The sequence below is a fragment of the Micromonospora sp. WMMC250 genome, assembly GCF_027460215.1.
GTDB lineage: Bacteria > Actinomycetota > Actinomycetes > Mycobacteriales > Micromonosporaceae > Micromonospora > Micromonospora taraxaci.
This window is the reverse complement of the sequence record NZ_JAPZBJ010000002.1, coordinates 1,201,785-1,314,385: the sequence shown is the minus strand read 5'-3', so window position 1 is coordinate 1,314,385 and position 112,601 is coordinate 1,201,785. Positions and strand designations below refer to the sequence as shown.

Here is a 112,601-nt window from a genome sequence, read left to right as displayed (position 1 = left end):
CGCCACCGTCACCGCGTGACGTCGCCCGGGGGAGCGCGGCCACCGATCCGCAAGATTCCCTCAAGATCATTGCATCGACGGACCTCGACGATCATGCTGATCGACACGCGCGCCCACGATCAACTCGTCGGAGGCCACATGAGACGTCAGCGACCCACCCTCATCGCCGTGTCCACCCTCATCGCCGTCACCCTCACGACCGCACCCACCCCCGCCAACGCCCAACGCGCCACCGCGGAACCGTCCCAGGTCACCGCCCTCACCGTCCGCCAGGCCGACGGATACGCCACCCTCGCCTGGCAACCCGTCCCCGACGCCACCGACTACCAGATCGAACGCACCCCCGTCGACGCCACCGACACCCCCACCGGCACACCCACCATCGTCGGCATCTGGCGCCCCAACCGCCAGATCAACCAACAGGCACCCACCTTCGCCGACGCCGGATTCAACCCCGGCGACACCTTCCAATGGCGCGTACGCGCCCGCGTCGGCACCACCGAACAGCCCTACTCCGACCCCGTCGTCGCCACCACCACCGCACCCTGGGGCAACCCCGAAACCCCCGGCCAGCACCTACGCACCCAGTGGGAGACCACCCACGCCGCGCAATACACCAGCGACACCGACGAGTACGCCTACACCGCCGCCATCGACGCCCTCAGCGACCGCGTCCGCGTCGTCGAACTCGGCCGCACCGTCCAGAACCGACCCATCAACATGATGGTCATCGGCCACCCCACCCCGGCCGCCACCCCGGAAGCCGTCGCCGCCACCGCACCCGTCGCCATCAACTGCAACGTGCACGGCAACGAACCCGGCGACCGCGAAGCCTGCCTCATCATGGCCCGGCAACTCGCCTTCAGCACCGACCCCCGCATCACCGACCTGCTCAGCCACACCACCGTCCTGATCGTCCCCACCATCAACGGCGACGGCCGCGCCAACAACACCCGCGGCAACTCCACCGGCCAGGACCTCAACCGCGACTACTCCCTGATCCGCCAGCCGGAGACCGCCGCGTACATCAGAATGGTCCGCGACTACCGACCCGTCGCCGGCTACGACGGCCACGAATTCGGCAACTCCCGCGCCGGCGACCTGCCCATGCTGCCGCCACGGCACCAGAACGTCGCCCAACCCATCTTCGACCAGTCCCAGGACATGATCGAAGGCCACATGTACACCAAGGGCGCCGAAGCCGGCTGGTGGGCCTGCCCCTACGGCTGCGAAGGCGGCGGCAACGTCGGCCTCAGCGAGGAAACCATCCTGCGCAACACCCTCGGCCTCAAGAACGTCACCAACTCCCTCCTGGAACTCCGCAGTTCCGGCGGCCAGACCCGCCCCGACGAGGGCAACACCGCCAACAACCGCCGCCGCAAGACCTACTCCGCCCTGTGGACCTTCCACCAGTTCCTCGACTACCACCGCGCCGACCGCGCCGACATCCTCAACTCCCGCGCCGAAGCCATCGAAACCCAGGCCGCCAACACCGGCCGCCTCGTCTTCCGCGGATCCCGACCCATCCCCGCCCACCCCGCGCCGCACCCCGGCGACAGCCCACCGCCGCTCGACGCGCCCCCCGCGAACCTGATCCTCGACAACGCGCCCTGCGCCTACAAACTCACCGACGCCCAGTACAACGGCACCCGCACCGACGGCCCCGGCGGCGTCGGCACCACCGTCGCCCAACGCATCGCCGCCCACGGCTGGAAAGTCATCACAACCGCCGACGGCTACTACGTCCCCCTCAACCAACCCGAACGCGGCCTCATCCCACTGCTCCTCGACCCACTGGGCGTGGAGAAGCTCACCGACGGCGAACGCGTCCACCCCACCCTCACCGGCCGCCGCAACGGACCCCTGACCGTCACCGGCTTCACCTGCGCCACCGACGCCACCATCAACGGCCCGGTCACCGTCCGACCCGGCGCGGCACTCGTCACCACCGCGACCACCATCAGCGGCCCCCTCACCGCCACCGGCGCCGCCGGCGTCCTCCTCGCCGACAGCACCGTCAACGGCCCGGTCCGCATCGCCAACACCACCAACGCCGTGTCCGTCATCGACGTCACCATCGCCGGCCCCGTCGACCTCTCCACCAACACCACCGGCACCGACACCCCAGTGCTGGCCGGCACCACCATCCGAGGCCCGCTCACCTGCACCGGCAACAACCCCACACCGAGCAACCTCGGCATCGCCAACACCGTCCACGGCCCCCGCACCAACCAGTGCGCAACCCTCTGACCGTCAGGTGAACAAGCCGGCGGCGCGGGCAGTGGTTCCCGCGCCGCCGGCACCCACCCACCCCCAACCCGAGGAGGCCACCGTGTCGCAACCCGCCACCGCACGCCGACACCCCCGACTCCCGGCCCTCGCCCTCCTCGCCACCACACTGCTGCTCGCCGCCTGCACCAGCAGCCCCGCGACCTCCCGCGCCGACGCCGAACCACCGGCCAGCGCCACCACACCCCAGGTCACCGGACCCCTCTGCGCCGCCCTACCCACCGGCACCGACCCCGGCAACCCCACCTTCCTCGCCAGCCAACCCACCGACCAGGCGCTGCGCTGGATCCCCACCCTCACCACCTTCGAGGCGGCCCTGCGCACCAGCGGCGTCCTCACCGACCTACCCGCCGGCACCGGCGTCACCATCCTGGCCCCCACCGACGACGCCTTCGCCGCCACGTTCTCCGAGGACAACTGGGACGACCTCATGACCCACCACACCGACCAGCTGCGCACCCTGCTCAAGGCCCACCTCGTCACCGGAGCGCACCCGATCGACGACCTCACGACCGCCGGCACGACCACCACCCTCGACGGCACGACCATCACCGTCACCCGCACCGGACCCACCGCCCGCCTCGGCGACCGCGCCGACACCGTCTGCGCCGACTACCAGGCCACCAACGCCCGCATCCACCTCATCAACGCCGTCCTCGGCCCACTGCCCGTCACCGCCGGCACCGGCCACCGCGCACACTGACCTCCACTCACCCCGACCGCGGCGGCAGCAGAGCCGCCAACGCCTGATTGGTCCGGTTGGCCCGAACCGCGTCCCGCTGCTGCCCAGCCGTCACCTCGATGTACGTCTGCGACGACGCCAACGACGCATGCCCCAACAACCGCATGATCTCCGCAGCGCTCGCCCCGTCCTCGGCCAGCCGCGTCGCGAACGTGTGCCGCAACGCGTGCAACCGCGCGCCCCTCGGCACCCGGTCACCGATGCCCGCCCGCCGATAACACGACTCGACCAGATACTGCAGCCCACCACGGCGCAACGGCTCACCCCGCCGATCCACCAGCAACGCCGAGTCCGGGCGTACCGACCGCGAACCGAAACGCCGCACCCGACTGTCCAGGTAGTCCTTCAGCACCCGGTCCAGGTCCGCCTCGATCGGCACCACCCGGGGCCGCCCGCCCTTCCCGAGCACCTCGATCCGCCGCTCACCAGGCCGACCACCCAGCGAGCCGACCCGCAACGCCAGCAACTCCGACAGGCGCAACCCGGCACAGAGCGCCACCGCGACCACGGCGACGTCGCGCTCCGGCCACGGGTCGCGCTGCCTGCCCTCGTCCCGCGCGACGGACGCGAGCAGCACCTCGGGGGTGTCCGCGCCCCGCAACGGCTTCGGCTGGGGGAGTAGCGCCCGAGGTCGCCCGACTGCCGGCATCGGGTTACCCGCCACGACCCCATCGGCCACCAGGAACGTGAAGAAACTGTTCCAGGTGGACCACGCCCGGTGCACCGACGCTGGCGCCCGGGGCGCGGCGAACCGGGCGAAAGCCGCCCGCATCACCCTGGGGGAGAGCTCGCTGATCGACACGACGTCCAGGGGGAGGGGAGTGGCGGCATCCTCGGCGACCAGGGCCGCCACCGCGAGCAGATCCCGCCGGTACGCGGCCAGGGTGTGGGGGGAGGGCTTACGGGTGGCGCGGGCGGTCAGGAACTCCTCGATCAACACCGCGAGCGATTCGTCCTTTTTGTCATGCATAAGGGATATTATGCAGCATTTTCGGGTTTCCGGAAAGCGTCTCCCGCCCGGGCTGGACGGGGGGAGAGGTGCATCTGGCGAGGGGGTGCCAACCCTCCTGTAGACCTGCCCCAGATGTGGGGCGGACGGTGCCCACCCGAACGGACCAGTCTGACCGACGACACCAACGACAGCCTCCAGTCGCGCGGGATGTCCACACGGCACCGACGGCCTCGTGATGTCGACCAGCGACGACCCCGCGCCGATCGTTTCCGTGCCCTGTTGCCGCCCCCTGTTCACGTGCCCCGCGCATGGGGCAGCTCGACAGGCCCCGGACGGCCACCTGCCGGCCGGCCCAAGCACCGCACCTTCCGAACCCATGACGGCAGTCAGCACGGCCGGCCAGCAGAAACCCCACGTCACCCAGCGGCTTCGACGCGCCGGCCGTAGCGGGCGACAACGGGTCGCGCGCATCGAGCAGCACGTATCCTGCGCGGCATGACGCTGCCCGCCACCACCTGCCCACAGTGCGGGCGACCCGGCACGGCCTTCGTGTATCAGGAGCCGGGCGGACCGACGGACCTGGTCTGCCCCGAGGGCCACCAGTGGCGAGCTGCCGGCCGACCCGGCTGGGCTCCCTGCGCGTCGTCGGCCGCCCAGCCCGGACGCTACGGCGCGGACGACTTATCGACCTGGACGGAGCCGATGGACGTCGACAGGGACGGACGACCGTGGCGCATCGGTACCCCCCGTGATGTCGCCTGGCTCGCCGGGCAGACCACGCAGGGCTTCTCGGTCACCACCGCGATCCCACCGGTGTTCGACGCGTACGCCACGTTCCATCCTCCGGAAGGTGTCGGTTTCGACGCCCACGAGCGCGCCCTGGTGGACGCACTGGCGGGGTGCACCCCGGAGCAGCCCTGGTGGCTGGGCTATCTCGACACGGGCGCCCACGACGTCGTCTTCCCGCACGCCCCGAGGGTGTCGCTCTACTGGGACTACCTCTACGTGCTGGTCGAGGCTGGACCCGAACAGGCGCTCACCTGGAGGTCCGGTCACATGCGCGGCGACGGTTCACTGCCGGATCTGTTCTTCCCGGAGGACCGCTCCTGGCTCGTCTCCGCGCTGTGGGACGACACGTGGACCGACTTCGGCGGCAGCGTGGACATGGTGGCGCGCCTGCGGCGCAATCCGCTGGTCAACGCCCGCGCCGTCGGGCCGGACGAGGACGCCTGCCCGCCCGGCCTGACCCGCGAATGACACCGGTGGGGGGACCGTGGGATAACGCGACTTTACATAATGTGCATTATCGAATCGGTGCCCGGGTGGTCTCAAGGTGCAGCGAGCGGGGTTTCGGACTTCCGGGTGCTCGCGCCAGGAGCCGTCGAAGGGCCCATCGAAACCGGGCGACCCGTCACGCGGTCCCGACCTGGTGCTCGTCGGCTGCGAGTGCCGCCGCGCTGAACGCCGCGCCGAGACGGCGAGCTCGCGCCGCGCGTCGTCAAGGCCCCCGACGCCGAAGCTTCGCGTGCGCGGGAACTGAGCCGTTCTCCCGGCTCGGCACTGTGGACTGACGGCGGGCGCGCCCGTTTGCCTCCGCACGGATGGGTGCGGCGACGGACGGTGATCAAAAGGTCGCGGGATGCGTTCCTGCGTTCACGTCGCTACGATGAGTCAGCAGTCCGAGGCGAAGGGATCGTGTCCGCGTGCATTGTCCCGTCAGTGGAACCGCGTCCACGTCCGCGCCGAGGCACAATTCCCTGCTCTCCCCCGGCCTGATCCGCACGCTCGCCCGACGGTGGGCGTTGATCCTGGCTGCCGTCGGGGCTGGTTTCGTCGTGGCCTTCCTGCTGCAGGACCCGGCCGCCGCGCACGGCCGTCACGACGGCGGCGAGCGTGGTCAGCAGGCCGGTGTTCTGGTCGAGCGGGTCGTCCGGTTGGGTCTGGGCGAGGCTCCCGAGCGGCGCCGTCAGCAGGTCACGGCCGTGGTCGAAGGTCGTCCCGACGCGCCGGCCCGCGTCAGCAGGGTCGTCTCCCCCGCCGATGTCCGCCCGCCGGTCGCGTCGTCGCGGCCCGACGCACATTCCTCCCGGTCGGCGCCGCTCCCCCGGGTCGACCAGGACGCGGTACGCGGCGCGGCGCGGCAGGCGAAGCGCCTGTCGGACCCTCCGGCAAAGACCGCCGTTGGCGCGCGTCTCCGCCCGGTGGATACGTCCGGCAAGGCTCCGATCGGCGTTGATGCCGTCCGGGATCCCCGCCTGGCAGTGCCGCCCGTGGTGACCTCCACTGTGGGGCTGGTCGCCGATCGGTCTTCGCACGTCGTACACGCTGTGCTCGGTCCGACGGTCGGGCCTGTCGTCGTGGTGCTCGGCCGGGTCGTCGATGTCGCTCTCGGCGAGGTGGTCGTTCCGGCGTCTGGGCGGCTACCCGCTCCGGCGCCGGTCCCGGCACCGGAGCGGCCGGTGCCGGGGTGCGTTCCCGTCGCGGTGTCCGACGCGGCGGGTCAGGCGGTGGCGGCGTCGCTGGTGCGACCGATCGTCGTTCCGGTACGTGTGGTGTCGCCACCGGCGGCGGAGGTGTTCGCCGGCGGGGCGGTGAGCGGGGCGGCGTCGGCTGCGCGCGGTGCCGGGTGGTCGGGTCTGACGCGTGCCAAGGTGGGCGGTCCGGTGTGGCCAGTGGCGCCGGCAGGCCCGGTGGCGCCGGCCGATCAGGATGCCGTCGGTGCCAGTGACAGGCCACCGCCGGGGCCGGGGGCGGGGTTCGCGGTGGCTCGGCCGTCGCCCGCCTGCTCCGCGCAGGTCTTCGATGTGGTGCCACTCGTGGTGGCGGCGGGCTTCCCGTCGGTGAGTGCGCGGCCTGGCTGACGTGGGCTGGATCGGTCGCGGGGTGGGTCTGTTGCGGCAGGTCGACCTGTGGGCCGGTCGGTGCCCGTGCCCGTCGGTAGGTGACGGCGGTGCGGGCCGATGCCTGTCCGTCTGTCGCGCGTGACCGGCTGTGCCGAACCCTGTGGGTTGTCCGGGGTGGGTGGCTGTCTGACGCGCATCTGAGATCGGAGAGACGTGGTGATCCACGTTGTTGTCGCCGAGGAAATGGGTTTGCTGCGCGGGGCGTTGAGTGCCGCGCTGTCGGGCGAGGAGGACCTGGAGGTTGTCGCTGACGTGGAGGGTGTCGGCGATGTGGTGAAGGTGGTGCGGCGGTACCGGCCGCAGGTGGTGGTGCTCGCGTTGACGCCGGATCTGCCTGATCCGGTGGAGGTGGTGACCCGCATCGGTGTGGAGGCGCCGGAGGTCGCTGTGTTGGCGATGAGTCCGCGGTGGAGTCCGGCGCTGGTGGAGGCGGCGTTGGCGGCCGGTGCGCGGGGTCTGGTCGGTAAGGATGGTTCGTTGCCGGAGTTGGTGCGGGCGATCCGTACGGTTGCCGCCGGGGAGCGGGCGCTCGATCCGAGTGCGGCGGCGGCGGTGTTGTGGCCGGCGGAGAGTCCGTTGACGCCGCGGGAGATGGACGTGCTGCGGATGGCTGCCGAGGGTCTGCCGTTGAAGGAGATCGCCGTTCGTCTGCATTTGGCGCATGGGACGGTGCGTAACCATCTGTCGGCGATCCTTGCGAAGACCGGTGCGCGTAACCGGTTGGAGGCGGTGTGGCGCGCGCGGTGTGACGGCTGGTTGTAGCCGTTGGCGGGGCGGGTTCGGTGGTGCGACCGGGCCCGCTCCCCCGCCGTGCGGATGGGTCGGATGCGTGTTTGAATGCTGACGATGGGTGATCGTTGTGGGGGTGCACGGGAAGGTTCGTGATGATCCGTACCCTGCTCGCGTTGGACAGTGCTCTGGTGTTGGGTGCGTTGTCGTTCGTCCTTGCTGCCGAGGACGACATCCGGGTGGTGGCGGAGGTGGACCGGGGTGACGCGGTCCCCGAGGCGGTGCGGGATGGGCGTCCCGACGTGGTGGTCGCTGATCTGGATTTCGTCGAGGGTGTCGAGGCGAGCCGTCTCGGTGAGTGTCCGGTGCTGGTGTTGGCTCATCCGCGGCGGGCGGGGCGGTTGCGTGGGATGCGGTGCGGGACGCGGATGATCGGCATCCTGCGCAGCGATGTCGCTCCGCAGCGGGTGGTCGAGGGGATACGTCTGCTGGCTCGGCGGGAGCCGGTGCTCGACGCGGACCTGGTGGTCGCGGCGCTGCACGCGGACGGTCCGTTGACCGACCGGGAGACGGAGGTGCTGGCGTTGACTGCGGAGGGGGCGCCGGTGGCGGAGGTCGCGGTGTCGCTGGGGTTGACCAGTGGGACGGTGCGCAACCATCTCGGTCGGATCGCCCGCAAGGTTGGTGCGCGTACGCGGGTGGAGGCGGTGCGGGTGGCGCGCGAGGCGGGTTGGATCTGAGCGGTGTGGGTGGTGGGTTCACCCGGGTCGCGTTGGTGTGGGCAGGGGTGGTGTGGTGCGCTCCTGCCAGTGGCCGACGAGCAGCCGGTAGGCCGTGGAGTGTTCCAGCAGGTGTTCGTGGGTGCCGGCCTGGGGTTCGGTGCCGTCGAGGACGAGTACCCGGTGGGCGCGGATCGCGGAGCTGATGCGGTGGGCGATGACGACCAGGGTGCCGGGTCGTCGGGCGAAGGCGTCTTCGACGGTTGCCTCCAGTGCCGGGTCCAGGTGGCAGGTGGCTTCGTCGAGGATCACCAGTGGGGCGGGTGCGAGCCAGGCTCGGACGGCGGCGATGAGTTGTCGTTCGCCGCTGGAGAGCACGGTTGGTGTGATGGGGGCGGTCAGGCCGCCCAGTCGGGTGGCCAGGGGGCGTGCGCCGAGTGTGTCGATGGCGTTTTCCAGGGTGTGGTCGTCGGCGTCGGGCCGTAGGTAGCGCAGGTTGTCGGCGAGTCGGCCGGTGAAGATGTACGCCTCCTGTGGGACCAGTACTCGTCTGGTGGCGAGGATGGTGGGTGCGGTGTCGGTGACCGGGTGGCCGGCGAGGTGGATCGTGCCGGTTTGTGGTGGTAGTAGGCCGGCGAGGAGGGCGGCGAGGGTGGATTTGCCCGCGCCGCTGGGGCCTACGACGGCGAGGTGGTCCCCGTGGTCGAGGGTCAGTGAGAGGTTGTCCAGGACAGGTCGGGCGTGTGGGCCGTAGCGGAAGGTCAGGTTGCGGATCTTGGCGGCCGGGGCGGGGTTGGTGGTCGACCGGGGTGGGGTGTGGGGCCTGGGCGGGTGGGTGGTGTCGGGTTCCGGGTAGGTGCGCAGGATGTTCTCCAGGGTCACCAGGTAGCGCAGTCCCCCGCCGCCGATGCCCTGGAGCAGGGTGTGCAGGGCTGGTTGCAGGCCGGTGGAGATGTAGATCAGCGCGCCCAGTACCGCGCCGGCGGTCAGGCCCTGTTCGACGAGCCAGGGTGCGGCGATCAGCAGGACGATCAGTGGGAGCCAGCCGCCGATGCCGAGGCTGAGGCTGCGGATCGCGGCCATGCGGGCGAGGGTGCGTTCGGCTGTGGCCTGCGCGGACACCTGATGGTCCACGTCGGTGGTGACGCGGGTCTGTGCGCCGCAGGCGAGGACGTCGCGGTGCGCGGTCAGGGCGGTGGCGGCGGAGTGGCTGAGGTGTTCGCCGGTGCGGACGTAGGTGCGTTGGTGCGTGATCATGGCGGGTAGTGCGGCGAGGAACACGGCCAGGCCGGCGGCCAGTGGCGCGGCGGCCAGTGCCGCGACGACGGGTGCCAGGGCGAGGAGTCCGAGGAGGGCCGCGCCGGCGGCGAAGAGGAAGCCTCGGGTGACCATGAGTAGGCCGGCGAAGGTGTCGCGGACGATCTCCAGTTGGTGGGTCAGGCGGGCCAGGGCGGCGTTGTCCGGGTGCGCGCCGGTTCGGGTGGCGTCGTGTAGCGCTCCCCGGACCATGCGGGTGGCGAGTTCGTCGCGGAAGGGTTCGACAACGGCGCCGAGGCACCGGTATGTGCGGCCGGTGGCCGCCGCGCCGAGCAGTACGGCGGCGGCGAGGGCGCCCAGCCAGGCCAGGCCGGTGGCGGGATGCCCGGCCAGGAAGCCGTCGTCGACGGCGCGGGCGACCAGGTAGCCGGAGAGTAGTGCGGGTATCGCTTCGACGAGTGACCAGCCGGCGAGCCGGGTCAGGTCCCGCCGGCGGGTCAGTGCGGCCCGCCAGGTGACCTGTCGTACGCCGGGGTGGGTCACGGCGTACTGCTGGTGGGCGTGAAGACGGCGCGGTATTCCGGGTCGGCCCAGAGGTGGTGGTGGGGTGCGAGGCCGCGTAGCCGGCCGGCGTGCAGCCAGGCGACCAGGTCGGCGGCTGCCGCGGTCGCGGCCCGGTGGGTGATCAGGAGTCGGGTGCGGTGGTCGGTTCGTGCGGTGGTCGCCTGGGTGATGCGGTGTTCGGTGGCGGTGTCCAGGTTGGAGGTGGCGTCATCGAGGATGAGTAGTCGGTCGGCGGTGAAGGCGCGGGCCAGGCCGAGGCGTTGGGTTTCGCCGCCGGACAGTGGTGTGTGGGCCAGTGGGGTGCGGTAGCCGTTAGGGAGTCGTTCGACGACGTCGGCTACGGCTGCGGCGCGGGTGGCGGCGAGGACGGCCGGTGTGGCCGGGGTCGGTTCGGGTGGTGGTGTCGCCGTCTGGGTCGGCAGTGCCAGGCCGATGGCGTCGTGGATGGTTGCGCCGATCAGGACGGGTCGGTCGAAGGCGTAGCCGACGGCGCGGCGCAGTGCGGCCGGGTCGAGGTGGCGTAGGGGTACGCCGTCGAGGTGAACGTCGCCGCTGTCGGGGTCGTGTAGTCGTCCGGCGACGGCGGCGAGGGTCGACTTGCCGGCGCCGGACGTGCCGACGACGGCGACGGTGGCGCCGGCGGGTACGTCCAGGTCGATGCGGTCCAGGATGGGGCGGCCGTCGTCGGTGTGCACGCTGACGGCGCGGAGTTGCAGTGTGCCGCCGCCGGGTGGCAGGGGTCGGGTGCCGGTGGGTGCGGCGGGTTGGGTGAGGACGTCGGCGATGCGGTGCGCGCCGGCGCGGCTGCGGACGAGGTGGTTGAGGGTGGCGAGGACGCCGCCGAGTCCGGCGCCGAGGGCGGCGTAGCGGATCGCGGCGACCAGTTGTCCTGGTGTGAGCCAGTTGGCGGTCAGGGCGTATCCGCCGACGGCGATGACGCTGAGGTGCAGCAGCGGTGCGACGGCGGCGGTGCGGGCGCTTGCCGTGGCCAGGAGTGTCCATCCGCGGTGGCCGTACCGGTTGAGTGTGGGGAGGGCGTCGAGGATTCGTTGCTGTTCGCGGTGGGTGGTGGCGGCGGCGGCGATGGTGCGGGCTCCGTTGAGTGACTCCAGGAGTCGACCGGCGATGCCGCCCAGGACCCGTTGGTAGTTCGCGGTCGCGGTGGAGGCGTCGGTGACGAAGGCTCGCATGAGGACGGTGAGGAGGCCCAGGCCGGCGAGGAGGGTGATCCCGAGTGCCGGGTGGATGATGGTGAGCGCGACGACGCTGCCCAGTGGTGGGAGGACTGCCACCGTGGCGAGGACGAGGGCGTTGCCGGCCTGTCCGGCGTCGGCGGCCTGGCTGACCAGTCGGCCGACGAGGTCGCCCACCGGGTGGCGGCGGGTGGCGCGGACGTCGAGGGCGAACAGGTGGCGGAGCAGGTGGCGGCGGAGCCCCGCGGTGGCGCGTGCCGCGCCGAGTCCGGTGGCCAGGTCGCTGAGGGTGTCGACGCAGATGAGGACGAGGACGAGGGCGCAGGCGGTCCACCAGCCGGAGCCGCCGGTGAGGGCGGTGTCGACGGCGTGGCCGAGGGCTGCGGGGAGCAGGAGTTCGGCGGTCGCGCCGAGCAGGGCGACCGCGGCGAGTGTGGCGGTCCAGCCGCCGCCGGCCAGGGCGGTGCGTCGGAGTAACCGGTCGCCCGTGTCGAACGCCGACATCGGTTCCCTCCCGGTGATGCGCGGTCGCCCTGGGTGGGTGTGTACCCGCCCAGGGCAACCGTGTGCGATTGGATCAGTTGCAGGTCGTGACGGAGAGCGAGCTGTCGCCGCAGAGCAGCAGGCTCGCCCGGCTACCGCCACCCGTGCGGTCGGCCGGAGCCATCTCCAGGCCCTGGAGGTCCAGAAGCGCCATGTCGTGTCACCTCCCTTCGCTTCGTCGGTGGAAAAGGTGCCCTCGTTGTGGCGAGGGGGTCGGTGCGCCCGTGAGGGGCGTGAGGAACGGCAGCGCCGGTGGTGTGTCGTGCTGGGCGCAGGCCAGCGCGAGCAGCACGCCGGCGGTGCCGGTGCCGAGGTCCATGGACAGGCGTAGCAGTTGCTCGCCGGGGAAGGCGGTGCCGCCGGCGTACGGCAGCGCGTGCCAGGTCAGCCGGTCCAGTTGCGCGGTGAGGTCGCGGCGGTCGGTGTCGTGGGGTGAGGCGGCGAGGTAGGTGATGATGCCGGCGCGGCCGGCGAAGAGTCCGGACTGGGCGTAGAACGGTGAGCGTGCCGCGCGGCGGATCCCCGCGCTCGCCTCGGTGAACTGGTCGTCGGCGCGGTGGCGTAGGTACTGGTCGATGACCAGTCCGATGCCGACGCTGCCGTTGGCCAGGTAGGGCATGGTCCGCCAGCCTTCGTTGACCTCCAGTGCGCCGTCTGGGCGTACCACGCAGCGGCGCAGGTCCTGCCGTAGTGCGGTGGCGGCGTGCCGGAGCAGGGTGTCGTCGCCGGTCAGTTCGTGCAGCCGCAGGGCCATCAGGGCCGCGCCGGTGCGTCCGCGGAGCAGCCCGGCGTACGGGTGGCGTCCGCCGCTGATGTCGGGGCCGGGGTCGTCGGCGAGTTGGTCGATGACGCGTTCGGCGGCCTGCCAGGCGGCGTCGCGCAGCGTCGTCTCGCCGGTGCGGGCGGCCAGGTCGGCGAGGTTGAGGGCGATCCCGGACAGTCCGCTGTGCAGGCTGTGGTCGAGCCCGTCGAGGGGTTCGCGGAGGCAGATGTCGAGGACGTCGAGGGCGTCCTGTCGGCGGCCGAGGTGTTCCAGGGCGTAGGCGACGCCGTGCAGGCCGTCGTAGAAGCCGCAGCGGGTGCCGGAGGGGGGTGCCGTTGCTCGCCGTACCAGCCATTGCTCGTGTTCGGGCTGCCGGTCGGCGCCGCTGGCGTGGAGGGCGTACAGGACGCCCGCCGCGCCGTGGGCGAGGTTGAGGCCGCCGGTGCGGAACTGTTCGATGTCGCCGGGGTAGAGCCGGTCGTCGCGTTCGGGGGTGGCGCTCGCGACGACCGCTGTGGTCAGTCGGTTCCGTGCGGTCGGCCAGTCGCCGAGGTGCACGTCGGGGGCGGTGGTGGCCGGTGTGTCCCCGGTGATCTCTCGAACGGCCGGGTCGAGGAACGACCGGGGCACCGGGAGGTTCGTGGCGATGATGTCGGCCAGGTGTGCCGCTTTGGCGGGGGCGAGGCGGACCAGTTGGGTCAGCGGCAGGAACAGCGCCAGTCGCAGGCAGGCCAGGGCGTAGCGGTCCACCGCGGGTCCGGTGCGGTCGCGTGGGGCCGCGAAGCCCTGGTTGCGTAGCCCGGGTCGGCGGTGTCCGGCGATGGGGGCGGCGACCTCGAAGTCGACGAGGGCGACCTGGTCGTCGGGGCGGATCATGATGTTGAACAGGTGCAGGTCGCCGTAGACCAGGCCGCGGTCGTGGATCGCCGTGATGAGGGAGTCGACCTGTTCGTAGACGTGTCGGGCCCAGCGGGTGTACGCCGTGCGGTCGTCGGGCGTCGCGTCGGCGTCGATGAGGGGGTACCTGTCGACGAGCGCCTTGTTCAGCGGTCGACCCTCGATGAATTCGAGCGCGAGGAAGTGGTGCTCGCCGAGGGTGAACTCGTCGTGGACGCGCGGGACCTGCGGTAGGTCGGCGAGTTGCCGCAGGGCCGTGGCCTCGCGGGCCAGCCGGGCGACGGCGTCGGTGCCGTCGGCGTCCAGGCCGGCGTGCGGTCGGGCTTCCTTGAGGACCACCTGGGTGTCGGTGCGCAGGTCCCGGCCGACGTAGAGTCCGCCGCCGTTGGAGAAGTGGATGACCCGGTCGATGCGGTAGGGCACCTCGTTGGTGTTGGTGTCGTTGCGGGCGGCCAGGTGGGGGCCGAGGAAGTCGGGCAGGGTGACCCAGGCCGGCAGGTGGAAGACGGGTTCGCGGCGGTCGGGCACGAGTGTGCCGGTGTCGTCCTCGATCGCCGGCACGACCTGGCCGTCCGGGGAGTGGCAGTAGCGGGCGGCGAAGCCCCCGTAGCGCACGTGGACCGGGCCGGTTCCGTAGCGCAGGTCGCTGAGGATGTACGGTCCGGGCTCGCTAGCCAGCAGTTCGTCGAGTTCCTTGCAGGTCAGCTCCAGTTCCGCGTCGTCGCGGGGGTAGACCGTGACGAACTTGCCGCTGGCGGCTCGGGCGGCGTACTTGGAGTTGCGCAGCAGCAGGGTGCGGGGTCCGCGCAGGAACTTGAAGGACAGCCCTCGGGGTACGCAGTAGTCGAAGACGGTGTCGAGGATCCGCTCGGCGTTGGCCAGCGTGGCCGAGATGTGGATCTTCCAGCCCTGTTGGGGCAGCGCGCCGCCGTCCGGGCCGTAGATCAGCCAGTCGTCGAGCGGTTCGCGGCGCCATCCGTGCGGCACCGGCCGGTCGGCGGCCGGGAAGGCGGGTTGCGCGACGGCACTGCCGAGCGAGTCGTAGAACAGTCGATCAGCGGCGCAGTAGCTGTCGTAGCGCTCGTCCACCGTCCCGCCTCCCGTCTCGAACCTGGCCGGCTGTCGTACCGGCGCTCTGGATCGAGTCTCGTGGACGGGACGGGGTGCCTCACAGTGCAGTTAGTCATGAGGTTCGATGCGTGGTGCACAGGTGTTCATGACAAAAGTCAGGTTTGGGTTCGCCGCAGCCAGTCCTGGACGTGCGCGCGCAGCAGGGCCGGTTGTTCGAAGGGCAGGTAGTGGCCGGCCTGGTCGACGCTGGTGTAGGTGCCACGGGGGTAGCGGCGCATGGCGTGGAACTGGCCGGCGTACCCGACTACGCCGTCCTGCCGGCCGGTGAGCACGCTGACGGGCCCGTGGAAGGGTGTGTCGACGTGCTCGTCCGGGAGCGCGTACCCGGGGCCGGAGCGCAGCGTCCGTTGGAAGGCCTCGTCGCCGGGGCCGCCGACGGTGAGGGCGGCGAGCACCGTGCTGACCACTGCCGGGGTGCGGTGGCCCAACGCGGCGTCGAGGTGTGCGCGAAGGTCGGTGGGGGCCTCGTCGAGCCAGCCGCCCGGTCCCGGCGCCGGGCGTTCCTCGGGCAGGGTGCGGCTGCTCGGCGCGATGGTGACACCGGGGCAGACGAGGAGCAGACCCCGGACGAGGTCGGGTCGGCGGCGGGCGATCCCGGCGGCGAGGTACGCCCCGTAGGAGGCGCCGGCCAGGAGGACGGGCGCGGCGACGTGGTCATCGAGCCACGCGCACACCATGTCCAGCACCGCCTGGGAGGTGGCCGGGCAGGTTGCCGGGGTGTCTCCGTGGCCGGGCAGGTCGAGGTACGTCTCGCGCAGGCCGGCGTCGGCGAGGGCGGGTGCCAGGGCGACGGCCGTGGCGACGCGGGTCATGCTGAACATCGGCAGGCAGATGATCTCCGGGCCGGTTCCCGGTGACTGGTCGAAGGCGAGGCGCATGGTCGAATTCTGCCTCCGGTGGTGGAGTGCGGCGTTCCCGGTGAATGCCTGTCGCTGTCGCCGACCTCACGTGCTCCTCTCGCGGGGAATTCTCGCGCTGGGCCGCGCGGTTGTCCGTTCGGAAGATCAGAATCAGATGATCGAATGGAAGTGCCATGCACATGCGCTCAGACGCGGTGGTGCTGTTCGGCGTTACCGGCGACCTCGTCTCGAAGAAGCTGTTCCCGGCGCTGTACGAGTTGACCCGCCGCGACCGCCTGGATGTCCCGGTGATCGGTGTGGCCCGCTCGCCCTGGGATAACCAGCAGCTCGTCACCATGGCCCGCAAGTCGGTGCTGGAGGCCAGCGACGAGATCGACGACGAGGCCTTCGACGGGCTGGCGGCCAACCTTTCGATGATCTCCGGCGACTACGCCGACCCGACGACGTACGAGCGTCTGGCCGAGCGTCTGCGCGACGCCGAGCGGCCCGTCTTCTACCTGGCGATCCCTCCGGCGGTGTTCTCCTCCGTCGTCGAGGGCCTCGCGGCGGTCGGGTTGGCCGACCGGGGCCGGGTGATCGTGGAGAAGCCGTTCGGGCGTGACCTGAAGTCGTCGCGTGAGCTGGATCGCACGCTGCGGTCGGCGTTCGACAGCGAGCGGGTGTTCCGCATCGACCACTACCTGGGCAAGGAGGCCGTCGAGGGTCTTTACGCCTTCCGGTTCGCGAACCGGTTGTTCGAGCCGTTGTGGAACAACGAGCACATCGACAACATCCAGGTGACCCTCGCGGAGGCGTTCGGCACGCAGGGTCGGGCCGGGTTCTACGACACGGTGGGCGCCACCCGGGACGTGTTGCAGAACCACATCCTGCAGGTCGTCGCGTTGATCGCGATGGAGGCGCCCGTCAGTGACGACACGACGGCGTTCCGGGAGGCGGAGGCGGCGGTGCTGCGGCAGATCGCGCCGCTGTCGCCGGAGTCCACGGTCCGGGGGCAGTACGCCGGCTACCGCGACGAGCCGGGCGTCGCCGCCGACTCCAACACCGAGACGTTCGTGGCGACCCGGTTGACCGTCGACTCCCCCCGCTGGTCGGGTGTGCCGTTCTACCTGCGCACGGGCAAGTCCCTGCCGGGGACGGCGACGGAGGTCGTGATCGAGTTCAAGCAGCCGCAGCGGTCGCTGATTCCGGCGGAACGGGGTACGGCGACCGCCGCGAACCTGTTGCGGTTCCGCCTCGGGCGTGGCGACGGGATCACGATGTCGATCCAGGCGAAGAGCCCCGGCGCCGAGGTCGCGAGTCGTCCGGTGGACCTGTCCGTCGACTTCGGGTCGGCGTTCGGTCGCCGCCAGGAGGCGTACGAGCGGTTGCTCGACGACGCGATGGACGGGCAGCACCTGCGGTTCGCCCGCGCGGAGACGATCGAGCAGGAGTGGCGCATCGTCGCGCCGATCCTGGACCTGCCGGCACCGGTGCTGTCGTACGACAAGGGCACCTGGGGGCCGGCGGACGCCGAGGCGCTCACCGGCGGCTGGCACGCCCCGGACCTGCGGTAGTGGCGCCGCTCACGGCGCCGGCATCGCCGGCGCCGGAGCGCGCCGCGTCCTGGCAGGGTGTGCCGAATGGCAACTGATGAGACGGTAGGCGCGCTCGCCGAGCTGGCCGAGGCCGAGTTCATGTTCCGGTACGAGTCGGGTGCGCCGGCCGACGTGCGGGACGCGCTCGGGATCCGGACGGCCAGGGTGGGCGGCGGGGTGGTGCTGTCGATGCGGCACGACCCGACGGGCTACTGGTCCAAGGCGCTCGGGTTCGGCGTCGACGAGCCGGTGACCGCCGACCTGATCGCCCAGGTGTGCGACGTCTACCGCGCCGAGGGCACGCCCAGCGCGGTCATCCAGATCGCCCCGGACCGGCTGCCGTCGGACTGGGACGAGATCTGCGCGCGGGAGAACATCACGGCGGGCGGCGTGTGGGTCAAGCTCGCTGGTGAGATCGACGCCCTGAAGCCCGGTGGCACCGACCTGCGGGTCGGTCCGGTCCCGGACGAGTCGGTGCCCGAGTGGGCGTCGGTGGTCCTGCGGTGTTTCGGGATGCCCGAGGAACACCTGGGGCCGATGCTGGCCGCGAGCGTCCGTGACCCCGGCTTCCGTCCGTTCGCCGCGTGGGACGGCACCGAGATGGTGGCGGCCGCGAACCTGTTCGTGCACGGCGAGGTCGGTTCGCTCAACACCGGCGCCACGATGCCGGCGCATCGGGGTCGGGGCGCGCAGTCGGGCCTGCTGGCGGCCCGGGTGGCAGCGGCCGCGGCGGCCGGTTGCCGGTGGGTCACCGGCGAGACGGGTCAGCCCGCGCAGGGTTCGTCGAACCCGTCGCTGGACAACATGCGCCGGCTGGGCATGAGCCCGCTGTACGAGCGGCGTAACTGGGTGTGGCGGGCGCAGCCCGCGGGCTGACAGCTGGTGTGGCTGAGTGACCGCTCAGCTCACGGTATCGACCACCCGGCGCTGCCGAGGTTTGCCGCTGGTGTGTGCGCGGGGCACGTTGTGGGCACGTCTCGTCCTCATCGGAGAGGAAGCAGCGCATGCTTTCCGCACTCGATCGTCGGCACACCATCGCGCCGCCCGGCTACAGCCGGTGGCTCATCCCCCCGGCGGCGTTGGCCATCCACCTCTGCATCGGCCAGGTCTACGCGACAAGCGTCTACAAGAACTCGCTGATCGCGCACTTCGACACCAGTCAGACCGCGATCGGGGTGATCTTCAGCATCGCGATCGTGATGCTGGGGTTGTCCGCCGCGGTCGCCGGGACCTGGGTGGAGGCGAACGGGCCGCGTAAGGCGATGTTCGTCTCGGCCTGCTTCTGGGCCACCGGCTTCCTGGTGGGTTCGGTGGGCATCGCCACGAAGCAACTGTGGTTGCTGTATCTGGGCTACGGCCTGCTCGGCGGCATCGGTCTGGGGATCGGCTACATCTCCCCGGTCTCCACGTTGATCAAGTGGTTCCCGGACCGGCCGGGCCTGGCCACCGGTCTGGCGATCATGGGCTTCGGTGGTGGGGCGATGGTCGCCTCTCCCCTGTCCCGGCAGCTCCTGTCGTTCTACGACCCCGGCTACGACCCGGCCAACGCCGGGTCGACGGCGTCGGGCAGCGCCCTGGTCTGGTTGTTCGTGACGCTCGGCCTCGGCTACTTCGTGATCATGATGTTCGGTGTGGCGAACGTGCGGGTGCCGGCCGAGGACTGGCGGCCGGCCGGCTTCGACCCCGCGAGCGTCGCGGCGAAACCGCTGGTGACCACGGCGAACGTGTCGGCGGCGAACGCGGTGAAGACCCGCTCGTTCTGGCTGCTGTGGGTGGTGCTGTTCTGCAACGTCACCGCCGGAATCGGCATCCTGGAGCAGGCCAGCCCGATGATCCAGGACTTCTTCCGGGACAACGGCACGTCCGCGGTGACCGTCGCGGCGGCCGGCGGGTTCGTGGGCCTGCTGTCGCTGTTCAACATGGCCGGCCGGTTCGTGTGGTCGTCCACGTCGGATGTCATCGGCCGCAAACCGATCTACCTGGTGTACCTGGGTGTCGGCATGGTGCTGTACGCGGCGCTGGCCCTCGTGGGGCAGACCGCCACGGCGCTGTTCGTGCTGTTGGCCTGCGTGATCCTGTCGTTCTACGGCGGTGGGTTCGCGACCGTGCCGGCGTACCTGCGGGACCTGTTCGGGACGTTCCAGGTCGGCGCGATCCACGGCCGGTTGCTGACCGCGTGGTCGGCGGCGGGGATCGCCGGTCCGCTGATCGTCAACGGGTTCCTCGACGCGCAGGGCAAGCCGGGCACGTTGACCGCGGCGGCGTACCGGCCGGCGCTGTTCACCATGGTGGGGGTCCTCGCGGTGGGCTTCGTGGCGAACCTGCTGGTGCGGCCGGTGCCGCAGCGCTACCACGAGCCGGCGGGGAACGTGGACGAGCCGAAGACCGAGCAGAGGAGTGGGACGCGATGAGCGACGACAGCCGTAACGGGCAGCAGGCCCGGTTGTGGATCTCCTGGTTGGTGGTGGCGGTGCTGCTCGGCTACGGGGTGGCGCAGACCGTCATCACGGCGGCGAAACTGTTCACCCACTGAGAGCGGTGAACGGAGAGCGGTGAGCCGGGACGCGCGGCGTCCCGGCTCACAGGCCGCCGGACACCCGCAGGACCGTGCCGGTGGCGTAGGAGGCGTCCGGGCCGAGCAGCCAGGCGATGGCGGCGGCGATCTCGTCGGGTTCGCCGGCACGGCCCAGCGGGATGCGGCCGACAGCCGAGTCGGGACGGTCGGGCACGCCGGAGTCGGCGTGGATGTCGGTACGCACGATGCCGGGCGCGACGGCGTTGACCCGGATGCCCTTCGGGGCGAGTTCCTTGGCCAGACCGACGGTGAGGGTGTCGGTGGCGGCCTTCACCGCGGCGTAGTGCACGTACTCCCCCGGGCTGCCGAGGGTCGCGGCGGCCGAGGAGACGTTGACGATCGCGCCGCCGTCGGTCAGCCGGCGGGCGGCCTGCTGCGCGCACAGGACGTAACCGACGAGGTTGACGTCGACGACCCGGCGCAGGTCCTCGACGCGCAGCTCGGTGAAGGGTCCGATGAGGCTGGTGACGCCGGCGTTGTTGACCAGGCCGGTGAGCGGGCCGAGCTGTGCTGCGGCGTCGAACAGCTCGGCGACCTGGTCGGGGTCGGTGGTGTCGGCGCGTACCGCGATGGCCTGCGCTCCGGCCGCGCGCAGGTCGGCCAGGACGGTAGCGGCGGCGGCCTCGTCGCGGCGGTAGCACAGGGCGACGTGGTGACCGGCGGCGGCGAGACGGCGGGCGGTGGCCGCGCCGATGCCGCGACCGCCGCCGGTGATGACGGTGACCGGTGCCACGGTGCCTCCAGGTCTGTCGGAGCAGGACGCGCCGACGCTACCGTGACCGGCGCGCTCCGGTCGTCGAGAGGAGGGTCACACGCGACGCGCGTCGGTGCTCGGCGGCGGGCGGGTGACCGGCGTGGTTGGTGCGGTGGCCGACGAGGTGTCGGCACTCGGGGGGTGATCGCTTACGCTCTGCGCGCGTTCGGTGGATCGGACAACGGAGGTGCGCGGTGGCGGGTGTGGGTGTCGGCGACGTGGTGCAGGACTTCGAGCTGCCCGATGAGACAGGCGCGCCGCGGCGGCTGTCGGAGTTCCTGGCCGCCGGGCCGGTGGTGCTGTTCTTCTACCCGGGGGCGATGACGCGGGGGTGCACCGCGGAGAGCTGCCACTTCCGAGACCTCGGGGCGGAGTTCACGGCGCTGGGCGCGTCGCGGGTGGGCATCAGCCGGGACCCGGTGGCCAAGCAGGCGGAGTTCTCGAAGATGCACGGGTTCGACTATCCGCTGCTGTCCGATGAGGACGGCACTGTGGCGCGGCAGTTCGGGGTGAAGCGGCGGGTGCCGCTGGGGGCGTTGAGCACGAAGCGGATGACGTTCGTGATCGGTGCCGACCGGCGGATCATCGAGGTGATCCACAGCGAGGTCAGCATGAACGACCACGCGGATCGGGCGCTGCGGGCGTTGGGCGGCTGAAGGGCCACGGGCCCTGTGCGGCGGGTGTCGCAGCCGGCTGGTATCAAGACAGAAATCAAACAGGTGTACGGAAGAGGGTTGTGATGGATGCCGGCCAGGGTTTGTCCACTGACGAGGTGCAGAGCATCCGGGAGGCGTTGGCGGCCGGGCGTAAACCACGGGTGGTGTTCACCGCCTCGGCGGGGCAGATCGCCGGCCAGGTCGGTCAGGTGATCGAGCTGACCGACCCGGAGGTGTCCGACGAGTTCGTGGTGGTGCGGTTCGGCCGCGACGAGTTGCCGTTCTCCCCCGCCGACCTGGCGGTGGCGCCCAAGGGCGCCGGCCGTCGGGTGGTTCCGGAGCCGAAACCGGAGCCCGAGCAGGAGCCCGCGCCCGTGGTGACGCCGGAGTTCGTGTTGGACACGCCGCGGGTGCCCGCGCAGCGACAGGAGGAGCCGAAGGTGGAGCAGACGGAGAAGCCGCCGGCGCGGCGGGCGGTCAAGGCCGTCAAGCCGAAGGGGCCCGCGGGTCTCACCGTGACGTTGGCGTACGCCGACGGTGAGTGGACCGTCGCCGCGCAGCAGGGCAGCAAGGCCCTCGCCAAGCCGTACGTGGTGAAGCCGGCCGAGGCGTTGAAGATGGTGGCGCTGGTCGACGTCCCCGGGGTGCAGGAGGCGGTGGAGCAGATCCTCGCCTCCGAGCGGGCCGAGGCGGAGCAGCAGGCCGAGAAGCTGCGCGCCGAGCTGGCCGAGATCGAGGCGCGTCTGGCGGAGCTGCGCGAGGCCCGCTGAGGGTGTTCAGCGCCGGGCGTGGTGCTCCAGCAGCCTGGTGAGCAGGCGGGTCAGCTGGTCGCGTTCGGCGGCGGACAGCGGGGCAAGCAGGTCGTCCTGGACCCGGCCGACGGTGTCGCCCATCCGGTGGGCCTCGTCGGCGCCGGCGTCGGTGAGGCTGATGACGTTGCGGCGGCGGTCGGCCGGGTCGGGGGCGCGTACGACGAGCCCTCGACCGGCCAGGTCGTTGACGGCGGCCACGACGTCGCTGCGGTCGATGCCGCAACGTCGGCCCAGGTCGGCCTGGCTGGCGGGGCCGTCCTCGGCCAGCGCGGCGAGCAGCCGGTAGTGGTAGCCGCGCAGGTCGTGCGCGGCGAAGCCCTCGCTGAGCAGGCGGGTGGCGTGGGCGGCGGCCTGGTTGAGCAGCCAGGTCGGGGCGGTGCGGAGCCCGGCGGGTGACTGCGGGGCGGTCGACTCCATGGCGGCAGCCTAACAGGGATCGTTGGTGTGACCCACGATCCGTGTTATGTTGGCTGCACCAACGTTGGTGTGACCAACGTTCAGAAGGAGGCGTCATGTCCACCGTTCCCACCCTCAACGGCCAGGTCATCGGCCAGGCTCACTACGCCACCCGGGCCCTGCTGGAGCGCGCCGTCGCGCCGCTCGGGCTCAGTTTCGGCCAGGTCCTCGCGCTCAACGCCCTCGCCGGCGGGCCGGTCGAACGCGATCACCTCACGCAGCGGATCACCAGCACCCTCAAGGTCGACGCGCCCGCCGTGCACGAGGTGATCGCCGGACTCGTCGACGCGCACCTCGTGCGGGACGACACCGACGGCGCACGGATCCGGCTCACCGACACCGGTCACGCGGCGCAGGCCCGCGTCACGGACGCCGTCTCCGGCATCACCGCCCGCCTCTACGCGGACATCCCCGCCGACGAGGCGAGCGCCGCCGCCCGGGTGCTCACACTGGTCACCCAACGCGCGAACGCCGAACTGGCGGCCTGACACCGGTCAGAAGTAGTCGATCACCTGTGCCGGGCCGCCCGCGCCCAACAGGTCCAGGGCGTCCGGCGCGACACCGACGGCGCGCAGCAGGCCCGACTGCGCGACCGACCGGGCGCTGGCCGCCCCGGTGTACAGCAACGCGAAACCCCGAACGTCCAGCCGCAGATCCGCCTCGCCGTCGACACGGATCAGCTCGGCGGCGCCGTCGGCGACAGCCAACCGCCAGGTGCCGGTGTTCCACTCGGCGAGCGGATCGGTGAGGCTGAAGTCCACGAAGCCCCGGACATGAGCCGGCCACCCACGGGCGCCCACCGCCCGGGCGACGTCGACCGGTCGGTGCATCCACAGATCCCGTTCGTGCTCGCGGGCGGACTCCAACGGCAGGCAGGTGCTCACCGCGTCGCCGTCGAGCGGACACAGTCGCAGGGTCGGCGCGACGCTCGCCCAACTGGCCAGCACCCCGACAAGTTCCCGGGCGGCCTCCGCGGTGACCGCCAGGGCCTCGTCGACAGTGAGCACCGAGTCGGCACCGTAACCGCGGCCCCGCTGCCAGGTGGCGTAGGCGACCAGTTCGCCGCCGACCTCGACGAGGGTGAGCCCGTCGCCGGGCAGGGCCGGGTCGGCGGCGTCGAACAGCTCACCCTGGCGGGTCAGCAGCCCGTTGCGGTGCCGGGTGACCCGCTCGTACAGGGCGGCGACGGCCGGCAGGTCGGCCACGGTGCCGGCACGCACCGCGAACCGCGGGTCGGGGCGGTGCCGGGGCAACACGGCGGTGGCCAGGTCAACGGTCCGCAGCACGCCGGCGGTCTCCCACCCGCAGGCCCGGTACGGGGCGGCGACGGTCGGGTAGAGCGCGCTGACGGCCGCACCGCGCTCACGGGCGCCGCGCAGCAGGGCGGTGAGCATGGCACGAGCCACTCCCCGACCACGGGCCTCGGGGGCGACCGCCACACCCGCCACGTCGGCGGCCGGCACCGCCCGCCCCGACCACCACTGGCCGTGGTGCAGGTCGACGGCCTTGCCGACGAGCCGCCCGGCGTCGTCGAACGCGCCGTAGCGCGTCAACCCGGGCACGACGACCCTCGTGCTCGCCGCTCGTTCCGAGGTGTTGCCGAACGCGAACCGGCCCAGTTCCCAGGCGGCGTCGAGGTCGTCGGCGGTGAGTTCGCGTACGTGCATCGGCACACCGTAGCGGCGGACGCCGGGTGTGATCGACTCGATTTCGCCGACGTGGCGGTATCCCGGGGTGCGGATACCGCCACGTCGGCGAGGTGCGGTCAGTGCTGCGGGATGTTGGCCACGCCGATGCGCTTGCGGAACACCCAGTACGTCCAGCCCTGGTAGGCCAGCACCACCGGCGTGAAGATCACCGCCACCCAGGTCATGATCTTCAGGGTGTACGGGGTGGACGCGGCGTTGGTGGCCGTCAACGTGCCGGCCGCGTCCAGGGTGGAGGGCAGCACGTTCGGGAACAGCGCCGCGAACAGGGTCGCCACGGCCAGGCCGATCGCCACGGCCGTGCCGGCGAACGCCCAGCCCTCCCGGCGTACCCGGGCGGCGGCCAGGCCACCGAGCAGGGCGAGGGCCGCGCCGACGGCGAGCACGACGGCGGCCGTGCTGGAACGGATGCTCAACGTCCAGGTCAGGAAACCCACCGCGAGGACGGCGGCCCCGACGCCCAGGCGTACCGCGAGCGCGCCCGCACGCTCGCGGATGTCGCCGGTGGTCTTCAGGGCGAGGAACACCGCGCCGTGGGTGAGGAACAGCGCCAGGGTGGTCACGCCACCCAGCAGGGCGTACGGGTGCAGCAGGTCGATCAGGCCGCCGACGTACTCGTGGTCGGCGTCCAGTGGCACCCCGCGCAGGATGTTGGCGAAGGCGACGCCCCACAGGAACGCCGGCAGCAGCGAACCGACGACGATCGCGGTGTCCCAGCGGCGCTTCCAGGACGCCTCGGGGCGCTTGTGCCGGTATTCGAAGGCGACACCCCGGGCGATCAGGGCCAGCAGGATCAGCAGCAGCGGCAGGTAGAAGCCGGAGAAGAGGGTGGCATACCACTCGGGGAACGCGGCGAACATCGCGCCACCGGCGGTGATCAACCACACCTCGTTGCCGTCCCAGACCGGGCCGATGGTGTTGATCAGGACGCGGCGTTCCCGGTCGTCACGGCCCAGGACGGGCAGCAGCATGCCGACGCCGAAGTCGAAGCCCTCCAGGATGAAGTACCCGGTGAACAGCACGGCGACGAGGAGAAACCAGATGGTGGTCAGTTCCACGATGGGCTCCGGGATCAGTAGGCGAAGGCGAGCGGGCGCTCGGCGTCGTCGGCGTCGTCGGTGGCGGGTTGTTCGCTGACGTCGGGTACGCCGGCCCTGGCGTAGCGCAGCAGCAACTTGACCTCGATGACGGCGAGGGTGGCGTAGATCAGCGTGAACGCGGTGAACGAGGTGAGCACCTCGGCCAACGAGACGCTGCGGGACACCCCGTTGCGGGTGAGCATCTCGCCGAAGACGATCCACGGCTGGCGGCCCATCTCGGTGAAGATCCAGCCGAACGAGTTGGCCAGCAGCGGCAGCACCGGCATGGCCAGGCCGGCGCGCAGCAGCCACTTACTGCTCGGGGTACGGCCCTTGCGTTGGCTCCAGAGCACCAGCAGGGCGATCGCGCCGGCGGCCATCCCGAAGGCGATCATGAAGCGGAAGCTCCAGTAGGTGACCGGGATGATCGGGGTGTAGCTGCCCGCGCCGTACTGGGAGGCGTACTGGGCCTGCAGGTCGTTGATGCCGTGCACGGTGCCGTGTGGGTCGCCCGTGCCCAGGTACGACAGCAGGTACGGGATCTTGAGGGCGAACACCTCGCGGCTGCCGTCGAGGCTGCCGATGGTGAGCACGGAGAACGAGGCGGGGCTCTCGGTGGTGTAGAGGCCCTCGGCGGCGGCCATCTTCATCGGCTGCACCTCAGTCATGATCTTGCCCTGGATGTCGCCGGTGAACAGCACGGCGGCGGAGGCGACCAGGACCACCCAGGAGCCGAACTTCGTGGCGAAGCGGTAGGCGCCGGTGTCGGCGGAGTCGCGGTTGCGGATCACGTGGTACAGCCCGACGGCCACGACCAGCGAGCCGGCGACCAGGAACGAGCCGGCCAGGGTGTGCGGGAAGGTGATCAGTGCGACCTTGTTGGTCAGCACGGCCGGGAAGTCGGTCAGCTCGGCGCGCCCGCTGTCGGGGTTGATGCGGTAGCCGACCGGGTTCTGCATGAACGAGTTCGCGGCGAGGATGAAGTACGCGGAGAGGTTGGTGCCGATCGCGGCGGCCCAGATGCTGGCCAGGTGCGCCCGCTTGGGCAGCCGGTCCCAGCCGAAGATCCACAGGCCGATGAAGGTGGATTCGAGGAAGAACGCGACGAGTGCCTCGATGGCCAGTGGCGCGCCGAAGATGTCGCCGACGAAGCGGGAGTAGTCGCTCCAGTTCATGCCGAACTGGAATTCCTGCACGATGCCGGTGACCACACCCATCGCAAAGTTGATCAGGAACAGCTTGCCGTAGAACTTGGTGAGCTTGAGGTAGCGCTCGTTGCCGGTGCGGTGCCACAGCGTCTGCAGGATGGCGACCAGCACGGACAGGCCGATGGTCAGTGGCACGAAGAGAAAGTGGTAGACGGTGGTGACACCGAACTGCCAGCGGGCGACGTCCAACGCGTCCACCTGAAACCCCCAACCATCCGTACTACGAGACGTAGTAAATACTACTGCTTGTCGTAGAGAGATGGGCAGGGCCGGGCGGCCCGGAACGGCCCGGGACCAATGACCCTGATCACCCCGGGGCATCCGGCCGACCCGCCCGCACGACAGTGCCGCCGCGTGCGACGATGTCGCGCTGATGAACACCACGTACGCCACCTGGCAGCCGCCGCTCATCTGGCGCGGCGCCCTGCTCCTGGCCCGGGCCCTGGTCGGCCTGCTGGCCCGCCTCGAGGTCACCGGCGACGTCCCCGCGCACCTGCGTCGCGGGCCGCTGGTGCTGGCCGCCAACCACATCAGCCCGTTCGACCCGTTGGTGATGGTCGCCGCCTGCCAGACCCGCCGCATCGCCCCCCGGATCATGGCGACCGCCGGACTGTTCCGCGCGCCGCTGCTCGGCCCCGCCATGCGCCACGCCGGACACATCCGCGTCGACCGGGGAACCAGCGCCGTCCATCAGGCTCTCGACGACGCCGCCACCGCTGTCGCCCGCGGCTCGGTGATCCTCATCTACCCCGAGGGTCGCATCGGTCTGGACCCCGGCATGTGGCCCGAACGCGGCAAGACCGGCGCCGCCCGCCTCGCCCTGGCCTGCGGCGCCCCGGTCGTCCCGGTCGCCCAGTGGGGCGCGCACGAGGTGCTCCCCTACCAGGCGCCGCGGGGAATGCTGCGTGGCGTCGCCCGGTCACTGTGGCGTCGCCCGGTGATCCGGGTGCATTTCGGCGCCCCCGTCGACCTGGGCGAGTCGACCGCCGCCAGCCCCGGCGCGGCCCGCCGGGCCACCGACCGGATCATCGACGCGCTCACCGACACCCTCGCCCCGCTGCGCCCGGACGAGCCCGACCTGCCCCGGCACGTCGACCCGGGCCGCCCGAGCGACCTCAGCCGCGTCCACCGCCGCCGCTCGGCCTGAGGCCGCGACCGACACGACGCCGGGGTACGCCCATCCCCGGCCGCCCGACGACGGCCACAAGGCCGAGTCCAGCACCGGGTGCCGAGGTCGACCTGGCTCGACCTCGGCACCGGGGTGCTGTCCCGGGTGGCCCCGGTGGCGCGGATCGACCGGCTGCTGACCAGCAGGCGCCGAGGTGAGCCCGGCAACCCCCAACCCCCACCTCGCGTCCTTTGCTCTGCACCTGCGGGCGCACCAGCTACAGACAGTGCCTGTCGCATCCGCAGGTGCAGAGCAAAGGACGCAGGACAGGTGACCGGTGGGTGGCGCCGATGGGCCAGTCTGGGCGGAATTGCGCGACCTACGACCACCGAGATCAGCGCCACGGCCGGCAGCGGATAAGAAACGTCGCACCGGCGCAGCTCGGGTCGCCGTACCGCCTCGTCGCTGGTGTCCCCGGTCTGGGGGATGACGGTGGCTCGGCGGGGGGATGAGGTCGCCTCAGCAGGTCGGGATGCTGATTCACATCAGCCGACCGCCTGCTCGAAGGAGTGCCATGTCCGGATCTGGGTCCCGTACGGCGGCGGCGAGAACCGCGATGGACACGGTGTGGTCCTCGGTGACCTGGGCCTGTTGGAGGCACTGGCCGACCTGGACCGGATACGCGGCCGGGGCCTTCTCGCTGCTGTACGGCGCGCTGGGGCTGTACTGGACCGCCGGTGGCGACGGGTTCCCGTTCGCCCCGGTCGACCCGGCACGCGCGTCCGGGTCGATCCTGGAAGGCAGCCGCGCCGAGGTCGTCGCACCGATCATCGCCGTGCTCGGCCTGATCGGCGCGGTCGTCGCCTGGGTGATGACGCGCCGCGCCCGGCCCGGACGCCTGCCCACGGCGCTCGTCGTCTTCGGCTGGGCGGCGGCGGTCGGGCTGACCCTGGTCGTCCCCGACTACACCCTGATCGTCCTGGTGGCGTTCGCGCCGCTGCTGGTGGCCTTCGCGTTCCTCGGCGTGCCCGGTGAGCAGGGCGGCATCGGCGACATCCTGTACTGGCACCGAACGAACCTGATCATCGTGTTCCTCGGCGGCCTGCTCTGGGCCGCCGCGACCCTGGCGTACCAGAGGCGGGTCCGGGGAGCGTGCGCCCACTGCGGCCGCCGCCATGGGGGCGGTCACGGCCCGACCCGGCAGACGCTGCTGCGCTGGGGCCGGTGGGCCGTCCTGGTCGCCTGCCTCGCACCACTGCCCTACGAGGTCACCCGGATCGCCTGGTACCTCGGCTTCCCCCTCGGCGTCAGCGACGACTTCCTGCGGATGGTGCAGGGCACTCCCGGAATGCTCGAGGTCGGGCTCGGCTGCGCCGTCGCGTCGGCGGTGGGCGGCGTGCTCACCCACGGTCTGGTGGCCCGCTGGGGAGAGGTCTATCCGCGCTGGATGTGGTTCAGGGCCGGCCGACGGGTCCCGCCCGCCCTCGCCGTCGTCCCGGCGTCGATCGTCGCCCTGACGATCATTCCCGCCGGTCTGATGCTGCTCTGGACCACCGAAGCACGAGGCACCTGGGCACTGTGGGTTCCGAGTCTCTTCTGGCCGGTGTGGGGCGTCGGGCTCGGCGTCGCCACCATCGCGTACCACCGGCGCCGACGCGGGGTCTGCCACCACTGCGGAGAAGGCCACCCGGCGGTCACCCGTGCCGCAGCCCCGGCGCCCCGGGCCTGATCTTCGCCGGTAGGTCACCCGCGCTCCACCGACGGCGGGCATACTGCGTCGCGTGCTGACCCGATCCGGCTACCTCGACGCGCCCGCGCCGCTGGCGTTCGCCCACCGCGGCGGTGCCGCCGACGGCGACGAGAACACCACCGAGGCGTTCGCCCGGGCCATCGGGCTCGGTTACCGGTACGTGGAGACCGACGTGCACACCACCGCGGACGGCGTCGCGGTGATCTTCCACGACCCGACGCTGCGCCGCGTCACCGGTGAACCGGGGCGCATCGCCGAGATGAGCTGGGCCGACCTCGCCTCGGTACGCGTCGGCGGCGCCGCCGTCGTACCCCGGCTCGACGAGGTCCTCGGCGCCTGGCCGAAGGTCCGCTTCAACATCGACGTGAAGGCCGACGGCGGCGTCGAACCGACGGTCTCGACAGTGACCCGGGCCGGCGCCACCGACCGGGTGCTGCTCGCCTCGTTCAGCGACGCCCGCCTGACCCGGATGCGCGCGCTCACCGAGGGACGGGTCGCCACCAGCCTCGGCATGCGGGGCGTCGCCCGGCTACGCCTCGCCTCCCTGCACGGACGCCCGCTGCGGCTCCCCCCGTCGGTGGTCGCCGCGCAGGTGCCACCCCGCTACGGGCGGGTGCCGGTGGTGGACCGCCGGTTCCTCGACTACTGCCACCGGATCGGCCTGCAGGTGCACGTCTGGACGATCGACGAACCCGCCCAGATGCACGACTTACTGGATCGTGGCGTGGATGGCATCATGACCGATCACGTCGGCGTGCTGCGCGACGTCTACCGCAGCCGCGGCCACTGGGCCGCCTGAACCATTCCAAGGACCTCGATGGCCGAGACCGTGACCCCCACGGTGGACGACACCCCGCCTCCCGCGAGCACCCGCCGGGAGCGCCGGGGCTGGTACATCTACGACTGGGCCAACTCCGCGTTCCAGACCACCGTCATCACCGTGTTCCTCGGCCCGTTCCTGACCACCGTCGCCGAGGTGGCGGCCGGCTGCGAGCTGGGCGCGGACTCGTGCGACGGCTTCGTGTACCCGCTCGGCATCAAGGTCGCCGCCGGGTCCTACTACCCGTACCTGATCTCGCTGTCGGTGTTCCTCACCGTGTTCGTGCTGCCGGTCATCGGGGCGATCGCGGACCGGTCGGCGCACAAGAAGCGGCTGCTCGGCGGGGCCGCGTTCACCGGCGCCGGCGCCACCATCGCGATGGCGTTCGTCACCGGCGACCGCTACCTGCTCGGCGGGGCGCTCTTCCTGGTCGCCAACATCTCCTTCGGCGCCGCGATCGTGGTCTACAACTCGTTCCTGCCGCAGCTCGGCGGCCCCGACGAACGCGACGGCATCTCCAGTCGCGGGTGGGCGCTGGGCTACCTCGGCGGCGGTCTGCTGCTGGCGCTCAACCTGGTCGCGATCACCCTGCTCGACGACGGTGACAACCCGCAACGCACCCTGGACCTGGCCCGCTGGTCGATCGTGTCCGCCGGAGTCTGGTGGGCGCTGTTCACGCTGGTCCCGCTGCGGTGGCTGCGCGAGCGCCCGCCGGCGGCGGCGCTGACCGGTGGCGGCAACGTCCTCACCGACGGGTTCCGCCAACTCGGCCGGACCGTCCGCGAGATCAAGGCGTACCCGTTGACGCTGTACTTCCTGCTCGCCTTCCTGGTCTACAACGACGGCATCCAGACCGTCATCACCCTGGCCAGCCAGTACGGCACCGAGGAACTACGTCTGGAACAGAGCACCCTGATCATCACGATCCTGCTGGTGCAGTTCCTCGCCTTCGGCGGGGCGCTGAGCCTGGGGGCGTTGGCCCGGCGCATCGGCGCGTGGAAGACCGTGCTGCTCAGCCTCGTGCTCTGGACCGGTGTGATCATCGCCGCGTTCCGGCTGCCCGCCGAGGCGCCCGTGCCGTTCATGGTCCTCGGCGCGGCCATCGGCCTGGTCCTGGGCGGCAGCCAGGCGCTGAGCCGGTCGCTGTTCAGCCAGCTCATCCCCACCGGGAAGGAGGGCGAGTACTACGGCTTCTACGAGATCAGCGACAAGGGCACCAGTTGGCTCGGCCCGCTCGCCTTCGGCCTGGTGTTCCAGCTCACCTCCTCCTACCGGGTGGGCCTGGTCTCACTGCTGATCTTCTTCGTGGTCGGGTTCCTGCTCCTGGCCGCCGTGCCGATGCGCCGTGCCATCGTGGCCGCCGGCAACACGCCACCGCGGGTGCTCTGAGCACGTATCCCGCGCCCGACAGATCAGCAGTGGCCGATCGGCTAGGCTGCCCGACCGTGACTGACGACGCCGCCACCGCCCCGACCTGCCTCGCCCACCCGTTCCCCGGTCAGCCGCACGCTCCGGCCGGGTGCGCGGCGGCGCGCGGGCTGGACGGGCGGCCGGTGCACGCGGCGGCGCTGAAGTTCTTCTGGGGGCCGATGGACTGCGGCAAGTCCACGATGGCGCTGCAGATGAACTACAACCACGCCCGGCAGGGTCGTCGGGGGTTGGTCACCACCCGCATCGACAGGTCGTTGGGCCCGCAGGTCACCACCCGCATCGGGTTGGCCCACGAGGCCATCGAGGTCACCGACGACCTGGACCTGCGCGCGCTCGTGCGCGGCCGGTGGGCCGACGGGGTACGCGTGGACTACCTGATCTGCGACGAGGCGTGCTTCTACACCGTGGAACACGTCGAGCAGATGGCGGAGCTGGTCGACAGCTACGACGTCGACGTGTTCGCGTTCGGGCTGGCCACCGACTTCCGGTCCTGCCTGTTCCCCGCCGCGCAACGCCTCTTCGAGTTGGCCGACGAGGTGGCCCGCATCCAGGTCGAGGTGCTCTGCTGGTGCGGCCGGGAAGGGCTGCTCAACGCCCGCGTCGTCGACGGGCAGGTCGTGCGCGAGGGCGCGCAGGTCGTCATCGGTGACACCGTCGACACCGCCGAGGTGCGTTACCAGGTGCTCTGCCGCCGGCACTACCGCAGCGGCGACCTCGGGCCGGCGAGCGCCCCCCGCTGATCGCCGTTGCGACGGCCGCACTGCAATGTTCGCGGCATCGCGCGTGTTCGCCGACGAACAACCGAACAAGTCCGGACAAGGTCGTGAGCAGCCCGGACACAGGATGACTGTTCGGGACATGTTCGCACTCTTCCGTCGCGGCCGAAGCGCTTGCCAGCCTGGTTGGGCAACGATCGCTAACCGCCAAGGAGGCACCGTGTCCGCACGAACAATCCTCAGGGTCGCCGCTGTGGTGTCCGCCCTGGGAGCAGCGCTCGTCGTCGGGGCCGCCCCCGCGACCGCACAGGTCGCCGGGGCGGCCACCAGCGCAGCCGCCTGCTCCGCCGAGGACTGGGGCCCCTACGACTGGGGCTATGCCTACACGGTCAGCGGCAAGTCGTCGCCGCTGCGGACGGGGCCGTACTCCGGCTGCAGTTCGTACTCCGTACCGGCCAACACCGAGTTCTCCATCGACTGCCGCCTGTACAACGACGCCGGGAACCTCTGGTACCACGGTGAGGCCTACGTCAACGGTCAGTACCGCAGCGGCTGGATGTTCTCCGGCAACCTCACCTTCCCGTCCGGGTCGAACTTCGAATTCTGCTGACGTCGTACGGCACGGAACGCCCGCCGACCTTCGTGGTCGGCGGGCGCTTCACACTGCCCGTAGCTGGTCGGTCACGATGACCGCGACCGTCACGACCAGCGCCGCCGTGGCGCACACCGCGACCGGCACGTCCAAGCCCACGGCGACCGGTATCAGCACCAGGAGCACCACCACCGCCGTGATCCGGCTGGTCGGCGTGCGCCCCCACAGCAACGCCTTGTAGGCGGCGTGACCGGCCAGGAACAGTGCCGGGCCACCCAGGACCACCAGCGCGGCGACCGTCGTGGTGGGAGCGCCGGGCTCGCGCAGCAGCCGCTCGTCGCCCGCGGAGGTGACGATGACGCCGGCGACGATCACCGGGTGCAGGTAGTTGAACGCGACCCGGCTCAACGCGCCGGTGCGCTCGCCGGCCCGCGCGACGACCTCCGTGGCGGCGGCGGCCGAGCGGGCGAAGTACACCCACCACAGCGCCACCGAACCGGCGAACGCCAACAGGAAAGCCCCGAACGTCACCAGGTCCACGTGCCGGGTCAGGGTGCCCCCGGTGACCAGGATCGACTCACCCAGCGCGATCAGCACGAACGCCCCGCACCGGTCGGCCAGGTGCCCGCCCTCCACCATCCACCGCTCGGGGCGGCTGCGCCCCCGCCTCGGCAACGGGTACCCGATCCAGAGGCCGACCACCTCGATCACGATCACCGCCGCCCACAGCGCCTCCCGCGCCACCGGGCCGACCAGACCGCCGAGCACCATCAACACCGACGTGCCGGCTATCCACGGCAGCGACTGCTGGAACCCGGAGACCAGCCAGGGGTTGCCGCGCGTCGCCCACAGAGCGAACATCGTCCGGCCCACCTGCACGCCCACGTAGACCACCGCGAAGAGCAACCCGGTCCCGGCGAACGCCTGCGGGATCGCCGCCGACAGCGACAGGCTGCCCAGCGTCACCCCGATCAGCATCGCCCGTACCGGCCCCTGGTCCGGTTGCAGCCAATTGGTCACCCAGGTGGTGTAGATCCAGACGAACCAGACCAGGGCCAGCAACAACGCGGTACGCAGCGCGCCACGCCAGTCCGGGTGCTCGATCAGGTAGTGCGACAACTGGGTGATGGAGAAGACGAACACCAGGTCGAAGAAGAGTTCCGTCGAGGTGGTCGGCTGCACCCCCTGGCGCGGGCGCAGCAACCAGGGACGCGCCGGGGTGACGGCCGGCGGTTCAGAAGGGGTCACCGCACACCCGCCAGTCGCCGCCCTCGCGGACCACCGGTAGGCGACGTTCCTCGCTGAGTCCACCGTCACGGGTCACCTTCACCGTCACCGTGCCCTGCGGTCGACCGCTGTGGGTGGCGACCGACACGTCGGTGATCTCGTAGTCGGTGACCATCGGCGGGGTACGCACCCAGCTGGTGAAGCCGACCGCGCTCCACCGGCTGCGGGCGTCCTCGCAGAGCCGCTCGTACGCCCGGTCGCTGTCGCCGAGGGCCACCTCGCTGAAGAACCCGTCGGCGGTCTCCCGGATCGGGCCGGCGGCCTGACGGACGGTCTGTAGGTTCCAGGCGGCCAGGCCGGCCACGCCGACGCAGCACAGCGCCACACCGAACCCGGCGAACGCCAACCCGGTGCGCATCGGGCGGCTGCGCCGGGCCGGTCGGCTCCACGACTGACCGGCACCCACGACTACCGACCGTAGAGAACGTCGTCGCACCGAGGTACGACATGCCGAAAATCGGATCCGGGGACTCACCCTGTTCGCGGCGGCCACGGATCGTCTACCGTCGGCGCACACCCCCGAGCAGTGCCAGGAGCCGATCGATGAGCCGCTTCGTTCAGCCGGTGCCACCCCCCGTCGACCCGTACGCCGGTGACGGCCTGCTGCGCTCCTGGCTGGAGCGTCACCTCGGCCCGGACGGGCACGCCGCCGCGAAGGGCCGCCTCGCCGACCTGGCCGCCGACGTCGCCGGGCCGCTGCGCGCGGCGCACGCCGACGCGGAGGCGCACCCGCCGACGCTGGTCCGCTACGACGCGTGGGGCGCGCGGGTCGACCGGATCGACACCTCCGCCGGCTGGCAGGCGTCTCGGGCCGCCGCCGCCCGGCACGCGGTGGTGGCGCTGCCCTACCTGCCGGACGCCCGCGGCACCTGGGGCGCCGCCGCGCGGGTGGTGCAGCACGCCCTGCTGCACCTGTACGGGCCGGAGTCGGCGACGTTCTCCTGCCCGGTGGCGATGGCCGACGGGGCTGCCGCGCTGCTGAGCCTGCCCGAGGTGGACAACGGGATCCGGGACGCGTGGCTGCCTCGGCTGATCTCCACCGACCCGGCCGAGGCGATCACCAGCGGGCAGTGGATGACCGAGGCGCAGGGCGGCTCCGACCTGGGCCGCTCCAGCACGATCGGCCGACCCGCGGCGGATGGGTCCTGGCGGCTGACCGGGGAGAAGTGGTTCTGCTCCGCCGCCGACGCGGCGATGGCGGTGGCGCTGGCCCGGCCGGAGGGCGCCGGGCGCGGCAGCCGGGTGCTCGCGCCGTTCCTCGTTCCCCGGTACGCGGTCGATTCACCGCTGGCCGACGGCACGGCCCCGGGAGCGCCCGCGCCGGGTGTCACGGTGCACCGCCTCAAGGACAAGCTCGGCACGAGGGCGCTGCCGACCGCCGAGATCGGTCTGCGCGACGCGTACGCGCTGCCGCTGGGCGACCCGGCGGTCGCCGGCCTGGTTCGGGCGATGACCCTGGTCGTGGTGACCCGGGTGCACAACGCCGCAGCGGCGGCGGGCGGGATGCGACGCGGTCTCGCCTACGCCCGGGCGTACGCCGACGTGCGGCACGTGGCGGGCGGCGCGTTGGTGTCCTCGCCGCTGCACCGGGCCACCCTGGGCACCCTCGCGGTCGACGCGGCGGGCGCGTTCGCCCTGGCCGGGCACGCGTTCGCCCTGCTCGGGCGGGTCGAGGTCGGCGCCGACCCGGTGGCCGCGGCGGAGCTGCGGATCGTGGCGCCGCTGGCGAAGTTGGCCACCGGTCGACTGGCCGTCAGTTCTGCCAGCGAGTACGTGGAGAGCTTCGGCGGGGCCGGCTACGTGGAGGACACCGGCGTGCCCCGCCTGCTGCGCGACGCCCAGGTGCTGCCGATCTGGGAGGGCACCACGAACGTGCTGGCCCTGGACGTGCTGCGGGCGCTGACCCGGGAGGACGCCGGCGCGCCGGTGCTGGCCCGACTCGCCGCAGCCGTCGACCTGGCCCGACCGTTGTCGCCGGTGCTGGCCGACACGCTGGCCGCCACCGCCGCGCGGTTGGGCGAGACCATCACCTCGGTGACCGCCGACCCGGCCTCGCCGGGGGTGCTCGCCGGCGCTCGTGGCCTGGCGCTGCGCCTGGCGTACGCGCTGACGACCGCGTTGCTCGTCGAGCACGCCGCCTGGGGTGACGAGCAGGCGGAGTTGGCCGCCCGACTGTGGGCCCGCCGGTGGCTGCGGCACGAGGAGATCGCCGAGGACGCCCACCACCACCTGGACCTGCTCTGCTGAACGGGCGGCGCGAACGGATGGGTGGGCGCGCATGTCGGTGCTGATCGAGCTGGGAGACGACTGGGGTTCGCCAGTCGACGACCGCCCGCCGCCGCAGGTGTCGCGCCGTTGGCGGGCGGCGATGCTGGTGGCGGCGTGTGCCCTGCTCGGCGGCGCAGCCCCGGCCGCGCGCCTGACACCCCAGGTCGGGCCGGCGGTGCCCGCCCGGGCGACGGTGCTCGGTGCGGGGCCGCTGCTGCTGGTCGTCGACCCCGACCAGAACCCACCCACGCTGAGCGCCTACGACCCGGCCGCGCCGGGCGGCCCGCCCCGGTGGCGGGTCACCGTGCCGCCCGCGGCCGGGTGGTCCGCCGAGGCCGCCGGTGACCTGCTCCTGCTTGTCGAACGCGACCAGGCGCGCGGGGCGCGGGCGACCTCCGCACGGTCGATGCGGACCGGCCAGCCGGTGTGGCGGCGACCCGAGCGGGTGTACGCGGCCGGGGACGCGGCGGTCGCGGTGAGCGAGGTACGCAGCGCCTCCGAACCGGGACGTCGGGTCGAGGGCACGGTGCACGGCGTCGACCCGACCACCGGCGCGACCCGCTGGTCGGTCCCGCTGCCCTCCACGGCGGTGCTGCGGCCGCTTCCCGACCTGCCCGGGCGGGTGCTGCTGGTGCAGGACGACGGGCTGACCCGGCTGCTCGACGCCCATGACGGCACCGAGCGCGGTCGGGGACGGCTCCCGCCGGCCGACTACGGCCCGGACAATCCCCAGGTCGCCGGCGCGCATCTGGTGCTGCGCCACCCGAGCGGCAGCGCGGCGGCGCTGTCCGGGTACGACCTACCGGGGCTGGCTCCGCGCTGGCAGGTGCCGGTGCCACCGGGCGAGGTGACCCTTCGGCCCTGCCAGGGGCTGATCTGCGGGCAGGACGAGCGGGGACGCTGGGCGATCGACGCGAGCACCGGGGTGCGGCTGTGGACGTGGCCGGCGGGCGCGCGCTGGCGCACCGTGCCCGGCCCCCGGGGCGCCCCGGAACCCCTGCTGGTGCTGGGAATGGCGGCGGACGGCAGACGCTCACTGGTCGCGACGGTGGGTCGCGACGGTCACTGGGTGTCCGCGGTGCTCCCGGCGGGTGTGACCGACTGCCGGCGGGCCGGCACCGGGCTGCTCTGCCGCGATGGCGCGGCACGGCAGACATTCTGGCCCCTCGACGGCCCCTGACCCTGCGCCGCGTTGGTCATCTATCGGCATGATCAACACGGGTTCACCGAAATTGGGGTGTCCGAGGCATTGGGATACCCCGACTTCGCCGAACCCGTGTTGATCACCGGGTTCGGCGCGACCGTAGGGCGAGGGCCCGCCATTCGGCGTCGTGGCGAGCGTCGTGGGCCGGAGTTGTCGGACCTCGGCGGGATACTGCCCGCGTGACAGTCTCTGCGGACCTCGCCATGGTCAACCTCGACAGTTCCGACCCCGCCGGCCACGCCGCGTTCTACCACGAGGCGCTGGGCTGGGAGGTCACCCACAGCCAACCGGAGTACGCAATGATCAGGTCCGGTGGCGTCTCCATCGGCTTCGGCCTGGTGGAGGGCTACCAGCCGCCGTCCTGGCCGGACAAGACCGGCGACAAGCGTTACCACCTGGATCTCTACGTCGACGACCTCACTGCGGCGGAGCAGCAGCTCGTCGCCGCGGGTGCGTCCAAGCCGGACTTCCAGCCCGGTGGTGACCGATGGGTGGTGCTGCTCGACCCGATCGGGCAGCCGTTCTGCATCTGCCCCCGCCCGCAGAGCTGACCGCGCTGACTCGGCCCGCGCCGACGGGGACCAGGGTGGCTCGGCCCGCGCCGACGCCGACGCCGACCAGCCTGGGTCAGGCGCGCCGACGGGAGCGGGCGGCCCAGACCGCGTAGGCCGGGTCGCGGTCGAGGTTGTGCCGGTCCCGGTCGTAGCGGCGGGTGGTGCGCGGGTCGGCGTGCCCCATCGCGTCCTGCACGTCCTCCAACGGCACGCCCTCGGAGCGGGCGGTGGTGGCGAACGCGTGCCGCAGTGAGTGCGGGGACAGCTTCGCCCACGCCGGGATACCCGCTGCTCGGGCGAGCCGACGCACCAGCCGGAACACCGAGTGCCGGTCCAGCCGGCCGCCGGTCGCGGTGACCAGCAGTGGCCCGGTCAGCTGCGTCACCGGCACACCGGCGGCGGCGGCCCGTTCGGCCAGGTAGGCGTCCACGGCGTACCCGCTGCTGGGGGTGAGGGCGCGGCGGCGTTGCTTGCCGCCCTTGCCGACGAAGCGCACGCTGCGGTGGCCGCGTTCCGTGCCGAGGTCGGTCAGGTCCAGCGAGATCAGCTCCCCGACCCGCAGGCCGAGGTCGGCGAGGAGCGCGATCGCCGCGCGGTTGCGGGCAGCGGTCACTCCGGTGTCCGCGTCCGCGGCCGCGAGTAGCGCGTCGACCTCTTCGGGGGTGAGCCCCAGGGTGGCGGAGTGGTCCCGGTCGACGCGAGGGCGGTCCGCGCCGGAGACCGGGTTGGCCGGGACCGCGCCCAGTTTGACCAGGAAGTCGTACCAACTGGACAGCGCGGAGAGCCGTCGCGCCACGGTCGCCGGTGTCAGCGGCCGGCCGCTACGGGCGCCGATGGTGGCTTCCAACGCCCGCGCGTACTCGTTGACCTGCAGGAAGGTGGCCCGCAGCGGGTCCAGGTCTCGGCCGGCGCACCAGGTGAGCCAACTGGTGACGTCACGGCGGTACGCGTCGCGGGTGTGCTCGGACAACCGCCGGTTGCGCAGCCACGCCTCGGTGACCTCGACCGGCCCGCTCGGCAGAGCGGGGGTCGCGGACGGGCGGGCGAGCACCGGAGCGTCGGGTAACACCATGTGAAAAAGGCTCTCAGCCTCGGGTGGGATCGTCGTGCAGGCGCGCCGATCCCACCCGAGGCCGTGATCACGCGTTGATCTGGCGGCGTCCTTCGCCGTTGGCGCTGATGGTGACCCGGCGGGGCTTGGCCCGCTCGGCGACGGGGATGCGCAGCGTCAGCACCCCGTGCTCGTAGCCGGCCTCGAGCTTGTCGGTGTCGAGGGTGTCGCCCAGGAACAGTCGCCGGGTGAAGGTGCCCATCGGACGTTCGGCGGCCACCAGCTCGACGCCGTCGCCGCTGGGCCGGCGACGCTCGGCCCGGACGGTGAGCACGTTGCGCTCGACGGTGCAGTCGATGGTGTCGGGGTCGACGCCGGGCAGGTCGAACGCCGCGTAGAAGTGGTCCCCGTCGCGGTACGCGTCCAAGGGCATCGTCGCGGGACGGGCTGCCGTACCGAAGAACTGCTCGGCGAGCCGGTCGATCTCGCGGAACGGGTCGGTACGCATCAACATGGTCATGCCTCCTCGGTTCTCCTGGCCGAAGGTGATGAGTTGAGTCGGTGCGACTCAACTTCCTCTTCTTATTTAGCGCCTTCGGACGCGTACGTCAACTGCTTCTCGAACCAGTGCTCGGCGTAGGGGCCCGACGAGTACGCCGGGATCTCCACGTACCCGTGCCGGGCGTACAGGGCGCGAGCCTCGACCAGGTCGTTGCGGGTGTCGAGGCGGATCCGGCCCACCCCGGCGGTACGGGCCGCCTGCTCGACGGCGGCCAGCAGCGCGGCACCTCCTCCGGCGCCTCGATGCTCGGGTCGGACGAACACCCGGGTCAGCTCGGCCCAGTCCGACTGCCAGCGCAGTCCGGCGCAGCCGGCCAGGTCGGAGCCGTGGTGGGCGAGCAGCAGCAGTCCACTCGGGTGGGTCAGGTCGTCGCCGGGCATCTCGGCCAACGCCGCGTCGACCTCACCGGGCAGGGCCTGTCGGCGGTGGTAGCGGACCACCATCTCGGTCATGTACTCGCGCAGCAGTCGCACCGCGTCGGGCTGGTCGGGTCGGGTGGCACTGATCGACCACGTTGGTCGGGCGGTGACGGTCACCTGTCGATCATCACCGCCCGGTCAACGGGATTACACCTGCTTCCGGCCTGCCCCACGCGTTCGCCCGCCCGGCCCACCGATGCGCAAGCGCGGCCAGTCGGCCAGGTCGCGCAGCAGTTGCCGGTCGTGCGTGGCGATCACGATGGCGGCGCTCGTGTCGCGGATCGCGGCGGTCAGCTCGTCGACCAGGGTCGACGACAGGTGGTTCGTCGGCTCGTCCAGCAGGATCAGCGTGGGCCGCCCGGCCAGCGCCATCGCCAGGTCGAGACGGCGTTGCTGCCCCTGCGACATCCGCCCGACGGGGGTACGCGCCGCGACGGAGTCCAGCAGCCCCAACGATCCCAGCGACACGGCATCGGCGTCGGTGAGCGCTCCCCGGGCGACCAGGGACCCCACCCGGCGGGCGTACACCTCGTCGGCCGTGAGGTCGGGGGTCTGCCCGGCGGTCTCCTGCGTGACCCGGGCGACCCGGGCGTCCTTCGCCGTCCAGACGTACCCGTCGGTGGGTTCCAGTGCGCCGGCCAGCACCGCGAGCAGTGTGGACTTCCCGGTGCCGTTGGGCCCCGTGACGAGCAACCGGTCGCCGCCGTCGACGGTGAGGTCGACCGGACCGGGGAGCCGACCCTCGACCGCCACGCTCTGCACGCGTACCTGCGGCGCGCCCCGCCGCACCCCGACATCCGGCATCCGCAACGCCGGCGGCGGTTTCGGTACGTCGACGCGGTGTGCCCGCAACGCGTCCTGCTGCCGGTGCAGCGCCTGCACGACACCCGGTGCACGGGACTGACGCTGGTGCTTGCCGGTCCCCTTGTCCGGTCGCCAACCGGTGGAGAGCCGGTCGCGGGCCTTAGACACCGCGTCCTGTAGTCGTCGGTGCTCGACCTGCTGCTGCTCGTGGTCCTGCTCCCAGTGCTCCCGCTCGCGACGACGCGCCTCCTGCCAGGCGTCGTAGCCGCCGGCGTACAGCCGGGGCTTTCCGTCCCGGGTCGGGTCCAGGTCGAGGAACCGGTTCGCGACGTCGCGCAACAGCGCCCGGTCGTGGCTGACCACGGCGAGACCACCGTCGTGTTCGCGAAGCCGAGTGGTCAGGAAGTCCAGGCCGTCGGCGTCCAGGTGGTTGGTCGGCTCGTCGAGCAGCAGTACGTCGTGGCGTGCGCCCAGCAGGCACGCCAGCCGCACCCGGTACCGCTGTCCGACAGACAATGTCGCCAGTGGACGGTCGCGGTCCGGGCAGGCGTCGAGTGCCTCCAGTGCCGCGTCGACGCGGCGTTCGGCGTCCCAGGCGTCGAGCCGGGTGGCGGCGTCGAGCGCGCTCGCGTAGCGGTCCTCGGCGGTCGGGTCGCCCTCGGCCACGGCGATGGCTGCCGCGTCCAGTGCGGCGACGGCGGCCAGCGACGCGCCCAGCGCCTCGGACGTCAGGGTGCCGACCGTCTCGCCCTCGCGGACGGACAGTTCCTGGCGGGCCAGGCCGATCGTGCCGGCCCGCGCGACGGTGCCGTCGTCCGGCGTGATCAGCCCGGCGAGGACGTGCAGCAAGGTGGTCTTGCCGCGGCCGTTCTCGCCGACGACCGCTACCCGTGACCGGGCGGAGACGGTGACCGAGACGTCGTTCAGGACGCGACGCGACCCGCGGGTCACGGTGACGGTGGTGGCGCGTACGTGGGCGCTGCCACCCGCCTCGACGGGCAGGGGCGTGGTTTCGTGGTTAGGGTTGAGGTTCAACGGTGCTCCGCAGCTCGCGATGGAGCCGGGCAGCGACTGACGGCCGCCCGGCGGGAACCGGGACGGCGAGCGCGAATTCAGCAGAAAGGACGCCGCCGTCAGCGGGCGGAGCGAACCTTCTGCGACCAGATACCTCGTGCCATGACGGCGATGTTAGCAGCGCCTCGTCGGAATCGGTGATCAAGAGGTTCGCGTCACCCTGGGCACGATTGCTGACGCAAACCTCTTGATCACCAAGTGAGGCAGGCTGACCGCCAGTTATCGGCGGGGTCGGGGCAGCAGGGCGATGAGGGTGACCGCCACGGCGACGTGCGTCGCTCCGAGGGCCAGCTTCGCGCCGCCGCTGGCATCGACGCTGAGCAGCGGGGCGAAGGACAGCAGCGTCACCACGACGGCCGACGAGATCCAGATCGGAAGGGCGACGCGTGGGGCGAACCGTTCCAGCAGGGCCAGCGTCGCCCAGCCGAGCAGGGCGGCACCCAGGGAGACCATGACGATCGCGCCAACCCCGATGACCGTGGCGGGCTGCCCCGGGCTCTCGACCGTGTAGTCGACGCCGGCCAGCGCACCGATCGACCAGATGGCCAGGCAGGAGACGACGGCTGCGACGACGCCGAGGGCGCGGCGGCGTAGCGATGAGGTGGTGGGGTTCGTGACGGCGGCAGCACTCATGACGGCTCCTCGTTCAGGGGAAACGAACGAGTACGACCGTAACAGATAGTCTTGTTCGGAACTATCTCTCTCGGGATTAACAGCCGGAGCGGGCTCCCGGCGCGTACGGGGAGGTGTTGGCCAGTGGGCCGCCGACCAGCGCCAGGAGGGCCCGGAGGAACGCCTCCCGGTCCTGCTCGGGCAGGGCGGCGAGGACGTCGTTCTGGATTCGCTGGACCACCTGCTGCGCCTGCCGCAGGACCTGCTCCCCCGCCGGTGTCACAGCGACCAACCGAGCCCGGCGATCCGTCGGCACCGGACGCCGTTCGGCCAGCCCGGCCCGTTCCAGCTGGTCGAGCGTCACGACCATCGTGGTCTTGTCCACGCCGCACCGTTCGCCGATCTCGCGCTGGGTCAGGTCACCCGTGCGGGCCTGTGCGAGCACGTAGTGCGCCCGCGGCGAGATGCCCAACTCGGCCAACCCTGCGGCGTGCTCGGTCTGCAACGCGTGACTCGCCCAGGAGAGGAGGAACAACAGGTCGGGTGGGCCGTCGGCGGGCGTGCAGGAGGTCATGCGCCGAGGCTAGCAAGATGCTCCGTGACCAGACGATGTGTGCGGCCGACGATCAGTGTCGCTGGTAGATGCCGTGCTCGCGGGTGAGCAACTGTTCGTCGATCAGGTAACGGCGCAGCGTCGCGTGGTCCGACCCGCCGGCGGCGCACCACTTCTTGAGCACGTCGTCGACGGCCCGCTCCGGATAACGGGTGCCCGGCGCGAACGACTGCTCGGCGATGTGTGCCAGCACCACCCGCCGCCGGCCCCGCTGCGCCGGCAGACCCACCAGGACGTCCCCTCGCAGGAAGGTCCGCAGCACCGGGTCGACGCCGGGATCGGCGTCGTCGGCCGGACGGCTGTCGCGGGCGGCCTCCCGCAGTGACGCATGGTCGGCCGCGAATGCGCCGTCCGCGCCGGTGACGAGACCCGCCTCGGTGAGCCGGCGGACCCCGGTGAGCACTGCCCGCGCGGGCAGCCCGGTCCGCTCTGCGACGTCGATCGTGCTGGTCGCACCCAGCACGATCGCCGCGAAGATTCGTCGCCGTCCGTCGTCGGCCAGGGCCCCGGCCAGAGCATGCGCAGTCACGCCGGTCACCCTTGCATCGGCGGTACGCGCACCGCCAGCAATTTCCGGCGTGCTCAGGGCTCCGGCGTCCCCTGCGGCTGCTCGGCGACGAGCAGCACCCGGCGCAGCAGGTCGGAGAGGCGTCGCCGCTCGGTCGCGGTGAGCGCACCGAACAGCCGGTGCTCCTCGGCACCCTGGACCTCCATGGCCCCACGCCACGCGGCCTGCCCCGCCTCGGTGAGCTCCACGTCGACCCGTCGACGGTCGACTGTCGACGGAATCCGGCGCACGAAACCCCGCCGCAGCAACGCGTCCACCCGCGCCGTGATCGAGGCGGGGGCCATCGCCAGGTCCGCGGCGAGGTCCGAGGGCGCCGCCCGGCCTCGACGGCCGGCCAGGGCGTGCAGTGTTTCGTACTCGTGGGCCGAGAGGTCGAGATCGACCAGGACCCGTTCCTTGACCGCCCGCAGGTGTCGGGTCAGTCGGATCATCCTGGTCACCGCCCCCTCGACGTCCGCGTCGAGGTCCGGGACCACCGGCAGCCAACGCTCGATGTGGCGGTCGGCGGCGTCCGGGGTCGAGGTCACCGTACCAGCTTAACTCAGTATCGAAATATTCATTGCCAAAATATTCGACGTCGAAGTACCTTCTGGTCATGGCTCATCCTCTGCGCGACCACTCCTTCCGGCTGCTGTTCCTGGGTCGTACCGTCTCGGCCCTCGGCGACGCGGTGGTGCCCGCAGCCCTGGCCCTGGCCATCCTCCGGGCCACCGGTTCCACCGGCGCGCTGGCCGTCGTCCTGGCCGCGGCGATGGTTCCCCGTCTGCTCCTGCTGCCGCTCGGCGGCGTCGTCGCCGACCGGTTCGACGCCCGTCGGGTCGCCCTGCTGGCCGACCTGGTCCGCTGCGCCACCCAACTGGCAGTCGGCGTGGAACTGCTCGGCGGCGACCCGTCGCTGAGCACCGTCGTCGTGGCGTCCGCGCTCGGCGGCGTCGCCTCGGCGTTCGCCATTCCGACCGCGTCGCCGCTGGTCGCCGGCACCGTCGAGCCGGCCGACCGGCAGCAGGCCAACGCCCTGATGGGCATCACCGCCAACACCAGCCGCCTCGCCGGCCCCGCGCTGGCCGGCGCGCTGATCTGGGCAGCCGGGCCCGGCTGGGCGTTCATCCTGGACGGCGCGTCGTTCGCGCTCAGCGCCGCGCTGCTCATGGTGGTGCGGGTCCGCCACGTGCCGGTACCCCGCCGCTCCGTCCTCGCCGACCTGCGGCACGGCTTCGGTGAGGTCCGCGCCCGGGACTGGTTCTGGACCAGCCTGATCGGGCACGGCGTGTGGAACGGCGCCGCCGCCGTGCTGATGACCCTCGGGCCGGCGGTCGCCATCGACCGCCTCGGCGGCGAGACGACGTGGGTGGTGCTGTTGCAGGCCGGTGCGATCGGGATGCTCACCGGATCGTTGCTGGCCGGCCGGGTCCGGCTACGCCGGCCGGTGCTGCTGGCCAACCTCGGGCTGGCCTGCTACGCCGCGCCGCTGTTCCTGCTGGCCGTCGCCGCGCCCGCCCCCGCGGTGATCGCCGCGTACGCCGTGGCGCTGACCGCCCTCGGCTACCTCAACCCGGTCTGGGAGACCGTCGTGCAGCACCAGTTTCCGCCCGAGGTCCTGGCCCGCGTCACCTCGTACGACTGGCTGGTGTCGTTGGGCGCCATGCCGTTGGGCTACGCGCTGGCGCCGTTGGCCGCCGACGCGTTCGGCGCGCCGGTGCCCCTGGCCGTCGCCGGGCTGCTGGTCCTCGTCTCCTGCGCGGGCACGTCACTCGTGCCCGGCGTACGCCGACTCACCTGGCCGGCGACCCCGCAACCGCAACCGGCCGAACCTGCCGGCGTCCGCTGACGAGGTCAGGCGACGTCGCGTGCCAGCGCGACGAAGCACCGCCACGACGCGGGGCTGAAGGCCAACGTCGCGCCCTCGCGATCCTTCGTGTCCCGCACCAGGACCACACCCGGCAGGTTGTCGGCGACCTCGACACAGTTGCCGCCGTTGCCGCCACTCCTCGTGCTCTTCCGCCACCGCGCGCCGGTCATGTCCATGCTGCTGCCGCTTCTCTGAGGAGTGCCAGGGAACGCCCTCGGGGCAGTGCCTCTCCGCGAATCCGCTCCCACCGTCGCTCCAGATTAACAAGGTCCGATGGCTGGTCCAGGATCTGCGCCTGGGCCGCGCTGTCGACGTGCGCGACCCGGGAACCGTCCGGCATGTCCGCGATGGTGAACGGCCCGTCGAGCCCGGGGTAGCTGGGCGCGTCCGCCGGGACGATGTGCAACTGGACCGTGCCCGCTTCGGCGTGCCCGACCAGGCGCGCGAGTTGCGTGGCCATCAGGGCGCGGTCGTCGCCGACGCGCCGTCGCAGCACCCCCTCGTCCAGCACGGCCACCAGCAGGGGTCCGCCCTCTCCCGGGGCGAGGATCGCCTGCCGGCAGAGGCGCGCCTCGGTGAACTCGTCGATCGCCTCCGCCGCCAGCATTCCGCCGGCCAGGGTCGCCCGCGCGTACGCCTCGGTCTGCAACAACCCGGGCACCCACGCCAACTCGAACGATCGCAGCGTCACCGCCTCGCGTTCGAGATCGACCCACGGCCGGAACCACACCGGCTCACGGCGATGGCCCGCGTCCGGCCACAGCGCGTCGATGTCCTTGGCAAGGAGGTCGGCGACGGTCGCCCGGTGCCGACTCTGTGGAACGTGCCCCGGGTTCGCCCATCGGGCGACGGTCTTCGGGTGCACCCCGATCCGGTCGGCGAGGCTCTCGGCGGTGTGACCCGCTGCGGCGAGCGCTGCGACAAAGGCGTGGTTCATGCCGTCCTCTCCTGGTGCAAAGCGGCTGCGATGAAGACATAACGTAACGCTGTGTGCTTGTCCAGCAACTACCGGCAAAGTGCGGTATCAGGCGGCGCGGCCGGCAGGGATTCGACCCGGCGGGCGCGTTCGCGGGGCCGCTTCCGATGGGCGAGCACTCCCGGAAGCGGCCCCTTCCCAGACGCCGAGCAGAGGGAAGACCGGTGCCGGACACGCAGGAGACGTTCAGGGCCGGGGACGTGGTCCTCCTGACCGACGCCGCGAGCGTGCAGTTCCGGAAACCGATCGTGGTCCGCGTCATCCGCGAGATACCCGACCGGTACACCTACGACGGTTGGCTCTGGCTCGACGCGTACCAGCTGAACGCGAAGGGCGAAGCGGTGGCGCGGCGTGAACTGTTCGTGATGCGCGCGGGCGTACAGCGGCAAGCCGCACCCGTTCGGCGTCGGACCACCGCGCGGGTCACGGCCCGCTAGGCCAGCCGTGCGTGCACGTGCATGTCGTGCCAGCCGTCGGCGTGGCGGACCGACCCCCGGGCCACGCCCTCCACTGTGAAACCGGCCCGCGTGGCCACCCGGCACGACGCCGCATTGGCAGTGGAGTGTTCCAACGCCAGCCGGTGCAATCCCGCCCGCGTGAAGCTCCACCGGCTCATAGCGAGCAGCACCGCGGTGGCGATCCCCCGACCGCGCGCCGCAGGCGCCAACCAGTACGACACGTGTGCCGACGCCTCGGCCAACAGCACGCCCCGCAACCCCACCTGACCGACCGGCAGGTCGTCGTCGCCGACGATCGCCCAGCTCGCGGCCGTCTCGTCGCGCCAACGGCCTTCCCACTGCGTCGTCCACGCCCGCGCCTCGTCGTCATCGTCCAGACGCAGGACGTGCCACCGCTGGATGTCGGGACAGCCGAAGGCGGCCCGTACGGCCGTGGCGTCGTCGACGCGCCACGGCCGCAGCGCCAGCCCGGGGCGTACCGGAAGGTCTGGTTGCGCCTGGGCACCGAGGCTTCCGACGGACAGGGCGGGTGCGACGAGCAGCGGCATCGCCCCATTATCGGGCCAGCGCCTCAGACGACCGGGCCAGCCCGGTCCCACGGGCTCATCCGCGGCGGCGCGATGCGAGAGACTGAGGCGTGACGATCGATCCACCTCCGGTTGCGGCCGACCGGATGAGCCGGCCATTCAGGATATTCGTCGCCGCGCTCTCGATGGTGGGTCCCATCGCCCTGTATCTGGTGGTCAACGCCAGGGTGCGGGCCATGCCGGAACCGTTCACCGTCACGCGGACCGCCGTCGACCCCCTGACGCTCGTCACGAAGGGGAGACTCTTCTTCGCCCCCCTCAACTCCATGACCGCTCCCATCATGGAGTCGGCGACGTCGGTGCTGCGTTGGGTCGTGATCCTGCTGGTCGGGGTGACGATGTACCTGGCGTGTGGCCTCGTCACCCGGCGCACGGCCCCGATCATGGTGGCGGCGACCGGTGCGGCCGCCGCCCTCACCGCCACCGCCCTCGGGGATCTGCTCTGGTGGGCCACCCTGGTGTTCCGGATCCGCTTCACCACCACCGGCTGGTACGCCAACGAGGCGCTGGACCACTCCACGCTCCTCGCCAGCGCGCATCTGTCGCTGGCCGGCTGGACGTCCGACGCCCTCTTCCTAGGCTTTCTGGTGGCACTGACGAACGCGGGCCTGGTGGTGAGCGCCAGCCTGGCGATGGAACTGAGGGACTGGCTGGAGAACACCGACGACGAACAGGCCGAGGGCGACGAAGCAGTTGAGGACGACGACGAGGACGAGGACATCGAGCCCGGAGTCCGCGTACCGCTGATCGGCGACGTGCGCTGGCGCGGCGCGAACCTTGCCCTGGCCGGCGTCCTTCCGGTGCTGGTGCTGATGCTGATCAACGGCACCCAGGCGATGTGGCACAGCTATTCGGGGCGCGGTTACCTGGCGCTGCTCCGGCAGTTCCTGTACCGGCCCGCTCTGTCACCACCACCGCGCGTCCACGACGACCCGGTGTATCGGTTGACGCACGAGATCGACCCGAATCCCCTGTCGATGGACGTGTGGACCAACCGGTCGGTGCTCGCCGTCGCCCTGTTGCTGGTGCTGTGGCTCCTGCTGTGGGCGGTGCTCGCCGGCCTGCCGAGTTCCGGGCACCGCCTCGGTCTCGTCGTCGTCTGCTGGGGTGTGACGATCGCGGCCTCCGCGCTGATCGCGACCTCGAACGTGGTTGTTCACTGCGCGATCATGGACATCCCCACCGGGTGCGCGCCCTGGAAGTCCCTGGATGCCGAGCTGACCTCCGCGATGCGCTTCGGCGCGGCCTGGGGCGGGCTGGTCAGCCTGCTGGTGTTGCTGGCCCGCCGACTCCTCCGCGCACCTGAAGATCGCCCTTCAGGCGGCGGTCGCCCCACCGACACGTCCATCGCCACGCAGGAGACGCCGGTTCATGAGCCCACGTGACAGACGACCGCGCCGCCGTAGGGCCCCCACTCCGGGGTCGCCGCCCGCGCCGGCACCCCTCGCCCTGTGGAAACGTCCCGTCACCTGGCTGCTGACGATCGTGGTCGGTGCCGTCGGCACCTGGATCGGCGCCGTCATCCTCGGCATGATCAATCAGTGGAGGCCCGCGAACGAGTTGGCCGAGGAACTGGCCGGCCGGGGCCCACTCGTCGTCCTCGACGTGCGGCACATCCCCTACCCGGACGAGGGCCCAGGCGCCTACGCCTACCCCGCCGATGCCGACCTGGCTCGCCTGGACGCCGCGCGGCCGAAGGATCCGGCCGCCGAGGCTGGCGCGCTCGACATCGACCGGAGCACCTGGGAGATCACTCTCGTCGGCACCCGCGACGAAGCCGTCGAAGCCGTCGACCTGCGGCCCGTCCTGGTCGAGCCCTGTCGCGCCCCGGTCGGCGGGATCCTGGAGCCCAACGAATCCCAGGGCGCCTCCGAGAAGGTCGTCCTGGTGACGCACGTGGATCGGCCGAATCCCCGGATGCTCGTCGAGGATTTCGGTGGTGAGGATGCGGGCGAGCCGTTCTTCGCCACCCACAAGATCACTCTGCCCAAGGGTGAGAAGAACGTCATTCAGGTACGCGCGCTCACTGCCAAACAGCACTGCCGATGGCGGCTGGAGTTGGACTACCTCGCCGACGGACAGCGCCAAACGATGGTGATCTCGGCGCCCGGCGACAAGCCGTTCGAGGTGACCGGCCGGGCCGACCCTTCGGCCTACACCTGGGTCTACCTCAGCCCGATCTACGAATGCCGGACCAAGGACGGTACCAAGACCGAACGGCTGCGCATCACCGGCGCCGAGTACGCGCAGATGGTGCGCGACAAGCGCACCTGCCCCTACTGAGCGCCGGTCACCAGCCGGTGCACCCTCACTCGCCGGTCGGGCCGCCCGCGAGTTCGGCGACCACGTCGAGGTGACCGAGGTGTCGGGCGTACTCCTGGACCAGGTGGAACAGCACCCGCTCCAGCGACGCCGGGTCCGCGCCGTTCCAACGCGGGCCCGGGGCACCGATCTCCGCCAGGTCGTGCGCCGTCACGACCGCGCTGGTGTGCGCGCCCTGCGCCCGCAGCGCCGCCACCAGGTCCTCCCGGGTCACGTCCGGGGCGACGTACCAGCGGTCGTCGCGGCGGTCACCCCACGGCTCGGCCACGTCGCGGCCCTGGAAGCCCCACTCGATCCAGCGCAACTCAACGTGCCGCAGGTGGGTGAGCAACTCCAGCGGGGTCCACCCGGACGGCAGCCGGCTGCTGCGCAGTTCCGACTCGTCCAGCGCCGACACCTTGGCCACCATGGACTCCCGGAAGTAGTCCAGGTAGCGCAGGAAAACCTCGGTGCGGCTGCCGGCCGGGGCGGTGGGCTCGGGAAACGACGTCATGACGCGCTCGGCAGGTCACGGCCGCGCTGCCGCACACCCGCGCTGCCGTACGGGTAGTCGCCCACCGGCGGCGCGCTCGCCTCGTCGAGCAACCGCATCTGCTCGGCGTCGAGATCCAGGTCGGCGGCGGTCAGGTTGTCGTCGAGCTGCTCGGTGGTACGCGCGCCGAGGATCACCGACGTGACCGCCGACCGGGCCGCCAGCCAGGCCAGCGACACCGCCGACATGGACACGCCGCGTTGTCCGGCGATCTCGCGGACCGCGTCGAGCACCCGCCAGGTGCGCTCCTCGGCGTTGCGTCCCGCGTACGCCTCGACGCCCCGCTCCGGGTTCTCACCGAGCCGGGTCGCGCCGGTGGGTGCGCTGTCGCGCTGGTACTTGCCGGTCAGCCAGCCGCCGCCCAGCGGTGACCACGGCAGGATGCCGATGCCCTCGTTCTCGCAGACCGGCACCACCTCGAACTCGATCTCCCTGGCCAGCAGGTTGTACTGCGGTTGCACGGTCACGATCGGAGTGAGGTTGAGGTGCTGGGTGAGCAGGGCCGCCTTCTGCAACTGCCACCCGGTGAAGTTGCTGACGCCCGCGTAGCGGATCTTGCCGGCGCGGACCGCGTCGTCGAAGAACCGCAGGGTCTCCGGCAGCGGGGTCAGCGGATCCCAGGCGTGCGCCTGGTACAGGTCGACGGCCTCGACGCCGAGTCGGCGCAGGCTGGCGTCCAGGGCGCGGGTGAGGTGCACCCGGGACAGGCCGGCGTCGTTGGCGCCCGGACCCATCGGGAAACGCCCCTTGGTGGCGATGACGAGACGGTCCCGAACCTCGGGCCGCGCCCGCAGCCAACGGCCGACGATCTCCTCGGAGACACCGCGGGAGTAGACGTCGGCGGTGTCGATGAAGGTGCCGCCGGCCTCGACGAACCGGTCCAGTTGGGCGAAGCTGCCCGCCTCGTCGGTCTCCGCGCCGAAGGTCATCGTGCCCAGACACAGGTTCGACACCACAGTGCCGGTGGCGCCCAGATTGCGATAGCGCATATCGTCCTTTCGGTCCGAGTGACAAAGCTGATCTTCGCACTCGTCCCCACCACCCGCACACGGACGACCCCGAACCCCGGCACGGGCACCCACGCGGCGACGCCTCCGGTCATCATGAGCGTGTGAGCGAGCCCGCGATCGATGTCGACCGACCGCACCGGCCCACCCAGCCGCCGCCGTCGGCGACGCCACCCGAGCCCGGCGCGCCCACGCGCGGTCCGTGGCTGGTGGCCGCCGCCACCACTGTGACGCTGCTGCTGCTCGCCGGCCGGTACGGCTACCACCGCGACGAGCTGTACTTCCTGCTCGCCGGCCGTCACCTCGACTGGGGTTACGTCGACCAGGGCCCGCTGGTCCCGGCACTGGCCCGGCTGCTCGACACGATCGCGCCGGGCAACCTGGTCGTGCTGCGTACCCCGTCGGCGGTGTTGGCCGGCGCTGCGGTGCTGCTGGTCGCCGCGATCGCCCGCGAGGTGGGCGGCGGTCGGGGCGCACAGGTCTTCGCGGCGGTGCTCGCCGCGCTGTCCGGCATCGTGCTCGCCAGCGGTCACCTGCTCAGCACCACCACCGTCGACCTGCTGGTGTGGCTGGTCGCGGCATGGTGCGCGGTGCGGTTGCTGCGCACCGGTGACAGCCGCTGGGCACTCGGCATCGGGCTGGCGCTCGGGGTGGGCATGCTCAGCAAGGTGCTGCCGGCGTTGCTGGCCGTGGGGCTGGTCGCCGGGGTGCTCATCGCCGGGCCACGTCGGCTGCTGCGGGATCGCTGGGTGCTCACCGCCGCCGCGGTCGCCGCCCTGCTGGCCGCACCGAACCTGATCTGGCAGGCGGCGCACGGCTTTCCGCAGCTCGGGGTGGCCGCCTCCATCGCCGACGGGGACAGCTCCTACAGTGGCCGCCTCGACGCGTTCATCCTCCAGTTCGTCATCATCAGCCCGTACGCCGTGCCGATCTGGATCGCGGGGTTCGTCGCCCTGCTGCGGCGGCCGGCGTGGCGGGCGTACCGCGCGGTGGGCTGGGCCTGGTTGGTGGTGGTCGGCATCGTGCTGATCGCCGGCGGCAAGGGCTACTACGACGCGCCGTTGCTGCTGGTCCTCACCGCGGCCGGCGCGGTGGTCACCGCCGCGTGGGCGTCGCGTGGGTCGGTCCGGCTGCGGCGAGGGCTGCTCGTGCTGGGTGTGGTGCCGTTCCTGCTGCCCAACATCGTGCTGTTGCTGCCGGTGCTGCCGGCCGATCGGTTGCCCGGTTTCGTGGTCGACGTCAACTACGACGCGGGCGAGACGATCGGTTGGCCGGCGTTCGCCGACTCGATCGCCGCCGTCCATCGTGGCCTGTCTCCCGAGGAACGTTCGCGGGCTGTCGTCCTGACCGCCAACTACGGTGAGGCGGGCGCGTTGGCCCGCTACGGTCCGGCCCGTGACCTGCCCCGCGCCTACTCCGGGCACAACAGCATGGTCGACTTCGGTCGGCCACCCGCCGACGCGGACGTGGTGATCGCCGTCGGCTGGGACGGTCCCGGTCGGTTGAACTCCTGGTTCGAGTCGTGCACGCAGGCCGGGTGGGTGGAGCAGCGCGTCGAGGTGGACAACGACGAGAACGGCGGCCCGATCCACGTGTGCCGGGGGCTGCGGCGTCCGTGGGCGCAGATCTGGGACACCGAGGTACGCCACACCGGGTGACAGTGCTCAGCCGGCTCCGCCGGTCGGGCAGGCTCAGCCGGCTCCGCTGGTGAGCCAGGTCTGGATGCCGGCCAGTGCCTCAGGGCCGGAGTCGCTGTCGACGTCGCGGGCCAGGTCGGCGATCGTGACGGCGGCGAGCGCCTGCCGCCAGGCGTCCTCGGCTGCCCACATGGCCCGGGCGACCGGGCACGGGGTGGTGCAGGCGTCGGCCGGGGTCGCGAACGGGCCACGCTGGCGGATCTCGGTGCAGACGAAGCTGGGCCCCGGCCCGTCGACGGCACGCACCACGTCGAGCAGCGTGACGCTCTCCGGGGCGCGGGTGAGGACGTAACCACCAGACTTGCCCTGGACGGAGTGGATCAGCCCGGCACGGGCGAGGGACTGGAGCTGCTTGGCCAGATAGCTGCTGGACACGTCGTGCAGCTCCGCCAGCTTGGCCGCCGGGACGGGCGTGTTGCTGGCCGTGAGGACCACGCAGCAGTGCAGCGCCCACTCGACCCCGCCGGACATCTTCATGACGTCACCCTAGTCACCCCGCTACTCGGACTCGCTCTGTCCGAGTATAGTTCTCGGACATAAGAGGTCCGAGTTTGGCGGCTGGTGAGCCGGACAAAGGACCACACACTCCCAGAGAGGTGCATGACCGTGAAGATCGCCGTACTGGGTGGGACCGGCCTCATCGGGTCGCAGGTCGTCAAGATCTTGCAATCCGCCGGGCACGAGGCGGTGCCGCACTCGCTGTCCACCGGGGTGGACCTGCTCACCGGGCAGGGCCTGACCGAGGCGCTCACCGGCGCCGACGTCGTCGTCAACCTGACGAACTCGCCGACCTTCGACGACGCCTCCCCCGCCTTCTTCCAGACGACCATGGACAACCTCCTGGCCGCCGCCGGCAGCGCGGGCGTCGGGCACGCGGTGGTGCTCTCCATCGTCGGCGTCGACCAGGTGCCCGACCTGGCCTACTACCGCGCCAAGGTCCTCCAGGAGGACATCCTCAAGGCCGGCCCCGTGCCGTACTCGATCGTGCGCGCCACCCAGTTCTTCGAGTTCGTCGAGGCGATCCTGTCCTGGACCGCCGACGACACCACCGTCCGCCTGCCCGACACCCCGGTGCAGCCCATGGCCGCCGCCGACGTGGCGCAGGCCGTCGCCGACGTCAGCATGGGCGCGCCCCTGCAGGGCATCCGCAACGTCGCCGGCCCCGACGTCTTCGCCCTCGACGAGCTGGGCCGGATCACCCTGGCCGCCCGCGGTGACCAGCGCACCGTCACCACCGACAGCGCCGGCATGTTCGCCGCCGTCCCCGGTGACGTCCTCATCGCCCCCGCCGGCGCGGTCATCGCTCCCACCGCCTACCGGGAGTGGCTCGGCCGCCAGAGCTGAGCAACCGCCCGGCCCACACGCCGCAGTGGCGGTCGACCACCACGGCGACGTGCGGGCCGGGCGCTCGGGTCAGGACGACGTCGAGGCCAGCACCTCACGATCGGCCACCGGGTCGACGGCCGCTCGGCGGGGAAGCAACAACGGGCTGGCGAGGATCAGCAGTCCCGCGACCGCGATGCCCGTGCGAGGACTGGTGGCCTCGGCGAGCAGTCCGCCGAGGGCGCTGAGGACGGCGATGGCGGCGCTGCTGCCGATCGACCAGGCGGTGAGCGTACGGACGGTGCGATCTCGGGGCGTCTGCTCCAGCCGGTACGTGGCGAGAACCGGGTTGTACAGACTCATGCTGAGGATGATCGCGAACTCGACGGCGATCACCGTCGCGAGTCCGGCGACGCCGGGCTGGACGAACGCCAGGCCGATCAGCCAGACCGCGCGCACCGTCCCGACGGTACGCAGGACCCGGTGGTGGCCGTAGCGCGCCACGACCCGACGGGCCAGGCGTGAGCCGACGAGTCCGCCCAGGCAGGGCACGGCGAAGGCGAGACCGTACTGCCAGGGCGGGAATCCGAGGTCACCGAGCAGGAGTACGGCCAGCAGTGGCTCGGTGGCCATGATCAGTCCGTTGACGAGCAACTGGTTGAGGTAGAGCGCCCGCAGACCTCGGTGGGTGAACAGGTGCCGCCAACCGTCCAGCACCGCACCGGCCCGGCCCTGGCGTCCGCCGCCTCGCTCCGGACGTTCCTCCCGCCCCCGGATCGCCGTGATCCCCAGCGCGGACAGCAGATAGCTGAGAGCGTCCGCGCCGATGCTGGTGACCGGCCCGAACACACCGACCGCCGCGCCGCCCAGCGGCGGCCCGAGCGCGATGGCGCTCCACGTCGTCGACTCGAACCGCGCGTTGGCCGAGAGCAGGTCGTCCGGCCGGACGAGGACCTTGAGGTAGGCGCCACTGGCCGCTCCGAAGGCGATCCTGGCGGTGGCGACGACGGCCGAGACGACCAGCAACTGCGCGAAGCTGACCCGGCCGAGGGCGTACGCGACGGGGATCGTCAGCAGGGCGGCGAACCGGATGAGGTCCATCGCGATCAGCACCGGCCGCTTGCGGCGAAACTCCACCCATGGCCCGAGCGGCACCGCGACCAGCGCGCCCACCGCCGGGCCCACCGCGGCCAACGCGGACACCTGGGCGGGGCTGGCGTCCACCACCAGCACGGCGATCAGCGGCAGAGCGCCGAAACCGAACCCGGAACCGTACGCGCTGACCGCGTACGCCGCCCACAACCAGCCGAACCGCCGCCCGAGGGAACGTCTCGCGGCCACGCCCACCCCGCTTCCGGACAACTCTTTGTTGACCGACGCGAGCAAAGCAAAGCACTGAACACTGATCAAACAACCGAAGCAGCGGCCAGCCACAACCGAACGTTGTGTGGGTAGGGTTCACGCCGTGGATCTCGACGCCGTGCGTACCTTCGTCGTCGCCGCCGACGCCGGCCAGTTCCAGGACGCCGCCGCCGCGCTCGCGATCACCCAGCAGGCCGTGTCCAAGCGCATCGCCGCCCTGGAGAAGGACCTCGGGGTACGCCTGTTCAACCGCACCCCGCGTGGCGTCCACCTCACCATCGACGGTCAGACGTTCCTGCCCCACGCCCGTGAGCTGATCCGGGTCGCGGCGCGCGCCGACGCGTCAGTACGCCCAGGCCGGCGTGCCCTACGCGTCGACGTGCACAGCCGACGGATCGCGTCGGCTGTGGTGCTCCAGGACTTCCACCGCGCGCACCCACGCGTCGAGTTGGACGTGGTCACCCTCGACGCCGACGTGCACGCCGCGACAGCCGCCGTCGAGGCGGGAGCGGTCGACGCGTCCTTCCACGCCGTGCCCGTGCCCGCGCGGCACCTGCCGGACGCGATCAGAGTCGCCCGTGTGATCGACGAGCACCACGAGATCCTCGTCGGGCCGCGCCACGCGCTCGCCAACGCCGGAGTGGTCACGCCCGCCGACCTCGCCGCGCACCGGATCTGGATGCCCGGTATGGCTCCCGGCAGCGAATGGGCCGACTACTACGACGAACTCGCCGCCGCGTTCGGCCTGACCATCGACCTCGTCGGCCCGGTCTTCGGAAACGAGGCCCTGTTGGCCGAGATCGCCGACTCCCCACACCTGGCGACGTTGGCCGGTGAACGCACGCGGTACCTGTGGCCGGACAGCTACGACCTGCGGCGGATTCCCGTACGCGGGCCGGCGCCGATCTATCCCCTGTCGCTGATCTGGCGCGCCGACAACAGGCATCCCGCGCTCGGCGCGCTTCGCGAGCACCTCGACTCCGGGCACACGCGGACACGGATACCCGATGCCGAGGTCTGGTTGCCGACCTGGGGAGACACTGTGGTCCCGCCACACCCTCGGAGGGAGCGCGGCGGGACCACGTGACCTACTTCTTGACGACCCACCGGATCCGGCGGGTGTGCCACAGGGCCACCACGCCGATCAGCACCAGCAGGACGCCGGCCGCCGCGATCGTGAAGATGGACGCACCGGTGATCGGCAGGCCGCCACCTCCCCCACCGTCCCCGCCGCCACCCGGCCGCGGAGACCCCTGGTTCAGGCCCACGAAGTCGGGAATCTCGTCGGTGCCGCCCAGATAGGCCTGCTTCTCGTCGGACGACGTGGTGACCGCCGTGAGCGACTTGTCGACGGTGGCCGGCAGTGTCGCGTGCTGTTCCTTGAACGTGGTGTCATTGAGCTTGGCCGTCTTCACCGGTTGGGTGAAGTCGACGCCGCCCGCTGTCACCTTCACGCCGTTCGGCAGCTCGTACGTGGTGGCGTTGATCTCCTTCACGTACTGGTTGAAGACGTCCGTCGGGGTCCAGTCGTCCTCCCGCTCCAGGGTGCTGACGTCGTTGCTGTCGATGCCGGCCTCGGCCGCGCGGCCGTCGGCGGCCATCCGCGCCCGGTACCACTCGGCGGCCACCCGGCTGATGTAGACACGGCGCAGGTCCTTGAACCCGGGCGCCTCGTTGACGGCCTCGTTCAACTCGGGCAGCAGCAGATCCCGGTAGACGGCCATCGACGGCTCCGGGTTGGCCGGGCAGGTGAAGTTCGGGTCGCCCGGGATCGTGAAGTCGAACGCCTCGGCCTTCACCTCCAGCGGCGCGTCGAGGATGTAGAGGCGGTTGCCGTCCTCGCGGATCGTCGCGGTCTTCGGGACGATCCACTGCCGGATGCAGGCCCCGTCGAGGCCGGTCATCCGGTTCCAGTACTCCAGACCCAGCGCCGTCTTCGGGTCCTGCAAGCGGGTCCAGGCCCGCTTCAACTCCAGGTCGGCGTCGAGCATGACGCGACCGACCGCGGTACGACCGAGGTACTCGTCGATCACCTTGTCCGGCTGACTCGGGTTCAGGTTCACCCAGAACCGCGCCGACTCCACGGTCATCCAGGTGCTCAGCGCCTCGTCGGCGTCGTAGATCTGGAGGGTGCCGTCCTTCGACTCCTGGCCCGGGGTGGTGGCCGTCTCGAACGAGTACGTGTCACCTGTCGATCCGCCACCGTCGGTGACGTATCGCAGCTGGACCGACGAGAAGTCGATGCCACCCGGCCGGACCGGCCCCAACTGCTTGCCGACCGCCTTGCTGACCGCGCTGCCCTTGGCCAACTCCTCCGGCGTCTTGGGCAGGATCGGCCCCGACTTCTTCGTCTCGTTGAGAAGCGTCTGGACCGCTACCTGCTTCGCGCCCGTGTTGCGGTTGTTGGTCCGGTCCCGCAGAGCCTTCTCGTCCTCACCCGGGTTGCCGTTCCAGCGGTAGCTGTAGGTGAACTTGTCCCGGACGTTGGCGTTCCTCAGCGCCGGGTCACAGGTCTTCTTACAGGGTTCGATCTCGGAGTAGCCCTCCTTGATCGGCGACGCCTTGGCCGGCTGGTACGACACCTTGCCGGTCTTCGGGTCGAACTCGATGCGCGGGGCCTTACCCTGCATCTGCTCGATCAGCCGGATCTCGGCGTGCTTCGCACCATCGCTGTAGCCGATGATGTACTTGCCGTCCTGCAGTTGGGCGATCGCGTAATTGCCCCGGACGTTCGTGTACAACTTGTCGGTGGTCTTCGCCGGCCGGTTGTACCGGAGGTCCAGTCGCGCCTCCTGTAGGTACACGCCCAGCTTGTGGCACCCGTACCCGACCAGGCCCTCCGGCGTGATCGGCGCACACCGCGCATCGATGATCGGCCACGGCGCGGCGGCCTGCGGTCCGGCGTGTGCGGCGGCCGGCGCGATGCCGATCACCGACCAGATCAGGACCAGGACCGCCGCGAGTCGCGTCAGCACCGCGATCCGCGAACGTTCCTTGATGACATTGCCCATCAGATTCGCTGTCCCCCTTCGCACCCATGCCACGAATGGCCCCCCAACGCACGACGAAGATCGAGCGGCGACACGGGTGATGGTGTGTTGACCCGCTTGTCACAGGCGAGTCCGGACATGTCCGTACGTCAATGTCGCACGGACCCGAGGGATGCTAGGCGGTCAATGTCAAGGAGGTGACCCCGACCGACATTTCGGAGAAGGGGCTAAAGGTCCGATTGGTCGGCGTAGTTACCGGTAGCGATGTCCCACGAGAGGGCGTCCCAGTAGTTGTCCGAGGCCATCGCCGGCTCGTCCCACTCCGCGATGACACGCTGCATCTCGTCCTTGGCGTCCTCCCACTTGTCCGGGTCGCCACCGACGATCGCGGGCGCGAGACCGGCGACCAGGCGAAGCGACCGGGCGTACACCTCGATCGACGAGTTCACGAACGTCTGCGACCCGTTGTGGTCGAGGACGTACACCGCGCCCGTGCCCAGATCGAGACAGAATTCGCCGCCCCACGCGTCGGTGCCGTACCCGAATCGGAGCATCCCGTTGCGCTCGATGAGATCCGGGCCGAGCAGGAACAGGTCGTACTCGTCGAGGCGCAGGGCGTCCGGCAGGTCCGCCGCCGCCAGTCGCTCCCGCACCTCCGGCGACAGCGACTCCCACCCGTCGAGCGTGTCCACAGATGACATGGTGGTCAATCTATCGACCGCCGAAGGGCCACGTGGGGATCAACCCGGCTCCCGGGACCGCCATTCGTCGTCCAGGACCGCGAAGACCAACTGGTCGGCCCACTCCCCCTCGAACAGGTAACTCGCCACGTGGCGCGCCTCCTGACGCATGCCGAGCCGCCTCATCAGACGAGCGGAAGCGTCGTTGCGCGCGTGGCACCGACCGTAGACACGATGCAGCCCGAACTCGGTGAAACCCCAGTCCACCAACGCCGCGGCGGCCTCGGTGGCCAACCCACGACCGCCGTGGTCCGGGTGGACGACGAACCCGAGTTCAGCCGTCCGGTCGGCCTCGCTGCGCCACACCAACTCCACGTGCCCGATCACCCCGGCCTGCTCCACCACTGCCACCGTGAGGCAGTCACCCTCCACGCGCAGCGCGTCCTCACCGGTCATGGCGAGCACCGACGCCCGCGACTGCTCCCGGGTACGCGGCCCGGCACCGCGCATCCACCGCGTCACGTCGGGCCTGCGCTGGTACGCGTACACGTCGTCGAGGTCGTCCGGCCGGACCGGACGCAGCGTGAGTCGCGCCGTATGGATCGGGAAGGTCGGAGCGGACACCAGCCGATCCTAGGGTCGACCGATTCCTTTCGACCACGTCCGCGGTCGGTACCGGCATGGACGCGATCAGAGCGATGTACGCCCGTTGGGCCGACGGAGACATGGGCGAGGACGACCAGTGGGGTGACGTGACGGCCGAGCCACGCGGCCTGGACTACATGGAGGTGTCGGCGGACGGGGTGCCGGCGATGTGGCTCGTCCCGCACGGCGTCGGCCCGGACCGGGTGATCGTCGCGCTGCACGGCGGCGGTTTCGTCAGCGGGTCGCTCTACACGCATCGGAAGATGTACGGGCACCTCGCGAAGGCGGCCGGCGTACGGGTGCTGCTCACCAGCTACCGGCGGGCGCCGGAGTTCCGGCACCCGGCGCAGACCGAGGACGCCGTCACCGCGTACCGGTGGGCGATGGCGCGCGCCCGGACGGTCGCGCTGGCCGGTGACTCCTGCGGCGGCGGTCTCGCCGTGCAGGTCGCGCTTCGGGTGCCCGGCGCGGCCGCGCTGCTGTTGCTGTCTCCCTGGATCGACATGGACCCGGCGCAGACCGCGACCTCCTACGAGGAGAACGCGGCCACCGATGTCTTCTTCACCCGACCGATGGTGCAGGGTCTCATCCGGCAGTACCTGCCCGAGGGCGCGAACGGGCTGGCCCCGGACGTCAACGCGTTCCACGCCGACCTGTCCACGCTGCCCGACACCTACGTGCAGTGCGGTGGCGACGAGAGTGGTCGGGGCGACAGTGAGCGACTCGCGAACCTCACCGACGCCCGGCTGGACGTCTTCGACGGGCAGCCGCACACGTTCCAGATGGCCGCCGGGCGCGCACCGGTCGCCGACGAGGCGATCAGGAGGTTGGCCGCATGGGTACGCCCGAAGCTGGGATTCTGACCGACACCTTCGAGGCGGAGCGCCGGGGCTTGTTCGCCCACGCGTACCGGATGCTGGGCGCCTATCACGAGGCCGAGGACGTCGTGCAGGACACCTACGTGCGGGCGCTGCGCGGCTGGGAGACGTTCGAGCAGCGTTCGTCGGTGCGCACCTGGCTCTACCGGATCACGACGAACGTGTGCCTGACCGCGATCGAAGGCCGCGGGCGGCGCGCGCTCGCCTCCGACGTCAGGCCCGACGACCTCGGGGCTGTGTGGGTGGAACCGTTCCCGACGGACCCGCTGGACCTGGTCACCGCACGCGAGAGCGTACGGCTCGCGTTCGTGGCCGGGTTGCAGCACCTCGCGCCCCGGCAACGCGCGGTTCTGCTGCTGCGGGAGGTGCTGGCTTTCTCCGCCGCCGAAACCGGTGCGGCACTCGACATGTCGGTGCCGGCGGTGAAGAGCGCACTGCAGCGGGCACGGGTACGCCTCGCCGAGGCCGCTCCGACCCGCGACGACGTGCTGGACGCGACCTCTCCCCGAGCCCGGGACCTGCTCGCCCGGTACATGGCCGCCTGGGAGGCATCCGACGCCGCCGCCTTCCGGGAGGTGTTGCGCGCCGACGCGGCCATCGAACCGGTCGGCTCGCCGACCTCCTACGCCGGCCGGGAGGCGTGCCTGGCCTTCGCGACGCCGGCGATGGGAGCCGCAGGAGACTGGAGGATGGTGGCGACCGAGGCGAATGCCCAACCCGCGGCGGTGGCATGGTTCCGGGGTGAACTCTTCGGCGTAGCGGTGCTGACGGTCACCGAGGGAGGGATCGCGACGATCACCCTCTTCGGAGACCCGCAGGCGGCGGAAGGGTTCACGCCGGTCTGAGGTACGAAAGGTCCGACGCGCTGGCCTGGACGTCGATGCGCGTGTGCGACGGTCTACTCTGGCCGGTATGTCCGACTCCCGCCTGCTGCGCATCGGCACCCGCAACTCCCCGATGGCGCTGGCCCAGGCCGAACGGGTCCGCGCGATGCTCGCCGACCGGCACCCCGACGTCACCGTCGAGGTGCGGTCGATGTCGACCAGCGGAGACCGGTGGCTCGGCGACCTGGCCGCGCTGGGCGGCAAGGGGGCGTTCACCAAGGAGGTGGACGCCGCCCTGCTGAGCGGGGACGTCGACCTGGCCGTGCACTGCGTCAAGGACGTACCCGGTGACCGACCGGCGCCGGCGGGCACGGTGCTGGCCGCCTACCTCGCCCGCGACGACGTCCGGGACTGCCTCGTACACCCGGGCGGCCTGCGCATCGAGCAGCTGCCCGCCGGCACCCGGGTCGGCACCTCCGCCGTACGGCGGGTCGCGCAACTGGCCCTGCACTGGCCGGACCTGGTTCCGGTGGCCATCCGTGGCAACGCGAACAGCCGGCTGGCCAAACTCGACGCCGGTGAGGCCTACGACGCGCTCCTGCTCGCGGTCTCCGGTCTGCAACGGATCGGCCAGGCCGACCGGATCACCCACCCGATCGACGTCGACGCGATGATCCCGGCGGTCGGCTCCGGCACCCTGGTCCTGCAGTGCCGCGACGACGACACCCGCACCCGTGACCTGGCCGCGAGCCTCAACGACCCGCGCACCTGGCGCGAGACCATGGCCGAGCGGACCATGCTGCACATCCTCCAGGGCAACTGCCACTCGCCGATCGCCGCGTTAGCGCGCACCGAGCCCGACGGTCGCCTCGGCCTGCGGGCGAGGGTCATCAGTCTCGACGGCAAGACCGTGCTCGACGTGCACGAGTGGGCCGCCGATCCGATCACCCTCGGGACGTCCGTCGCCGCGGCCCTGTTGCGTCAGGGCGCCCGTGAACTCCTCGACCTGCCCACCCACGGGTCGGCCTGACCCGCGCCGGCCCCGTCCGCCGGCCCGGCGGCAGATGCCCGGGCCGGCGGACACCGCCGGTCAGCCGGTGGGGCTGCCGAACCAACGGGCGAGCTGTTCGTCCAGGTCCCGCTGGCTGTCGCCGATCCAGGCGACGTGGCCATCCGGGCGCAGCAGCAGGCCCGGAGCGTCCACGGCGGCAGTGGGGTCGGCGAGGTGGTCGACCCGGTCCGACCAGCCGCCCACGGTCAACCGTCCGGTCCGGTCCAGGAGCAACCCACGGCCGCCGTGCATCATCTCGTAGAGGGTTCCCGGCGTGACCGCGATGTCGCGCAGGCGGCGGCCGAGCAGATCCGGGCCCGGGCCGAAGTCGTACCAGATGTCGATGCCGGTGATCTTCTCGATCAGGCGGCGGTTCACCACGTCGAAGTCCATCAGCTCGGTGAGCAGCCGGCGCACCGCCTGCGGGCCGGGTTCGGGCGACAGCAACTCCGTCTGGGCGCGGGTGTTGTCCAGCACCTCCTCGGCGACCGGCCGACGCTCCACCTGGTAACTGTCCAGCAGGGTATCCGGCGCCCAGCCCCGGACCTGCGCGGCCAGCTTCCAGCCGAGGTTGAACGCGTCCTGAACGCCCAGGTTGAGGCCCTGCCCACCGATGGGTGGATGGATGTGCGCCGCGTCGCCGGCCAGCAGCACCCGCCCCACCCGGTACCGCTCGGCCAGGCGGGTGGCATCGCCGAACCGCGACAACCAGCGCGGGGAGTGCACGCCGAGGTCGGTCCCGGCAACCGCCCGCAACCGTGTGCGGAAATCCTCCAAAGTGGGCGGTCGGGTGCGATCACTGACGTCCCCGGCGGGAACCACGACGCTGTACACCTGCCCGCCGAAGGGCCGCACCCAGAACGGGCGGTGCGTCTGGCCGACGGCGGCCACCCGGGCCGCGACCTCCTCTGGCGACGCCGTCAGCATCACCTCGCCCATCAGCGTCTCGGTCCGCGAGGGCTCGCCCGGGAAACCGACGCCGAGCAGTTTGCGCACCGTACTGCGCCCGCCGTCGCAGCCGACGAGGTACCGCGTCCTCAGCTGCTCCCCGTCGGCCAGCTCGACCGTCACCCCGTCCTCGTCCTGGGTGAGACCGACCACCGCGGCGCCGCGCCGAACCTGTGCACCCAGGGCGATCGCGTGCTCTTCGAGCAGGTGGACGATGACCGGTTGCGGGATGCCCAGCAGGTAGGCGTGCGCGGTGTCCAGGTCCTCGGGTGCCGGTTTGTCGATGGCGGCGAAGAAGCCGCCGGCGGGGCGCTGCCGACCCCGCTCGCGGATGCGCTCCAGCAGCCCGCGCATCGCCATCACCTCGAGGGTACGGACGTGCAGGCCGACGATGCGGGCGAACGACGTCGGCTCGGTGTCCTTCTCCAGGACGAGAACCCGGACATCGTGCAGCCGCAGCTCCGCGGCCAGCATCGCGCCGGTCGGTCCGCAGCCGCTGATGATCACGTCGAACAGGGGTTGGCGTTCGATGCCGGTGACCGGCGACGCCGAAGTGGTGTGGTGCCGAGAGTGCATGGGTGTTGCCTTTCGGGAGTGGCGAGGCGCTCCCGGCGACACCTACGTCAATCGCCCGACCGTGACGGAGAGAGGGAGCACCCACATCGCTGCAACGTTCATGGGTCTCACCTCCTCGGGCAGGGTCACGTTCCGCAGCAGGCTACAAGCCCGGCGTCGTCCCGTCCAGCGCATTCTCGTCGTCCTGACCTGCGTCGACTTCGCCCATCCCCAGTTGTCAGGGCAGTGGCCTAGCCTGACGAGATGCTGTCGCAGGTGAAGGGCTTGACCCGGCATTTCACCGAGGAGACCCTTCGCGCGTACCTCCTCGATCGTTCGGTCCGTCGAGACGACGGCTGCCTGATAGTGCGCGGTTACGGCAGTCAGCGGGGCGTTTACCAGAAGGTCGCCGGTCGGGCTTGGGCGCACATCGCGGCCTACGTCGTCTTCGTCGGCAACTTCGATCCGGACCTTGACGTGCACCATCACTGCGGCGTCCCAGACTGCATCGAGCCCACCCACCTGCGACAGGTGAGCCACGCCGACAACTGCCGCAACCGCACGCAGCAGCCGCACTGCCGCAACGGGCACGAGCGGGAGATCGACCCCGCGAGCGGTCGGTACCGCAAGGTCTGCCGAGTGTGCAACAACGAGGCGCAGAAGAGGTGGCGCTCGCGTCAGGCCGCAGAGGTCGCCGCCGCCCGTGCCGCGTACGGGCGGCACGCGGGCTAGGCCGTGTTTCGTAAGTGCATCGTGCGCATAGGGTTTCGGCATGTCGCTGAGCCACCTGGTCCTCTCGTCCGGACGTTCGATCGAGCTCACCGAGCTGCGGATGTCTTCGACCTACGCAGGGATGCTGGAGGGCTACCCGTGCAAGCCCATCAATGACATGAAGGTGAGCGGTCTCCGGCAGCAGGCCGAACGTGCGTTTCCCTCCACGCCGGTCCACCTGGTTCCACCCTCCTGCGACTACCCGGACCAGACAGCCGGCGCCTTCGGCCCCGTCGAGGTGCTACCTTCCGTGGCCTGCATCGGCGCCTTCCGCTCGACAGCGATTACCCCCGAACTCGACCCTGTGCTGCACCGGTCCGCCCTCATCGTGGTCTGGTTCCAGGCCGTCGTGAATGCCCCGTCCGGCGAGGACGCCGACCTTGCGCTCCGCAGCATTAGCTGGGAGGAGTTGGCTCAGGACTACGAGCTCTAGGCCGTGTCGTCAAAGGTTCAGAGCCATTGGAGTAGCGCGACGTTGGTGACGGTGGCCTGGAACGAGGTCGCGGTCTTGTCGTAGCGGTCGCGACGCTGCGGCACTGCTTGAGCCGGTTGAAGCAGCGTTCGACGACGTTGCACTGTTTGTAGATCTGCTTGTCGAACACCGGTGGCCGGCCGCCGCGGTTGCCGCGTCGGCGGCGGTTGGCCTGCTGGTCGGCGCGTTCAGGGATCGTGTGCCCGATTCCTCGCCGTCGCAGGCCGGACCGGATGGCCTTGGAGCTGTAGCCCTTGTCAGCGATGACGTGATCCGGGCGGACCCGAGGTCCGCCTGGTCCGCGCGGCACTGCCACTGACTTGATCGCGACATCTCGACAGACGCTGATACCTTTCGAGCAGGCGTCTTCGGCATCGGCGGTGCGCATGGTCAAAAACACCTTCTCAAGGCCCAACCTTCTCGTGGGCGCCGGCACCTTGGTCATCGTTGCGCTCGGTGTCGTAGTCAATGTCTGGACCGATAGCTGGAGTTGGATCGCGTTCGCGGTCCTCCTCGGGTTGACCGGGAGCGCCATCGGCTTAGCGTTAGTCATCGGCTCGTCGATGCGGTCCCACCGGATGACCGTCACACAGTCGGCCAGTCTCGGCGGACGGATCTCCGATGTCAGAGTTCGGGCTGGCCACGGATCCGAGGTCGAGAAAGCGGCGACGAACGATGGGGTTCCGGCGGTCGACGATCGACGCGCACAACGCGACGATTCGGCGCTCGAGTGACGGCGGGGTCATCGAGGAGAGCGACGTGGTCGTCGACTGACAATCAGTCATCCGACGGCGGCCCTCGTCCGGTTCCCCGCAGTGCCTCCAGATAACTAGCAACCCGGCGACGCAGGCCGTCGCTGTGCGACTCGTCGAGCAACCGGTCGACTACCGTCTTCGCGTCCCCGGTGGCCCACCGCGTCAGTTCTCGCCATCGCAAACCATTGGCTGTAAGCGGCGCGGGCCGCGCCGAGGCACCCGTCGACTTCGTGAGACGCCTCGACCGTCTGCCGGTACACACTCTGCCGCAACGGCAGCCTCCCGTTGGCCGATGGCTGCGTCGCCGAGTCGCCGCAGTGCTGGCGTCGAACTCCTTCGCTCTCCACGGCAGCTACATCGCACCAGGCTGAATCATTACGCACAAGAACTGTCATTATGATGCACGTCCGATGCGCCCCTTTTGTGGCAGTGGATTATTGGATTGTTTTTATCGGTAAACCAGTAATATCGGCGCGGCAACGCCCGGCGGCGTTTCGGAGGACGTCACGCCCGGGTCTGCGGCCCGGACTCCTGAAGACCTGAGCGCCTACTGGACGCTGCTGTCGATCTGCTGGTTCAGCTCGTCGACAGAATCGATGCGAAGGCGGAGCGGAAGGAACTCATCCGCGAGTTGCGGAGGGTGTAGTCGGTGCAGGGATGTCTTTCGCGTCCTTGGGGGCCGGCCGGCACACCGGTAGAGTCACGTCGCGTGCCTCCTGGGACGACATTCCGCAATCCCGTGATTCCCGGCTTCTTCCCGGACCCCAGCGTCTGTCGGGTCGGTGAGGACTACTACCTGGTTTGTTCGAGCTTCGAGTACTTTCCCGGCGTACCCATCTTCCACAGCCGCAATTTGATCTCCTGGCGGCAGATCGGCAACGTGTTGGACCGGCCGAGCCAGCTCGACCTGCCGGTCGACACGTACGCGTCGCGGGGCATCTTCGCGCCGACCATCCGCCACCACAACGGCATCTTCTACATGGTGACCACGAACGTTCGGATCTGGCGGCACCTGATCGTCACCGCGACCGACCCGGCCGGGCCGTGGTCGGAGCCGGTCTATCTCCAGCTCCCGCTCATCGACCCGTCGCTGACCTGGGACGAGGACGACAACTGCTGGCTCACCCTGGCCGGCACCTCGAACTACCGCATAGACCCGGCCACCGGCGAGGTGTTCGAAGGTCCGATCCCCCTGTGGTCCGGCACCGGCGGCCAGTACCCGGAGAGTCCGCACCTCTACCGGATCGGCGACTGGTGGTACCTGTTGCTCTCCGAGGGCGGCACGCACACCGGACACGCGGTGTCGGTTGCCCGGTCCCGCAGCGTCCGAGGACCGTTCGAGCCGGCTCCGGACAACCCGATCCTCACTCACCGCGGCCTGCAGCGACCTATCCAGGCCACCGGTCACGCCGACCTGGTCGACGATCCGAGCGGCAACTGGTGGATGGTGCTGCTCGGCATCCGCCCCAAGGGACAATGGCCGCCGTTCCACGTGCTCGGACGGGAGACCATGCTCGCCCCCGTGCGGTGGGAACACGGTTGGCCGGTCATCGGGCCGGTCGACGAGGAGATGGCGATGCCACCCGGCGTCGCGGCACCGGTGGCGCTTGACGTCCGCGACGACTTCGACGCCGACCGGCTCGATCCGTCCTGGATCTCCCCGCGCAGCCGTCCGGACGGGAGCTGGTCGCTCACCGAGAGGCCCGGCTGGCTCACACTCACCGCCCTCGGCCCGACGCTGGACGGGCCGGGCGCCACCATCGTCGGGCGGCGCCAGCAGCACCACGACTGCCGGGCCGGCGTCCGGATGGAGACCGCCGGCCGCGCCGGCCTGACCGTCCGGATCGACGAGGCCCACCACTACGACCTGGAGGTTTGCGACGGTACGGCGCGGGTGTGGGCCCGCATCGGCCCGCTGCGCCAGAGCGTCGCCGTGTGCGCCGTACCGGCCGGCCCGGTGGACTTGGCCATCACCGCCCGGTCGACCAACCCGCTCCCGCCCACGGTCACCTCGGCCGAGCAGTTCGCCCAGCGGTCCGGGCCACTCGGGATCCGGGCCGCAGGCCCTGACACGGTCACGTTCACGGTCGACGCCGGCGACGGCCCCACCGTGCTCGCCGCCCTCGACGGCCGCTACCTGTCGACCGAGGTCGCGGCGGGCTTCACCGGCCGGGTCATCGGCATGTACGTCACCGAGGGCACAGCCGCCTTCGACTGGTTCGACTACCGGGCGGAGCCAGACGCCGGACCGGGTCCGGCTACCACCACCTGACGACACGCCCCGGAAGAATCCCGAGCGCCTGGTCGTACTCGATTCCCTACCTTGCGGCTCGCCGTAGTTTCGGGAGTCCCGGGCATTGCGAGTGAGCAATCAGACTGTCCGGTACCGCGTGGCCAACTCGGAGCTCTGCGCACCGAACGCGGCGAGGTCGGCCTGGAAGACCGCGTCAAGGAGGCCGGGGTCCTCCACACCGGGGGCGCAGACCGTCTCCCCCAGTTCCAGGCCACGCAGGCTGGCGGTGACGACGTCCTCGGCCGTCATCCGGGGCATCCTGCTCATGTCCAGGCCCTGACGCTCGTGGAACTCGGTGGCCACCACACCCGGGCACACGACCTGCACGGTGACCCCGGTGCCCTCCAACTCCGCGCTCAGGGTCTGGGAGATGGCGACGAGGTACGCCAGGCTTCCGCCGTAGACGGCGCGGCGGGGCATCTGGGAGTGCGGGGCGGGACCGCTGAAAGCGATCATGCCGGCCACGTTGATGATGGTGCCGTTTCCGCGTTCCCGCATGCCCGCGACCACGGCGCGAGTGAGCATGGTGGGCGCGAGAACCTTGACGTTGACCAGCTCGGCAGCCTTGTCGGCGGGGAGCTCGGCGAGGGGCATGTAGTGGGCGACACCTGCGTTGTTGACGAGCATGGTCAGCGGCTCGGTGGCACAGATCTCGGCGACCGCGTCGATGCCCGCGGTCGTGGACAGGTCGGCGGCCACCGTCCTGACCGTGACCTCGGGGTGCGCGGCGGCGAACTCCTCAAGGCGGTCCTCGCGCCGGCCCACGATCACCAGGTCGAAGCCGCCGGCGGCCAGGCGTTCGGCGAAGGCCCTGCCGATGCCGGAGGTGGCGCCGGTGACGAGCGCGAGGTTGCTCACTGTTCTTCCTTCTTCCTGGTCGGCCGCCGCGGTCATCGCTCGGTGCCGTTGCGCTCGATGCGCGCCAGCACGGTGTGATTGTCGTGCGATCTCATGCCCCAAGCCTGCGAAACGGCGGGGCGGGCAGCCAGACGTCTGGTCTTCCTGGGAACGCCGGTACCAGGCTGGCCGGAGTCGGCGCGGGCACACTGGTAGTCGTGGCAACGACGGAATTCGGGCAGGCACTGCGTCGCTGGCGCGAGCGGGTTCCGCCGGAAGCCGCCGGACTTCCCGTCGGCGGTCAGCGGCGTACCCCAGGGCTTCGACGCGAAGAGGTGTCCCAACTGGCCGGGATCTCCGTCGACTACGTCACCCGACTCGAGCAGGGCCGCGCCACCAGCCCGTCGCGACAGGTCGTCGAAGCCCTTGCCCGAGCCCTGCGGCTGTCCGGCCCGGAGCGCGCGCACCTCTTTCAGTTAGGCGGGTTGCAGCCGCCGGGACCTGACAGCGTGCCCGCCCACCTCACGCCCAGTGTGCAGCGCGTACTGGACCGGCTGACCCACACCCCTGTCGCCGTCTTCGATGCCGCGTGGACGCTCCTGCTGGCCAACCCGTCCTACGCCGCCCTCATGGGCGACCCGACCGGGTGGCACGGCCACCAGCGCAACGGGGTGTGGCGCAACTTCCTGGCCCCCAGCGACCGCGTACGACACACCCCACGGTCACGGCACGCCCTGCAGAGCGCCCTGGTCGCCGACCTGCGTACCGCCACCGCCCGTTACCCGGCCGACATGCGGCTCAGCCGGCTGGTCGCTGACCTGCTCATTCGCAGTGACAGGTTCGCTGAGCTGTGGGACACCGGCATCCCCGGCCAGCACGAAGCCGCCCGCAAGACCATCGATCACCCGCAGGTCGGCGCTGTCACCCTCGACTGCGACATCCTCACCGTGGCCGGCAGCGATCTGCGCATCATGGTCTACACCGCCGAACCCGGCACCGAGGACGCCGAGCGTCTCGCCCTGATCACCACCCTCGGCATTCAGACACTCGTCGGCTAGGCCACTCGACTTCACCCACGTCGGTGGACTGGCCGCCCGCCTGGAGCAGCTGCCGGTGATCGTCTCCGCGCTGTTGGTCGCCGATCAGCAGGGCATCGAGCTGTGGGGCGGTGGCCTCGGTCGACGGGCCGCGGTAGGTGATCTCCGTTGGACAATTTTCACAATACGATCGCCCTCCTACCCAGTTCTCGGAGGTCTGGACCTTGACCGAGCTTTACCCGCCGATCGATCCGTACGACACGGGCATGCTCGACGTCGGCGACGGCAACCTCGTCTACTGGGAGGTGTGCGGCAACCCGGCCGGTAAGCCGGCGCTGGTCGTCCACGGCGGGCCCGGTTCCGGGTGTGGGACCGGCTGGCGCCGGTACTTCGATCCCGACCGGTACCGGATCGTCCTGTTCGACCAGCGTGGTTGCGGCCGCAGCACACCGCACGCGAGCGACCCGGCGACCGACATGCAGCACAACACCACCTGGCATCTGATCGCCGACATGGAGCGGCTCCGCGAACGCCTCGGCATCGACCGCTGGCTGCTGCACGGCGGCTCCTGGGGCTCCACGCTCATCCTGGCCTACGCGCAGCAACACCCCCGGCGGGTGTCCGAGATCGTCATCTCCGCCGTCACCATGACCCGGCGCGCCGACATCGACTGGCTCTACCGGGGCGTCGGCCGGTTCTTCCCCGAACAGTGGGAACGATTTCTCGAAGGCGCCCCGGGCACATCCCGCGACGGGGATGTCGTCGCCGCCTACGCCCGCCTCATGGAACATCCTGACCTCGCCGTACGGGAAAGGGCCACGATCGATTGGTGCGCCTGGGAAGACGCGGTCCTGTCCGGGGAGACCGGTGGCGTATCCAACCCGTACGGCGACCGCCCTCCCGCGGCACGGCTGGCCTTCGTGCGGATCTGCGCGCACTACTTCTCCCACGGGGCGTGGCTGGAGGAAGGCGCACTACTGCGCGATACCGACCAGTTGGCCGGCATCCCCGGCGTCCTCATCCATGGCCGACTCGACCTGGGCGGACCGCTGCAAACGGCGTGGGACCTGCACCGTGCCTGGCCCGACTCCACCCTGACCGTGATCGAGAGCGCGGGACATCTCGGCAGCACCGAGACGCGGGAGCACGTTCTTCGTGCCCTCGACCGGTTCGCCGACAACGACGCCCCTCGCGTGTGAACACCTAGACTGGCCATATGCGGCAGGCGCTGAAAGACCTGCCCAGGTGGCGGCGGTTCTGTGCCGTCCCGTCAGGGTCGGAGCCAGCGGTCGAACCAGACCCGGGTCCGGCGCAGGACGTCGAGTTGGTGATTGCGTTCCCGGATCGAGTGGCCCTCTCTCGGGTAGATCACGAACTCGTGCTCGACGTCGAAGTGGCGCAGCGCCCGGTGCAGGTAGACGGCCTGTCCAAGGGGGACGTTGGTGTCCTCGGCGCCGTGCAGGATGAGCACCGGCGTGCGGATGTGGCTGGCGAAGGAGACGGGGCTGAGCGCGTCGTGTCGGTGTGGGCCGACGCCGGACCAGCCGGTGCCGCCACCGAGCGCCGCTTCGAACTGGCCGTTCTCCCCGGTCGCGGCGAGCATGCCCCAGTCGACGACCCCGGCGCCGACCAGCGCGGCGCGGAACCGGTCGGTCTGGCCGACGGCCCACGCGGACATGAAGCCGCCGTGGCTCCACCCTGCGATGCCGAGCCGGTGGGGGTCGGCGATGCCCCGGGAGATGAGAAGGTCGATGCCGGTCTGGATGTCGGTCCACTCCTCCTGACCGACCCGGCCGGCGACGCGGGCGGCGAACTGGTGGCCGTGGCCCTGGCCGCCGCGCGGGTTGGGCAGGAACACCGCATAGCCGGCGGCGGCCAGCCACTGCGCGCTGGGGAACCAGAACAACTGGCAGCGGTCGGCGTAGCGGTCGTAGGGGCCGCCGTGCACGATCGTGATCAGCGGGAACGGGCCGTCGGAGGCAGTTCGTCCGATCGGGAGTACGAGTAGACCGTCGAGGGCGAGGCCGTCGGTAGCCCGGTAGGCCAGCGGTTCCTGCGTGCCGAGGGTGAGCCCGCTCAGCTCTGGGCGAGTGTCGGTGATCTTTCGTAGTGGCCCGGTCGGGGGGCCGACATGGACGTCGACGGGTTGATACCGGCCACCGGTCAGCGCGGCGATCGTCGCGCCGGTGCCAGTGGTGGTGAGGTCGTTCAGGCGTCCCGGATGCGTCGACAGGATCGTGAGGTCGGTGGGGCCGAGCCGGGCCACTGTCGTGTTCAGGCCGTCGGCGAAGACCACCAGTGCGGCGGCATCGGTCTGGCACAGCTCGGTGGGACACATCGCTAGATCAGCGGTGCGGTTGCGCAGGACGCGGCTGCCCAGGGCGAGGTCGAACACGGCGGTGCCGGCGTGGAGTGCCGGTGGGGTGAGGGCGAGGTAACCGAGGTGCCAGCCGTCCTCAGCCGGCCACCAGGCCAGCGAGCGTGCATCGGCCGCGACCGGTCCAAGGTCCTCCACGGTCCCGGTGACATGGTCGAACAGGTGCAACCGGCTGCTGCGGGGGCCGTGGTCGCTGTCGGCGCTGGCCCGGGTCAGCACGGCGAGCGGGCCGCCGTCGGGCCGTTGCCGCAATTCCACGACGTGTCGGTCGCCGAACACATCCGGCGTGATGACGCTGCCCGTATCGAGGTGGAGCAGCCGCAGCCGGGCACGTGACTCCCGCTCGCCGGCGACGATGGCGTCGTCGCGGTCCCGGGCGCGGCGCTCGTCCTCCTCGGTGGGTTCGTCCTCGGCGAGCAGGGCGACGAGGCCGGGGCCGGCGAGGGGCAGATGGTCGATGATGCCGGCACGCCAGGTGGTCAACGCGGTCACCGTGGCGTCGGCCACGGCAAACCTGTGCAGCTGTGGTGTGCCACGGTCGGTGCGGTCGGACAGGAAGAACAGCGCCTTCGAATCCGCCGACCAGCGTGGCGAAGACTCCGTCGCGGTGTCGGCGGTCACCCGGTGCGCCACGCCCACGTCATCGACGTCGGCAAGCCAGACCTGGGTGTCAAGGTGGTCACCGACCCGGCTGACGGGAGCGAGGACGTAGCTGAGCAGACGCCCGTTCCGAGCGAGGACGGGGGCCCGCGGCTCACGACCGTCGACCACCATGTCGGCGGTCAGACCTGTCATGCGGACCAGTCTGCCAACATCGACAACGCAACACGGGACCGGGCAGGACAGGTCGGCTGGCGAATACGGGAACTCAGGGACGGCTGCGGACAGGTACCGGTGTGACAGCTGAGATGCGGAGCCGAATCCGCGCGGGAGACACCGAGGCGTTCGGGGACCTCTTCGACGAGCACGCCGACGCGGTCCGCCGACATGCGGTGTGGAGTGGCAGCGACCCGGCGCTCGCCGACGACGTGGTGTCGCTGACCTTCCTCGAGGCGTGGCGGATCCGCGAGTCGCTGCGCCCGGACGGGGACAGTCTCCGGCCGTGGCTGCTGGGCATCGCCACCAACGTGCTGCGCAACCGGCGGCGGGCGGCGCGGCGGCACCGGGAGGCGCTACGGCGGCTGCCGGCACGCGACACGGTCCCCGACTTCGCCGACGAGGTGGTCGCTCGGATGCACGACGCCGACCAGGTGGCCGCCGTCGTGGCGGCGCTGCGGGCACTGCGTCGGGCGGACCGGGAGGTGTTCCTGCTGTGCGTGTGGTCGCAACTGGACTACGCGGCGGCCGCCGAGGCGCTGGGGGTACCCGTCGGGACGGTGCGGTCACGGCTGTCCCGGGCCCGGACCCGGTTGCGGGCGCTGGCGGAGCAGGAGATGGCACGTACCCGAACGATTCCCGTCGAGCAGGGAGAGTACCGATGAGCGAGCCCACGGCCCCCCACGTGCCGGCCCTGCCGGCCATGCGCCGGCAGGCACTGCGACACCATCTGATGAACGAGATCGGACGGCCGGCCCGGCGGTCGCGACGGATGCTGGTGCTCGCGCCGGCGGCGGGCGTGCTGACCGCCGTGGTCGCGGCCGGCGTGGTCACCCAGCCGTGGGCGCCGGACAGCGCGCCACTGGTCGTGGCGGTCGCGCCGGGAGAACCGGCCGGCGCCACGATGCTGCTGAACCGGATGGCCGAAGCCGCCGTCGACAAGCCGGGCCCGACGTCCGGCGAGGGCGAGTACGTCTACATCCGCAGCCGGGGTGCCTTCGTTGAGTTCGGCGACGGGCCGGCCCGACTGCAGCCGGTACGCGAACGGGAGCTCTGGATCCCGCGCTACGAACCGGGCGAGGGCCTGCTGCGGGAGCCGCGCTTCGACGGACCCCTCACGGGGGTGGTCCCCCGGCAGTCGCGACTCGACGACGTGACGCCGAACGCGACGCTCGTCGACCTGCCCACCGACCCGGACGCGCTGCTGGCGAAGCTCTACCAGGAGCGGGAGCAACGGGGTCGGGGTAACAGCCGCGACGGCGCGGCGTTCACCGCGATCGGCGACGTCCTGCGCGAGTCGCTGGTGCCGCCCCAGACCAGCGCGGCGCTCTACCGGGCGGCGGCGAAGATCCCCGGGGTCGAGGTGGTCCGTGGGGTCACCGACGCGGCCGGCCGGCGGGGCATCGCCGTCGGGCACACCGAGCTCGACAGACGCGACGAGTGGATCTTCGACGAGCGGACGTACGAGTACCTCGGCGAGCGCAGCTATCTCGTCGCGGACACCCCCGACGGACCCGCCGGCACGGTGTTGGGAACGACGGCGGTGCTGCAACGGGCCGTCGTGTCCGCCCTCGGGGAGCGCCCGCAGCGGTAGCCGGCGCACGCGTGACTTGACCCTCGACCCGGTCGAGGCCCGAGCATCGGCGTCATGGACGACCAGCCCACATCCGACCCGACCATGACGCGCATCATCGAGGCGGTGCAGCTCGGCCAGGCCGGTGACCCGACCGAAGCCCGGCACCGCCTCACCGCGCTGTGGGACGAGATCGGCGCCGCCGGCGACGCACTGCACCGTTGCACAGTGGCCCACTACCTCGCCGACCTGCAGGAGACCCCCGAGGTCGAGTTGGTGTGGGACGAACGCGCCCTCGCCGCCGCCACCGACCTCACCGACGAACGCGCCCAGCAGCACCACCACGCGCTCCAGGTACGGGGCTTCCTGCCGTCGCTGCACCTGAACCTCGCCGACGTGCACCGACGGCTACGCGACCCCGACCGGGCGCGGGCGTACCTGAGCACCGCTCGAAGCCTCGCCGAGCATCTGCCGACCGACCAGTACGGCGATCTGATCCGCGCGGGCATCCAGCACGTCGACCAGGCTCTCGCCGTGGGCTCGACCAAGCGCCTCGACTCGCACCCCGCCGCGGCCGGCTGACAGCGCCCCCTACGGCGCCACCGCCGTCGGTTCGGCGACGTCGTCGCGTGCCGGATCCCGTGACGGGCGTCGTACGCGGGCCGACCGGAGTTGGAGGACGACGACGGAGGACAGCACCAGGGCACCGCCGACGAGCTGCACCACTGTCAGGTTCTCGCCGAGGACCAGTGTGGCGAGGACGGCGGTGACCACCGGTTCGACGGTGGACAGGATGGCGGCGGTGGACGGGCCGGTGCGCCGCAGCCCGGCGAAGAAGGTCAGCATCGCCACGACTGTGGACACCACGGCGATGCAGGCGACCCAGAGCCACCCCCGCCACCCGAAGGTCAGGTCGACGCCGCCGGTGAGCAGGGCGTGGACGGCGAGGGTTCCGGCCGCGCCGGTCAGCACCAGCGCGGACAGCACCACGGGTGCCAGCCGGTGCACGACGGTGTCGGCGACCAGGATGTAGGTCGTGTACGTCAGCGCGGCGGCGAAGGCCAGCAGCGCGCCGAGCGGATGGAAACCCACGCCACCGGCGCCGAGCAGGACCAGCAGCGTTCCGCCCGATGCGCCCACCAGCGCGGCGGCGCGCCTCGGGGAGAGCCGGTCCCGGCCGAGCAGCACCGCCCCCACTGTCACCAGGACGGGGTACGTGTAGAGGATCAGTGCCAGCAGCGAGGCGTCCATCAGTTGCAGGGCGCCGAAGAACAGGCCCGCCTGGGCGGCGTACCCGATGGCACCCAGCGCGACGGCGACGGCCAGGACGCGGCGGCCGTTCATCGCCGGCCGCCCGGGGGCAGACGGAGCCCGGCGCAGGCCCGGGCGCACCAGCAACGCGATGCCGAGCAGGACCGCGGCCAGGGTGAACCGCACCAGCAGCAACTCCCCGGTGGAGACGCCGGCGTCGTAGGCGAGCTTGCCGAAGATCGCCATGGCGCCGAAGCACGCGGCGGACACGAGACACAGTGCTGCACCCATGCAGCAAGGATCGAAGACCCGACCGATCAGGTCCAGCGATGACTTCCGGAGGTCAATCGTTAGGATTCCCGCATGGTCGAGCTGGACCTGCGGCGATTGCGCTTCCTGCGTGAGTTCGAGGAGCGCGGCACCCTGGCGGCGGTGGCGGCTGCTCTGGGTTACAGCCCGTCCACCATCTCCCAACAACTCGCCCTGTTGGAGAAGGAGGTCGGCACCCGTCTGCTCGACAAGGCCGGCCGGGGGGTGCGGCTCACCGACGCCGGGCACCTCCTCGCCCAGCACGCGCGAGTCCTGCTCTCCGCCGCCGAGGCGGCGCAGGCCGACCTCGCCGCCCTCGGCGGCGACATCCGCGGCACCGTCCGCGCCGGCGGCCTGCAGTCGGCGGCCCGCCGCCTGCTCATCCCCGCCGTCGCGCGCCTGAAGACAGAGCATCCGCAGGTACGCGTGGAGATCTTCGAACTCGAACTCGAACAGTCCCTGCCCGGCCTGCGCCTCGGCACCGTCGACCTCGTCATCGGCGACGAGTACGACAGCCATCCCCGCCCACGACCGGCCGGTCTGCGGTTCACGCTCCTGCTGGAAGAGCCCCTGCGGATCGTGCTCCCCGCCGCGCATCCACTCGCCCGATCCGGTGGACCCGTCGCGATGGCCGATCTGCGCTCCGACATCTGGGCGGCCTCGGCCGAGGGCACCGGCCACCACGCCATGGTGGTCGGGACCTGCCGTGCCCTCGGCGGCTACGAACCCGACCTGCGGCACCGCTCCAACGACGCCGACGTCCAACTCGAACTGGTCCGCGCCGCGACAGCTGTCGCCCTCATGCCGGCCCTGACCCTGCCCCGCGACGACCCCGCGCTCGCGGTCCGGGACATCGCCGAGACCACCCTCAGACGGCGCCTGGTCGCCGCCACCCGGGACACGCCACCCGCTCCCGCGCTCATCGCCCTCCTGGCGGCGGTGACGGACCAGGTCCGTCACCTCGGCGTGTAGGGGTCAGCGCAGCATCGCCCGGGTCATCCGGCGGGTGGCGACGTACATCGCTACCGACCCGAACGCGACGAGGTAGACCGCCGAGATCAGCAGGTCCCAGCTGAGGCGACCCAACGCTGGTTCGCGTACCAGCTCGATGCTGTGGTAGAGCGGCAGCGCCCGGATCACGGGTCGCACCGCCTCCGGGTAGACCGACAGGGGATAGAACGTGGTGGCGAACAGGTACATCGGCAGCATGACCAGCTGGATGTACTGGAAGTCGGCGAAGTCGCGCAGGTAGGTGTTGACGGCCAGCCCCGCCGCGGCGAACGCGTACGCGATGAGGACCGACGCGGGTAGGGCCAGCAGCACCCACGCCGAGGTGACCAGCCCACCGACCGCCATGAGGGCGAGGAAGCCGATCGACGTGAGCAACGCGTTGATCATTGCGCTGGTGACCTCGCCGACGGCGATGTCGGTGACGGAGAGCGGTGTCGGCAGGATCGCCTCGTAGGTCTTCTCGACCTTCATCCGGATGAAGACGCCGAAGCTGGTCTGGTTGAACGCGGTGTTCATCGCTGTCGTGGCCAGGATCGCCGGGGCCACGTAGACGACGTAGGGGACCTCGACGCCGGGGACGGTGCCGACGAGCAGCCCGACGCCGACGCCGATCGACAGCAGGTACAGGATCGGTTCGACGAGCGCGTTGAGCAGCGGGGTGACCGACCGGCGGTAGATCATGAAGTTACGTTCGATGAGCGCGAGGGCTCGGCGTCTCGTCCACGCCGGTACGACGACGGTGGTCATGCTGTCTCCACGAGGCTCTGGACGGAGGCCGTCACGGGTGCAACCGTCGGCGGTAGGTGACGCGGGCGACGAGGAAGCCGCCGATCGCGAGCGTCAGCAGGTAGGCGATGTGCACGGAGCTGCCGCCGACCGTCGCCGTGCCGAGGCTGAGCGTGCGGCACAGCTCCACTCCGTGCCACAGCGGCAGCAGGTAGGACACCGGCCGGATCCACTCGGGTAGCTGCGTGACGGCGAAGAACGTGCCGGAGAACATGTAGAGCGGCATGATCACGAAGCGGAAGACCGTGTCGATGCGGCGCAGTTTGCGCACACCGACCGCCCACGCCGCCGCCGGCGCCGCGAACGCGACCCCGGTCAGCGTCGCGCCGAGCAGCGCCCCGAGGGCCCACCATCCCCCGATCAACCCGAACGCGGCCATCACCGCGATGAAGGCGGCGCTGGCGACGAGCACCCGGAAGGCAATGAAGAGCAGGTGCCCGGCGGCGAGTTGCTCCGGGTCGAGTGGTGTCGGCGTGGCGCTGCGGTACGCCCCGAAGCCCGCGGCCCGGGCCACGCCCCCGGCCCCCTCCAGGAACGCGTTCTGCATCGCGGCGGCGGCCAGCATGCCCGGTGCGAAGAACGCGGCGTAGGAGACGCCGGCGATCTGGGCCGGCGCGTTGTCGTCGACGAGGGAGCCCAGGCCGGCGCCGATGCCGATGAGGAACAGCAACGGGTTCAGCACGTTGATCACGATCGAGCCGCGCCAGGTACGCCGGTAGCGCGTGACCCAGTACCGGAATGCGCGAAGCACCAGTGGTCCCCCTGCTACTCGATGAGCGATCGGCCGGTGAGCTTGAGAAACACGTCCTCCAACGTCGCCCGGCGGACCAACGCGGTGAGCGGCGTGAGCGACATGGCGTGCACCGCGGCGAGGGCGGCCTCTCCGTCGGCGGTGTAGACCAGCACCCGGTCGGGAAGCGGTTCGACGCGACCGTCGCTGCCGGTGGCCAGCGCCGACGTGCGCAGCTTCTCCGCCGCGGTGTCCCGTTCGTCGAGGCGGAAGCGCAGTTCGAGGACCTCCCGCGTGGCGTACCTGCTGATGAGGTCCCGGGGGGAGCCCTGCGCGACGATCCGGCCGTGGTCGACGACGATGAGCCGGTCGCAGAGTTGCTCGGCCTCGTCCATGTAGTGCGTGGTGAGGATGAGCGTGACCCCCTCCTGTTTGAGCTGGAAGAGCCGGTCCCACAGGATGTGTCGCGCCTGGGGGTCGAGGCCGGTGGTCGGCTCGTCGAGCAGCAGGATGTCGGGTTCGTTGATCAGGGAACGGGCGATGGTCAGCCGCCGACGCATGCCGCCGGAGAGCGTCTCGACCTGGTCGCCGGCCTTCTCCTGGAGCTGGGCGAAGTCGAGCAGTCGGGTGGCCCGTTCCCGGATGACGGCGCGTGGCAGCCCGAAGTATCGCCCGTAGATGTGCAGGTTCTCCCGGACGGTCAGTTCGTTGTCGAGGTGGTCGTCCTGGGTCACGACGCCCAGCCGGGCGCGGATCTGCGGCCCCTGTGTCATCGGGTCCATGCCGAGCACGCGCAGGCTGCCGCCGCTGATCGGCGACGTCGCGGCGATCATCCGCATGGTGGTGGACTTGCCGGCGCCGTTGGGGCCGAGGAGCCCGAACGACTCGCCCCGCTCAAGCGCGAAGTCGATGCCGTCGACAGCGCGGAACTCCGCTGTGGACCCGCGTGGTGGATAGGTCTTGGTCAGATTCCTCGCCTGGACCAGGGGTTGCTCGCTCACCAGGGCAGCCTAGAAAATCCAACAACGAACTGCAATATTTAAACAGAGCGCTGCAATTTCAAGACTATCCCCGGGGGTTGGTCGCCGATCTCGATTGCCACGCCCGACCGGACCTGCGAGGGTCGACGGATGTCACAGGTGACCGGCGCCGACCTGCTCCAGGCGGCCGACGAGATGACGCGCGTGCTGCACCCGCACCGCGAGCACGACTGGTCGGTGCCCGCCGGCACGCTGACGTGGAGCTGCTGGACCACGGCGGCGCACGTCGCGCACGACCTCCTCGCGTACGCCGGCCAGGTCACCGGCCGCCCCGATGACGGCTACCTGCCGTACGACCTGCGGGTCTCCCCCGACGCGAGCCCGGCACGGACCCTCACCGTCGTGCGGGCCTGCGCCGGGATGCTCGCCGCCGTCGTCGACGCGACCCCGCCCGACGCCCGGGCCTGGCACTACGGCCCCTGCGATCCGGAGGGCTTCGCGGCGATGGGCGTGGCCGAGACCCTGCTGCACACCCACGACATCACCCTCGGCCTCGGCGTGCCGTGGCAGCCACCGCAGCGGCTGAGCGCACTGGTGCTGGGGCGACTCTTCCCGGAGGCTCCGGCCGGCCCCGCCCCCGAGGTGCTGCTCTGGATGACCGGCCGTGGTGAGTTGCCCGACCGGGCGCGGCGTACCTCCTGGAATTGGCACGCTGCCGTGGACTGACGGGCTGGACCGCGCTCTACCGCATCCGCTCCGGATGGAGCTGACGATCGGGCACCGGCAACACGTGTCGGTGCCCGTCCAGCGGAAAGGTCGGCGGCCGGGCGGGCAGCGTCTCCTCGTAGACGAAGCCGCACTTCTGTGCCACCCGGCAGGACGCGACGTTGTCCACCTGGTGCAGCAGGTCCAGATGCGTCAGCCCCGAGAACCGGTCGAACGCCCAGCCGCTGAGCGCGGTGACCGCGCGCGGGGCGACTCCACGCCCACGCGCCCACGACGCCGTCCAGTAGCCCACCTCCGGTGCGGGGCGCTGCGGCGTGACGCCCTTGAGCACCACGTTCGCCACCAGCCGTGGACCCTCCGCAAGGTCTTCGAGAACGGCGAAGCTGTACCGCCGGCCGTCGGCCCAGTCCTGCCGCGTCCGCGAAAGCCAGTGCCGGCCCTCGGCGATGCTGGTCACCGGCAGCCGCGTCCATCGGCGCAGCACCGGATCCCGGTACGCCGCCAGCAGCCCGTCCAGGTCGTCGTCCACCCAGGGTCGCAGGACAAGCTCCGCCGCCCGCACCTCGATCACCATCCGCACAGTCTGCCGATGGCGTGCAAGGTCGACAAGACGCGTCAGCGCGACCGGCGCCGCCACGGCAGCGGCCACCAGGAACGGCGGGACCGGCGCGGCGGGGCGACGACGGCGGCCCGCTCGGTCGGTGGCGTCGACACGCTCGGTGGGGCGTGCTCGGCGCGCCAGCGGCGGACCACCTCGTCGGCGTTCACCGGACGCACCACCACCCGGGGGCCGTCGGGGTTGCGGAGCCAGGCCACGATCTGCGCGTTCAACTGCCCCACGACGTCGCGTACGGACTGTTCGGTGGGCAGGTCGCGGACCTCGTCGGGGATCTGCTCGATGCGTCGGCGCAGTTGCAGCGGGGTGGGTAGGAGCAGGTCGCTGGGCAGCGCCTCACGCTCCAGGAAACTCTTGATCCACCATGACTCGTCGTACGGCATACCCCGGCCGGGGATCGGCTTGCCCATGCCCGGCAGGTCGTCGAACTCACCGCGCTGCGCGGCGCCCAGGATCTGTGCCTCCACGGCCGCTTCCCACGCCTCGGTCACCCTGCGGCACCTCCCCCGGTCACGGTAGCCCGTCGCCTCCGGACGGCAGCGGGCGTCGCAAGAGATCAGCGCACCCGCCCCGGCGACCATTCCCGGCCGGCGGCACCGGGCCGAAGCGCAGGCCACGGGCCGCCAGGTGGCCCTCGGCCGCGATGTTCGTCCCGATTACGGTCAGTGTGGGGACTATCGAAAAGGGGGAACACCGATGGTGAGTTCGGGTGGGCTGCTGGGCATCGCGCTGGTCGCGTTGGGGCTGGTGCTGACACCGGGCCCGAACATGGTCTACCTGGTGTCCCGCTCGGTCGCGCAGGGTCGCCGGGCGGGGCTGGTCTCGCTGCTCGGGGTGGCCGCCGGTTTCGGCGTCTACCTGGCCACTGCTGTCGCCGGCCTGGCCGCCGTGTTCGTCCTGGTGCCGACGCTGTACGCGGTGGTCAAACTGGCCGGCGCCGGCTACCTGCTCTGGTTGGCCTGGCGGACGCTGCGCCCCGGCGGGCACTCACCGTTCACGCCCGCGCCGCTGCCACCGGACCCACCCCGGCGGCTGTTCACCATGGGTCTGGTCACCAACCTGCTGAACCCGAAGATCGCCATCCTCTACGTGTCGCTGCTGCCCCAGTTCGTCGATCCGGCGCGCGGGCACCTGGCCACGCAGAGCCTGCTGCTCGGCCTCACCCAGATCGCTGTCGCGCTGAGCGTGAACGCGCTGATCGTGCTCACCGCCGGCTCCCTCGCCGGCTTCTTCGCCCGCCGACCCGTCTGGCTACGCGTGCAGCGCTGGGTGACCGGCACGGCCCTGGCCGCGCTGGCCGTGCGGATCGCCACCGACCGGTCCCGCGCGGCGGTCGCCGCGGCCTGACCCGGCGGTCACCGGCCTCGGTGGCGGCGGACCATCCCGGCGGCCAGCGGCGCGGCGTCCAGGTCACCGGCGGCGAGCCGGGCGGCGAGGGTACGGCGCACCAGCCGGTCGGCCAGCGCGGGCGCGTGCCGGCCGACGGCCATCTCCAGGCGGCCACGGGCGGTGGTGGCCACGTCCCGGGGTGCCCGACGGGCAGTCGCGGTACGCAGGATCGCCGCGACCACCCCCTGCACCGGCTCGGGGCGGGACACGCCCTGCAACGACAGTCCCGCCTCGGCGGTGCTGTCGTGGATGGGTGAGGCGACCATGCTCGGGTAGACGACGCTGACCCCGACGTGGCTGCCCACCTCGTGCCGCAGCGCGTCGGCGTACGCCACCAGTGCCCGCTTGCTCACCCCGTACGCGGCGGCGAGGGGCAGCGGCAGCACCGCCATCCGACTGGCCACGAAGATGACCCGTCCGTGGGCGGTGACCAGTGGCGGCAGGGCGGCGGCGGTGGTCCGCCACGCGGCGAGCAGGTTGACCTCCAGTTGCCGGCGGACCACCTCGTCGGGTGGCAGCTCGGCCGGGGCGGGGCCACCCACGCCGGCGTTGTTGATCAGCAGGTCGAGCCCGCCGAGCTGGTCGACGGCGGCCCGCACCGCCGGTGCCACGGCGTCCGGGTCGGTGAGGTCGCAGCCGAGCACCGGCACCTCGCCGTCGGGTTGAGGGTGCAGGTCGAGCCCCACCACCCGCGCGCCGGCGGCGGTCAACGCCGTACCGAGGTGTCGACCGAAGGTGCCGCTCGCCCCGGTCACCAGCACCCGGCGGCCGGCCAGCGACCGGTGCGTCACCGCCGGGCTCCGGCTGCGGCCCGGCGGGCCCCGGCCGCCAACTCCCGGGTCAGCTCGGCCAGGTAGACGTCAAAGTCCACGCGCATCGCCGGACGGCGCTGACCCCAGCGGGCGGTCGCGGCCCGCAGGTCGGCCCGGCAGGCGGCCCGCTGTCGTTGCGGGTCGGGCAACGCGTACCGGCCGGCGAGGTGCGCGGCGACCAGTTTGGCCTGCGCCTCGACCAGGGGGAACGCCGATCCGGTGGACTGCACCAGCCCGACGAAGGTCAGACCGGGGGCGTCCGGGTGGAACACGTGCCGGTACAACGGCAGGCTGTCCGGGCCGTCGCCGAGCAGCGCCGGGTCGAGGAACGGGACCACCACCCGGTACCCGGTGCACCAGATGATCAGGTCGACGCTGTCGCTGCGCCCGTCGGTGAACTCGACCCGGTCACCGTCGACGGAGGCGATGCCGGGTCGGGCCTCGACGTCGCCGTGGGTCAGCCGGGACAGCAACCCGTCGGACAGCGTCGGGTGGTCCTGCAGGAAGCCGTGGCGCGGCGCGGGCAACCCGTAGCGGGTGGGGTTGCCGACGGTGGTGCTCAGCATCGTCTGGCTGATGCGTTGCCGCAGCCGCCACGGCAGCCGGCGGGCCAACGCCCCGTTGAGGGTGTCCGAGGGGCGACCCAGCAGGTACTTCGGCACCACCCAGACGCCGCGGCGCAACGACAGCAACGTGCGGGTCGCGGCGCACGAGGCGTCCACGGCGATGTCCATCGCGGAGTTGCCGCCCCCGACGACGAGGACCCGCCTGCCGGCCAACTGCTCCGGACCCCGGTAGTCGTGGCTGTGCATCTGCTCGGCGGTGCAGGTGCCGGCGTACGACGGCTCGGGCAGCTTGGGCACCCGGTTGTGTCCGTTGGCCACGACCACGGCGTCGACGGTGACCTCGACCGGTGCGTCCGGCCCGCTCGCGGCCACCGTCCAGGTGCCGTCCTGGTTGCGGGTGACCCGCTCGACGGTGTGGCGCAGCCGGATGTGTTCGCCCAACCCGAACCGGTCGACGTAGTCGGCCAGGTAGCCGGCGACCCGGGTGTGGTCGGGGTAGTCGGGCCAGTCGGTGGGCATCGGGTGGTCGGCGAACTGGGTGCGGCCCCGGCTGGTGTTCAGGTGCAACGTCCGGTACGCCGGTGAGTCGGCGGCTCCGTACACCCAGAGGCCACCGACCTGGTCGGTGGCCTCGAAGCAGACCACCGCCGCGCCGACGTCGCGCAACGCCTTGACCGCGGCGAGCCCGGCCGCGCCGGCGCCGATCACCGCCACCTGAGGTGGTACGCCCATCGCCGCCCCCATCTAAATCCAACGTCTGATGGATAATCGTCGTCGGGCGGTCACCCGTCAAGAGGTCGACGGCCCGTACAAACCGTCGAGCAGCCGATGCACGAACGCCCGGAACTCGCGCCGCTCCCGTGCCCCCGGCGCGCCCGCCGCCAACGCCACCACGTGACCGTGGGTCGCCCACACCAGGCTGCGTACGGTGATGTGCGGGGTCGGTTCCGCCAGCGCGCCGGCCGCCGCTGCGGCGCCGAGCAGCTCAGCCACCAGCCGGTACAACGGGTCGGCGTAGCGCTGGTCCAACTCGGCGTGCCGCTGCGGCTCCAACCAGCGGCGCAGCCACAGCGCGGTGGTCTCCGGGCGGTCCTCCAGGAAGTCGACGAAGACGTCGACCAGCTCGTGCAGGGCTCGCCGCGCCGCGTCCGGCCCCGCGTCAAGAGCGGCGCGGGCCTGCTCGGCGGCTTCGGTGAGGACCTCCCGCTCGGCGGCGAAGACGCGGGCGAAGCAGGCGTCGTAGAGCGCCGCCTTCGTACCCGTGTGGTGCGCGACGGTGGCGACGTCGACCCCGGCGGCAGCGGCGACCTCCCGCAGCCCGACGGCGTCGAAGCCACGCTCGGCGAACAGCGCGGTCGCGGCGGTGAGCACCACCTCGCGGGTCGGCCGGGTCTCGTCGCGTCGCGGGCGACCCGGACGGCGTCGGGGCATGGTCATGGCCGCCATTCTGCCCCTAGAATCCAGCAACCGTTGGATTGCGGAGAGGACGCGGCGATGACCGGGCTCGACGGGCGGCCCGTGGCCGCCACCGACGCGACGCTCCCCCGTGGCCCCCTGGCGGGCTTCGCGGCCGGCTCACTCGGCATGGGTGTCTGGGTGACGGTGCCCGGCCTGCTGCTGCTCTACTTCCTCACCGACGTGCTGGCCGTCGACCCGTGGCTGGCCGGCATCGCGCTGCTGCTGCCCAAGGTCGCCGACGTGGTGCTGCACCCCTGGGTGGGTCACCGCGCCGACGTCGAGCAGACCCGACGCGGCGACCGGCGACGCCTGCTGCTGGTCGGCTGCGCCCTGCCGCTCGCGTTCGCCGCGCTGTTCGCGGTGCCCGGCGGCCTGACCGGCCCGCCGGCGGCGGCGTGGGTGGCGGTGTTCTTCGTCGTCGGCAACCTGCTCTTCGCCACCTACCAGGTCCCCTACCTGGCCACCCCGGCCGACCTGCGCATCGGCTACGACGAACGCACCCGGCTGATGGCGTTCCGGATGGTCGTGCTGACCCTGGGCATCCTGGTGTCCGGCCTGCTGGCGCCGCTGCTCACCGGCGGCGACACCGCGACCCGCTCCGGCTACCAGCGGATGGGCCTGCTCCTCGCCGTCGGGATGCTGGTGGCCATGCTCGTCGGCGTCGCCGGCATCCGCCGGCTGCGCGGGTCGGCGGCGGACCCCACCCCGGCGGGGCACGGCGGGTGGCGCGCCCTGCGCACCGCGCTGCGCGACCGGCAGTTCCGCTGGCTCGTCGCCGCCTACCTGGCGATGTCCACCACCACCCACCTGGTGCTCGCCGGGGTGCCCTACTACGCCGAGTACGAACTGCGGGCCACCGGCCTGACCACGGTGCTGGTGGCCGCGTTCGTCGCTCCGGCGCTGCTGGTCACCCCGGCCTGGCTGATGGTGGCCCGCCGCGTCGGCAAGCAACGGGCGTTGCTCGGCGCGCAGGCCGCGTTCGCCCTCGGGTCGCTGGTGCTGGCGGTGGGCCGCCCGGCCGGCCTGCCGGTGCTGATCGGCGCGGTGGCGGTGCTCGGCGTGGCGTTCGCCGGCATGCAACTGCTGCCGTTCTCGATGCTGCCCGACGTGATCCGCGCGGCCCCCGCCACCACCGGCGCCGGCACGTACACCGGGGTGTGGACGGCCACCGAGGCCACCGGCGCGGCCCTCGGTCCGTACGCGTACGCCCTGTGCCTGACCGTCGGTGGTTTCGTGGCCTCGACGGCCGGTGAGTCGACGGTGCAACCGGACGCGGCGCTCGCCGCGGTCCGCTACGGCTTCGGGCTGCTGCCGGCGGTGGCGATGCTCGCGGCCGTGCTGCTGCAACGCCGCTACACCCTGGACGCCACCGCCCGGACGACGACCTGAACGGTCGGCACTAGACTTCGCCCTCGATGGACGCCCAGCCCAGCACCACCGAAACCCGTCCGTGCGCCCACTGTGGAGCGCCGGTGGCGCAGCGCGTCGGCGCGGGCCGACCGTTTCGCTACTGCCGGGACAACGACGGCGCCTGCCAGCGCGCCTCCCGCAACAGTCGGATGCGCCACCGCAACGCCCCCGGCCTGCCCGGGCAGGTGGCCCGCACCTGGGAGGCGGTGGACCGCCTCGACCAGATCGTCGAGACGTTGACCGAGTCGCTGCACGCCGAGTTGTCGCCGGTGGGTGTGCAGCGGCAACTCGCGCAGGCCCGCGCGGAGGCCGCCACCGAGGTCGCGGCGGCGCAGACCGAACGCGACGAGGCCCGCGACGACGCCGAAGCCGCGGCGGCCGACGCCGCACGAGCCCGCGAGCAGGCCCGCGCCGCGCACGCCGACGCCGACGAGGCCCGGCAGCGCGCCGAGCAGGCCGTGCGGCGGGCCGCCGCGGCCGACGAACGCGCCCAGCACGCCGAGGCCGCCCGCGACCAGGCCCGCCACGACGTCAGCGCCGCGCAGGCGTTGCGCGCCCAGGCGGAACGTGACCGGGACCAGGCCCGCGCCGAGGTGCGCGACCTGCGGGCCGAACGGGACACCGAGCGGCAACGGGTCACCGACCTGACCGTGGAACGCGACGCGGCGCGCGCCGACGCCGAACGGGCCACCCGGGCCGCCGCGGAGGCGACCGAGCGGGCCGGGCGGTGGCAGGCCGAGGTGCAGGACGTACGGCGGCAGATCGAACAGGCCCGCGCCGACGCCGCGCGGACCCGCGCCGAGGCCGCCGACGCCGCCCGCGCCCGCGAGCAGGCCGACCGGGCCCGCGACCGCGCGCAGGTCGCGGCCCAGCAGGCCGACGACGCCCGGCAGGAGGCCGCCGAACTCGCGGCGCGGCTGCGCGCGGAGCTGGCCGCGACCGCCGCCCACCGGGACACCCTCACCGCCGAGGTTGCCGCGGCCCGGCAGGCCACGGCCGCCGCCGAGGGCCAGGTCACCGCCCTGACGGTACGACTCGACGCCGCCGAGACCGACCGGGACGCGGCCCAGCGGCGGGTGGCGCAGCTCGGTGACCAGGTCAGTGACCTGGCGTTGGCGTTGGCCCGGCTGGGTCCGACGCCGACGGGCGGGGCGGACACCTGAACGGGACGGCGCAACCTTCGCCGCGTCCGGGCGGTTAACATCCCCGGTGGCAGCGGACACACCGCCGTTGCGACCTCGCCCGGGGATCACCTGGCCGGCTGACCGTCCCGGCCGGTTACCCTTGGTCCCGGTCCGCCCGTGGACGCCCTCACGCCCCCGGGCGGGAATGGCTCGACGGGGACACACAGTTACACCCAGAAGACCAGCACCACGAACGAGGGGAAGTCGATCATGGGCGAGCGTATGCTGCGCGGAAGCCGCCTTGGCGCGGTGAGCTACGAATCCGACCGCAACACGGAGCTCGCGCCGCGTCAGACCCGCGAGTACCTCTGCGCCAAGGGCCACCAGTTCGAGGTGCCGTTCGCCGTCGACGCCGAGGTCCCGACGACCTGGGAATGCAAGTTCGACGGCAGCGTCGCCCGACTCGTCGACGGCAGCGAGCCGGAGCAGAAGAAGGCCAAGCCGCCGCGTACCCACTGGGACATGCTGCTGGAGCGGCGTTCGATCGCCGAACTCGAGGACATCCTCGAGGAGCGCCTGCAGGAGGTCCGGACCCGTCGCGGCCGCGCCTGAGCCGCACGACGTACGACGATGCCGCCCCCGGGGTTATCCCGGGGGCGGCATCGTTTCGCGTACTCAGTGGCGGCCGGGCTCCACGATCTCGCCCTCGATCGCCCGGCCACCGTCGACCACCACCGGTTGCTCCGGTCGGGAGGTCGGTTGCGGCGCACCCTGGCGCACCCGCACCGTACGGGGGCCGAACAGGTCACCGGCGACCATCGACGACACCCGCCGCTCGGTGGCACGCCGCACGCCGGCGCGGGCCAGTCGCCGCACCGGAGGCACCAGCAGCAGCAACCCGGCCAGCCCGCTGACCAGACCGGGCACCGCGAGCAGCAACGCCCCGGCCAACCCGACGAGCCCGTCGGTCACCTGCCCGCCCGGTGGTTGCCCGGCCGCCGCGGCGGTGCGGAACCCACGCCAGGCGCGCATGCCCTCACGGCGCAGCAGCACCAACCCCAGCAGGGACGCCGCGAAGACCAGCAGCACGGCCACCCCGAACCCCAGCGCTCGCCCCACACCGACGAACACCGCCAGTTCCACCACCACCGCCAGCAACAGGGCCAACGGCACGAACCTCAGTCCTCGGCGCATCTCACCTCATCGCCATTCCCGCGACACCATGGGCGTGTCCCGCCCATCCAGCATGACACGACCGCGCTCACGGCCACCGCGCCTGACCGGTGGCCGTGCCGTGCAGGCCACGGCGTACCGCCTGGCGGCGGTCCCGCACACCCCAGGCGGTGATCCGCCACAGCGCCTCGGCCACGATCCTCGGGCTCATCTTGCTGTCCCCGCGTTCCCGCTCGGCGAACGTGATCGGCACCTCCACGATCCGCACCCCGGCCTGATGCGCCAGGCGGGACAGCTCCACCTGGAACGAGTACCCCTGCGAGGTCACCGACTCCAGGTCGATGGCGTCCAACGCGCTGATCCGGTACACCCGGTAACCGCCGGTGGCGTCCGAGACGGGCATACCCAGCGCCAGGCGCGCGTACAGGTTGCCGCCGCGTGACAGCAGCAGCCGCCGCAGCGGCCAGTTGACCACGCGGGCGCCGCTGGTCCACCGGGACCCGATCACCACGTCGGCGTCGCGGGCGGCGTCCAGCAGCGCCGGCAGGTCCTCCGGGGCGTGGGAACCGTCGGCGTCCATCTCCACGACCGCCTGGTAGCCGCGTTCCCGGGCCCACCCGAACCCGGCCAGGTACGCCGCGCCGAGGCCCTCCTTGCCGTGACGGTGCAACACCTGCACGTGGGTGTCACCGTCGGCGAGAGCGTCGGCGATCGCACCGGTGCCGTCGGGGCTGTTGTCGTCCGCGATGAGGATCCGCACCGCCGGAGCGGCACGCCGGACCCGGCCCACGATCGCGGCGATGTTGTCGGCCTCGTTGTACGTGGGGATCACCACCAGCACCCGGCCCACTCCGGGCACCTCGTCCGGGCGTCGGATCGTATCGGTCGCCTGGATCACGGTTCCTCCGCTCCCGCCGGCGTACCGGCTGTTGCTAACCGGGCATGATCCGTTGCCGCCGGCGCACCACCGCGGCGCCGACCAGGGCCGCCGCGGCCAACGCGGCGAGCATCACCTCCGGCCACCATCCGAGCCGGGTGGCGAGGGTACGTCCGTCGTCGAGGCGCAGCTGCCGCACCACGACCTCCCGGGTGTTGAACCCGGTGGCATCGCTTACCCGCCCGTCGGGTGCCACGAACCCGGACACGCCGACCGTGGAGGCCATCAACGCCGGTCGACCGTGCTCGACGGCCCGCAACCGGACCATGGCCAGCTGCTGGCGGGCCTCCGCCACGTCGAAGGTCGCGTTGTTGGTCTGCACGACCAGCAGTTGCGCGCCGCCGGTGACGGTGTCGCGGACCACAGCGTCGTAGGCGACCTCGAAGCAGATCACGTCGCCCAGGACGGCCGGGCCGACGCGTACCACGCCCGGGGTGCTCCCCGGCACGAAGTCGTTACGGATCAGGTCGACCTGCTTGCTGACCATGCGGGCCACGTCGCGCAGCGGCACGTACTCGGCGAACGGCACGGGGTGGCGTTTGGTGTACAGCTGGTCCATGTCGGCGCCGGTGCCGGGCCGCCACAGGATGCCCGCGTTGCGGACCTGCCCGGCACCGGGCCCGAGCAGCACCGCGCCGACCAGGATCGGCGCGCGGACGGTGTCGGCGGCCTGGGAGATCCGCGCACCGGCGGTGGGGTTGCGCAGCGGGTCGATGTCGCTGGAGTTCTCCGGCCACACCACCAGGTCGGGTTGGTCCTGTTGGCCGGCGGCGACCCGGGCGGCCAGTTCGAGGGTGGCGTCGACGTGGTTGTTGAGCACCGCCTGCCGTTGGGCGTTGAAGTCCAGGCCCAGGCGCGGCACGTTGCCCTGCACGATCGCCACGGTGACCGTGGCGCCGGACCCGGCGGCGGCGACGGGCACGAGCAGCGCCCCGGCGGTCAGCGCGACCGCCAGGGCGGCCGGTACGGCCACCGGCGTCCACCGCCGCGCCGACGACCCGGTGGCCGGGGCGGCGTCCGCACCGTCGACGGTCGGCGCGGTGTCGGTGGGGTCGATGAGGGTGCTGGGGCGCAACGTGGTCCAGGTGCGCCAGGCGGCGGTGACGAGCAGCCCGCCCAGGAGCGCCACCGCGAAGGTCACCAGCGGCGCGCCGCCCAGCGAGGCCAGGCGCAGCAGCGGGGAGGTGTCCTGGCTGAACGCCAGCCGCCCCCACGGGAAACCGCCGAACGGGGTGCGGTCGCGCAGGGCTTCCTGCCCGACCCACAGCAGCCCGGTCAGCACCGGCCACGACCAGCGGACGCGGTCGACCAGCGGGGACACCCAGGCGGTGGCCGCGCCGAGCAACGCCAGGTAGCCGGCCTGCAACAGCGACAGGAGCACCCACGGCAGGTAGCCGGTGTGCAGGTTCGTCCAGGCCAGCAGCGGGGCGAAGAGCGCCACGCCGGTGAGGAAGCCCAGGCCGGCGCCGGCGCGCAACCGCCGCCGGTGGGTGGCGGCGGCCAGCAACGCCACGCCGGCCGGGGCGAGCGGCCACACCCCGTACGGGGGGAACGCCACCAGCAGGGCCAGCCCGGCGGCCACGGCCAGAGGCACGGCGACCCGCAACGGCAGCGGCCGACCGGTCACTACCGGTCGGGTCGGCTCTGCCGGGGCGTGGGTCTCATCCCGGTCCAGGGTCGTCACCGCTTCACCTCGATCACGGGGCGAAGGCTACCTGGCCGAGGGCTGGAGCAGCCGCATCGGGCAGCCGCCAGTGAGCGGTGGGGCGCGATCACGGGAAGCGGCACGGGCGCGGTCGTGCGCCCCGGTTGGGAACGAAATCGGGGCGCGGCGTGAGCCGCGCCCCGATGCTCCCAGGCCCTTCCCGGCCGGTGTGGCGAGGATGGGGCACGACGACCTTCGGACCGACCGGACGTGGACTGGCTGCCCCCGCCGGGCCGTTGTCTACTGGCCGTGCACCTCACCCTGCCCGTACACCGGTAACCGCGGCCGGTTCGCGCCGCCCCGCCGACCCCCGCCCGCTGGACCTGGCCGCCGCGACGATGATGCTCACAACATGTCGCTCGGCCAGCGGACGAAGGGACGAAGCGAACAACAGCCGCTTCCCGTGGTAGGACTCAAAGACGGTACGTGCCGACCCCCGTTGGTTGTCAACCCACACCCGGCCTGTCGTGTGTTGCGACACGGCGTGTCGGGTCGGCGCGTCTCAATGTGTCCGCAGATGGTGACGCAGCAGAGCCCCCGCCGCCGCCCGATGCTCCTGCGCGAGGAGCCCTCCGGCGGCCAGCACGTAGTCGGCGTCGACCACCGCGGCGGCAGCGCGCGGCAACGCCCACCCGCCGGCGTGGTCGGCGAGGACCGCCGCCAACACCTGCCCGGACACGGGCGTCGGGGCGTGCCGCAACACCCCACCGGACCCCACCAGCAACCGCACGTCACGCAGATCCCGTCCGGCCCGCTCACCCGTCCCGGCGCCCCGCGCGTGTCGCCGCAGGGCCACCGTCGCCGCGAGGGTGGCGATCCGGGCGTCCACGACCCGCTGCGTGTCGTCGACGGCCAGGAACGCCGGGTCGGCGGCCCGACGGTCCCCGTCGGCCGCCAGGGCGTCGGCGTCGCCCGGAGTCAGCAGCCGCTCCTCGACGGCGGCGCGCAGCACCCCGGGGGCGCTCCACCGCATGCCCAGGTCCCCCTCGACGGTGCGGGCCCGCCACAGGCTGCCGGCGACCTCCCGACCGGGCCCGGTGGCCCGCTCGTCGGGGGTGAGCACCGAGTACACGTCGGTGGTGGCGCCACCCACGTCGACCACGGCCAGGTCACCGCCGATGGTGTCGGCGAGCACCTCCACACCGGTGAGGACCGCGTCGGGGGTGGCCGCGCGGACCAGCCGCGCGAACCGGGTGCCCCGCGACAGTCGTTTACCCCCGATGACGTGGCGCAGGAACACCTCACGGATCGCCGCGCGCGCCGACGCCGGGGCGAGGACCCCGATGCGGGGCAGGACGTTCTCCGCGCCCGTCACCGGCACCCCGGCGGCCGCCAGAAGGGCGGTGAGGTCCTCGCGGACGTCGGCGTTGCCCGCGTACACCACCGGTTTGCGCCACCGGGCGCGGGCCAGCCGGGTCGCGTTGTGGGTGACCGTGTCGGCGTCACCCCCGTCGGTGCCACCGACGAGCAGGACCACGTCGGGTCGGGAGGCGCGCAACGCCGTCAGGTCCGCCGCGCCGAGCCGACCGGCCGCCACGTGCACCACGTGCGCGCCGGCGGACAACCCGACGCGCCGGCCGGCCTGCGCGGTGACCAGCGGCTCGTAGCCGATGACGGCCAGCCGCAGCCCACCGCCGGCCGACGAGCACACGTACCACGGCACGTCGCGGACACCGAGCCCGGCGGTGGCCGCCGTGACCGCGGCGTCCAGGCCGTGCAGCACGTCGGTGCCGACCGTCGTGGGCGCCGACGCCGCACCCACCAGCACGCCGGCGGCCAGGTCCACCACCGCCGCCTTGGTGTACGTGGACCCGACGTCCGCGCAGACCGCCAGGGTCACAGGTCTTCGGCGGGGACGACCACGGTGCCGGTCGCGGTGACCGCCACGATCGGCGGGTCCAGGACCTCCGCGGCGGACTCCGAGCGGTCCGGGCGACCCCGGCACACCACCACGCACGCCAGCTCCAGGGTGCGGCTACGGGAGCCCACCCGCGACACCTGCGCGGTCACCTCCACCACGTCACCGGCGTGGATGGGGGCGGTGAACCGCACGTCGGAGTACCCGGCGAACAGGCCCTCGTCGCCGTCGGTGCGGATACACACCTCGGTCGCCACGTCCCCGAACAACCCCAGGGCGTACGCCCCGTCGACCAGGTTGCCCGCGTAGTGGGCGTGCGAGTACGGCACATACCGCCGGTGCGTCACCGTCAACCCGAGCCGTGCGTCGGTCATGCCACTACCGTCCTCATGCCATCGCCTTCCGCTTCGTGATCAGGGCGTGCACGAGGTAGCTGGCCACCTCGCCGGGCGTGGTGCCCCGACCGAAGATCCGGTCCACACCCAACTCGTCGGTCATCGTCTCGTCGAACCGGGGACCACCGACGATCAACAAGGGGCGCCGGCCCGCCGGCATCGCCTCCCGGAACGCCGCCGACATCTCCCGGGTGTTGTGCAGGTGCGCGTCGCGTTGCGTGACGACCTGCGACACCAGCACCGCGTCGGCCTTCTCCACCCGGGCCATCTCCACCAACTCCGGCACGCTGACCTGCGCACCCATGTTGGTGACCTTCAACTCCCGGTAGTACTCCAGGCCCTTCTCCCCCGCGATGCCCTTGACGTTGAGGATCGCGTCGATGCCCACGGTGTGCGCGTCGGTGCCGATGCACGCCCCGACCACCGACAACTTGCGCCGCAACCGCTGCTTGATCACCGTGTTGACGTCCTTCGCCGACAGCAGGGCGAAGTCCCGTTCCACCACCTGCACCGCGTTCAGGTCGACCAGGTGGTTGACCCGCCCGTACACGACGAAGAACGTGAACCCGTCGCCCATCGGTTTGGCGTGCACCACCATCGCCGGGTCGATGCCCATCTTGTTGGCCAGCTGCACCGCCGCGCCCTCGGCCCGCTTGTCGTGCGACACCGGCAGGGTGAACGACACCTGCACCATCCCGTCACCGGTGGTGTCCCCGTACGGCCGCACGATCTGGCCGCTCACGACGCCGCGCCGCGGCGTCGTGAGCGGTGGCTACTGTGCTGACTGGTTCGCTCGCTCATGACGCCGCCTCCAGGATCTCGGTGGCCGGGTTGCAGTAGTCCTGCTCGTGCGCGGCGACCCCGGCGAGGCCCTTGCCCCAGTCCGCGGGCCGCTTCATGATCCCGAAGGTGCCCTCGGCGATCGCCGTCAGCAACGTCTGCTCCCCGATGCGTTCCAACAGGTCCAGCGCCTCACCGAGGACCTGGTTGGCGCGGCGGCGGATGAACCCGCCCGGCGCCGGCACGAAGTCCTCGTGCAGCCCACCGGCCGCGCCCAGCACGTACCGCACGTTCTGCAGGGCGATGTCCCGGTCCGACAACCACGGCGTCACCACCGCCTCGGTCATCATCCCCACCAGCAGGATGCCCTGACCGGTCAGCGCCCCCGCCAGGTTGAAGAACCCGTCGAGCAGGTTGCCCCGGAACACGTCACCGGTCATGTGCTTCGTCGGCGGCATCCACTTCAACGGCGCGTCCGGGAACAACTCCCGCGCCAGCAGGGCGTGCGCCAACTCCAGACGGAACGACTCCGGCACCTCCGGGTTGATCTCGAACGCGTGCCCCAACCCCAACTGCCAGTCCGCCAACCCCGCCTCGTGCGCGAAGAACTCGTTGAGCAGCTGCGACACCGTCACCGTGTGCGCCTCGTCGACCGCGTCGGCGGTGGTCAGGTAGTTGTCCTCACCGGTGTTGATGATGATCCCGGCGCGCGCGTGCACCTGCCGGGAGAACCGCTGGTCGACGAACGTGCGCACCGGGTTGATGTCGCGGAACAGGATCCCGTACATCGAGTCGTTGAGCATCATGTCGAGGCGTTCCAACCCGGCCAGGGTCGCCATCTCCGGCATGCACAACCCGGACGCGTAGTTGGTCAACCGCACGTAGCGGCCCACCTCCTTCGACGACTCGTCCAACGCCGCCCGCATCAACCGGAAGTTCTCCTGCGTGGCGTACGTGCCGGCGAACCCTTCCCGGGTCGCGCCCTCGGGCACGTAGTCCAACAGCGACTGCCCGGTGGAACGGATCACCGCGATCACGTCCGCGCCGGCCCGCGCCGCCGCCTGCGCCTGCGGGATGTCCTCGTAGATGTCGCCCGTGGCCACGATCAGGTAGATCCACGGCCGCTGCGCCGGGTCACCGTGACGCTTGACGAGACGGTCCCGCTCGGCGCGCCGCCGGTCGATGCGCCGGATACCCGCCCCGACGGCCTTACGCGCCGCGCTCCGGGCCGCCGTCGCCGCCCGACCGGTGGGCTGGGTGAACCGCACCGACCCGGCCGCGGCCTTCTGCGCCAGCAACGTCACGTCGGTAAGACCCTCACGGGCGAGAGCGTCGAAGACCGGCACCGCCACCCCGTGGCCCAGACCGACGTCCGCGGCGACGGCGTCGACGAGCCGGTTCACCCACGGAATGCCGTCCGGGTCGGCGCCGGTCACCCCGGCCAGCCGCAGCACCGCCCGTTCCACCGACACCGTCGTGTGGCTGCGCGCCAGGTCCACCACCGGTTGCCCGGCCCGGCGCGCCAACTCCCGCGCCCGCGCCACCAGCACCGGATCAAGGTCAAGCTTCCCGGTCATGATGACCCTTCCTCGTAGATGACCTCACCGCGCAGCACCAGGCGCCGGCACACCGGCAACGGCGTCGGGTCCTGCGGACCCCGCAGCTCCGGGTCCTCGGCCTGCAACACCGGCAGACCCCGCTCCACCCCCGCCGGCGTCGACCACACCGCGAACGTCGCCGGCGCGCCCAACGCGAGGACCCCCTCGACGTCCAGGTGCACCGCCCGCCACCCACCACGGGTGTGCGCGGCGAACGCCGCCCGCACACTCATCCGCTGCGCCGGGTTGTGGTGCGCCGCCGCCGCCCGCACCGAACCCCACGGGTCCAGCGGCGTCACCGGCGAATCCGACCCGAACGCCAACGCCACACCCACGCCGTGCATCGCGCCCATCGGATTCGACTCCAACGACCGGTCCAACCCCAACCGCGCCTCGTACATCCGGCCCGCGCCACCCCACAACCGGTCGAACGCCGGCTGCATGCTCGCCACGACCCCGTACTCCACGAACCGCGCGATCATCGCCTTGCTCATGATCTCCGCGTGCTCGATGCGGTGCCGAGCCGCCCGCAACCGCTCCACACCCACCGTCGCGGCAGCCGCCGCGAACCCGTCGAGGACCGTGCCGATCGCCGCGTCACCGATCGCGTGGAAACCGCCCTGCATACCGTGCGCCGCGCAGTCCAACAGGTGATCACGCACCTGCTCGGCCGTCAGGTACCCATGCCCGCACCCGTCGCCGTCGTCGTACGCCTGCGACACGTGCGCCGTACGCGAACCCAACGCCCCGTCGGCGAACAGATCCCCGCCGGCGCCCACGGCACCCAGCTCCCGGGCCCGCGCCGCGCCACCCAACTCACCCCAGTACCCGTACACCTCCGGCACCCCCGCACCGGAGACGCCCAGCAGGCCGGTGAAGTCCTCCTCGTCGGAGATGTCCGGACCACCGCACTCGTGCACCGCCGCGATCCCCAGCGACGCCGCGTGCGACAGGGCCACCCGCTGCGCGGCGACCCGCTGCGCCCGGCTCACCGACCCCTGCGCCGCCGCCCGCACCACGTGGTGCGCGTCGCGCCGCAACCACCCCGACGCGTCGAACCCGGCAACCTGCGCCGCCTGCGGACACGCCGCCAGCAGCGCCGACGACACCAACGCCGAATGGATCGACGCCTGCGACAGGTACACCCGCCGACCACCGGCCGCCCGATCCAACGCTGCCGCGTCCGGCAACGCCGGATCCGACCAGCCCGACTCGTCCCAGCCGTGCCCCAGCACCACCGCGTCCGCCGGCAGACCCGCCGCGAACCCGGCCACCGCGTCCAACAACTGCGCCGCCGAGCGCACCCCGGACAACTCCAGCCCGGACAACGCCAACCCCGTGTCGGTGGCGTGCACGTGCGCGTCGACGAACGCCGGGGTCACCAACGCCCCGTCCAGGTCCACCACCCGATCGGCCGGCGGCGCGTCACCGTCGGTCCCCAACCAGGCAATCCGCCCATCGGACACCAGCAGCGCGGTCGCGCTCGGGTCGGCGGGACAGTGCAGCACGCCGCCGCGGTACAACGTCGAGGGGTTCGTCATGACCTCAGTCTGCCGCGATCCGCGCCGCGAACAGCTGACGCACCCCCGGCTCGGCGCGCAGCAGCCCCAACGCCAACTCCGCGTGCCCCGGCACGTACCCGTTGCCCACCAGCATCGTCACGTCCGCCGCCAACCCCTCCGCGCCCAACGCGGCCGCCGAGAAGCTCGTCGCCATCGAGAAGAAGATCACCGTGCCGCCGTCCGCGGTGGCCAACACCGCGCCGTGCTCACACCCCGGCACGTCCACGCAGACCACAGTGACATCCGCCGGCGCGCCCAGGGCGGTGGTCACCGCCGTGGACAACCCCACCGGGTCCCGGGCGTCGGCCAACGCCACCGTCGACGCCAGCCCGGCGGCCGTCAGCGCGTCGCGCTCCGCCGCCACCGGCACCACCCCGACGGTACGCGCGGCGCCCACCCGCCGCGCCGCCGCGAGCGACAGCGACCCGCTCTTGCCCGCCCCGCCGATCACCGCCACCCGCACCGGCGTCGGGTCACCGACACGGCGCCGGTCCTCGACGTAGCGCGACACCACCCGCGCGGTCAACGCCGGCGCCCCACACACGTCCAGCACCGCCAGGGACAACTGCGGATCCTCGTCGTCGGGCAGCACCGCCGCGATGGAACGCGCGAACAGGATCGCCCACCCGTCACAGGGCACCTGCTCACTGCGCCCGTCCCACCGGGCCAGCCCGTCGGTCACGACCAGCGGGGTCAGCGTCAACGACACCAGCGTCGCCACCCGCTCCCCGACCTTCAGCCCTAACGGGGAACGCCGGCCGGCCTCCTCGACCGTGCCGATCAACATCCCACCGGACCCGGTCACCGGGTTCTGCATCTTGCCCCGCGTCGAGATGATCTCCAGCACCTCGGCGCGGACCGCGTCGCCGTCACCGCCGTGCTTCTCCGACAACTGCCGGAAACTCGCCGCGTCCAGGTTCAGCCGCTGCACCCGGATCCGCACCTCGTTCGGTGCGATCTCCGCCGACGCGTCCAGGCGCCAGGCCGCCTGCGGCAGCACCCCCGCCGGTTGCACGACGCGGTGCAGTCCCACCGGTGACGTCACGCCAACCTCCCCTGCCCAGCCGCCCGAAGCCCCGGTCAAGGCTCGCGTAGCGGGAAAACTTACGGCAGACTAGTTTCTGTACCGAATATTTTCCAGTAGCCTTCGGGCCCGTCGATCAACAGCACCACCGAGGAGGGGCCGTGACCCAGACCATCCCCCAACCCCGTCACGCCCCGGTCGCCGCACCGACCGCCGGGCAGCCCTACGAATACCACCGCCGCCCCCTGGTCGAACCCGACTGGACCCGCTTCCCCGGCTGGCGCACCGTCACCCGCGACCAGTGGGAATCCGCCCAGTGGCAACGCGTCAACTGCGTCAAGAACATCAAGCAGCTCCGCGCCGTCTTCGGTGACCTCGTCGACGAGAGCTTCTACGCCGACCTCGAGGCCGACCAGAAGGCCCTGGCCACCATGTCCATGCTGGTGCCACCACAAATGATCAACACGATGGTGCCGTTCGCGCCCCTCACCACCGAGGCGCTGCTCGCCGACCCCATCCGCCGCTACATGATCCCCGTCGCCTCCGACCGCCGCACCGACTGGCCCTCACACCCCTACGCCAGCCGCGACAGCCTCCACGAGCACGACATGTGGGTCGCCGAAGGCCTCACCCACCGCTACCCCACCAAGGTCCTCGCCGAACTGCTCTCCACCTGCCCCCAGTACTGCGGGCACTGCACCCGGATGGACCTCGTCGGCAACTCCACCCCCGCCGTCGACAAACTCAAACTCACCCTCAAGCCCGTCGACCGCTACGACGCCCACATCGCCTACCTCAAGGGCCACCCCGGCGTCCGCGACGTCGTCGTCTCCGGCGGCGACGTCGCCAACGTCCCCTGGCGCAACCTCGAGTCGTACCTCATGCGACTGCTGGAACTGGAGACGGTGCGCGACATCCGGCTCGCCACCAAAGCCCTCATGGGCCTCCCCCAGCACTGGCTGCAACCCGACGTCGTCGAAGGCCTGGAACGCGTCGCCCGCACCGCCGCCCGACGCGGCGTCAACCTTGCCATCCACACCCACGTCAACCACGCCCAGTCGCTCACCCCCCTGGTCGCCAAGGCCGCCCAGACCGCCCTCGACGTCGGCGTCCGCGACGTCCGCAACCAGGGCGTCCTCATGCGCGGCGTCAACGCCACCACCCCCGAGCTGCTCGACCTCTGCTTCGCGTTGCAGGGCGAGGCCGGCATCCTGCCGTACTACTTCTACATGTGCGACATGATCCCCAACGCCGAACACTGGCGCGTCCCGGTCTGGCACGCCCAGCAACTCCAGCACGACATCATGGGCTACCTCCCCGGCTACGCCACCCCCCGCATCGTCTGCGACGTCCCCTTCGTCGGTAAGCGCTGGGTGCACATGCTCACCGACTACGACCGCGAACGCGGCATCTCCTACTGGACCAAGAACTACCGCACCTCCATCGAGTCCGCCGACCTGGAGGCGCTCAACAAGCGCTACGCCTACTACGACCCGATCGACACCCTGCCCGCCGACGGCCAGCAGTGGTGGACCGACCACCGCGACGACTGACCCACCGGCCCACTCACTCGCCCACCTGACCTCGGTGATCAAGAGGTTTGCGTCAACCTCGATCTCCTGCTCGACGCAAACCTCTTGATCACCCGCCGCATGACACGCGATCAGTCGCCGGCCAACACCTCGGACAACGGCGCCGGCGTCAACCCCCGCTCGCGCAACCCGGCCAGGATGTGCGGCAACGCCTCATCGGTCATCGCCGCGTTCGCCTCGGTCACGTGCATGATCACCACCGACCCCGGGCGTGCGTGGTCCACCACCGCCCGCACCAACGGCTTCCACGCCTTCGCGAACGGGTCCCCGCTGACCACGTCCCCGTCGACCACCGTCACGCCGAGCGGGGCCAGCGCGTCCAGCGCCGCGGCGTCGTGACACAGCCCCGGGAAACGGAAGTACCGGGTCTGCCGACCCCCGTACGGTCTGATCACCTCGAACGTCTTCGCCACGTCACCGCGCAACTCACCCACCGGCTGCGAGGGCAGGTCGTAGCAGTCCCTGGTGAACGCCGCGTGCCCGTAGGTGTGATTGGCCAACTCAAAGCGCGGATTACCGGCGATCCGACGGGTGACGTCCGGATACCGCTGCACCCACTTACCGGTCAGGAAGAACGTGGCCGGGACCTGTTCCCGTTCCAGCAGGTCGAGGATGCGCAGGTTGGCGTACGACTTCACCCGGCCGGCACGCAGGCTGGCCAACATCGCGTCGGTCATGTCCGCGTCGAACGTCAACGCAACCTTGTTGCCGGTGCGCGGCCCGTGGTTGACGATCGGTGCCCTGGTCCCGGTCGGCGTCGCGCCCGGCACCGAGGCGACCGCCGACGGCGACGGGACAGCGGCCGGCGGCACCGCCGGGTCGACACGTGCGGACGGCACCGCCGACGAGGCGCCGACCGCGGGCGCGGCGGACTGCGTGGAGGGGCTCGACGAGGCGGACGACCCGACGAAGACCGGCTGGTCCGTGGGCGGCACCCGGGACGCTTCACACCCGGCACCGCCGAGGGCCGCCACGACCAGTACGCCAATGAACGGGCGAAGTCCAGCTCGGATCACGCCGCAGATCATCGCAGACGCGAAAGCGCCTCACTGTCCCCCGCGTGCTGCCCTCAGGACATCGCACGGGCGCGCCTCTCAGGACCGCGCGGGGCGGTATCGCTCACCTGAGCGATATACCTCAGCGGCATATTTATGACTCTGAGGTATATCGCTCAACACTGTCACGAGGTCACACGGGTCAGGCGGAACCCCCACGCGGGGCGTACATGATGACCGCGACACCGAGCAGGCAGATCGCCGCGCCCGTCACGTCCCAGCGGTCCGGGCGGAAACCGTCCACCACCATCGCCCAGCCCAACGATCCGGCCACGAAAACCCCGCCGTACGCGGCCAGGATCCGGCCGAAGTTCGCGTCCGGCTGGAACGTCGCCACGAACCCGTAGCAGCCCAGCGCGACCACACCGGCCGCGACCCACCACAGGCCACGCTGCTCCCGCCAGCCCTGCCACACCAACCACGCGCCGCCGATCTCCGCCAGCGCGGCCAGGGCGAACAACACCAGGGAACGAAGCACCGTCACCCGGCGACACTAACCGCCGCACGCGACGGGTCCCCGGGAGACGGTGCACCCGGGGACCCGCGAACCGCTCAGGTCACTTCGTGAAGGAGTCCTTCACGTTGCGACCGGCGTCCTTGACGTTCTGACCGGCCTGCTTGGCGCGCGCGTCGCTCTGCTGGCTGGCGCCCTCGCCACGCATCCGCTCGTTGTCGGTCATGTCGCCGACGCGCTCCCGCGCGGCGCCGGCCATCTGCTCGACCTTGTTCTTTGCCTTCTCGGTGAAGCTCATCGCGCCTCCTCGGTCTGGCGGTTGTCCCCGCTCGCTTGCCCGGTCTCCGGGTGCCGAAACCGGCAGTGCCGGTCGGCACACCGGCTAAGGCATCCTAGGAAGATAGGTTGAGGGAGGGTCGCCTTCCGACCCCCCGAAGCGGTGGTTAACTGGCCGCATGGGAGAGCTCCTGCTGATCCGGCACGGCGAGACAACCTGGAGCGCCAGCCTGCGGCACACCTCGTACACCGACCTGGAGCTCACCCCCGACGGCGAGCGCCAGGCCCGCACGCTGGCCGCGTTCCTGGCCGGCCGGCGGTTCGTGACAGTGCTGGCCAGCCCCCGCTCCCGGGCGCTGCGCACCGCGCAGCTCGCCGGCCTCACCGTCGACGCCGTCGACGAGGACCTCAGCGAGTGGAACTACGGCGAGTACGAGGGCCGCACCACCGTCGACATCCACGCCGACCAGCCGCACTGGAACATCTGGACCGACGGCTGCCCGGGCGGGGAGTCCCCCGCGCAAATCGGCGAACGGGTCGACCGGGTGCTGGAGCGGGTCACCCCGCTGCTCGACCGGGGCACCGTCGCGCTCGTCGGTCACGCGCACAGCCTGCGGGTGCTCGGCGCCCGCTGGATCGGCCTGCCTCCGTCCGCGGGCGGCCGGCTACGCCTGGAGACCGCCACGGTCAGCGCGCTCGGTCACGAGCACGGCCGGCAGGTCATCCTGCGGTGGAACCAGCCGGCTCCTCCGGCGCCCGGGACCGCGACCGACCCGGCGCCGCGGCACTGATCTTCGGCGGCCGGTTCTCGTACGGGGTCGACAGCACCACAGTGGTCCGGGTCGTGACGTTCGCCGACGTGCGGATCTCCTGCAACACCCGCTCCAGGTCGGCGGGGCTCGCCACCCGCACCAGCAGCAGGTAGAAGTCCTCCCCCGCCACCGAGTAGCAGGAGTCGATCTCGGGCAGGTGCGACAACCGCTCCGGCGCGTCGTCCGGCTGCGACGGGTCGAACGGGCGGATCGCCACGAACGCGGTCAGCGGCAGGTCCAGCGCCTCGAACGACACCCGGGCGGCGTACCCCTTGATCACCCCGCGTTGCTCCAGCCTGCGCACCCGCTGGTGCACCGCGGACACCGACAGCCCCACCTTCTCGGCCAGGTCGGTGTACGACAGACGGCCGTCGGCGGTCAGCGCGGCGACGATAGCGCGGTCGATCTCCTCCACGGCGTGCAACCTACCGGGAAAACCGCCCGACGGCGACGCGGTACCCGGCGCGACCACCATCGGCCGCGCCGGCACCCGTCGTCCTCAGCCCCGCGCCAGGTCCCGGGAGATCACCATCCGCTGGATCTGGTTGGTGCCCTCCACGATCTGCAGCACCTTGGCCTCGCGCATGTAGCGCTCCACCGGGTGGTCGGCCACGTAGCCCGCGCCGCCGAGCACCTGCACCGCGTCGGTGGTCACCCGCATGGCCATGTCGGTCGCGAAGAGCTTCGCCTTGGCCGCCTCGATCGCGTACGGGCGGCCGGCGTCGCGCAGCCGGGCCGCCGCGAGCGTCAACGCGCGGGCCGCGGAGATCTGGGTGGCCGCGTCCGCGAGCAGGAAGCCCAACCCCTGGAAGTCGATGATGGACCGGCCGAACTGCTGCCGTTCGCGGGCGTAGCCGACCGCGTAGTCCAGGGCCGCCTGGGCCAGCCCGACCGCGCAGGCCGCGATGCCCAACCGGCCGGAGTCCAGAGCGGACATCGCGATGGTGAAGCCCTCCCCCTCGCCGCCGATCAGCCGGTCGGCCGGCACCCGCGCGTCGTCGAAGGCGATCTGGGCCACCGGGGAGGCGCGCAGACCCATCGTCCGCTCGGCCGCCTGCGGGGTGACGCCGGGAGTGCCGGCGTCGGCGACCAGGCAGGAGATCCCCTTGGGCCCGGGCCCGCCGGTGCGGCAGAAGACGTTGTAGAAGTCGGCGGTCCGGGCGTGCGTGATCCACGCCTTGGTGCCGGAGACCAGGTACGCGTCGCCGTCGCGGACCGCCCGGGTGCTCAGCGACGCCGCGTCGGAGCCGCCCTGCGGCTCGGAGAGGCAGTACGCGCCCAGCAGCTCGCCGCCGATCATGTCCGGCAGCAGCTTGCGCTGCTCGTCGCTGCCGAACGCCGCCACCGGGTAGCAGGACAGGGTGTGCACGCTGACCGCCTCGGCGACCGCGAGCCAACGGCTGGCGAGGATCTCCAGCACCTGCAGGTACACCTCGTACGGCTGGGCGGCACCGCCGTACTCCTCGGGGTAGGGCAGGCCCAGCAGGCCGGCGCGGCCGAGGGTACGCAGCACCTCGCGGGGGAACTCGGCGCGCTCCTCGAAGGCGGCGGCCTTCGGTGCGAGCTCGCGGTCGGCGAGCTCGGTGGCGAGACCCAGCAGGTCGTGGGCCTCGTCGGTGGGCAGGATCCGGTCGACAGTCATAGCGCGATGAGCTCCGTGGGGGTGGTGTTGAGCTGGTGCACGCCGTCCGTGGTGCAGACGACGATGTCCTCGATGCGGGCGCCGTGGCGGCCCGCCAGGTAGATGCCCGGTTCGATGGAGAACGCCATCCCGGCCTCCAGGGGCCGGTCGTTGCCGGCGACCAGGTAGGGCTCCTCGTGACCGTCGAGCCCGATGCCGTGGCCGGTGCGGTGCAGGAACGCCTCGCCGTAGCCGGCGGCGGCGATCGGCTCCCGGGCCGCGGCGTCGGCCTGCGCGCCGGTGATGCCGGGGCGCACCGCCGCGACGGCGGCGCGCTGGGCGTCGCGCAGCACCTCGTAGTAGTCCAGGAACTCGTCCGGCGCGGACCCGCCGGCCAGGTAGGTACGGGTGCAGTCCGAGCGGTAGCCGGAGGGCATCGTGCCGCCGATGTCGACCACCACCGGATCGCCGACCCCGATCGGCCGGTCCGAGGTGCCGTGGTGCGGGCTGGCCCCGTTCGGCCCGGACGCCACGATGACGAAGTCGACCGTCACGTGCCCGGTGGCCCGGATCGCCGCGGCGATGTCGGTGGCGACCTCGGCCTCGGTACGGCCGGGGCGCAGCCACTCCCCCATCCGCAGGTGCACCTCGTCGATGGCCCTGCCGGCCTCGGCGAGCGCCGCCACCTCCGCCGCCGACTTACGGATGCGCAACTCCCGCAGGACCTCGCCGGCGAGCCGCTGGGCGGCGCCGGGAAGCGCGGCGCGCAGTGCGAGAACCTGCTCGGCCCACATCCGGTCGGCCAGCCCGACCGCCGCGACCGGTCCGTCGAGGGCGGCGGCGACCAGGGGGTACGGGTCGGTGCCGTCGACGTGGTCGACGACGCGTACACCGGTGGCGGGCGCGGGGGACGCCTCCGCCGCGGGGCGCTCCAGCCTCGGCACGATCAGGGTCGGCTCACCCTCGGCGGGCAGCACCAGGCAGGTGAGCCGCTCCCCCGCGTGGGCGTCGTACCCGGTCAGGTAGCGCAGGTCGCTGCCGGGTGTGAGCAGCAGGGCGTCAAGGCCGGCGGCGGCGGTGGCGCGCTGCGCGGCGATCAGCCGATCCGGCGGATATAGATCGTCGGTTCCCACACCGTCAGCTTAACGGTCGTTTGGGCCAGGGCGGAATCCGGACAACCGGCACGAAGGAAATCTACAGTCGTTGATTGACGCGGACAGTTAACACTCTTTAAGATTTGGCTGCCTCGAGGCCCACCCGTTCCTGCGTCCCCGCACCTCCCGCCCGCGACAACCCTGCGCGGGCGGCGTCGTCCCCCGCCCACGGGAAGGCCCCCGATGTCCTCACCACTGCGCCGCGCCCTCGCCGCCGGCCTGCTCGCGCTGGCCACCGCCGCCGCCACACTCACTGTCACGTCCACCGCCGCGCAGGCCGTGGTGCTGCCGAACAACTTCAAGAGCGTCGGCTACATGCCCTCCTGGACGGGCAACGTCAACAGCATCCAGTTCAACAAGCTCACCCACATCAACTACGCCTTCGTGCTGCCGAACAGCAACGGCAGCCTCCAGGGCGTCGACGGGGCGCGGCTCTCCTCGCTGGTCTCCGCAGGACACGCCAACAACGTCAAGGTCTCGATCGCGGTCGGCGGCTGGAACGACGGTAACGACTCGGCCTTCGAGGCCCTCGCGGCCAACTCCAGCACCCGGACCACCTTCGTCAACAACCTGGTCAACTTCGTCAACCAGTACAACCTCGACGGTGTCGACATGGACTGGGAGTACCCCGACCCGGGCGCGTCGGCGAACAACTACACCGCGCTCATGACCCAGCTCGGCAGCGCGCTGCACAGCCGCGGCAAGCTGCTCACCGCCGCCGTGGTCTCCGAGGGCTACTACCTGGAGGGCATCCAGCCCGCCGTGTTCAACCAGGTCGACTGGCTCAACATCATGGCCTATGACGGCGGCAGCCCGCACGCCGGCTACGACTGGTCGATCAACAGCGTCAACCTGTGGAAGGCCCGTGGTCTGCCGGCCAGCAAGGCCGTCCTCGGCATCCCGTTCTACAGCCGCCCCGGCTACTACACCTACTCGGCGCTGGTCGGCATGGACCCGGCGAACGCCAACCGGGACTGCGCCACCATCGGCGGCGCGCAGCAGTGCTGGAACGGCATCCCGACGGTCAAGCGTAAGACGCAGTGGGCGCTGGCCAACGCCGGCGGCGTGATGAACTGGGAGCTGACCCAGGACACCAGCGGCTCGACCTCGCTGGTCAGCGCGATGTACGACACCATCATGGGTGGCACCACGCCGCCGCCGACCGGTCGTACCGGCCGGATCACCGGCATCGGCGGCAAGTGCGTCGACGTGGCCGCGGCGAGCACCGCCAACGGCGCCGCCATCCAGCTCTACACGTGCAACGGCACCAACGCGCAGACCTGGACCGTGGCCAGCGACAGCACGCTGCGCGCCCTCGGCAAGTGCGCCGACATCACCAGCGGCTCGACCGCCAACGGCGCGAAGATCCAGCTCTGGGACTGCAACGGCAGCGGCGCGCAGGTCTGGCAGGCGCAGTCCAACGGGACGCTGCGCAACCCGCAGTCGAACAAGTGCCTGGACGCCAGTGACAACAGCTCCGCCGACGGCACCCGGCTGCAGATCTGGGACTGCTTCGCCGGCGCCAACCAGCGCTGGACTCTCCCGGCCTGACGGTTCGCACGGTCCCCGGTCGACGCCCAGCGTCAGCCGGGGACCGTTCGGTGTTCCCGGGCGAGAGTGAGCATCTCGTCGACCGAGCCCGCCGGGTCGGTGACCGGGAACTGCACGGCCCGCACCACCGCCGTCGGGTCGACCAGCAGCGTCAGCCGCTTGAACCGGGTCATCCCGCCCGCCCGGAAGACGGGCAGCAGCAGGCCGGCGGCCAGCCGACCGTCCTGGTCGGACAACAGCGGGAACGGCAGCTCGGCGTACGCGGAGAAGTCGGCGAGCTGGTCGGGCCGCTGGGTGCTGATCCCGTACACCCGTACCCCGGCGGCCTGGAAGTCTGGGTGCCGCTTGGCGTACGTGGTCGACTCCAGGGTGCAGCCCCGGGCGCCGGGGATCTCCGCCCAGCCGGGCGGATAGTCCGGCCGGATCGGCGCGTACGCCCCGGGGAAGAAGTAGAGGACGCTCCACCTGCCCGTCGCGGCCACCGGGACGGGCTGGCCGTCGGGTGCCGGCAGCACGATGTCGGGCAACCGCCGCCCGACCAGTTCGTGCGCCCGGCGCGCCTCGGCGGACCCGGCGTCGGCCGTCGCGGTCACCTCACCGTCGCCCATCAGATGCCTCGTCCCCCAGTCCTGAAGGGCGATGAGGACCGGCAGCAGCCCTTCGCCCTTCCCGGTGAGCAGGTAGTCGTAGCGCGGTGGGTGTCGTGAGTACGGTCGACGCTCCAGGACCCCGTGCTCGACCAGGGCGCCGAGGCGCTCGGTCAGCGCCCGCCGGCTGACACCCAGCTCGCGTTGCAGGGCGTCGAACCGGGTCGTTCCACCGGCGACGTCGCGCACGATGAGGAACGTCCACCAGTCCCCCAGCACGCCGAGCGCCTGCGCGATGCCGCAGTCCGCGTCGGCAAGATCTTCTCGCCGCACCCACCTACCTCCGTTGCTCCCGCCCCGACTATAGTCCGTTCCAGTTTGGAACGCGCTAGCTTGGCGAACGGGGGCCGGCGACATGCACGTCGACGAACGGGCCGGGGTGTTCTGGCGCTGTGGACCGCCGGCACGACCAGCATGGTCGGGTCGGCGGTCGGCTACGTCGCGGTCGCGGGCACGTCGACGGACGTTTTGCCGAGCCGGATGACGCCCGGGGCCATAGCCTGGATTCGGGGATGCCCGAGCGGGCGGCCCCGACCGGGAGGACCGACGTGGCAGGGAACGAGGCGAACCGGGCGGCGACACGCCGTCGCCGGCAACTGTGGGCGGGAGTCCTCGCGCTCGTCGGCCTCGTTCTGCTGATCGTCGGACTCACCGTCGCCGACGGAGTCGCGGCCTGGGTCGAGGTGCTGGTCGCGGTCCTGCTGCTGGTGACGAGTTATGTCGTGCAGCACCTGGCGCGGCGGGAGACCGTCTACCGGCACGACGACAAGGGCTGACCGCGCCGGACGGCCGGGGGTGCCCCGGATCGTCGGACGGCTGTGCCAGGCTGTCCGGCGTGGCACAACGACCCCCGATCCTGCTGATCGACGCACCCAGCCTCTACTTCCGGGCCTACTTCGGCATCCCGGAGTCCGCCGCCCGCGCCGAGGACGGCACCCCGGTCAACGCGGTGCGTGGCTTCCTCGACATGCTCGCCACCCTGATCCGCGGGCGCGGCGCCGACCGGATGGTCTGCGCGCTGGACTACGACTGGCGTCCGGCGTGGCGGGTCGATCTGCTGCCGTCGTACAAGGCGCACCGGGTGGCACCGCAGGGCGGCGAGGTCGTTCCGGACACGCTGTCCCCGCAGGTGCCGATGATCCTGGAGGTGTTGGAGGCCGTCGGCATCACCGCCGTCGGCGCGACCGGCTACGAGGCCGACGACGTGCTCGGGACGCTCTCGGTGACCCAACCCGGCCCGGTCGAGGTGGTCTCCGGTGACCGGGACCTGTTCCAGCTCGTCGACGACGCCCGACCGGTCCGGCTGCTGTACGTCGGGCGTGGTGTCGCCAAGCTCGACGACTGCGACGACGCCGCGGTGCGGGCCCGCTACGGCGTGCCGGCCGACCGGTACGCGGACTTCGCCGCGCTGCGCGGCGACCCCAGCGACGGGCTTCCCGGGGTCGCCGGCGTCGGGGAGAAGACCGCCGCCCGGCTCATCGAACGCTACGGCAGCATCGCCGGCATCCTGGCCGCGCTGGACGACTCCGACTCGTCCTTCGCGCCGGGGCTGCGCACCAAGCTCGCCTTGGCACGTGACTACCTCGGCGTCGCGCCGACGGTGGTCCGGGTCGCGCTGGACGTGCCGCTGCCGGAGCTGCCCACCGCGCTGCCGTCCGCGCCGGTCGACCCGGACCGGCTGATCGACCTCGCCGGACGGTGGAACCTGGCCGGCTCCACCCGCCGCCTGGTGGACGCCCTCGCCGCCCGCGGCGACGCCTGACCGCCGCTGACCCGCAGGATCTACTTGATCTTGCGGGTCGAGCGGACCACGATGCTCTCGTACTCCGGGTGCTTGACCAGCCAGTCGGCGAGGAACGGACAGATCGGCACGACGGTCCGCCGCTTGGCGCGCGCGTCGTCCATGACCGCACGCGCCAGCGTCGACCCGACGCCCCGGCCCTCGAAGGTCGGGTCGACCTCGGTGTGGGTGTAGGCGATGATCGAGCCGGTCAGCTGGTAGGTGACGAACCCGGCGACCGTGCCCGTTTCGTCGCGCGCCTCGAAACGTTCCCGCTCCGGCGCGTCTGTCACGGTGAACTGCACCTGACCATCCAACCACCCGGGTGGCCGGTGTCCGTCCGGAGGCGGCGGAGAGGTGAGCCGGCGCGCATTGTCGCGGCCGGAACGGGAAGAGCAACGCCCCCGGCCGCACGTGGGAGGAGACACCCACCATGACGAACCCATCGACAGACGGCGGCTTCGCCGTCGTGGAGATGTTCACCTCGCAGGGGTGCAACAGCTGCCCCCCGGCGGAGGAGTTGCTGACCGAGATCGAACGCGACGCCCGGGAACGCGGCCAGGCCGTCTTCGGCCTCGGTTTCCACGTCGACTACTGGGACGATCTGGGGTGGCCCGACCAGTTCGCCGACGCGGCGTACACCGCACGGCAGGAGGCGTACGCCCGCGCCCTTCGCACCCGTGGTCTGTACACCCCGCAGATGGTCGTCAACGGCACCGTCGAGTTCGTCGGATCCGATCGTCGACAGGCGTCCGGCGCCATCGCGTCCGCCCTGGCGTCACCGGCCGCCACCTCCCTGACGGTGTCCGTGGTCGAGTGGGACGGGCGGCGGGCGGTGCTGGACTACCAGGCCGAGCGACCGCCGGCCAACACGGTGGTGAACGTGGCGATCGTGCAGCGGGGCCTGGACAGTGAGATCGCCCGGGGTGAGAACGCCGGGCGGACGCTGCGGCAGGACAACGTCGTGCGCGCCTTCGCGTCGGCGAGCCTAGGCGCCGAGCGGGGACGGCTGGATCTGGTGACACCGCCCGACCTTGATCCGCGCAGTGCGGCCGTCGTCGCGTACGTGCAGGAGAACGGCAACGGGGCCATCGTCGGTGCGACCCACGTCGAGCTGTCCACCGCGTAGTCTCGGCGCATGCTGTTGACGCGCGGCGTGAGGGGGCCCGGTGGTTGACGCGGAGGACGTACGCCGGGTGGCGTTGGCCCTGCCGCACACGGTGGAGAACCCCAGCGACGGGTTCGACTTCCGGGTGGCCGACAAGGGTTTCGTCTGGTCCTATCCGGAGCGTGTACCGGGCAAGCCGCGGGTGATCCGACTCGACATCGCGGTGCTGTACGTCGGGGACGAGGCGGAGAAGCAGGCTCTCCTGCTCGGTGAGCCGGACATCTTCTTCACCACCCCCGGTTACGACGGCCTGCCCCTGGTGCTGCTGCGCCTGGCGCAGATCGACCTGGAGCGCCTGGGCGAGCTGGTGACGGACGCGTGGCGGATGCGCGCGCCAGAGGCGTTGGTGAGCGGCGTCCAGAGCGCCGGCGCCTGACGACATCCGCACGCAACCGGACGGACACATTGACGGGAATCTCGGTGCTCCACTACCGTGGCCGTGAGAGCGCTCTCTCACCCGACCTTCCCCCCAATTCAGACGCACCGCGTCGGACCCGGAAACGGCCACACCCGGCGCGCGATGGAGGCACCATGAAACCTCCCGTCCCCCACCGCCGATGGGCCCTGGCCGCCGTCACCGCGCTGGCCCTGGTCGTCGGCGGCCTCGCGATCCCCGTCACGCGCGCGGCCGAGGCCGCGCCCGTCGGCGCCGGCAGCTACACCACCACCCCGGTCGGCCCGCTCCCGAGCGGGTGCGGCGCGATGTCCAGCAACCCCCGTCAGTTCGCCACCGCCAACGCGCCCGCCGGCCCGATCCCCACCAACGACTGGTGGTCCTCGCTGCTGTGGAAGCGCACCGACTGCTCCTTCAGCGAGCCCCTGCACGCCCACCCGATCTCGTACGACACCTTCACCGACGGGTTGGGCTTCTCCGCGAACTC

The 112,601-nt window shown here is 71.6% G+C and carries 116 protein-coding genes and 1 pseudogene (1 of these 117 only partly in view); 55 read left to right on the top strand and 62 right to left on the bottom strand.

Features of this window, described 5'->3' with window-relative positions; translation table 11 throughout:
• Positions 1-138: 138 nt before the first annotated feature.
• Positions 139-2,250: a M14 family zinc carboxypeptidase gene (locus O3438_RS05580; RefSeq protein WP_269678907.1), complete on the top strand. Its 2,112-nt coding sequence runs from the start codon at positions 139-141 to the stop codon at positions 2,248-2,250.
• Positions 2,251-2,332: 82 nt separating this feature from the next.
• Positions 2,333-2,992: a fasciclin domain-containing protein gene (locus O3438_RS05575; protein WP_269678906.1), complete on the top strand. Its 660-nt coding sequence runs from the start codon at positions 2,333-2,335 to the stop codon at positions 2,990-2,992.
• Between the two features lie 7 nt (positions 2,993-2,999).
• Here O3438_RS05575 and O3438_RS05570 read toward each other — a convergent pair whose 3' ends face one another.
• Complete coding sequence (locus tag O3438_RS05570; protein ID WP_269678905.1) at positions 3,000-4,001, bottom strand: tyrosine-type recombinase/integrase; 1,002 nt, start codon at positions 3,999-4,001, stop codon at positions 3,000-3,002.
• A gap of 477 nt (positions 4,002-4,478) precedes the next feature.
• On the opposite strand from O3438_RS05570, the gene O3438_RS05565 reads away from it, so the two are divergent.
• The 4 genes from O3438_RS05565 (at position 4,479) to O3438_RS05550 (ending at position 8,355) form a co-directional block, all read left to right on the top strand.
• Positions 4,479-5,240, top strand: coding sequence for a hypothetical protein (locus O3438_RS05565; protein ID WP_269678904.1), 762 nt, complete (start codon positions 4,479-4,481; stop codon positions 5,238-5,240).
• 446 nt (positions 5,241-5,686) lie between these two features.
• Positions 5,687-6,844, top strand: a complete 1,158-nt coding sequence (locus O3438_RS05560) for a hypothetical protein (protein WP_269678903.1) — start codon at positions 5,687-5,689, stop codon at positions 6,842-6,844.
• 198 nt (positions 6,845-7,042) lie between these two features.
• Positions 7,043-7,648 carry a response regulator transcription factor gene (locus O3438_RS05555; protein WP_269678902.1) on the top strand — a complete coding sequence of 202 codons (606 nt, stop codon included), beginning with the start codon at positions 7,043-7,045 and terminating at the stop codon, positions 7,646-7,648.
• Between the two features lie 122 nt (positions 7,649-7,770).
• The gene (locus O3438_RS05550) at positions 7,771-8,355 is read left to right on the top strand and encodes a response regulator transcription factor (RefSeq protein WP_269678901.1); all 585 of its coding nucleotides are present in this window, start codon (positions 7,771-7,773) and stop codon (positions 8,353-8,355) included.
• 18 nt (positions 8,356-8,373) lie between these two features.
• Here O3438_RS05550 and O3438_RS05545 read toward each other — a convergent pair whose 3' ends face one another.
• From O3438_RS05545 to O3438_RS05525, 5 genes are all read right to left on the bottom strand, one after another.
• Positions 8,374-10,134, bottom strand: coding sequence for an ATP-binding cassette domain-containing protein (locus O3438_RS05545; protein WP_269678900.1), 1,761 nt, complete (start codon positions 10,132-10,134; stop codon positions 8,374-8,376).
• Complete coding sequence (locus tag O3438_RS05540) at positions 10,131-11,852, bottom strand: ATP-binding cassette domain-containing protein (RefSeq protein ID WP_269678899.1); 1,722 nt, start codon at positions 11,850-11,852, stop codon at positions 10,131-10,133. The genes O3438_RS05545 and O3438_RS05540 overlap by 4 nt, the downstream gene beginning before the upstream one ends.
• A gap of 73 nt (positions 11,853-11,925) precedes the next feature.
• Entirely contained in the window at positions 11,926-12,045 is a 120-nt protein-coding gene (locus O3438_RS05535) for a SapB/AmfS family lanthipeptide (RefSeq protein ID WP_013734295.1), read from the bottom strand.
• Between the two features lie 6 nt (positions 12,046-12,051).
• Positions 12,052-14,640 carry a class III lanthionine synthetase LanKC gene (gene lanKC, locus O3438_RS05530; protein WP_269678898.1) on the bottom strand — a complete coding sequence of 863 codons (2,589 nt, stop codon included), beginning with the start codon at positions 14,638-14,640 and terminating at the stop codon, positions 12,052-12,054.
• A gap of 137 nt (positions 14,641-14,777) precedes the next feature.
• Positions 14,778-15,560, bottom strand: coding sequence for an alpha/beta fold hydrolase (locus O3438_RS05525; RefSeq protein ID WP_269678897.1), 783 nt, complete (start codon positions 15,558-15,560; stop codon positions 14,778-14,780).
• A gap of 155 nt (positions 15,561-15,715) precedes the next feature.
• Between O3438_RS05525 and zwf the strand changes: the two genes are divergently transcribed.
• The 4 genes from zwf to O3438_RS05505 all read left to right on the top strand — a co-directional run bounded on the left by zwf (position 15,716) and on the right by O3438_RS05505 (position 19,649).
• The gene (gene zwf / locus O3438_RS05520) at positions 15,716-17,095 is read left to right on the top strand and encodes a glucose-6-phosphate dehydrogenase (protein ID WP_269678896.1); all 1,380 of its coding nucleotides are present in this window, start codon (positions 15,716-15,718) and stop codon (positions 17,093-17,095) included.
• Positions 17,096-17,161: 66 nt separating this feature from the next.
• Positions 17,162-17,992, top strand: a complete 831-nt coding sequence (locus tag O3438_RS05515; RefSeq protein ID WP_269678895.1) for a hypothetical protein — start codon at positions 17,162-17,164, stop codon at positions 17,990-17,992.
• A gap of 128 nt (positions 17,993-18,120) precedes the next feature.
• Entirely contained in the window at positions 18,121-19,527 is a 1,407-nt protein-coding gene (locus O3438_RS05510) for an OFA family MFS transporter (RefSeq protein WP_269678894.1), read from the top strand.
• Complete coding sequence (locus O3438_RS05505) at positions 19,524-19,649, top strand: MFS transporter small subunit (RefSeq protein WP_269678893.1); 126 nt, start codon at positions 19,524-19,526, stop codon at positions 19,647-19,649. The genes O3438_RS05510 and O3438_RS05505 overlap by 4 nt, the downstream gene beginning before the upstream one ends.
• Before the next feature lie 46 nt (positions 19,650-19,695).
• Here the strand turns inward: O3438_RS05505 and O3438_RS05500 are convergent, their stop codons facing one another.
• Entirely contained in the window at positions 19,696-20,424 is a 729-nt protein-coding gene (locus O3438_RS05500; RefSeq protein WP_269678892.1) for an SDR family NAD(P)-dependent oxidoreductase, read from the bottom strand.
• Between the two features lie 215 nt (positions 20,425-20,639).
• On the opposite strand from O3438_RS05500, the gene O3438_RS05495 reads away from it, so the two are divergent.
• Complete coding sequence (locus tag O3438_RS05495; RefSeq protein ID WP_269678891.1) at positions 20,640-21,101, top strand: peroxiredoxin; 462 nt, start codon at positions 20,640-20,642, stop codon at positions 21,099-21,101.
• Between the two features lie 83 nt (positions 21,102-21,184).
• Positions 21,185-21,871, top strand: a complete 687-nt coding sequence (locus O3438_RS05490) for a hypothetical protein (protein WP_269678890.1) — start codon at positions 21,185-21,187, stop codon at positions 21,869-21,871.
• A gap of 6 nt (positions 21,872-21,877) precedes the next feature.
• Here the strand turns inward: O3438_RS05490 and O3438_RS05485 are convergent, their stop codons facing one another.
• Complete coding sequence (locus tag O3438_RS05485; protein WP_269678889.1) at positions 21,878-22,330, bottom strand: MarR family winged helix-turn-helix transcriptional regulator; 453 nt, start codon at positions 22,328-22,330, stop codon at positions 21,878-21,880.
• Positions 22,331-22,425: 95 nt separating this feature from the next.
• On the opposite strand from O3438_RS05485, the gene O3438_RS05480 reads away from it, so the two are divergent.
• Entirely contained in the window at positions 22,426-22,857 is a 432-nt protein-coding gene (locus tag O3438_RS05480; protein ID WP_269678888.1) for a MarR family winged helix-turn-helix transcriptional regulator, read from the top strand.
• Positions 22,858-22,863: 6 nt separating this feature from the next.
• Here O3438_RS05480 and O3438_RS05475 read toward each other — a convergent pair whose 3' ends face one another.
• From O3438_RS05475 to O3438_RS05465, 3 genes are all read right to left on the bottom strand, one after another.
• Entirely contained in the window at positions 22,864-24,036 is a 1,173-nt protein-coding gene (locus tag O3438_RS05475) for a GNAT family N-acetyltransferase (protein WP_269678887.1), read from the bottom strand.
• Positions 24,037-24,134: 98 nt separating this feature from the next.
• A complete protein-coding gene (gene cydB, locus O3438_RS05470; RefSeq protein ID WP_269678886.1) occupies positions 24,135-25,133 on the bottom strand; it encodes a cytochrome d ubiquinol oxidase subunit II in 999 nt (332 codons plus the stop codon).
• A gap of 14 nt (positions 25,134-25,147) precedes the next feature.
• Positions 25,148-26,560, bottom strand: coding sequence for a cytochrome ubiquinol oxidase subunit I (locus O3438_RS05465; protein WP_269678885.1), 1,413 nt, complete (start codon positions 26,558-26,560; stop codon positions 25,148-25,150).
• Between the two features lie 175 nt (positions 26,561-26,735).
• On the opposite strand from O3438_RS05465, the gene O3438_RS05460 reads away from it, so the two are divergent.
• The 6 genes from O3438_RS05460 to O3438_RS05435 all read left to right on the top strand — a co-directional run bounded on the left by O3438_RS05460 (position 26,736) and on the right by O3438_RS05435 (position 32,797).
• Complete coding sequence (locus O3438_RS05460) at positions 26,736-27,509, top strand: lysophospholipid acyltransferase family protein (protein ID WP_269678884.1); 774 nt, start codon at positions 26,736-26,738, stop codon at positions 27,507-27,509.
• A gap of 535 nt (positions 27,510-28,044) precedes the next feature.
• Complete coding sequence (locus tag O3438_RS05455; protein WP_269678883.1) at positions 28,045-29,199, top strand: NYN domain-containing protein; 1,155 nt, start codon at positions 28,045-28,047, stop codon at positions 29,197-29,199.
• 52 nt (positions 29,200-29,251) lie between these two features.
• Complete coding sequence (locus O3438_RS05450) at positions 29,252-30,019, top strand: glycerophosphodiester phosphodiesterase (RefSeq protein WP_269678882.1); 768 nt, start codon at positions 29,252-29,254, stop codon at positions 30,017-30,019.
• 18 nt (positions 30,020-30,037) lie between these two features.
• Positions 30,038-31,429 (top strand): MFS transporter, encoded by a 1,392-nt coding sequence (locus tag O3438_RS05445; protein WP_269678881.1) that lies wholly within the window; start codon positions 30,038-30,040, stop codon positions 31,427-31,429.
• A 56-nt stretch (positions 31,430-31,485) separates the two neighbouring features.
• The gene (locus O3438_RS05440; RefSeq protein ID WP_442929561.1) at positions 31,486-32,211 is read left to right on the top strand and encodes a thymidine kinase; all 726 of its coding nucleotides are present in this window, start codon (positions 31,486-31,488) and stop codon (positions 32,209-32,211) included.
• 196 nt (positions 32,212-32,407) lie between these two features.
• The gene (locus O3438_RS05435) at positions 32,408-32,797 is read left to right on the top strand and encodes a hypothetical protein (protein WP_269678880.1); all 390 of its coding nucleotides are present in this window, start codon (positions 32,408-32,410) and stop codon (positions 32,795-32,797) included.
• Between the two features lie 48 nt (positions 32,798-32,845).
• Here O3438_RS05435 and O3438_RS05430 read toward each other — a convergent pair whose 3' ends face one another.
• Both O3438_RS05430 and O3438_RS05425 read right to left on the bottom strand, forming a co-directional pair.
• Entirely contained in the window at positions 32,846-34,027 is a 1,182-nt protein-coding gene (locus O3438_RS05430) for a low temperature requirement protein A (RefSeq protein ID WP_269678879.1), read from the bottom strand.
• Positions 34,014-34,472: an Rv0361 family membrane protein gene (locus tag O3438_RS05425; protein WP_442929560.1), complete on the bottom strand. Its 459-nt coding sequence runs from the start codon at positions 34,470-34,472 to the stop codon at positions 34,014-34,016. The genes O3438_RS05430 and O3438_RS05425 overlap by 14 nt, the downstream gene beginning before the upstream one ends.
• A gap of 137 nt (positions 34,473-34,609) precedes the next feature.
• On the opposite strand from O3438_RS05425, the gene O3438_RS05420 reads away from it, so the two are divergent.
• From O3438_RS05420 to O3438_RS05410, 3 genes are all read left to right on the top strand, one after another.
• The gene (locus tag O3438_RS05420) at positions 34,610-36,313 is read left to right on the top strand and encodes an acyl-CoA dehydrogenase family protein (protein ID WP_269678878.1); all 1,704 of its coding nucleotides are present in this window, start codon (positions 34,610-34,612) and stop codon (positions 36,311-36,313) included.
• A gap of 31 nt (positions 36,314-36,344) precedes the next feature.
• Positions 36,345-37,514, top strand: a complete 1,170-nt coding sequence (locus O3438_RS05415) for an outer membrane protein assembly factor BamB family protein (protein WP_269678877.1) — start codon at positions 36,345-36,347, stop codon at positions 37,512-37,514.
• A 203-nt stretch (positions 37,515-37,717) separates the two neighbouring features.
• Complete coding sequence (locus tag O3438_RS05410) at positions 37,718-38,089, top strand: VOC family protein (RefSeq protein ID WP_269678876.1); 372 nt, start codon at positions 37,718-37,720, stop codon at positions 38,087-38,089.
• 76 nt (positions 38,090-38,165) lie between these two features.
• Here O3438_RS05410 and O3438_RS05405 read toward each other — a convergent pair whose 3' ends face one another.
• The 8 genes from O3438_RS05405 to O3438_RS05370 form a co-directional block, all read right to left on the bottom strand.
• Positions 38,166-39,164: a tyrosine-type recombinase/integrase gene (locus tag O3438_RS05405; RefSeq protein WP_269678875.1), complete on the bottom strand. Its 999-nt coding sequence runs from the start codon at positions 39,162-39,164 to the stop codon at positions 38,166-38,168.
• A gap of 67 nt (positions 39,165-39,231) precedes the next feature.
• Positions 39,232-39,657: an Hsp20/alpha crystallin family protein gene (locus tag O3438_RS05400; RefSeq protein WP_088991665.1), complete on the bottom strand. Its 426-nt coding sequence runs from the start codon at positions 39,655-39,657 to the stop codon at positions 39,232-39,234.
• 68 nt (positions 39,658-39,725) lie between these two features.
• The gene (locus O3438_RS05395) at positions 39,726-40,241 is read right to left on the bottom strand and encodes a GNAT family N-acetyltransferase (RefSeq protein WP_269678874.1); all 516 of its coding nucleotides are present in this window, start codon (positions 40,239-40,241) and stop codon (positions 39,726-39,728) included.
• A 30-nt stretch (positions 40,242-40,271) separates the two neighbouring features.
• A complete protein-coding gene (locus O3438_RS05390; protein ID WP_269678873.1) occupies positions 40,272-41,963 on the bottom strand; it encodes an ABC-F family ATP-binding cassette domain-containing protein in 1,692 nt (563 codons plus the stop codon).
• 258 nt (positions 41,964-42,221) lie between these two features.
• Complete coding sequence (locus O3438_RS05385; RefSeq protein ID WP_269678872.1) at positions 42,222-42,635, bottom strand: DUF6069 family protein; 414 nt, start codon at positions 42,633-42,635, stop codon at positions 42,222-42,224.
• A 76-nt stretch (positions 42,636-42,711) separates the two neighbouring features.
• Complete coding sequence (locus tag O3438_RS05380; RefSeq protein WP_088989594.1) at positions 42,712-43,188, bottom strand: MarR family winged helix-turn-helix transcriptional regulator; 477 nt, start codon at positions 43,186-43,188, stop codon at positions 42,712-42,714.
• Positions 43,189-43,240: 52 nt separating this feature from the next.
• On the bottom strand, positions 43,241-43,756 hold the full coding sequence (locus tag O3438_RS05375) for a DUF2087 domain-containing protein (protein ID WP_269678871.1): 516 nt from the start codon (positions 43,754-43,756) through the stop codon (positions 43,241-43,243).
• Positions 43,757-43,809: 53 nt separating this feature from the next.
• Positions 43,810-44,322 carry a MarR family winged helix-turn-helix transcriptional regulator gene (locus O3438_RS05370; protein WP_269678870.1) on the bottom strand — a complete coding sequence of 171 codons (513 nt, stop codon included), beginning with the start codon at positions 44,320-44,322 and terminating at the stop codon, positions 43,810-43,812.
• A 68-nt stretch (positions 44,323-44,390) separates the two neighbouring features.
• Between O3438_RS05370 and O3438_RS05365 the strand changes: the two genes are divergently transcribed.
• A complete protein-coding gene (locus tag O3438_RS05365; RefSeq protein ID WP_269678869.1) occupies positions 44,391-45,623 on the top strand; it encodes an MFS transporter in 1,233 nt (410 codons plus the stop codon).
• A 5-nt stretch (positions 45,624-45,628) separates the two neighbouring features.
• Here O3438_RS05365 and O3438_RS05360 read toward each other — a convergent pair whose 3' ends face one another.
• Together O3438_RS05360 and O3438_RS05355 are read right to left on the bottom strand one after the other, a co-directional pair.
• Positions 45,629-45,820 carry a DUF397 domain-containing protein gene (locus tag O3438_RS05360; RefSeq protein WP_269678868.1) on the bottom strand — a complete coding sequence of 64 codons (192 nt, stop codon included), beginning with the start codon at positions 45,818-45,820 and terminating at the stop codon, positions 45,629-45,631.
• Entirely contained in the window at positions 45,811-46,581 is a 771-nt protein-coding gene (locus tag O3438_RS05355; RefSeq protein WP_269678867.1) for a DUF5753 domain-containing protein, read from the bottom strand. The genes O3438_RS05360 and O3438_RS05355 overlap by 10 nt, the downstream gene beginning before the upstream one ends.
• A 203-nt stretch (positions 46,582-46,784) precedes the next feature.
• Between O3438_RS05355 and O3438_RS05350 the strand changes: the two genes are divergently transcribed.
• The gene (locus tag O3438_RS05350) at positions 46,785-47,057 is read left to right on the top strand and encodes a hypothetical protein (RefSeq protein ID WP_269678866.1); all 273 of its coding nucleotides are present in this window, start codon (positions 46,785-46,787) and stop codon (positions 47,055-47,057) included.
• Here O3438_RS05350 and O3438_RS05345 read toward each other — a convergent pair.
• Positions 47,054-47,626 (bottom strand): GNAT family N-acetyltransferase, encoded by a 573-nt coding sequence (locus O3438_RS05345; protein ID WP_269678865.1) that lies wholly within the window; start codon positions 47,624-47,626, stop codon positions 47,054-47,056. The two genes, O3438_RS05350 and O3438_RS05345, sit on opposite strands and share 4 nt — an antisense overlap.
• A gap of 125 nt (positions 47,627-47,751) precedes the next feature.
• Here O3438_RS05345 and O3438_RS05340 point away from each other — a divergent pair, with 125 nt between their 5' ends.
• Both O3438_RS05340 and O3438_RS05335 read left to right on the top strand, forming a co-directional pair.
• Positions 47,752-49,050: a hypothetical protein gene (locus O3438_RS05340; protein WP_269678864.1), complete on the top strand. Its 1,299-nt coding sequence runs from the start codon at positions 47,752-47,754 to the stop codon at positions 49,048-49,050.
• Positions 49,037-49,948: a hypothetical protein gene (locus tag O3438_RS05335; RefSeq protein ID WP_269678863.1), complete on the top strand. Its 912-nt coding sequence runs from the start codon at positions 49,037-49,039 to the stop codon at positions 49,946-49,948. The genes O3438_RS05340 and O3438_RS05335 overlap by 14 nt, the downstream gene beginning before the upstream one ends.
• A gap of 25 nt (positions 49,949-49,973) precedes the next feature.
• Here the strand turns inward: O3438_RS05335 and O3438_RS05330 are convergent, their stop codons facing one another.
• On the bottom strand, positions 49,974-50,480 hold the full coding sequence (locus O3438_RS05330) for a mycothiol transferase (protein ID WP_269678862.1): 507 nt from the start codon (positions 50,478-50,480) through the stop codon (positions 49,974-49,976).
• Entirely contained in the window at positions 50,477-51,508 is a 1,032-nt protein-coding gene (locus tag O3438_RS05325) for an aldo/keto reductase (protein ID WP_269678861.1), read from the bottom strand. Before O3438_RS05325 ends, O3438_RS05330 begins: the two co-directional genes overlap by 4 nt.
• A 122-nt stretch (positions 51,509-51,630) precedes the next feature.
• Here O3438_RS05325 and O3438_RS05320 point away from each other — a divergent pair, with 122 nt between their 5' ends.
• Entirely contained in the window at positions 51,631-53,184 is a 1,554-nt protein-coding gene (locus O3438_RS05320) for an ArnT family glycosyltransferase (RefSeq protein ID WP_269678860.1), read from the top strand.
• Positions 53,185-53,217: 33 nt separating this feature from the next.
• Here the strand turns inward: O3438_RS05320 and O3438_RS05315 are convergent, their stop codons facing one another.
• Positions 53,218-53,700, bottom strand: a complete 483-nt coding sequence (locus O3438_RS05315; RefSeq protein WP_269678859.1) for an RrF2 family transcriptional regulator — start codon at positions 53,698-53,700, stop codon at positions 53,218-53,220.
• Between the two features lie 123 nt (positions 53,701-53,823).
• Between O3438_RS05315 and O3438_RS05310 the strand changes: the two genes are divergently transcribed.
• Complete coding sequence (locus O3438_RS05310; protein WP_269678858.1) at positions 53,824-54,567, top strand: SDR family oxidoreductase; 744 nt, start codon at positions 53,824-53,826, stop codon at positions 54,565-54,567.
• A 69-nt stretch (positions 54,568-54,636) separates the two neighbouring features.
• On the opposite strand, the gene O3438_RS05305 is transcribed toward O3438_RS05310, so the two are convergent.
• Positions 54,637-55,887 carry an MFS transporter gene (locus tag O3438_RS05305; protein ID WP_269678857.1) on the bottom strand — a complete coding sequence of 417 codons (1,251 nt, stop codon included), beginning with the start codon at positions 55,885-55,887 and terminating at the stop codon, positions 54,637-54,639.
• A gap of 124 nt (positions 55,888-56,011) precedes the next feature.
• Here O3438_RS05305 and O3438_RS05300 point away from each other — a divergent pair, with 124 nt between their 5' ends.
• Positions 56,012-56,995, top strand: a complete 984-nt coding sequence (locus tag O3438_RS05300) for a LysR family transcriptional regulator (protein ID WP_269678856.1) — start codon at positions 56,012-56,014, stop codon at positions 56,993-56,995.
• Between the two features lies 1 nt (position 56,996).
• On the opposite strand, the gene O3438_RS05295 is transcribed toward O3438_RS05300, so the two are convergent.
• From O3438_RS05295 to O3438_RS05285, 3 genes are all read right to left on the bottom strand, one after another.
• Complete coding sequence (locus O3438_RS05295) at positions 56,997-58,919, bottom strand: hypothetical protein (RefSeq protein WP_269678855.1); 1,923 nt, start codon at positions 58,917-58,919, stop codon at positions 56,997-56,999.
• Between the two features lie 206 nt (positions 58,920-59,125).
• Entirely contained in the window at positions 59,126-59,599 is a 474-nt protein-coding gene (locus tag O3438_RS05290) for an SUKH-4 family immunity protein (protein WP_269678854.1), read from the bottom strand.
• 39 nt (positions 59,600-59,638) lie between these two features.
• Positions 59,639-60,202, bottom strand: coding sequence for a GNAT family N-acetyltransferase (locus tag O3438_RS05285; RefSeq protein WP_269678853.1), 564 nt, complete (start codon positions 60,200-60,202; stop codon positions 59,639-59,641).
• Positions 60,203-60,258: 56 nt separating this feature from the next.
• Here O3438_RS05285 and O3438_RS05280 point away from each other — a divergent pair, with 56 nt between their 5' ends.
• The 3 genes from O3438_RS05280 to hemC all read left to right on the top strand — a co-directional run bounded on the left by O3438_RS05280 (position 60,259) and on the right by hemC (position 62,955).
• Positions 60,259-61,086 carry an alpha/beta hydrolase fold domain-containing protein gene (locus O3438_RS05280; RefSeq protein ID WP_269678852.1) on the top strand — a complete coding sequence of 276 codons (828 nt, stop codon included), beginning with the start codon at positions 60,259-60,261 and terminating at the stop codon, positions 61,084-61,086.
• Positions 61,059-61,946 carry an RNA polymerase subunit sigma-70 gene (locus tag O3438_RS05275; protein ID WP_269678851.1) on the top strand — a complete coding sequence of 296 codons (888 nt, stop codon included), beginning with the start codon at positions 61,059-61,061 and terminating at the stop codon, positions 61,944-61,946. The genes O3438_RS05280 and O3438_RS05275 overlap by 28 nt, the downstream gene beginning before the upstream one ends.
• Positions 61,947-62,013: 67 nt before the next feature.
• On the top strand, positions 62,014-62,955 hold the full coding sequence (gene hemC / locus O3438_RS05270; RefSeq protein WP_269678850.1) for a hydroxymethylbilane synthase: 942 nt from the start codon (positions 62,014-62,016) through the stop codon (positions 62,953-62,955).
• A 60-nt stretch (positions 62,956-63,015) separates the two neighbouring features.
• On the opposite strand, the gene rox is transcribed toward hemC, so the two are convergent.
• On the bottom strand, positions 63,016-64,440 hold the full coding sequence (gene rox, locus O3438_RS05265; RefSeq protein WP_269683573.1) for a rifampin monooxygenase: 1,425 nt from the start codon (positions 64,438-64,440) through the stop codon (positions 63,016-63,018).
• 303 nt (positions 64,441-64,743) lie between these two features.
• On the opposite strand from rox, the gene O3438_RS05260 reads away from it, so the two are divergent.
• The gene (locus O3438_RS05260) at positions 64,744-65,211 is read left to right on the top strand and encodes an HNH endonuclease (protein WP_269678849.1); all 468 of its coding nucleotides are present in this window, start codon (positions 64,744-64,746) and stop codon (positions 65,209-65,211) included.
• A 40-nt stretch (positions 65,212-65,251) separates the two neighbouring features.
• Positions 65,252-65,683 (top strand): hypothetical protein, encoded by a 432-nt coding sequence (locus O3438_RS05255; RefSeq protein ID WP_269678848.1) that lies wholly within the window; start codon positions 65,252-65,254, stop codon positions 65,681-65,683.
• Between the two features lie 17 nt (positions 65,684-65,700).
• On the opposite strand, the gene O3438_RS05250 is transcribed toward O3438_RS05255, so the two are convergent.
• The gene (locus O3438_RS05250) at positions 65,701-65,826 is read right to left on the bottom strand and encodes a hypothetical protein (RefSeq protein ID WP_269678847.1); all 126 of its coding nucleotides are present in this window, start codon (positions 65,824-65,826) and stop codon (positions 65,701-65,703) included.
• Between the two features lie 11 nt (positions 65,827-65,837).
• A pseudogene (locus O3438_RS34305) lies at positions 65,838-66,110 on the bottom strand (hypothetical protein); the annotation flags it as partial.
• Here O3438_RS34305 and O3438_RS05245 point away from each other — a divergent pair.
• On the top strand, positions 66,043-66,456 hold the full coding sequence (locus tag O3438_RS05245; RefSeq protein WP_269678846.1) for a hypothetical protein: 414 nt from the start codon (positions 66,043-66,045) through the stop codon (positions 66,454-66,456). The pseudogene O3438_RS34305 and the gene O3438_RS05245 overlap by 68 nt on opposite strands.
• Positions 66,457-67,186: 730 nt before the next feature.
• Positions 67,187-68,749 carry a glycoside hydrolase family 43 protein gene (locus tag O3438_RS05240; protein WP_269678845.1) on the top strand — a complete coding sequence of 521 codons (1,563 nt, stop codon included), beginning with the start codon at positions 67,187-67,189 and terminating at the stop codon, positions 68,747-68,749.
• A 99-nt stretch (positions 68,750-68,848) separates the two neighbouring features.
• Here the strand turns inward: O3438_RS05240 and O3438_RS05235 are convergent, their stop codons facing one another.
• On the bottom strand, positions 68,849-69,628 hold the full coding sequence (locus O3438_RS05235) for an SDR family NAD(P)-dependent oxidoreductase (RefSeq protein ID WP_269678844.1): 780 nt from the start codon (positions 69,626-69,628) through the stop codon (positions 68,849-68,851).
• Positions 69,629-69,825: 197 nt separating this feature from the next.
• Here O3438_RS05235 and O3438_RS05230 point away from each other — a divergent pair, with 197 nt between their 5' ends.
• Together O3438_RS05230 and pip are read left to right on the top strand one after the other, a co-directional pair.
• Entirely contained in the window at positions 69,826-70,665 is an 840-nt protein-coding gene (locus tag O3438_RS05230; protein WP_269678843.1) for a helix-turn-helix transcriptional regulator, read from the top strand.
• A 203-nt stretch (positions 70,666-70,868) separates the two neighbouring features.
• Complete coding sequence (gene pip, locus O3438_RS05225; protein ID WP_269678842.1) at positions 70,869-71,843, top strand: prolyl aminopeptidase; 975 nt, start codon at positions 70,869-70,871, stop codon at positions 71,841-71,843.
• Positions 71,844-71,914: 71 nt separating this feature from the next.
• Here the strand turns inward: pip and O3438_RS05220 are convergent, their stop codons facing one another.
• On the bottom strand, positions 71,915-73,816 hold the full coding sequence (locus O3438_RS05220) for a S9 family peptidase (protein ID WP_269678841.1): 1,902 nt from the start codon (positions 73,814-73,816) through the stop codon (positions 71,915-71,917).
• 101 nt (positions 73,817-73,917) lie between these two features.
• Between O3438_RS05220 and O3438_RS05215 the strand changes: the two genes are divergently transcribed.
• Genes O3438_RS05215 through O3438_RS05205 form a run of 3 tightly spaced genes read left to right on the top strand, consistent with a single transcriptional unit; the run spans position 73,918 to position 75,992 of the window.
• The gene (locus O3438_RS05215) at positions 73,918-74,502 is read left to right on the top strand and encodes an RNA polymerase sigma factor (protein ID WP_269678840.1); all 585 of its coding nucleotides are present in this window, start codon (positions 73,918-73,920) and stop codon (positions 74,500-74,502) included.
• Positions 74,499-75,431: a CU044_5270 family protein gene (locus tag O3438_RS05210; RefSeq protein WP_269678839.1), complete on the top strand. Its 933-nt coding sequence runs from the start codon at positions 74,499-74,501 to the stop codon at positions 75,429-75,431. Before O3438_RS05215 ends, O3438_RS05210 begins: the two co-directional genes overlap by 4 nt.
• A gap of 54 nt (positions 75,432-75,485) precedes the next feature.
• Entirely contained in the window at positions 75,486-75,992 is a 507-nt protein-coding gene (locus O3438_RS05205; RefSeq protein ID WP_269678838.1) for a hypothetical protein, read from the top strand.
• Between the two features lie 9 nt (positions 75,993-76,001).
• Here O3438_RS05205 and O3438_RS05200 read toward each other — a convergent pair whose 3' ends face one another.
• Positions 76,002-76,952, bottom strand: coding sequence for a DMT family transporter (locus O3438_RS05200; RefSeq protein WP_269678837.1), 951 nt, complete (start codon positions 76,950-76,952; stop codon positions 76,002-76,004).
• A 72-nt stretch (positions 76,953-77,024) separates the two neighbouring features.
• Between O3438_RS05200 and O3438_RS05195 the strand changes: the two genes are divergently transcribed.
• Positions 77,025-77,942: a LysR family transcriptional regulator gene (locus O3438_RS05195; protein WP_269678836.1), complete on the top strand. Its 918-nt coding sequence runs from the start codon at positions 77,025-77,027 to the stop codon at positions 77,940-77,942.
• Positions 77,943-77,945: 3 nt separating this feature from the next.
• On the opposite strand, the gene O3438_RS05190 is transcribed toward O3438_RS05195, so the two are convergent.
• From O3438_RS05190 to O3438_RS05180, 3 genes are read right to left on the bottom strand one after another with little or no spacing between them, the layout of a single operon-like run.
• Positions 77,946-78,728 (bottom strand): ABC transporter permease, encoded by a 783-nt coding sequence (locus O3438_RS05190; protein WP_269678835.1) that lies wholly within the window; start codon positions 78,726-78,728, stop codon positions 77,946-77,948.
• Positions 78,729-78,759: 31 nt separating this feature from the next.
• On the bottom strand, positions 78,760-79,518 hold the full coding sequence (locus O3438_RS05185) for an ABC transporter permease (protein ID WP_269678834.1): 759 nt from the start codon (positions 79,516-79,518) through the stop codon (positions 78,760-78,762).
• 14 nt (positions 79,519-79,532) lie between these two features.
• Positions 79,533-80,501: an ABC transporter ATP-binding protein gene (locus O3438_RS05180; RefSeq protein ID WP_269683572.1), complete on the bottom strand. Its 969-nt coding sequence runs from the start codon at positions 80,499-80,501 to the stop codon at positions 79,533-79,535.
• Between the two features lie 126 nt (positions 80,502-80,627).
• Between O3438_RS05180 and O3438_RS05175 the strand changes: the two genes are divergently transcribed.
• Complete coding sequence (locus O3438_RS05175) at positions 80,628-81,203, top strand: maleylpyruvate isomerase N-terminal domain-containing protein (RefSeq protein ID WP_269678833.1); 576 nt, start codon at positions 80,628-80,630, stop codon at positions 81,201-81,203.
• Between the two features lie 16 nt (positions 81,204-81,219).
• On the opposite strand, the gene O3438_RS05170 is transcribed toward O3438_RS05175, so the two are convergent.
• The gene (locus tag O3438_RS05170; protein WP_269678832.1) at positions 81,220-81,777 is read right to left on the bottom strand and encodes a GNAT family N-acetyltransferase; all 558 of its coding nucleotides are present in this window, start codon (positions 81,775-81,777) and stop codon (positions 81,220-81,222) included.
• A 41-nt stretch (positions 81,778-81,818) separates the two neighbouring features.
• Positions 81,819-82,310 carry a J-domain-containing protein gene (locus O3438_RS05165; RefSeq protein ID WP_269678831.1) on the bottom strand — a complete coding sequence of 164 codons (492 nt, stop codon included), beginning with the start codon at positions 82,308-82,310 and terminating at the stop codon, positions 81,819-81,821.
• A 205-nt stretch (positions 82,311-82,515) separates the two neighbouring features.
• On the opposite strand from O3438_RS05165, the gene O3438_RS05160 reads away from it, so the two are divergent.
• Positions 82,516-83,166 carry a LysE family translocator gene (locus O3438_RS05160; RefSeq protein ID WP_269678830.1) on the top strand — a complete coding sequence of 217 codons (651 nt, stop codon included), beginning with the start codon at positions 82,516-82,518 and terminating at the stop codon, positions 83,164-83,166.
• Between the two features lie 8 nt (positions 83,167-83,174).
• Here O3438_RS05160 and O3438_RS05155 read toward each other — a convergent pair whose 3' ends face one another.
• The 3 genes from O3438_RS05155 to O3438_RS05145 are packed head-to-tail and all read right to left on the bottom strand — an operon-like array spanning position 83,175 to position 86,023.
• Positions 83,175-83,999 (bottom strand): SDR family NAD(P)-dependent oxidoreductase, encoded by an 825-nt coding sequence (locus tag O3438_RS05155; protein WP_269678829.1) that lies wholly within the window; start codon positions 83,997-83,999, stop codon positions 83,175-83,177.
• The gene (locus tag O3438_RS05150; RefSeq protein ID WP_269678828.1) at positions 83,996-85,318 is read right to left on the bottom strand and encodes a flavin-containing monooxygenase; all 1,323 of its coding nucleotides are present in this window, start codon (positions 85,316-85,318) and stop codon (positions 83,996-83,998) included. Before O3438_RS05150 ends, O3438_RS05155 begins: the two co-directional genes overlap by 4 nt.
• Before the next feature lie 57 nt (positions 85,319-85,375).
• The gene (locus tag O3438_RS05145) at positions 85,376-86,023 is read right to left on the bottom strand and encodes a TetR/AcrR family transcriptional regulator (RefSeq protein ID WP_269678827.1); all 648 of its coding nucleotides are present in this window, start codon (positions 86,021-86,023) and stop codon (positions 85,376-85,378) included.
• Positions 86,024-86,080: 57 nt separating this feature from the next.
• Between O3438_RS05145 and O3438_RS05140 the strand changes: the two genes are divergently transcribed.
• The 3 genes from O3438_RS05140 to O3438_RS05130 all read left to right on the top strand — a co-directional run bounded on the left by O3438_RS05140 (position 86,081) and on the right by O3438_RS05130 (position 89,190).
• Positions 86,081-87,433: an MFS transporter gene (locus tag O3438_RS05140; protein ID WP_269678826.1), complete on the top strand. Its 1,353-nt coding sequence runs from the start codon at positions 86,081-86,083 to the stop codon at positions 87,431-87,433.
• Positions 87,434-87,459: 26 nt separating this feature from the next.
• On the top strand, positions 87,460-88,617 hold the full coding sequence (locus tag O3438_RS05135) for a hypothetical protein (RefSeq protein WP_269678825.1): 1,158 nt from the start codon (positions 87,460-87,462) through the stop codon (positions 88,615-88,617).
• Positions 88,618-88,848: 231 nt separating this feature from the next.
• Positions 88,849-89,190, top strand: coding sequence for an RNA polymerase-binding protein RbpA (locus O3438_RS05130; protein ID WP_030327608.1), 342 nt, complete (start codon positions 88,849-88,851; stop codon positions 89,188-89,190).
• A 63-nt stretch (positions 89,191-89,253) separates the two neighbouring features.
• Here the strand turns inward: O3438_RS05130 and O3438_RS05125 are convergent, their stop codons facing one another.
• The 9 genes from O3438_RS05125 to O3438_RS05085 all read right to left on the bottom strand — a co-directional run bounded on the left by O3438_RS05125 (position 89,254) and on the right by O3438_RS05085 (position 99,619).
• Complete coding sequence (locus O3438_RS05125; RefSeq protein WP_269678824.1) at positions 89,254-89,772, bottom strand: FxsA family protein; 519 nt, start codon at positions 89,770-89,772, stop codon at positions 89,254-89,256.
• A gap of 67 nt (positions 89,773-89,839) precedes the next feature.
• Positions 89,840-90,649 carry a polyprenol monophosphomannose synthase gene (locus O3438_RS05120; RefSeq protein ID WP_269678823.1) on the bottom strand — a complete coding sequence of 270 codons (810 nt, stop codon included), beginning with the start codon at positions 90,647-90,649 and terminating at the stop codon, positions 89,840-89,842.
• Between the two features lie 34 nt (positions 90,650-90,683).
• Positions 90,684-92,363 (bottom strand): apolipoprotein N-acyltransferase, encoded by a 1,680-nt coding sequence (gene lnt / locus O3438_RS05115; RefSeq protein WP_442929705.1) that lies wholly within the window; start codon positions 92,361-92,363, stop codon positions 90,684-90,686.
• 532 nt (positions 92,364-92,895) lie between these two features.
• A complete protein-coding gene (locus tag O3438_RS05110; RefSeq protein WP_269678822.1) occupies positions 92,896-94,233 on the bottom strand; it encodes a glutamate mutase L in 1,338 nt (445 codons plus the stop codon).
• Positions 94,230-94,625: a hotdog domain-containing protein gene (locus O3438_RS05105; RefSeq protein ID WP_269678821.1), complete on the bottom strand. Its 396-nt coding sequence runs from the start codon at positions 94,623-94,625 to the stop codon at positions 94,230-94,232. Before O3438_RS05105 ends, O3438_RS05110 begins: the two co-directional genes overlap by 4 nt.
• 13 nt (positions 94,626-94,638) lie before the next feature.
• The gene (locus O3438_RS05100; RefSeq protein WP_231924685.1) at positions 94,639-95,340 is read right to left on the bottom strand and encodes an OAM dimerization domain-containing protein; all 702 of its coding nucleotides are present in this window, start codon (positions 95,338-95,340) and stop codon (positions 94,639-94,641) included.
• Positions 95,341-95,443: 103 nt separating this feature from the next.
• Positions 95,444-97,003, bottom strand: coding sequence for a lysine 5,6-aminomutase subunit alpha (locus tag O3438_RS05095; RefSeq protein ID WP_269678819.1), 1,560 nt, complete (start codon positions 97,001-97,003; stop codon positions 95,444-95,446).
• Positions 97,000-98,565 carry an amidohydrolase gene (locus tag O3438_RS05090; RefSeq protein ID WP_269678818.1) on the bottom strand — a complete coding sequence of 522 codons (1,566 nt, stop codon included), beginning with the start codon at positions 98,563-98,565 and terminating at the stop codon, positions 97,000-97,002. The genes O3438_RS05095 and O3438_RS05090 overlap by 4 nt, the downstream gene beginning before the upstream one ends.
• Before the next feature lie 4 nt (positions 98,566-98,569).
• The gene (locus O3438_RS05085) at positions 98,570-99,619 is read right to left on the bottom strand and encodes a zinc-binding alcohol dehydrogenase (RefSeq protein WP_269683570.1); all 1,050 of its coding nucleotides are present in this window, start codon (positions 99,617-99,619) and stop codon (positions 98,570-98,572) included.
• A 152-nt stretch (positions 99,620-99,771) separates the two neighbouring features.
• Between O3438_RS05085 and O3438_RS05080 the strand changes: the two genes are divergently transcribed.
• Complete coding sequence (locus O3438_RS05080) at positions 99,772-101,163, top strand: KamA family radical SAM protein (RefSeq protein WP_269678817.1); 1,392 nt, start codon at positions 99,772-99,774, stop codon at positions 101,161-101,163.
• A gap of 110 nt (positions 101,164-101,273) precedes the next feature.
• Here O3438_RS05080 and O3438_RS05075 read toward each other — a convergent pair whose 3' ends face one another.
• From O3438_RS05075 to O3438_RS05065, 3 genes are all read right to left on the bottom strand, one after another.
• Entirely contained in the window at positions 101,274-102,218 is a 945-nt protein-coding gene (locus O3438_RS05075; protein ID WP_269678816.1) for a polysaccharide deacetylase family protein, read from the bottom strand.
• A gap of 181 nt (positions 102,219-102,399) precedes the next feature.
• Positions 102,400-102,741, bottom strand: coding sequence for a YnfA family protein (locus O3438_RS05070; RefSeq protein WP_269678815.1), 342 nt, complete (start codon positions 102,739-102,741; stop codon positions 102,400-102,402).
• A gap of 73 nt (positions 102,742-102,814) precedes the next feature.
• The gene (locus O3438_RS05065; protein WP_088989634.1) at positions 102,815-103,009 is read right to left on the bottom strand and encodes a CsbD family protein; all 195 of its coding nucleotides are present in this window, start codon (positions 103,007-103,009) and stop codon (positions 102,815-102,817) included.
• Between the two features lie 157 nt (positions 103,010-103,166).
• Here O3438_RS05065 and O3438_RS05060 point away from each other — a divergent pair, with 157 nt between their 5' ends.
• Complete coding sequence (locus O3438_RS05060; RefSeq protein WP_269678814.1) at positions 103,167-103,778, top strand: histidine phosphatase family protein; 612 nt, start codon at positions 103,167-103,169, stop codon at positions 103,776-103,778.
• On the opposite strand, the gene O3438_RS05055 is transcribed toward O3438_RS05060, so the two are convergent.
• The 3 genes from O3438_RS05055 to O3438_RS05045 all read right to left on the bottom strand — a co-directional run bounded on the left by O3438_RS05055 (position 103,708) and on the right by O3438_RS05045 (position 106,553).
• Positions 103,708-104,214 (bottom strand): Lrp/AsnC family transcriptional regulator, encoded by a 507-nt coding sequence (locus O3438_RS05055; protein WP_269678813.1) that lies wholly within the window; start codon positions 104,212-104,214, stop codon positions 103,708-103,710. The two genes, O3438_RS05060 and O3438_RS05055, sit on opposite strands and share 71 nt — an antisense overlap.
• Before the next feature lie 84 nt (positions 104,215-104,298).
• Entirely contained in the window at positions 104,299-105,441 is a 1,143-nt protein-coding gene (locus O3438_RS05050; protein ID WP_269678812.1) for an acyl-CoA dehydrogenase family protein, read from the bottom strand.
• Entirely contained in the window at positions 105,438-106,553 is a 1,116-nt protein-coding gene (locus tag O3438_RS05045; RefSeq protein WP_269678811.1) for a M24 family metallopeptidase, read from the bottom strand. The genes O3438_RS05050 and O3438_RS05045 overlap by 4 nt, the downstream gene beginning before the upstream one ends.
• Positions 106,554-106,757: 204 nt before the next feature.
• Between O3438_RS05045 and O3438_RS05040 the strand changes: the two genes are divergently transcribed.
• Positions 106,758-108,125 (top strand): glycosyl hydrolase family 18 protein, encoded by a 1,368-nt coding sequence (locus O3438_RS05040; protein WP_269678810.1) that lies wholly within the window; start codon positions 106,758-106,760, stop codon positions 108,123-108,125.
• A 32-nt stretch (positions 108,126-108,157) separates the two neighbouring features.
• Here the strand turns inward: O3438_RS05040 and O3438_RS05035 are convergent, their stop codons facing one another.
• Positions 108,158-109,045: a winged helix-turn-helix transcriptional regulator gene (locus O3438_RS05035; RefSeq protein WP_269678809.1), complete on the bottom strand. Its 888-nt coding sequence runs from the start codon at positions 109,043-109,045 to the stop codon at positions 108,158-108,160.
• 275 nt (positions 109,046-109,320) lie between these two features.
• Here O3438_RS05035 and O3438_RS05030 point away from each other — a divergent pair, with 275 nt between their 5' ends.
• Both O3438_RS05030 and O3438_RS05025 read left to right on the top strand, forming a co-directional pair.
• Positions 109,321-109,548, top strand: a complete 228-nt coding sequence (locus O3438_RS05030; RefSeq protein WP_269678808.1) for a hypothetical protein — start codon at positions 109,321-109,323, stop codon at positions 109,546-109,548.
• Between the two features lie 59 nt (positions 109,549-109,607).
• Entirely contained in the window at positions 109,608-110,534 is a 927-nt protein-coding gene (locus tag O3438_RS05025) for a 5'-3' exonuclease (protein WP_269678807.1), read from the top strand.
• Between the two features lie 20 nt (positions 110,535-110,554).
• Here O3438_RS05025 and O3438_RS05020 read toward each other — a convergent pair whose 3' ends face one another.
• Complete coding sequence (locus O3438_RS05020) at positions 110,555-110,845, bottom strand: GNAT family N-acetyltransferase (protein WP_332367446.1); 291 nt, start codon at positions 110,843-110,845, stop codon at positions 110,555-110,557.
• 140 nt (positions 110,846-110,985) lie between these two features.
• Here O3438_RS05020 and O3438_RS05015 point away from each other — a divergent pair, with 140 nt between their 5' ends.
• From O3438_RS05015 to O3438_RS05005, 3 genes are all read left to right on the top strand, one after another.
• Positions 110,986-111,681: a DUF1223 domain-containing protein gene (locus tag O3438_RS05015; protein WP_269678805.1), complete on the top strand. Its 696-nt coding sequence runs from the start codon at positions 110,986-110,988 to the stop codon at positions 111,679-111,681.
• 40 nt (positions 111,682-111,721) lie between these two features.
• A complete protein-coding gene (locus O3438_RS05010; RefSeq protein WP_269678804.1) occupies positions 111,722-112,096 on the top strand; it encodes an MmcQ/YjbR family DNA-binding protein in 375 nt (124 codons plus the stop codon).
• A gap of 155 nt (positions 112,097-112,251) precedes the next feature.
• Positions 112,252-112,601: the 5' end (the start) of a glycosyl hydrolase gene (locus O3438_RS05005; RefSeq protein ID WP_269678803.1), read on the top strand. The gene runs 2,536 nt beyond the window's last position; 350 of the gene's 2,886 nt are visible here — the first part of the coding sequence; its start codon is at positions 112,252-112,254; its stop codon lies off the right edge, out of view.

Coding starts and splice junctions, on each gene's coding strand:
- O3438_RS05175 (WP_269678833.1), top strand. CDS start 80,628: ATGTCACAGGTGACCGGCGCCGACCTGCTCCAGGCGGCCGACGAGATG.
- O3438_RS05490 (WP_269678890.1), top strand. CDS start 21,185: ATGGATGCCGGCCAGGGTTTGTCCACTGACGAGGTGCAGAGCATCCGG.
- O3438_RS05145 (WP_269678827.1), bottom strand. CDS start 86,023: ATGACCATGCCCCGACGCCGTCCGGGTCGCCCGCGACGCGACGAGACC.
- O3438_RS05100 (WP_231924685.1), bottom strand. CDS start 95,340: ATGGTGCAGGTGTCGTTCACCCTGCCGGTGTCGCACGACAAGCGGGCC.
- O3438_RS05485 (WP_269678889.1), bottom strand. CDS start 22,330: ATGGAGTCGACCGCCCCGCAGTCACCCGCCGGGCTCCGCACCGCCCCG.
- O3438_RS05510 (WP_269678894.1), top strand. CDS start 18,121: ATGCTTTCCGCACTCGATCGTCGGCACACCATCGCGCCGCCCGGCTAC.
- O3438_RS05365 (WP_269678869.1), top strand. CDS start 44,391: ATGGCTCATCCTCTGCGCGACCACTCCTTCCGGCTGCTGTTCCTGGGT.
- O3438_RS05125 (WP_269678824.1), bottom strand. CDS start 89,772: ATGCGCCGAGGACTGAGGTTCGTGCCGTTGGCCCTGTTGCTGGCGGTG.
- O3438_RS05325 (WP_269678861.1), bottom strand. CDS start 51,508: ATGCGCTATCGCAATCTGGGCGCCACCGGCACTGTGGTGTCGAACCTG.
- O3438_RS05525 (WP_269678897.1), bottom strand. CDS start 15,560: ATGCGCCTCGCCTTCGACCAGTCACCGGGAACCGGCCCGGAGATCATC.
- O3438_RS05505 (WP_269678893.1), top strand. CDS start 19,524: ATGAGCGACGACAGCCGTAACGGGCAGCAGGCCCGGTTGTGGATCTCC.
- O3438_RS05190 (WP_269678835.1), bottom strand. CDS start 78,728: ATGACCACCGTCGTCGTACCGGCGTGGACGAGACGCCGAGCCCTCGCG.
- O3438_RS05455 (WP_269678883.1), top strand. CDS start 28,045: ATGTCCGGATCTGGGTCCCGTACGGCGGCGGCGAGAACCGCGATGGAC.
- O3438_RS05385 (WP_269678872.1), bottom strand. CDS start 42,635: ATGAGTGCTGCCGCCGTCACGAACCCCACCACCTCATCGCTACGCCGC.
- O3438_RS05565 (WP_269678904.1), top strand. CDS start 4,479: ATGACGCTGCCCGCCACCACCTGCCCACAGTGCGGGCGACCCGGCACG.
- O3438_RS05445 (WP_269678881.1), top strand. CDS start 30,038: ATGGCCGAGACCGTGACCCCCACGGTGGACGACACCCCGCCTCCCGCG.
- O3438_RS05135 (WP_269678825.1), top strand. CDS start 87,460: ATGGACGCCCAGCCCAGCACCACCGAAACCCGTCCGTGCGCCCACTGT.
- O3438_RS05150 (WP_269678828.1), bottom strand. CDS start 85,318: ATGGGCGTACCACCTCAGGTGGCGGTGATCGGCGCCGGCGCGGCCGGG.
- hemC (WP_269678850.1), top strand. CDS start 62,014: ATGTCCGACTCCCGCCTGCTGCGCATCGGCACCCGCAACTCCCCGATG.
- O3438_RS05330 (WP_269678862.1), bottom strand. CDS start 50,480: ATGACGTCGTTTCCCGAGCCCACCGCCCCGGCCGGCAGCCGCACCGAG.
- O3438_RS05535 (WP_013734295.1), bottom strand. CDS start 12,045: ATGGCGCTTCTGGACCTCCAGGGCCTGGAGATGGCTCCGGCCGACCGC.
- O3438_RS05540 (WP_269678899.1), bottom strand. CDS start 11,852: ATGTCGGCGTTCGACACGGGCGACCGGTTACTCCGACGCACCGCCCTG.
- O3438_RS05405 (WP_269678875.1), bottom strand. CDS start 39,164: ATGGTGTTACCCGACGCTCCGGTGCTCGCCCGCCCGTCCGCGACCCCC.
- O3438_RS05420 (WP_269678878.1), top strand. CDS start 34,610: ATGAGCCGCTTCGTTCAGCCGGTGCCACCCCCCGTCGACCCGTACGCC.
- O3438_RS05295 (WP_269678855.1), bottom strand. CDS start 58,919: ATGGGCAATGTCATCAAGGAACGTTCGCGGATCGCGGTGCTGACGCGA.
- O3438_RS05310 (WP_269678858.1), top strand. CDS start 53,824: ATGACCGTGAAGATCGCCGTACTGGGTGGGACCGGCCTCATCGGGTCG.
- O3438_RS05335 (WP_269678863.1), top strand. CDS start 49,037: ATGAGCCCACGTGACAGACGACCGCGCCGCCGTAGGGCCCCCACTCCG.
- O3438_RS05415 (WP_269678877.1), top strand. CDS start 36,345: ATGTCGGTGCTGATCGAGCTGGGAGACGACTGGGGTTCGCCAGTCGAC.
- O3438_RS05040 (WP_269678810.1), top strand. CDS start 106,758: ATGTCCTCACCACTGCGCCGCGCCCTCGCCGCCGGCCTGCTCGCGCTG.
- O3438_RS05195 (WP_269678836.1), top strand. CDS start 77,025: ATGGTCGAGCTGGACCTGCGGCGATTGCGCTTCCTGCGTGAGTTCGAG.
- O3438_RS05550 (WP_269678901.1), top strand. CDS start 7,771: ATGATCCGTACCCTGCTCGCGTTGGACAGTGCTCTGGTGTTGGGTGCG.
- O3438_RS05290 (WP_269678854.1), bottom strand. CDS start 59,599: ATGTCATCTGTGGACACGCTCGACGGGTGGGAGTCGCTGTCGCCGGAG.
- O3438_RS05280 (WP_269678852.1), top strand. CDS start 60,259: ATGGACGCGATCAGAGCGATGTACGCCCGTTGGGCCGACGGAGACATG.
- O3438_RS05570 (WP_269678905.1), bottom strand. CDS start 4,001: ATGCATGACAAAAAGGACGAATCGCTCGCGGTGTTGATCGAGGAGTTC.
- O3438_RS05205 (WP_269678838.1), top strand. CDS start 75,486: ATGGACGACCAGCCCACATCCGACCCGACCATGACGCGCATCATCGAG.
- O3438_RS05480 (WP_269678888.1), top strand. CDS start 22,426: ATGTCCACCGTTCCCACCCTCAACGGCCAGGTCATCGGCCAGGCTCAC.
- O3438_RS05015 (WP_269678805.1), top strand. CDS start 110,986: ATGACGAACCCATCGACAGACGGCGGCTTCGCCGTCGTGGAGATGTTC.
- O3438_RS05260 (WP_269678849.1), top strand. CDS start 64,744: ATGCTGTCGCAGGTGAAGGGCTTGACCCGGCATTTCACCGAGGAGACC.
- O3438_RS05380 (WP_088989594.1), bottom strand. CDS start 43,188: ATGACCTCCTGCACGCCCGCCGACGGCCCACCCGACCTGTTGTTCCTC.
- O3438_RS05355 (WP_269678867.1), bottom strand. CDS start 46,581: ATGAACCACGCCTTTGTCGCAGCGCTCGCCGCAGCGGGTCACACCGCC.
- O3438_RS05515 (WP_269678895.1), top strand. CDS start 17,162: ATGGCAACTGATGAGACGGTAGGCGCGCTCGCCGAGCTGGCCGAGGCC.
- O3438_RS05050 (WP_269678812.1), bottom strand. CDS start 105,441: ATGACTGTCGACCGGATCCTGCCCACCGACGAGGCCCACGACCTGCTG.
- O3438_RS05140 (WP_269678826.1), top strand. CDS start 86,081: ATGACCGGGCTCGACGGGCGGCCCGTGGCCGCCACCGACGCGACGCTC.
- O3438_RS05400 (WP_088991665.1), bottom strand. CDS start 39,657: ATGTTGATGCGTACCGACCCGTTCCGCGAGATCGACCGGCTCGCCGAG.
- O3438_RS05345 (WP_269678865.1), bottom strand. CDS start 47,626: ATGCCGCTGCTCGTCGCACCCGCCCTGTCCGTCGGAAGCCTCGGTGCC.
- O3438_RS05340 (WP_269678864.1), top strand. CDS start 47,752: ATGAGCCGGCCATTCAGGATATTCGTCGCCGCGCTCTCGATGGTGGGT.
- O3438_RS05255 (WP_269678848.1), top strand. CDS start 65,252: ATGTCGCTGAGCCACCTGGTCCTCTCGTCCGGACGTTCGATCGAGCTC.
- O3438_RS05095 (WP_269678819.1), bottom strand. CDS start 97,003: ATGACCGGGAAGCTTGACCTTGATCCGGTGCTGGTGGCGCGGGCGCGG.
- O3438_RS05065 (WP_088989634.1), bottom strand. CDS start 103,009: ATGAGCTTCACCGAGAAGGCAAAGAACAAGGTCGAGCAGATGGCCGGC.
- O3438_RS05090 (WP_269678818.1), bottom strand. CDS start 98,565: ATGACGAACCCCTCGACGTTGTACCGCGGCGGCGTGCTGCACTGTCCC.
- zwf (WP_269678896.1), top strand. CDS start 15,716: ATGCACATGCGCTCAGACGCGGTGGTGCTGTTCGGCGTTACCGGCGAC.
- O3438_RS05360 (WP_269678868.1), bottom strand. CDS start 45,820: ATGGACATGACCGGCGCGCGGTGGCGGAAGAGCACGAGGAGTGGCGGC.
- O3438_RS05210 (WP_269678839.1), top strand. CDS start 74,499: ATGAGCGAGCCCACGGCCCCCCACGTGCCGGCCCTGCCGGCCATGCGC.
- O3438_RS05475 (WP_269678887.1), bottom strand. CDS start 24,036: ATGCACGTACGCGAACTCACCGCCGACGACCTCGACGCCGCCTGGGAA.
- O3438_RS05060 (WP_269678814.1), top strand. CDS start 103,167: ATGGGAGAGCTCCTGCTGATCCGGCACGGCGAGACAACCTGGAGCGCC.
- O3438_RS05275 (WP_269678851.1), top strand. CDS start 61,059: ATGGGTACGCCCGAAGCTGGGATTCTGACCGACACCTTCGAGGCGGAG.
- O3438_RS05315 (WP_269678859.1), bottom strand. CDS start 53,700: ATGAAGATGTCCGGCGGGGTCGAGTGGGCGCTGCACTGCTGCGTGGTC.
- O3438_RS05160 (WP_269678830.1), top strand. CDS start 82,516: ATGGTGAGTTCGGGTGGGCTGCTGGGCATCGCGCTGGTCGCGTTGGGG.
- O3438_RS05170 (WP_269678832.1), bottom strand. CDS start 81,777: ATGGTGATCGAGGTGCGGGCGGCGGAGCTTGTCCTGCGACCCTGGGTG.
- O3438_RS05105 (WP_269678821.1), bottom strand. CDS start 94,625: ATGACCGACGCACGGCTCGGGTTGACGGTGACGCACCGGCGGTATGTG.
- O3438_RS05130 (WP_030327608.1), top strand. CDS start 88,849: ATGGGCGAGCGTATGCTGCGCGGAAGCCGCCTTGGCGCGGTGAGCTAC.
- O3438_RS05200 (WP_269678837.1), bottom strand. CDS start 76,952: ATGGGTGCAGCACTGTGTCTCGTGTCCGCCGCGTGCTTCGGCGCCATG.
- O3438_RS05460 (WP_269678884.1), top strand. CDS start 26,736: ATGAACACCACGTACGCCACCTGGCAGCCGCCGCTCATCTGGCGCGGC.
- O3438_RS05220 (WP_269678841.1), bottom strand. CDS start 73,816: ATGACAGGTCTGACCGCCGACATGGTGGTCGACGGTCGTGAGCCGCGG.
- O3438_RS05580 (WP_269678907.1), top strand. CDS start 139: ATGAGACGTCAGCGACCCACCCTCATCGCCGTGTCCACCCTCATCGCC.